This is a genomic window from Companilactobacillus bobalius (assembly GCF_009764355.1).
The window spans coordinates 1-115,343 of sequence record NZ_LNUA01000008.1 but is presented as its reverse complement, the minus strand read 5'-3'; the positions used below and the strand labels follow the sequence as shown (position 1 = coordinate 115,343).

Sequence of the window (115,343 nt, the reverse complement as noted above, 5' to 3'; positions counted from 1 at the left end):
TCCAAGAAGTTTCCATAACCTCTGACCCAAGGAAAAGCTTCCGCTCCGCAATTGGGACAACGAGGTATTAGTTCTGTTGGCACTTTAGTGTCATCCCCCATAGCTTGGACCATTTCCTCAACTGGTTTGACCGCATCCCACACTTCATCACTACATTGTGCAGAACACTGAAAGAAACGATGATCCCCTTGAATCTGAGCAACTTTGTCCTCTGGAAAAGCTTTTATTGCTTGAGTATCTTGATTCGTGGTCAAAATAAAGTAGTCTTTATCTTGCAAAATAGCTTGCAAATCTTTATATGGTTTTCTTATTTCCGCATGTTGCGTCGTATGAAGAAAAGTTGCCAAATAGCCCCAATACTCTTCACGGCTTGGCCAACGATATTGCATTCCAGAGAAGGCCCCTTTTATACCATATTTCTCGGCAAATTTTCCGAAATATTTTCTAAAAGATTCGTTATCTTCATAATAGAAGTCACCACCACCTGCAGCGGATAATCCTGAAGCTCCACCTACCAAAATATGATCCGCTTCATTAATTTTTTCGGCTAAAATATTGATCTGTTCCTCATATGGCAAAGGTGCTCTACTAGTCAATTTAACCGGCGTTTTGCCACTGGCGTATACATTAAAAAATTGTGAATAGTTGGTTTGTGTCTTCATTACTAATTGTTCATAAAAAGATAAGCTCATTTAATTTTCCTCCAATAATTCTTTAAAAGTAGTATCAATATTTCCTGGCAAGGCTACAGATTGATGCTCAATTTTAGGATCAATATAAATTTCTTGCGGCATATTCAAAGTTAGATAATTCCAAGCTGGATGATCTGCCACCATATCCATTAATGGAGCCTTAATCATTTTATTTTTAGAACCTATACCTAACTCCAGTTGTAAAATTTTCTTATTTTTATTCTTTTGAGCAAACTCAACGAACCTATTTCGTTGTTCATTCCAAGCTTCAGAATTCATATTCAATCCATCAAAGTTACCTTCAATTTCCCAAATGTTTTCATCGGAAAAACCGTTTAATTGAAAATGTTTATCGGCGTTTGATGTCAGAATGAAATAATCTTTTGGTTTAAGTATTTTATTGAGACTTTGAAATGTTTCTGTCGGCTTATAATCCTCAATTAAATATTGATGAACTTTTCTCATGAATTCTTGATGATCTGGCGCCGGCAATTGTGCAAAAACACCTTGAATCAAACTGCTAATGCCGTAAACAATCTTGAAATGATTAAAGTAATTTTCAAAATTTTCGTCATCAGCGAATATGTTGTATCCTTCTGAAATAGACAGGCCATTGCTTGCACTAACAAGAATCGCATCACTTTCATCAATCAATTTGCGAGCTTGTTCTATCTGTTTTTCTATTTTATCTCCTTTAACAAATTAATTAACATAATGTATAATTATGTACATACTGTATTGAATATATTTAAAATACATGAAAACAAATTCAAATTTAAGCACACATTTCGAATTTAATTCATGTTGTAAACAGTTTTTAAATTGTGTTAAGGAGTTTATATGCAAAAAAATCGTAAGCCAGACCGTCGAACTATTTATACTATTAATATTATTAAGGATTCTTTTTTAGAATTGATTAAACACGAGCCATACAATCAACTCAATGTGGCCAAATTATGTCGTGAAGCGGAAATCACCCGTTCTACTTTCTACTTACACTTCGATAATCTGACTGACGTTTTAAATTCTGTTTTGGACGACGCCTTATTATTCAAGGATGAAACGAATCCTAGTGATAACATTGACCCTTCTAATCTCAGCATTGACTTATTACGAGAAAATGAATCAATGTTACCGGCTTGTCAAAGAATAGCTGATTCTTCTAAATATCGTAAACTCTTAATGGATTCAAATCTTAGTGACTATATTATTGGTCGTATCGTTGCCCACGAAAAATCACGCATGGTGCCATCTATTCAAAAAAGAACTGGTCTTAGTGAATCAGATGCTGAACTACTATTTATCTATTCAATTCACGGATCATTTGCCATTAATAAACGACACCACTTTGTAAAAAACGATTCTTGGTACCATGAACTCCAACTGTTAAATAAATTTACTGGTGCTGGTTATAATTCTTTAAAAAATTAATAGTACAAAAAAAGCCGAGGATACCCTCGACTTTTTTAATTAAGAATAATTTTCAATTTTAGTTCCAGCGTCAGATCCATAAACAATCTTCTGCACGTTCTTAGTGATTTCCGCAATTCTTGAAAAACCGCTCAATCCACTTTGATTATGTCCATTGGTCATGACGACCAAAATATATCTTTGTCCATTTGGCAACGTCACAATACCAGCATCATTATTCGTATCATTTAGAAAACCAACTTTATCTTGGACAGTTGTTCCGCTATCAGCAGCGGATGCTCCAGCAGGGATTCCCGTTCGGTAAATTTGTTGGTCCATTAAATTCAAAATTTTTGCCTGATCAGATTTATTTTCAAAAGCACCTTTGCCATTGGCCAAATCTTCTAGCAACAGCTGCAAACTGTAACTGGTTGTTTTGGCAGCTTGTCCATCTTGGAAAACTGATGGATACCAACCTTGCTTTTTAATGAAGGCACTGATTGTACTGGCACCATACTTGTTAAGCTGTGCTTCCGCAAAATCATTCTCACTATTAACAATCATCTTGTTAAAATTATCAGTATTCTCAGTCGTCCAACTGAAATTACCATTCGATTTCTGATTCATCAAGTAAGCTGTTAAATACAATTTATACGTACTAGCCGCCGTCTTAACTGCATGAGCATTCGCTTCAGTTTCCAAACTACCGGCTTGATAAAGTTTGGCATACTTACTATTAGCCGCCGCACTGCCACTCTCTGCACCTAAATTGTAAAAACTAACACTAGCAGTACCGTCCTTGGTGACTGTATTCAGATAATTAGTCAGATTCGTCTGAATAATTTTTTGTTTCTTTTTAATTGCCTGTTCAGTTTTAAAGTTGTCGATAATGGTTGATGCATATGAATTATTGAAGAAATAACTCAAACTACCAACGATTATTATTGTTGCAATCAAAAGAACTCTCAAATATTTTTTGAACTTTCTTCTTTTGACTCGTATAAGATTACCTCATCCCATTAATTGTAAAATTTAATAAAGTCAATTATACGAGCTATTTGTGAATTTTCTTTATACATTTTCATTACAACTCTTTTAACAATTTGTAAATTTTGTTACATCGCTGAAATAAAAATCAAAAACCAATTTGCTTAAATTTCCGTCTTCCGCAAGAATTGGGAATGTGTTGGAACGCTATGGGCATGACTTGAAGCTAATAATTTCACCTTCGGCAAAATTATGGATCTCCAAGATCAGCCTTATTGTAAGCGGCAAAGCCGCCAACAATAATTTCATAGCTGAACACATTTCCAATTCTTACTACAGACTAGATAGTATTTTGTTTATTCTTCTGAGATAAGTATATTTAATTCATAATCTTATAAAATAAGTCTAATCTAAAAAAATAAGAACGACCTCTATTAAGAGATTCAAGTAAAGAATATATCTTGAATACTTAATAGAGGTCGTTCTTTTGATTTAAATTTCTTCAAAAATTTCAAATCATCGATAATATTAGAATCAGGGAAACTAGTCGGTAGTATGTCTATCCTCCAAAGATTCCCAGTGAAATTCGAGCATAACGACTCATCCTGGAAATATCCCAAGTTGGATACCAAACTAACTCAACTTCACACTCACTGATTCCCTCAACTGTTTCGGCGGCCTCTACAATCGAATCATGTAACATATCGCTCAAAGGACATCCCATTGTAGTCAAGGTCATCGTCACCACGGCTTTATTCTCATGTTCAATACTTACTCCGTAGATCAAACCCAAGTTCACGATATCGATTCCTAATTCCGGATCGATCACATCCTCTAAGGCCTCCATAACTAGATCCTTTTTTTCTGTCATAATCTTATCCTTTAACCAATTGAACCTTCCATCTCAAAACTGATCAAACGGTTTAATTCGACGGCATATTCCATTGGGAGTTTTTTTGTAAATGGCTCCACGAATCCCATAACAATCATTTCAGTAGCCTTTTCCTCAGAAATTCCACGGCTCATTAAATAATAAAGTTGTTCTTCTGAAATTTTGGAAACTCGAGCCTCATGTTCCATTGAAACGTTAGCATTATCAATTTCATTATAAGGTATTGTATCAGATGAAGACTGATCATCCATAATAATCGTGTCACACTCAACGTGAGCTTTTGATCCATCAGAGTGTTTACCAAATCGTACAGTTCCTCGATAATCAACTGAACCACCAGTTTTGGCAATTGATTTAGAAACAATTGAACTAGAAGTATTCTTGGCGTTATGAATCATTCTGGCACCAGAATCTTGATGAATTCCATTACTTGCCACCGCAATCGAAAGCATTGTGCCGCGGGCATTTTCACCATTTAAGTAAACACTTGGATACTTCATCGTAACTTTAGAGCCTAAGTTGCCATCGACCCATTCCATCGTAGCGTTCTCCTCGGCAGCGGCACGTTTAGTTTCCAAACTATAAACATTGTCTGACCAATTCTGAATCGTAGTATAACGACAATAAGCATCCTTTTGAACGTTAACCTCTACTACTGCCGCATGTAAACTGTCGGATGAATAATTTGGTGCGGTGCAGCCTTCAACGTAATCAACTTTGGCACCTTCATCGACAATGATAAGCGTTCTTTCAAACTGTCCTGAATTTTCAGAATTCAAACGGAAATACGACTGAATTGGAATATCAGTTCTGACACCTTTTGGTACATAGATGAATGATCCACCAGACCAAACGGCTCCATTCAAAGCCGCAAATTTGTTATCAGTCGGTTTTACTAATTTACCAAACCATTTTTTGAATAATTCCGGATATTCCTTTAAAGCTGTATCCGAATCAGTAAAGATGATTCCCAATTTTGCAAACTCTTCACGCATATTGTGGTAAACCACTTCAGATTCATATTGTGCTGACGATCCACCTAAGTATTTTCTTTCGGCTTCTGGAACACCCAAGCGGTCAAAAGTTTCCTTCATTTTATCAGGAACATCTTCCCAATCACGATACTTTTTATCAGTCATTTTTTGATAATAAAGCATATTCTTCAGATCAAGTTTCGATAGATCCGGACCATATGTAGGCATTGGCAATTTTTTGTAAGCCTCATAGGATTTCAGACGATAATCTAACATCCACTGTGGTTCATTTTTTTCAGCCGAAATTTGTCTGACCGTCTCTTCAGTCAAGCCACGACCTGTCGAATATTTGGGTTCAATATTATCATGGAAGCCATATTCGTAATCTGAATCATTTAAATCAATCATCGTCTTCATCTCCTAACGACTTTCTCAATGCCCACCAACACAAGGTAGCGCATTTAATTCTAGCGGGAAACTGCATAATACTAGATAAAATTGCAGCATCGCCTAATTTATCTAAATCAGCTTGAGAGTGTTCTTTACCCATGACCATATCTGAAAAAATATGAGCCATTTCTAAACTCTCAGTTATTGTTTTATTGAGAACTGCATCGGTCATCATACTAGCGGAAGATTGACTGATCGTACAACCTTCGCCTGTAAAACCGATATCGTTTATCTTATCGCCATCCAGTTTAATTTCTAAATTGATCACGTCACCACAAGTTGGATTTTTCAAAGTAATCTTGTTCGTCGCTTCCGACAAGCTTTGCTTATGATGTGGATGTTCAGAATGATCCAAGATAACTTCACGGTACAGACTGTTCAAACCATTTAAACTCATACTTTGAAAAACTCCTTTGTGTCACAGATTGCCTGAATCAATCCATCAGCGTCCTGCTTATTGTTGTAAATGTAAAAACTAGCTCGAGCCGTGGCTACTAAATCCAAATATTTCATCAATGGTTGAGCACAGTGATGTCCAGCTCGAATCGCCACTCCATCCATATCCAAAGCAGTTGCCACATCATGTGGATGTAACCCTTTAAGATTAAATGAGATAACTCCACTGTGATGATCAGCATCCTGTGGCCCGTAAACCGTTAATCCATCGATCTCAAGTAATTTTGGTAAGACATACGATACTAATTCTTTCTCATAATTTTCAACATTTTCCATGCCGATACTACTCAAGTAATCAATCGCTTTACCTAAGCCGACAGCACCAGATACATTTTGTGTTCCGGCTTCAAATTTCCAAGGAATATCGGTCCAGGTACTTTGATATTTCTCAACAAAATCAATCATTTCACCACCGTATTGATAAGGCGGCATGGATTTTAACAAATCGGCTTTACCATATAAAACACCGATTCCCATTGGAGCCAACATTTTGTGTCCGGAAAAGGCATAGAAATCAACATCTAAGTCCTGAACATCAACTGGCATATGAGGAACTGCCTGTGCACCATCGGCTACCATAATAGCGTTATGTGCGTGAGTAATTTTAGCCAACTGTTTAATATCATTAGTGACACCAAGAACGTTGCTAGCATGAGCGATAGAAACAATTCTTGTTTTATCAGTGATTTGCTTTTTAGCATCAATCATATCTAATTGACCATCAGCTGTTAAACCAATATATTTCAAAACAGCTTTTTTACGATTAGCCAATTGTTGCCACGGAATCAAATTACTGTGATGTTCCATAACGGAAATGACGATTTCGTCACCAGCTTCGATATTGTCCTCACCATAAGTACTTGCAACTAAATTCAAACTGTCAGTCGCACCTTTTGTAAAAATAATTTCTCGGCTCTCTTTGGCATTAATAAACTGTTGTACTTTTTGACGAGCAGCTTCAAACTCTTCAGTAGCTCTCTCACCTAAGGTATGTACACCTCGACGAGTATTGGCGTTATCATTTTGATAATAACGAACGATTTCATCAATAACTTGATTAGGTTTCTGACTAGTAGCGGCATTATCCAAATATACTAGTGGTTCATCATTTACTTTTTGATTAAGGATTGGAAAGTCCTTACGAATTTGTTGCAACTGTTTGTCCATCGGCCAATTTCCTCTCAATCGTTTGAACTAATTCCTCACGAATAGGTTTGGAAGGAATCGAAACCAGTACGTCACCCAAGAATCCTCGAATAACCATCCGTTGAGCTGTTTTACGATCAATTCCCCGACTCATCAAATAGTAGAGTTGTCTCTGATCAACTTGACCAACACTAGCTGCATGTCCAGCCAAAACATCATTTTCATCAATCAAAAGAATTGGATTAGCATCACCGTGGGCTTCATTTGACATCATCATAACTCGGTTCTGTTGTTCAGCATTGGCACCTGAAGCGCCTTTGATAATGTGTCCAATACCATTAAAAATCAGACGTGAACGATCCATGATGACCCCACGTTGATTAATATTACCGATTGAATGTTTACCATAATTAGTAACTCGAGTATTAACGCCTTCTTGTTGTTGTCCTGAAGTGATATCGACAACTTTAATTTCTGAATGAGCACCTTCGCCAAACAAATCAGTGTCAAAATCAGCTACCGTATTACCAGAATTCATCAACCCAATTGACCAATCAACATAAGCATTTTGATCAACGTAAGCCCGACGACTTAAATAAGAAGTGACATTCTCTCCCATTTCATCAACGGCTGCATATCTCACTTCACTATTAGGCATTGCCATTACTTCAACTACGCAGTTAGCAACACTTTTGGCATCGCCCTCTGTTCTAGTTCTTTGGATAAAGGAAAACTTCGAGTTCTCACCTGCCACAATTAAGATATGTGAGATAAAAGGTTGCTGGGAATCTTGTTTTAATTCAATTTCAATTGGCTTCTGAACTACTGTATTTTCAGGTACATACAGAAAAATACCTTGATTCAGGAATGCTGTATGGTAAGCTGTCATTTTATTTTCGTCAGATTTTATAACTTTATTCATGAAGTACTTTTGAATCATTTCTGGGTACGCTGTCATAGCATCAAAAATATCCATTAAAACATAATCGTCATACGTTGTTGGCACATCAGTCTTAATAATCGTTTTAGTTGATGGCATCAATTGCCAATTACTGAAGTTAAAACGTTGCATCTTAGGCAAAGGCAACTTATCAATCAACTCAAAAGATGCCTGTCTTTTTTGAGTGAACCAAGTTGGCTCATCTGTTGTCATCGCAAATTTTTCTAGTGTCATAATATCCCCTTAGTCGTCAATCAGATTCACATCAAGTCCTAATTCATCACGCAAGCCAGCATAACCCTCATCTTCAAGTTTTTGAGCCAACTGTGCATCACCAGTTTTCACAATTCTTCCGTCCATCATAATATGAACAACATCCGGTTTGATATAATTCAACAGTCTTTGATAATGAGTGATGATCAAAGCTCCAAAATTATCGCCACGCATTGAGTTGACACCTTTTGAAACAACCTTAAGTGCATCGATATCAAGTCCAGAATCAATTTCGTCTAACAGTGCAAAACTTGGTTTGATCATCAATAGTTGCAAGATCTCATTACGTTTCTTTTCACCACCGGAAAAGCCTTCATTCAAGTAACGCTCTGTCATAGCTTCACTCATATCTAACAATTCCAAATTCTTGTCTAATTCCTTAATAAAGTCCATAACTGAGATTTTGTCATTTTCTGGTCGTCTAGCATTGATCGCAGCACGTAAAAATTCAGCATTCGTAACACCTTGAATTTCAGCTGGATACTGCATTGCCAAGAACAAACCTTTACGAGCACGTTCATCGACTGGCATATCCAAAATACTTTGCCCATTTAACAGAATGTCACCATGAGTTACATGATAATTTTTTTGACCCATAATAGTTTGCGACAAAGTCGATTTACCTGTTCCATTAGGTCCCATGATGGCATGGATCTCACCAGTCTTCATCTCTAAATTAACGCCTTTGAGAATTTCTTTGCTAGTCTTCTTTTCCTCATCTACAACTTCAACATGAAGTTCTTTTATTAACAATTCCGCCATATTTATTCTCCTGTTTCAATAGTAATCAATTCATAGATTTTAAAAACAACTCTTACAATTAAGCACAATTATTATTTTAGAGTCGATAAAGATGGTTTCGTCCTCAATATGTCTGATCATTTCTGATGCAATCCGGCTTTAGTATTTAGAGCCATTATTTAAAAAATCAGAGATCATTTTTTACTTCACATATTTGTTTAAATAGGTTTCATACCATCTCTTATTTAACATTCTACAGCAACGTCAAACAAAGAAGAACAGGCAATATAGACTAATATTATATTTTTTATATGCCAAAAATCATGATTGTTTTTTGGAATAAAATTAGTCAATATTCATCACATATTCAATCTAAATATAAATCGGCTCAAAATATTGTAAGCGTTTACAACTATACTGTTATATAATACACTTATGAACGGTATTTATCATGGAGGTTAATAATGGTTGACTCAAAAAATTTGCATACCATAGGTGAAACAGCCAAAATATGCAAAGTCTCTCGCAAAACTTTAATTTTCTACGAAGAATTAGGTATCCTCAAACCAGACTACATTTGTCCATCCAACGGGTATCGATACTACAGTGACTCCACTATTCAATTAATGCCAATCCTTAAATATTATAAACAGATGGGTTTTAAGTTGCAGGACATGAATGGCGTTGGTGACAATAACAGTTGTTTGTTCCATGAAAGAAATTTTTTAAATCAAATATCATTCTTAGAAGACGAAGAAAAAAGAATTCAAAATTCTCGCCAAGCCTTGATGGATTGGTTGGAACTGATTCATGAAGGTATGAATGTGACCAGTAATAAATTTGAATCTATCAATATCAAATATATTCAGCCAACTCAATATTTCTTTTTAGACCAAGATTTTGATTATGATTATAAAGAATCGGTAATCAATGTTCCTTGGATCAGGTACTTGGAGGAAAATAACGCTGAAATTACTGGTCCAGTGATTCTAGCCTTTGATGATTGTCAAAAGAAATCCTTAGAATTAGCCAACCGTGTTACCATCATGCAAAAGCCAGTTCGAAATAATGACAGTAACTTACCTTTAGAAAATATTGGTGGTAAAACTTTTATTTCCTCTTATTACATCGGTGACCACGCTCAAATGTATAAAAAATACGCTGATATGGAAAATTGGGCTAAAGAAAATGGCTACAATTGCGGTCCCAACGTGTATGAAAGATTCGTCGTCGATTATTGGACTACTACCGATATCAATATGTTTGTCACTGAAATCTTGATACCCATCGTTAAAAACTAATCTACTTCATATTCTAATGCAATACAGGGTGTAAATTTAAATTAAAACAAAAGCCAGTAACTCTGATTTGAAAGAGTTGCCGGCTTTTTATTTAAGAGTTGAATGTGCTAGTTCAGCTCTAATTTTTCGGAGTGTGAATATGGAGTTGTAACTTGAGAAAAAATTGACTACCTATAATATTCTTATTCAGCTGTAGTTGTTGTTGTCTTTGGTAGAATATTTTCAACTTCTGCGTGTGGACGAGGAATTACGTGAACTGATAACAATTCACCAATTCTTTGAGCGGCTGCGGCGCCAGCATCTGTAGCTGCTTTAACAGCCCCAACATCGCCTCTAACCATAACTGTGACAATTCCGCCACCAACGAATTCTTTTCCTACTAAAGTAACATTAGCTGCCTTTACCATAGCATCGGCTGCTTCAATTGAACCTACTAGTCCTTTTGTTTCGATCATTCCTAATGCATCAGATTTCATTATAATTTCCTCCAAATTTTCGTTTATTTAATACGAATCCTAGTTTTAGAATTCATTCCTAAAGCATTTGCTTCTTCAGTATCAATATGACACTCTAACCCAGATTTATCGTTAGCTCTAATGGCTACATTGTTGAGTTCTCCACCACGATCACCTTCGATAACAATCGTAACGATATCGCCATTTTTAACACCAAATCTTTCAGCATCGCTTGGCAACATATGAATATGACGTTGGGCTACGATAACACCTTCATCTAATTCAACTGACCCTTTAGGACCAACAACAGTAACCTGTCCTGAATTAAGTAAGTCACCTGAAATTCTAAGTGGTGCTTTAATACCTAATTTAAAGGTATCGCCTCTTAGAACTTCTACTTGGGTTCTAGCTCTGACTGGTCCAAGGATTCTCACCTTACTGATTGAACCTTTAGGTCCACAGATAATAACTGTTTCTTTACTAGCATATTGTCCAGGTTGTGATAAATCCTTTAAAGGAGTCAATTGATAGCCCTTGCCAAACAACTTATCCAAATCAGTTTGTGATAAATGGATATGACGGTTAGATACTCCAACCGGAATTGTTTTTTCATCTGTTGTAGCTTTTTTAGCAATTTCCGCAATCACGTCTTCGGAAACATTTGGTCCAGATAATTTCTCGACCAATTTACCTAATAATTCTTCATAGTCTTCCATGTCGACACCTACGCATTCATTTCAGATAATGTTTTTCTAACTAATTCAGTTAGTACTTTTAGTTCTTTATCCGACATATCTTTTGTTACATGTTCTAATGAACTGTCACATTGAGTTTTGTTTACACATTTCTTAACAACATCTTTGAGTTCTGGATGATTGAAGCTCTTGTCATCTTCAGCCAAAGTTGTTACATCTTTCAAACCAAAGGCTACTTTCTTGATGTTAAGTAAATGTTTAGGACTTACATTCTCTGAAACTGAACTTCCACCACATGTTCCACAACCTAACGTGAAGGAAATTGGTAAGCCAGTACTGATACCTGTTCCACCTTGGCTACCACCAGTATTTACAAGGATTCTTGAGGCTGGTTTGGCTGCAAATTTTAAGACGATATCTTCGCGATTAGTGTGAAGATTCATTGTATGTCCAATTCCGTTTTGAAGAAGTTCAATACTTAATTGACAAGCTTCTTTCCAATCTTCTACAACGTAGAATGCTAATACTGTAGTTAGTTTTTCGTATGAAAGCGGATTGCCTTCACCAACACCAGATTGTTTACCAATCAAAATCTTTGTATCAGCAGGGACTTCGAAACCAGCTGCTTTAGAAATTACTTGTGGTGATCTACCAACGAATTTAGCGTCCATTGCGTGTCCACCATTCTTGAATAACAAGTTGCAGACAGCTTCTGTTTCAGCATCGTCCATGAAGTATCCACCTTGTTTTTCTAACTCACTGACGACTTCATCTTTATTACATTTTTCGCAAATAATGGATTGTTCTGATGCACAGATTGTTCCGTAATCAAATGATTTACTTGCGATGATTTGTGAAACTGACTCTTTTACATCGGCACTGCGTTCAATATAGGAAGGAGAATTACCAGCTCCAACCCCAATAGCAGGTTTACCTGAACTGTAGGCTGCTTTAACCATTCCTGGGCCACCTGTAGCAATAATCAGCTTAACTTCTTTAGCATGCATCAACTCATTAGTTGATCCCATTGTTGAATTTGAAACACAAGTGATAATGTTATCCGGAGCTCCGGCAGATTTAGCGGCTTCATTCATAATCTCTGCAGCTCTGAATGTACATTTAGCAGCGGCTGGATGTGGAGCAAAAACAATGGCATTTCTTGCTTTCAAAGCAATCATTGATTTGAAAATAACAGTTGATGTTGGATTAGTTGATGGCACGATTCCCATTACCAAACCAACTGGTTCTGCAACATCCATAGTCTTCAATTCAGTATCTTTACTGATAATACCGACTGTTTTTTCATCTTTGATTTGCTCATATAGCAAAGTTGCTGCAGCGTGATTCTTATATGTCTTGTCAGCAACATTTCCGAATCCAGTATCTTCAACTGCCAATTGAGCTAACTCAACAGCATGTTTCTCTCCAGCAATGCTCATTGCTTTTAAAATGGCATCGATTTGTTCTTGACTAAAAGTTGAAATATCAACTGCGGCTTGATGGCCCGCTCTGGCAAGGTCTCTGGCTTCTTGAATTGATCTTAAATCTTTATCAAAATTCTCCATGTTCGCTCTCCTATATAATTACTAACCTTCCTTATCAGAATTCAATATTTCAGTGATAATCTGCTTCTTACTCATCTTTTGTAAATCGGCATCTGATATGTTCAAGTTCGTTTTAGTTTTTACTATTTTTCTTAGTTCGGCAATTCGTTTTGGTTCCAGCTCTTCAGGTTTAAAACCGACTGGTTTTTTCTTCGGTGTTTCTTCGACATTTTCAACTGGATCTGCTTCAACTATCTCTTCGGCAACTTCTTCTGGAACCTTTTTCGTTTTTGGACCATCTAAAAGTGGTTCAATTTCTGAATCAGGTCTGGCAATGACGTGTTTTGAAACTAGGAAACTATCTCCCAATTGTTCGACTGCACTAGCTCCGGCATCAACGGCCGTTTTTACAGCCCCAACATCCCCAACAACTGATACTGTTACTAATCCGCCACCGACGAATTCTTTTGACACTAGGTCAACTTCAGCTGTTTTTAACATGACATCACTGGATTCAATAGCGGCGATTAGTCCATTGGTTTCTATTAACCCTAATGCTTGCATAATTACCTCCATCAATTTATATGAATTATTCAGTTAAAGAATAAACAAGTTCGACATCTTTAAGGGCTTTAACAGTGACATTAGCTCTCTTAGGAATGAAAATGATGTCGCCTTCTTTTGATACACACGAATTCTCATTAATGGAGATATCTAATGCTCCTTTAGATATGTATAGATAAGTGTCATTTCCAATGGTTTTAGTTAGTTCGGTATGATTTAGTCTGACTAAGCCAAACTTTGATTTATTAGAATTTCCGAAAAAAATACTGCAATATTGACCGGACCCACCATTTGTACAGTTAGGAATATCAGTAAATTGTATACTGCTCCCATCGACAACTTTTAATCCATTAGAATCGAGTTTCATTACATATCGATTATTCAAAGAATCTTTCAATATCTTTTTAATTATTGATACGATCAATTCTTCAGAAATATTTTTAGAACTCGCATCTTTCTTCTTTTTTGGTTCAATGATTTTTACATTTAAACCATATTCTTCAATTAAATCTTTGGCCAAAGGTGTGATAATGGTATCTTGATCAACTTCAATATTCGTTTGACCATTTGAGTAAACGCTTTCAACAGTGCTTGCACATAGTGCCTTTTTCATTTACCAACACCCCCTCAGACTGGTTTACAGCTATCATCGATGATTCCAATCACAGCTGAATCTATTGGTATGGTATTGTCCCCTAACGCCTGTCTGGCTGCAGTGCCACTAGCTATGATGACTCTATCGCCAATACCGGCACCAATTACATCACAAACTACGATTTGTTCTCCGTTCTTTCTACCGCCTGTGATCTCTGCCAACATTAATTTCAAGCCGTTCATATTATCAGCTTTTCTGGTTGCCCAGACATTATCTATTAATTTAGCTATTACCATTGTTCCGTTTCCCACGTTTTCTTGATCTCTTCGATTGCTGAAGTGACGGAGGCAGTATCGCCAAAGATGGCGAGCATAATCATGTTCTGAGGACAGCTACCCCTGATATCTTCCGTGGTAACACCGACAGCTTTTTCAGCAATATCCGAGGCTACAACCATTTCGATCAATCTTCCTTGAACTAAACCGACGGCATCTATGTTGTCGATTTTGTCTCTAATTCCAGAACCTTTACGACGATTTAATATCGCCATGGTTCCTTCGCTAGGTGACTTGATAATTCTACAGTCCATATCTACTGCCTCCTAATCTATGACTTCATTTGTACAACTTTTAGCAATCCCTAAAGGAGTAACAAACATGGGATTTACTGGCTTATGTGTTGTTATCCCCGTTTTCTTTTCAATAATCTTCTCAATCCCACCTAAGCAAGCAGTTCCACCAACCAAATACAAATCCTTCACATCATACCCAGCAACTTGTGTTGTTATGATAGTTGAAATTTTTTCAATAACTGGTTTCAAAATTGGTAAGAGTTCTTTGTGATTGTCTGTATTTCTCTTATACAATTCAGCATCTTCAAATGAAGTACTCATTGCTCCAGCTATTGTTAAGGTTAAGTGAGTTCCACCAGTTGCTTCATCGGATACTTTGACTACCTTTCCATTATTTAAAATGGAAATCCCGGTTGTCCCACCACCAATATCCACGATGGCACCATTCTTAATGTTCAAAACATTATTAGCGGCAGTTGGTTCATCTAAGATAGATGTAATTTCAAAGCCTGCACTTTGAATTACGTTTTTAATTGCTCCGCCATCCAGGGACTCAGTGTCCGGTGGAATGGCTGTGGAAGAATAAACAAGTTCTGTATCAAGCAGATCTTCTAATTTCTTTTTCAGTTTTTTTACTAAGGTAATAGCTCCAAAATAATCAACGATCATTCCATCTTTTACCACATCTGAATATTCATATGCACCCGCAACTGGTTCATATTCAGAATTCATAACTACTAGAACCACACAAGCAGTTCCTAGATCAACACCTGTGTAATATATTTTGCTTTTATCAATTACTGGATTGGCAACAACGGCTTCAAATTTTGAAACTAAATCATTACAAGCCTGCATACTTTCACCCATAATTAATCCTCCATTAGTTTACGAATCTGATCGACCAGCTCTATCTTTACTAAATTCAATTGATCTTTTGAATCTAATTGAACTTCACATATTCTTGATAAACACTTTTTAAGTAAAATAATCACTTTATACTTAGGGTTTCTTAACGTTTCTTTTGTTATAGGTTTACTAAGTACTTCATTTGCATCACATGAATATATCTGTAAATTTGGTGGCATTTCTTGATCAAGCAACTCATACACTTCATAAATACTGTTGCCTAATTTGATATCTATTTCATAAGCTTCAACGATGGCGGCCTGTAGATCTAACTTTAAAAGTTCTTTAGTAATATCTTGGCCGTCTGTGATTTCTGTCTTATGGACATCCTTCGAATGATCTTTTTCGATTATTTTTATTCCTTTACCTGTTAAAAAACTTTTGGCTTCAGGTGTTAACCTGTCGTTCTTGGAAATCATATATTCTGAAAATTCTGCTTTATGGTAGAGACCCTGTAATTCTCTTTCCGTAATAAACATATCTTTAGCTTCCTTTAACTAACTTAAGATATATATTTTCTAAATCTTCTTGTGTAGGAACAACAGGATTAGTTACCGTACATCTATCTTTTAATGCTGCTTTAGCCATATCCGGAACTGCTGATTTATACTCATTTTCATCAATTCCTAATTGAGCAATTGTTTTAGGAATTGAAAGCTGATCAGTTAGTCTCTTCAAGTTACCAATCAATAAATTAACAGTCGATCTATCTGTATATGATGAAATATTTAAAACTCGAGCAATTTGTGCATATCGGTGTAATGCTTCAGTTTCTTCAGATCCATCAATTCCAGAATTATATTGAATGACATAAGGTAATAACATTGCGTTCAGTCTTCCGTGTGCTTTATGGAAACGACCACCTAAGGCATGAGCCAGACTGTGACAAATTCCTAATGAAGCTTCACTGAAGGCCATCCCCGCCATACAAGATGCATCGTGCATGACTTTTCGTGCTTCTACATCGTTACCGTTTTTAACAACCTTAGGCAATTCATTCCAAACAATTCGAATGGATTTTTCAGCCAAAGCATCGGTAAAACTACTACTATTCAGTGATACATAGGCCTCCAAGTCATGTGTGATTACATCCATTCCAGTGTCAGCTGTAATTGTTGCTGGAACACTCATGGTTAAACTTGGATCTAATATAGCAATATCTGGAATCATATCTTCATCTACCAAAGCATATTTACCATTGGCGCTTGGATCTGAAATAACTGCAAATGAAGTAACTTCACTACCAGTACCACTAGTACTAGGTATACAAATTAATTTAATCTCGATATTATCCATGAGATGCTTGATTACTTTAGCAGTGTCCATCGCTGAACCACCGCCTAAAGCAATGATCGTATCAGGCTTCAGTGATATTCCTTTGAATAATCCACCTGAAACTACATCTATTGAAGGATCAGGAACTACTTCGGAGAAAATATCATATTTAACGTCTAATTTATCAAGTGCATCTGTGACTGCCGAAACCTTACCTGACTTGACCATGAATGGATCACAGACAACTAAAGCATTTTTGATCGGCATGTTGGAAAGCTCACTTATTGAATTATTTCCACTGATTATTTCTGTTTTCATACTGAATTTATTCATATGATTCCCTCCTTTCATCTAGTATTAATGTCTTATAACCTTTACAGGAAAATCGTATTCTTTAATCCAACCTTCGATACGGTCCAAATCTTCGTCGGATAAACTTGGATCTTCTTTGACTGGATAATCAATTCCTAGTTGTCCGTACTTGTTAACTCCGAGCTTATGATATGGCAATAAATTAATACCTTGGAAGTTAGGGTAATCACGATATGGCATTAGGAAATCAATGATTTGATGAATTTCTTTTTCACTGTCATTAACACCCTTGAGCATTGGCATTCTGATTTTAACTTGGTATCCACGTTCGAAAAGTTCTTTCAAATTAGCTAAGATTCTCTCATTGCTAATTCCTGTTAACTCGTTATGTCTTACTGGGTCCATGTGTTTCATATCATATAGGAACAAATCAATGTAATCGGCCATTTCCATCAATTTATCCATACGACTGTGTCCACATGTTTCAATAGCTGTATTGATTCCATCAGCTTTGCAGGCTTTTAATAAAGCCAATGCGGCATCTGGTTGTGAAGTACATTCTCCACCGCTCAAAGTTACACCGCCGCCTGATTGTTGATAGAAAGCATCATCTTCATGAATAACTTTCATTAATTCAGGTATGGTTTTAATGGCTCCGGTAATGTGGATTGCATTCATTGGACAAACTTCTTCACATTTATGACAACCAATACAAGAAATATCACGTCTAACACGATGTTGACCATTCTCATCTATGTAGTGAATACCGCGAGGACAGGCTTCAACACATGCCATACAATCGCTACATAAACTTTCCTTGAACATAACTTCGTATTTTCGGTTCATACCCTCAGGATTAGCACACCATCTGCATCTTAATGGGCAACCTTTCATGAATACAATGGTTCTTATCCCTGGCCCATCATACAAACTATATTTCTGAACATTGAATATCATGGCCTGACGTTCGATGCCACCATCCACATTTGTATCCATTGTTTTCATCTCCTGATTGTTAATTAAAAGTGAGTAAGCACCGTACGACTAATGATTTCGTCTTGAACGTCTTTACATAATTCAACGAAGAAGGCACTGTATCCAGCAACACGGACAATCAAATCACGATATTGTTCGGGATGTTTTTGAGCATCTAACAAAGTCTTATTATCTAAGTAGTTAAATTGCATTTGTCCATTGCCTAAAGCACAAGCTGTTCTCAACAACATGATCAAACTTTCTTCACCTTCGGAGGTATCTAGTAAGCTAGACATGATCTTGAAGTTATGAACCATTCCGATATTCATTGAATCGTTAGACATCTTAGATACAGACTTAATAATAGCTGTAGGTCCTTTATAATCGGCACCTTGTGTAGGACTAATACCATCTGATAATGGAGTCCAAGCTTTTCTACCGTTGGCTGAAGCACCTGTCATTTGACCAAATGGTGTGTTATTGGAAATTGATAATGTTCCATGACTCAAGTTTGAGAACAATGTCTTGTACTTCTTATGTTCTTCTTCTGTGTAGGCAATGATGTCAGCAGCAATTAAATCAGCGTAGTCATCATCATTTCCATACTTAGGAGCAGCTAAACAATCTTTACGAGCCTGATCGTTGTCTTCAAAGTCGGAAACAAGAACCTTGTTTAATTCTTCAAGTGTGTATTTCTTGTCATCAAAGACTAACTTCTTGATAGCAGCCATTGAATCTGTGTATGTTGCTAATCCTGACCAAACAACACCTGGTCCGTAGTTGTACATTGCTCCACCGGCTGATACGTCTTTACCATGTTCCATACAACCTTCATACATAATTGACATTAATGGTTTAGGTGCTAGGCTTCTGTGAACTCTTTGTGAGATAACAGTTGCAACATCAGTCCATTTAGTAATGTACTTAATTTCTTCCTTAACGGCAGCATCGAATTCTTCGTATGTCTTGAACTTCGATAGATCACCCATATCTGGACAAACCTTCTTGCCGTACCATAGGTCAACACCATGGTTTAGAACAAGTTCGATACAGATAGGCCATTGTGTATAAGCTGTTGATGTCCATTGATATAGTCGACCAGATTTCTGTGGTTCAACACATCCCATCAAACAGTAGTCACGAGCATCTTCAAGTGAGACTCCTTTGGCAAGCATGATCTTAATGTGTGTGTCATCAAAGTGACATGCTGGGAATCCCATTCCAGCTCTAACAACATCAACAATCTTCTTTAGGTATGCACGAGGTGATTTACTGTGAATACGGCAGGCTAGTGAAGGTTGGTAAACCTTAACGTGACGAACGGCATCCATTAATAAGTAAGTCAAATCATTAGTTGCATCTAGACCTTGACGTGTCACACCACCGACACACATGTTAACGAATGGTTGGTAACCAGCGAAGAACTTAGATCCACCTTCACTTGTGATCCACATCATTTCTGACATCTTAATCAACATACATCCAGCAAGTTCAAACGCTTGATAGTTAGTTATGTTACCGCTTTCAATATCGTGCTTAAACATTGGGTACATATATTGATCAACACGACCAATTGACATACCCGTTTGATTCTCTTCAACAACAAGTAGCGATTCAACTGTCCAAACAGCTTGGATAGCCTCCCAGAAAGTATCTGGTTTGTGTGCAGGTACCTTAGCGTTAATTTCAGAAATCTTTAACAATTCGGCTTTTCTCTTAGGGTTAGTTTCCTTATCAGCCATTTGTTTTGCATAATCTGACATTCTCTTGGCATAAGTCATTACACCGTCAGTTGTATCAATAACTGACTTGTAGAAATAAATCTTGTCGATATCATCTGGATTTTCATAATCCAATTCTTCAAGATGAGCCTTGGCTTCATTTTGAATATCGATCATACCTTTTTTCATCAAGATAACGTCGTAACCAGGATTAGAATCTCCACCACCATTTAGTTGGTGGTATGAACAATCAGATACAAATGATTCACCTGATAATTCCCAGACACCGGCTTCACGATATTGATCCTCACAATATTCATCTACTGACTTACCTTTCCAATATGGGAAAAGTTCTTCACGCATGATTTTCTTGTCTTCATCAGAAATGTAGAAAGGATCTTGAGGTCTTGTACCAATCGTGTCAATTTCGTCCTCCATCCATCTCCAAGCAATATCAGGAGAGAAAGCACCAGCTCTAGGAGCACCATTTGGAGCACCAACGATTAATTCGTTATCTTGAATAACTAAGGGTGCTGTTTCACAACAATACTTGAAACATTTAGCACGTAACATGATCTTTGGCATACCAGGATTTTCTTTGGCAATCTTAGTAATGGCACGTGCACGATAAGTTGTGATTGAAGGAACTTGCTTCAAATAGTTGTCTTTTAGAGCCTTCAATCTACTTGTAATTCCGTCTGGAATTTCAGTTTCTTCATCTTCAACAACAACTTTACTAGGCGTTGTTTCAGCATCTTTAGATACTTCGTTTGAAACTGAACTAAACATTTTCACTAATGCTTGGCGTTCTTCATCGCTTAAATCTTTAGTAGCTTCAGATAACTTTTCTGAAAAATCTTTAATATTCATATCATTCCCTCACTTCTCGTGGAATTAATTTTCTAAAATCTTATTAAGGAACTTCTTTAGAACATCTTCTTCAAAATTTTTGTCGTAGGATAAAATAGTTTCATCATCGTTGTAATAAATCATTCTTTGGTAAGTTAAATCTTCAGCTACGATGTTCTTAGCAGTACAACCTCTACCAGTCGTTTGACCACCTAAAAACATTGAAAGTGGAAAATTCGAACCTATTCCTACACCAGCTAGATAAGCTGAATCATTAACGATCATTCGACCAACTGGTTTTTGAATAGCATATTCTTTGATGATTTTGTCATCTTTGGAATGAATAACTAAGGTATGTCCGTTACGTTTTTCTTTCAAAAGATGGATACATTTTTCGCAAGCGTGACGCCAATCTGGTTCTTTATAAAAAGCCATAATTGGACATTTCAACTTCACAGCGAATGGATCATCTTCAAAAATATAAGGTTGTTCGGATACCAGTACCAGAGCATCATCAGGAATGGAAAAGCCCGATCGATTAGCAATCCATTTGGCTGTCTTACCGATACATTCTTCACTGACCCCTACTCCATTACGGAATAATGATTGTCTCAACTTAGCCTCTTCTTCTTTATTCATGAAGTAAGCCCCGTCATTAATCAATTGTGTTCTGACATGTTCAGAAATGGAGCTTTCGGCAACAACGAATTGTTCTGAGGCCGGGGCCAATCCATTATCAAAAGCTCTACTTTTAATAATCTGCGAACTTGCTTTAGCAATGTTGGCTGTCTTTTGAATAAAAACTGGTGTTGAACCTGTCTCTGCATAAAATACCGGTTTGCTTGGAATATTGATTTGATCATAATATTCAGCACAACCAACATTGATTACAGCAGCTATTTCTGAACTGGCGGTTAATTCTTTAACACCATTGAAAGTCACATTGTTCATATATCCGAGGAATCCTTGAGGTAATCCTGCGTTAGTACAGATCAGTTGAATCTGTGGATATATTTTTGAAGAAATTGATGACACCTTTGGATATGGAACTAATACTAAAGTATTCCCTGATTTAATCGCTATTAATAATGCGTAAACACTATATAAAACGGTATTTTCAATTGGTAAGAGCGTAACAATTGGACCTAGGGGCATGCCCATCTTTTCAATCTGATCTTTATCATTGAATAAAAGTGGTCCAATAATTTTTTCATTATCAATATTTTTCTTATATAGTTCAATGAACTGATTATATAGATCCAACTTATCTTCACATGATCCGATGGACTTATTGGCATACTCAAGCTTTAACAAGTCTGGCAAAACTTTGGTCAAATCATCGATTACTTTTTTAAGGGTAAGATTCAGTTCATCTTGACTGTATCCTTTTAACATTCCAAACGAATCCCTAGCTGTCTCCGAGACGATTCTTGCTTCCTGTAATGATTTCAAATCATTGTCTATTAATTGCATAATTATTGCTCCCTTATTATTCAGGCAATAGTTTATTCAATGCATATCGATCAATTATTTTTGTTAGGTCGCGATGAGGACTAGGAATGACTACTGAGCTATATACTTCAGCATTCATATTTTCTACAGCTTTGATTCCTGCGGCTACTGCACTTTCACAGGCTGAAACATCACCTTGAACAATTACAGAAATATATCCTGAAGCAACATTTTCATATCCGACAATATCGACATCTGCTGCTTTACACATAGCATCCGCAGCCTGTAGAACAAACACCAAACCAAATGTTTCAATTGATCCTATTGCTTTATAATTCTCCATATCTGTTTACTCCTAAGTTATTGATCAATATCATGAACTGAAACAATGTCGCCAACACCTGGTATTGGACGTGGCATAACATTGCTAGCCGTAAGTTTACCGATCTCTGATGCTGCTTTGGCACCAGCTTCAACGGCTGACTTAACTGCCGCAACATCGCCTTTTACAATAACCGTAACTAGTGTGGATCCTATGTTTTCATATGAAATCAATTCAACTTCTGCAGCTTTTAACATTTCATCGGCTGCTTTCAATGCAGGGACCAAACCAACTGTCTCTATGAGTCCCAATGCTTCATCACCTTTATATCTCATAAATTCAACCTCTTAGTTTAGTTGCTATACTTTTTATCAACATATTTTGCAACAGCATCACGACCATCAGCGTTGATTCGATAATTCATAATTAGGTTGTCGTCTTTGTCTAGTTCATAACTATCTAATTCGACCAGCCCATTGGCCTCTAAAGCCATAAAATGTTCCATATATAATTCTTCGTTAAACTGTTTTTCATTTCCATAAAGTGGTTTTAAGGCTGCCATAACTGCCTTAACATCAACTGCTTCGTGACTATTCATATAATTCAAAACGGCCATTCTACTTGGTAAACTCATTGTTCAACGCCTCCTTTTTTAAATAGATCTAAAGGATTCATCGTTACGATGATGGCACCTAGAACAATAACGATTGAACCAATGACGATTGTTGGAGTCAAAGTTTGACCTAAGAATAGGACACAGAATAGAACTCCCCAGAAAGCATAAGTAACATTGAGTGACATTCCAATTGCACATCCAACAGTTGCATTAGCTTTATACCAAGTAACGAATGAGATGGCTGCACTTAGTCCAGCTACAGCTAACCAAGCAAGTGGGATTCCGGCTGAAATTGTTCCGCCAAGTAATTTAAGAGCTCCTACAGCTGGAACCATAAGAACTAGAACTACTAGACCTGAAATTAATTCTCTCAAATTAACAGCAACGTCAGTATCGATCATTGCACCACCAAAGCTGGAGAAAACACCTTCAAGTCCCCAACTAACAGCGGCAATCAAAGCACAGATAATTCCAAGAGTGAAGTTAGGTGCTCCTTCAGGTTTTACAAAATTAATAATAATTGCGCCAAATACACAAAGCACCATACCCAAGACAACACGTTTGGTTGGCTTTTGCTTCAAAAACATCCAAGCAAACAAAGCACCGAACAAACTACATGTGGCAGAAATTGGAATTGCATAGGCACCGGCCATTGCTAAACCAACTAAGTAAGCACCATTAGCAATTGGTCCTCCAAGAAGGAATCCAATAACCAACATCTTGCCTGGCTTAGTCTTAAGAGTTCTGCCTAACTCCTTCAAGCGACCTTTTTTAGCGTTGTAGATCAACAACCACAATCCGGCAATAAAATCATTTAGTCCTGAACAGACAAACGGTGCTGCCAAAAATCCAGCGGCACTGACTAATGGATCATACCCACTAGCAACCATTACCAGAGTTGAATAAATACCATACGTTAATCCAGAAATTGCACCATTAATTAATCCTGTAGTGTGGAATTTTTTAGTTAATGCATTTTTCTTACTATCCGCAAGATTAATGCGACCATTGATAGATTCCTTATTAATATCCATTGTCACTTACTCCTTATTTTGTGTTTGGAGTTGGTAAAATATTCTCAACTTCTGCATGTGGACGAGGAATTACGTGAACTGATAATAGTTCGCCAATTCTTTGGGCAGCAGCGGCACCGGCATCAGTAGCGGCCTTAACAGCACCAACATCACCACGAACCATGACAGTAACTAGTCCTCCACCAACTAATTCTTTACCAATAAGAGATACGTTAGCTGCTTTCACCATTGCGTCGGCCGCTTCAATAGAACCTACTAAACCTTTAGTTTCAATCATTCCAAGTGCGTCATATTTCATGATAATCTCTCCTTTGTGAGCGTTTGCATTTTTGTTATGGTGCCATTATATTTATGCCCCCTACGGTTCAAGTCAACACTCCATTTCAAATTGTGTTCTAAAACACAAAATAACTGCCACTAAAGGCCGTAGAATAGGCTTTTTGATTAAAATTTTATTTTTTTAGACATAATCATGACAATCAAGTCTTTTTATTTGACATGTAGAAAATTTCACAATTTTTTAAAAAAGGCATTTTTGAAGAATATTTTTTGAGTTAAATTTTAAAAATACCGATTTAACAACGTTTCAAAATTCAAAATAAGACCCTGACCCTAGGGACAGGTTTACGTGAAGAAAGCCTGTCAGACTACACTTGTCGTTTTCTAAACAAATTTACTTGAAAAAATTTCTTCTACTAAAAAAAGCATTTTTAGAAGATCGTTTAATCTTCCAAAAACACCTTCAATTTAATGTTTATATGTGAAATTATTCGCACATTTTTTTGGTTTTCTACTGAGCATATTACTTGTCTTTTAAAAATTTATCTTTCTTTCTATTCAAAAATATAATATATTTAGTTAAACGTTTGCATTGACATTATAATTTCCGATGATCTAACAGAAGGAGACCAATTATGAGTAATTATTTACTGCATTCAATCGTACCCAGGGAAATTAAAAAACTACGTTTATCCGAAAGATTAAACGTAGTTCGAGCCGGTGTTTTAGGAGCTAACGATGGTATCATTTCCGTAGCTGGAATTGTGACTGGAGTGGCTGGTGCACAACAAAGTCAGATGACATTATTCATTTCTGGATTAGCTGGTATGTTTGCTGGAGCCCTATCAATGGGTGGAGGTGAATATGTCTCCGTTAGTACTCAAAGAGATACTCAAAGAAATATGGTTAAATTGCAAGAGGAAATGATTGCTGCAAATCCTAATCGTGAAGAAAATGCTCTAGCCAGTTATTATGAAAGTAAAGGTTTAGGCTTGGATTTATCAAGACAAGTTTCTTCTAGTTTAATGGAACAAGATCCCCTAGCTGCCACATTAAAATCCAAATTCAATATTGAATTCAAAGATTACTTCAGCCCTTGGCAGGCAGCTTTCTCTTCATTTTTCTCATTTATCATTGGTTCATTATTACCGCTGATGGCAATTACCTTTATTCCTTATCCATATAAAGTTTCAGGAACCATGTTTTCAGTAATCATTGCTTTAACTTTCACAGGATATATCAGTAGTAGACTGGGCAAATCCAATGTCATCAAAGGTATTTTGCGAAATCTACTTGTTGGGTTGGGAACGATGATCGTAACCTACTTCATAGGTACACTTTTAACTTAATTATTCTAAATACTAAAAGAGCATCCCTGACTTCAATCAGAGATGCTCTTATTTTTTACTTAACGTATTCAAGATAGGCAATACCGTTAACTTTTTTAGCTGATACCATTGTTAATTCTTTAAATTTTGTTTTATCTGAAAATAAAGGAATACCCTTTCCCAAAATAATTGGGACGATTCCTATTTGATAAACGTCAATTAAATCACTGTTAACCAATGGAGCAATGATACTACTGCCACCGATGATCCAAATATCTTTATTTGATGACCTATTCTTCAACCCCTTAACCAAATCAACAATATCACCGTCTACAAAATGCAAATTACCGACATCATCAATTGGCTGACGAGTCATTATATAATTATCAAAATCATCATAAGGATAACTATCTGGCGACAATTTATTAGCCACCTGATCATAAGTTTTGCGCCCCATGACTACTGAATCCACATGTTTAACTAATTTCTCATATTCACGATCATTGTCTTCACCAGATGTAAAATCATTATCAATCAAATAGTCAATGTTGCCATTTTCTTCTGCAATATATCCATCTAAAGTTTCCGCGATGAATAGAATAACTTTACGTGTCATATGTCTATCCTCCGGTTCTTCTGGTTAAACATATTGTATATTCTTGCAGTTGAAGTTACTAATAAAAGGCTATTTATTTTAATTCATAATCGTTTTAAACAAATCTTGATAGAATTGCTCAATAAGTGTTTGGCATTGTTCTAACAAAGATTACTGCTGCATAGTCATCTAATGAATTATTAATATATTTCAATTTATCCAATAAGGTATTCCACTTGAACCCAAGACCTATTTTTACAATTCTTACTTAACGGATATATATACTTCAACCGTTCCATCAGGATAATATTTTTCAAAATCATAATCATATTTTCTAATAATTTTTTTATTATCCTCGTCTAACCATACTTGTTTCCACAATTTGGGAACATCATTTGAATCGTCAGTATAAGTAATGTACTTATTAGAATCAGGTATTAAAATCCCAGACATATCATTTTTATCTTCAATTGCTGTAGTTAAGGAATAGTCGCCCCTATAATCAGATTGATAGTTATGATAAATACCATACCTAATTTTATTTTCTGGTATATTAACCACCGACTTAGACCACAGATCTGTAACTTTTGAAAACATTTCTGGATCATTGAAATTATTTGTGCGAATACTCTTAATTTTATGTAAAATCATGTTTTTCTCCTGCACGAACATATGTTCTATTAAAAGAATAACATACTTTATATATTTTTTAACCAAAAAATCCAAATTTACTTCTAATTAAGGAGGATCTAGAACTACAAGTCAGACATTATAGTTATTATTTCTGTTCACTTTATTAAATTATCTTGTTGCTGTTTTTTTAAAAATTCCATTTTTTCATTTAAATATTTGATACTAACCTCAATGTCAGACTGTTTTTCATGTAAGGACTCAACTTTTTCCCTCATCAATCTCAAACGTGTTGGTATGGTTTCTGGCCCTTGACCACGATAGTTGGTATAAGTATGAATTTCATCCAAAGTAAAACCAGCCGCTTTTAGTCTTAGCAACAATGCCACATGATCCACGTGGGCATCAGTATATTGTCGCAACTGTCTGGGACCATGTTCAGGATGGATAAGATCTTTCTTTTCATAAAATCTAATTGTATCTGGGCTCAACCCAGTTATTTTGGAAAACGTTCCAATTGAATATAATTTTTTATTTGACATGGACTTAACTCCATTATGTAAGATAGAATCTGTTGTTTTCAGAAAAACGGAGGCTCTTATATTGAATAATCATGAATCACTCTTTAGCCGTGACTTTTGGCTGCTTGCATTAACCAATCTTTTCGTTATGACTGGATACTATAGTTTAATGGTAACTGTTGGTCTATATTCAGTTAAAAAATTTCAAGCTCCTACTAGTATCTCAGGACTAATTGTCGGTATCACCGTCATAGGAATTCTTATTTCCCGTTTCTCCAGTGGTTACTTGACACATATCTTTAGTAACAAACAATTGATGGTCGCTGGTACCATTCTTCTAATTCCAGCAACTTTATTATATCAAATGGCTAATTCAATTCTCTTTCTAATAGTTGTTCGTTTGATTCAGGGTATAGCCATCGGTTTGGTCAGCACCGTAACTAATACTGCTGTCGTTTTACTATTTCCCAAAGCAAGAACTGGTGAAGGAATCGGTTATTTTAGTCTTAGTACAATTTTAGCAACTGCCGTTGGACCTTTTGCTGGATTATTAGTAGAACAACATTTTAATTTTAACGTAATGTTTATGATGGAAACTATTCTAGCAATTCTCGCTTTGATTTTTTGTCTCTTTGTTAATGGCAGTAAAATTGCTTTTCATTTCACAAATAAGCATCCTAAGATTACTATTCATGATTTTATTGAACCTAAAGCTTTACCAATCGCTAGTACAATTTTTATCGTTGGTTTAGGCTACGCAGCTATTCAAGCTTATTTAAGTTTTTATACAACAGAATTAAACTTAGCTAGTTACTCATCCGTCTTCTTCTTGATTTACGCCGCCGCAATTTTAATTTCTCGTCCATTCACCGGCAGAATTATTGATCATTTCGGTGAAAATGCGGTTATCATTCCTTCAGCAATTATTAATATGTTAGGAATGATGCTTTTAGCCGTAGCCAGTTCTGGTTGGATGATCTTGGTATCTGCCTTTCTAATTGGTTTAGGATTTGGTAATTTTCAATCCACCTGTCAAACCGTCGCTGCAAAAAGTGTTCCTATCGAAAGACTCTCCCAAGCAACAGCCACCTACTTCATTCTCTTTGATTTAAGTCTGGGAGTTGGCCCTTATGCTTTAGGTATAATTGAACCACTGACTGGTTATCGAGGATTATTCTGCCTAATGGGTATTACAATCATTATCGGTTTGATTTGGTACTTATTAGTTCATGCCCGCAAAAATAAAAATTTTGTTAAAGATATTGTTCCTAGTAGTTCTGATAATAAGTTAGATTAAATTGAATTTTTATGTAGTTATAATATTTCAAATCTTTTATTTTAAATTCTTTAGAATAAAAATATGGATATAACTCTCGGTTCTAAATAAAAATACGACCCAGAAATCAAATGATTTTTGGGTCGTATTTTTTCAACTTAGACTTATGTCCTAGTCCCACTTATCCATATTCATGATAAACGATATCAAGTTCAATTCTTTAAATTTTGTTTTATCTGAGAATAAAGAAGACAATTTTTCCTAATATAGATTATTAATTCCACTTAAATATCTTAGGTTCAGTATAATGACTGCGACCAACGTTATCATTATCGCAATGAATAAAAGTAATTATTCCTTTTTTGTATTGATCCATTGTGAACTTTTCAGCTTCTCCTACGAAAAGAACAGCCTTATTCTGTGCCATTAATGCTACTTTTGACTTTTCATTGTCCGTGAAATCCTTGAAACCACTGTTTACATAGACGTCGACATGTTTGTTTTCATTATATTCAATTCTTTTTATAACTACGGACCAAGCGAATGCCAAATTGGGAGTTCCATTTTCTGTTGGCTGACCATTTTCATCTAATTCTCCAAGGGCAAATCCCTTAGATTCATCTAGACTTTTCCTAATTTCATCATTAATTTTCTTTCTCTGATCAGATATACTATTTGTTTTTTTCTTTGAAGTATCCTCTTTCTTCTTTTCAACAAGTTTACTGGCTAATTTCTTTTTAGATACCTTTTCTGCACTTTTCTTATTATCCTTTAACGCTACCTTGTGGGACTTGTCTTTATTATCACTACTATGACCATTTGTGAAACCATTTACTGCCATAAAAAGAGCAATTATTCCAGCACCTATCCAATATCTTTTCCTCTTAGGCTTTTTCCTACTTCTTCTAAAATCACTTCTTTTCATAATCTTTCCCCTTTTAAAATTAATGTCAGTTAATTATATATGGGAAGTTCTGACCGATTCCATCCTACTTTGATATAGTTCCTTATCGATAAAAAGTTATATCTGGCAGCTAAATTTATTAATGCTTTTCAAAATTATTTAATATTAAAATGAATTCTATCTCTAGTGCTTCTAAAACAAAATTCATTTTTGGTAATACTCTTTTAAACAAATCTTGATAGAATTGCTCGATAATCATTACCATCATGATTTGACTTAGATCCAAATATACAAAAAATGCATAGCATAACTAATTGGCACCCTTTTGTATATTTAGATTCTTTTATAAATTATTCGTATATCTATGATTATAAATACATTTCAGACTCATATTCAGAATAACAATCAAACATCGAAGAACATCCACTTAGAAGATTTGATATTGCCCTTACACATGTCAAAATATGTATTGGATCTATTTTTTTTGAAATGTAATGAACTTGATGATTATACTCAGCTGGATATCTAAAAAAGCTACCTTCCTTATCAATCAATTGTAACTGTTCAATAAATGAACCTATATCATCTAGAATAACGGTTGATTCACCCGTTTGATTTGTTTTTTCAATTACGGGACGTAATTTTTTCCAGAAATCAGAATAAATTTTATGACTTCCCATTCGAAAATTTAGTGATTTAATCTCACTATAATCGGAACTTGAAAGTTGCTTTAATTCAAGTTCAATAAGATGTCTAAGTGAAAAAAGAGCGGGATAAACATACTTGTGGTCATTTGTTAAAAGGAATTCACTTACGGCCAGGTACCCATTAACCACTGTATAATACTTACTACTGTCGGAAAAGAAAGAATCAGAATACACCATCCCACCTAAATAACAATTCTCCATACCATCGTTTGCCTCAGTAAAAAACTCTGGGTGTGGCAATTCATTTGGAATGCCACCTTTAAATTGTCCACTTTCTTTAAAAGTACTTCTTATTAGTGAATAAGTTATATCCATTTTTACTGTAGTTCGATAAATATCAACAAATTTAGGTGGATTCTTTTCCATAAATTTAGGAGAAAAAGGATACCTGAATACTGATGAATTCCTATCCCATTGTTCCATATCATTCAAATAATCCTCGATCCATATTAATTCATAATTTGTAAGATTATCATTTTCAAAATTTTTAACTAGCTTAAATAGGCCACTAACATTATGTTTTAAATCATGAAATATTTTTTGAACCTCTTGTTTTTTTGAATAATACATGTATACCTTAGCTTTTAAAATTAATTCAATAGATTGCCTAAACATGAAAATATCTGATAAAAACCACCTATCATTTTTCTCATTGCTATGTTCAGATTGAAGAATTTCATTAGCAATTGAACATGCCGCCTGATAATATTCATCTGCTAATTTTAAATAATTATTAACATAATCCTTATCCCAACTTACTGATATTGGATCATTATTAATTTTCCAGAATTCATGAAATTCATCAGGCCATGCCTCATCATAAAACTTGTTTCTATCCCATCTTCCTATTTTCAATATATAATTTCCTCATTTTTATAATTATGAAAGAATATAAGACTGAAAGAACATCTCTGAATCTTATCAGAGATGCTCTTTATTCTTAACTATACCTCTTTAAAATTAACACAATCTAAGTAATATTTGATATAACGTGAAATCGTCCTAACAAAACATTCTTATTGAATATAAAACTCTTGCCGATGATACAATTGATCTCACTTTAATTACAATTTTAATAATGATACTTAGAATTAAATTAATTTCCTGTGTCTAAAAATTTCCTATTTGCCAAATCTCGAACTGAAAAACTGGAACTCTGCATCAATATTTTTTTAATTATTTCTAAATCTGGATTAGTTTCATTTTTAATTTCAAAGATTTCTTCCACCACCTGTCTTTTTACGGTGTCATTAGTATCCGTTACTAAAAGTTTTAATTGCCCTATGGCAAACTCACCATAACTCTTATCGTCTGATATAGATAAGAAACACTTAGATATATTAATTAATATCTGGTTATCACTATTTCTATTATTGTACGTTATAAGAAATTGTAAAACTTGCGGAATCATTTCTATTTTTGATTCGTCTTTAATCGATAATTTAATAAAATCAACTAAAATATCAGTTAAACACTCCACATATGCTGGAGAATTACTATTTGAAAGAATATATATTAAATCTTTATTTTCCTTTAAAGATAAAGATATTCCCATAATTCCACGAATTAGATCAATTAAATTAGTTGGTACTGCAGATTCAAAGAAACTAGTGCTTTCCGCAACCATCGCATCCAATTTTATGTTTTTCACAAAATATTCTTTCAATTTATATTTAATATCATCATAAGTTAATAACATTAATGCTACTTTGGTCACAGATCTTTTAATTTCAAAGGTTTGAAAAGAATTATTTAATGTATCAACCATTTCTTTAAATAACTTATTCAATATTTCATCATCCATAAATCTATTTTTATCAAACCTTGAATATATATTCATGAAAGGATCAATCCCAAACAGAGAAACTCTTTGTCCATTTTGTTGTTCGTTTTGACGTCTCATTTCCTCAAATTGATTATTTAAAAATAATTGGTAATCGTTTTGATAAGATATGTATAATTTGATATTATTATTAAAATATTTTTCATTATTTTTAACAATATATTTCAATAGTTTCTCAGATTCAGATGGCCACTTTGTAAATACAACTATAAGAGCATTGGTAATCTTAAGAAACATTATTATAGTGAAAATTAATAAATTTAGAACGATATACGGTAACTATTTCTGATAAAAAATCATCCATAATTTCTTCTACAAAATTACTAGAATCTTTTATATTAATATAAGTCTTTTCATTCTGAGATATCAATTTATGCTTAATAGCGGCATTCTTTTGATCATCTTTACTAGGAATAATATAAAATATTCTTGTTTTTTCTGCGACACGGGCTTCAGCAATTTCAATTGAAACTCCTTCTGAAATTGGATAATCCGCATCTATTAAAAATAATATAACATCGCAACTATGCAAATATGTCAAATATTCCTGTTCTAAAGGCAATGACGAAGAGTTATCTTCTTCAAGAAGAAACTTTTTTATAAATTTATACTTGTCTAACTCTTCAGATAAACCTTTTCTAATATCCAAAATTCTTTTTCTCTCTGGATAAACATCATTACGCATGACCGAACTAATAAATACATTTAATGGAAAATCAATTTTATCTGACATTAATACTCCTCAACAATCTATTAAAGTAACTATATCATAATGACATCAATGCATAAGTGTCTATTTGTATAGTTATTTATTCGCCTAATACAAAAGAGCATCACTGACAATAGTCAGAGATGCTCTTTTATTTTCTATGGAATCCTATTCCCACTCTATTGTTGCGGGCGGCTTAGAAGTAATATCATAAACTACACGGTTGACATGATCTACTTCGTTTACGATTCTAACTGAGATCTTTTGAAGTACATCCCAAGGAATCTTAGCAAAGTCAGCTGTCATACCATCGATAGATGTAACGGCACGAATTCCGATTGTGTAATCGTATGTTCTACCATCACCCATGACACCAACACTTCTGATACCTGGCAAGACTGTGAAGTATTGCCAAATTTTTTCATCTAGGCCATTCTTTGCGATTTCGTCACGAAGAACCCAGTCACTATCACGAACAATTTGTAACTTCTCTTCGGTAACTTCACCGATAACACGAATTCCAAGACCTGGGCCTGGGAATGGTTGACGCCATACTAATTCGTGTGGCATACCTAGTTTTTCACCTAATTCACGGGTTTCATCCTTGAACAATGTACGTAGAGGTTCGATCAACTTGAAGTGCATGTCTTCTGGAAGTCCACCAACGTTATGGTGAGATTTGATTGTTTGAGCAGTACTTGTACCACTTTCGATAACATCAGTATAAAGTGTACCTTGTGCTAAGAAGTCAATACCATCAAGCTTTTGAGCTTCATCGTTAAACACTTGGATAAACTCGTTACCAATAATCTTACGTTTCTTTTCTGGATCAGTTACACCAGCTAGTTTGTCTAAGAAGCGCTTTTGAGCATCAACTTTGATGATGTTCAAACTAAACTTGCCTTTCAAACTATCCATAACTTGATCGGCTTCATTCTTACGAAGAAGACCATGATCAACGAAGATACTTGTCAATTGTGTACCGATAGCTTTGTGTAGTAAAACACCAACAACAGAAGAATCAACACCACCGGATAAACCAAGAAGAACTTTCTTGTCACCAACAGTTTCACGAATCTTTTGAATTTGTTGATCAATGAAATCATCCATTGACCAGTTAGCTTTTGCTTCACAAACGTCGAATGCAAAATGCTTCAAGATTTCTGAACCGAATTCAGTATTTCTAACTTCGGTATGGAATTGCACACCGTACATCTTACGTTCATCATCAGCGATTGATGAAATAGGTGCATTCTTACTTGTAGCAACTACTTTGAAGCCTTTTGGAGCTTCTTTAACAAGGTCACCATGACTCATCCAAACGTATTGTTTTTCAGGTAAGTCTTTGAATAATACAGCATCTTTATCAGTAACTGTAATATCAGCGTGACCATATTCACGGTTGCTTGCTGATTCGACTTTACCGCCAAGGTTATAAGACATCAATTGCATACCGTAACAAATACCAAGGATAGGAATACCTAACTTGTAAATGTCTTGGTCGATTGTAAAGGCGCCTTCGTCGTAGACACTATCAGGTCCACCAGAAAGGATAATACCTTTAGGATTGATTTCTTTAACTTCTGCAGCAGTAATAGTATTTGGTAGTAATTCAGAGTATATGCCAATATCTCTGATTCTACGAGTAATCAATTGATTGTATTGACTACCGTAGTCTAGAACAATGATGCTATCAGCATCTGGCCATTGCTTGCTCAAATCAATTTCCCCCACTTTTTTTATTTATTCTATTGTATACGAAAATTAGTTCCATGTCATATATTGTTAACGCTTAATATTTTCTGAGATAAATTTTATCGATTTGATGATCTTCAGACTTATGCAAAATAAGGTCAGCTCGGTTCATAGTTGGCTTGATATAATCACGTAAATTAGGGTAATTAATCGTATTCCACACATTTCTCGCCATTTTCATCGCTTCAGTTTCAGGAATCTGAGTGAATTGATAGTAATAACTGTTAGGATCATTTCTCGCTAAATCTAAAAGCGTCTCAAAACGATTTAAGAACCATTCCTCAATATCATCGACCTCTGCATCAATATAAATTGAAAAATCAAAGAAATCACTGACATAGATCTGTTCGTTCTGAGGCAATTGTAATACATTTATCCCTTCAACGATCAAAATATCTGGATTATCTAACTCTTCGTATTTTCCAGGAATAATATCATAAATGTTATGTGAATATAAAGGATATCGTATTTTGCCACCACGAGTTTTGACTTCACCTAAGAAATCTAACAGTTTGGACATATCATATGTTTCAGGAAATCCTTTTTTATCCATTAAATGGCGTTCTTTTAAAATTTTACTGGGATACAAAAAACCATCCGTTGTCATCTGTGCCACTTTATATTGTGGATAAGAACGCTCTAACATAATTTTCAACAATCGAGCGGTCGTACTCTTACCTACAGCGACTGAACCGGAGACACCGATCACAAATGGGACTTTACGAACTTTATTATTTAAAAACTCATTCTTTAACTTGGTTAATTTGCGATAGTTTTTTAAATAAATATGTAGTAAATGGCGAATCGGAGCATACACTGAACGGACGTCATCAATTGAAATTTCATCATCTAAAGACTTGATCTTCCGCAATTCTCCATCAGTAATGGCTTGTTTCTTGTATTCACCATGAAAGTTTTCCCACTCTTTTCTTGAGAACTCATCATAGTTAGCTAAACTTTGCATATTGTTAAACCTACCTAATATAGTAATTAACTTTTATTTATTTTCTGGTATTCTAGTATAGTATAGAACTTTTTTAAAAAAGGAAATAATATATGAAGAGAATAGTATTATTTGGGGACTCAACCCTGATGGGTCTACGCGATGGCAAGGCTACTGATACGTTAGCTAAACGCATCCGCAAAGACTTTCAAGGTTACGAGGTTATTAATATGTCGATTGCCGACTACAAAACCAATAATGCTATGACACGAGTTGATCGCGTAAAAAAATTAGATCCTAGAATTGTTATTTTGGGATTTGGTATCAACGATATTTCGGTAGATGATGAAATTAAGCCTGGCAAATTTGCTGCCAACTTAATGAGTATGATTGATACATTAGGTAGTCAAAAAGTTATTCTACTTTCTCCACCATTTGCAGATTGGCGTAAGGATCCCAAACGGCCTTGGACTCGCCAGCTTCAATTTGAATTGGTGACGGAACATTTGAGTAAACAACTAGACGTATCGTATATCGATTTGCTTCACGATATGGCAAATAGCGCTAATCTGGACGATTTGCTACAGACTGACGGTTTGCACTTTACCAAACAAGGTTATAATCTTTTAGAAGACGAATTAATACCAGAAATTAAAGCCACACTGGCCAAACAAAATGAGTTAGTGTCGAATTGAAGGAGCACTTTATGGAGTTAAATATTCCTCAAAAATATTTTATTTTATCGTGTAATGAAAAAGGTAGTATCCGAATCTTTAAGAATACCAGACGTCGTGCCTATCTAGCTGAAAGCTCATTTTTTGACTTAGCTTTAAACGATATCATCGATCTAACTGACAACAGTGTCATCATTAACAAAGTTTTGCCTGACGACAAGAAGTACCTCAACGAGTTCTTCCAGATCATCAACAAGAATCAAGGTAAAAGTGTCACTCATGTTTTGAGAGCCATGGCTACAAATGAAAAAATCACACGAATCATTTACAACGAAATTGGTGACTCACTCGTCAACAAAGTCGATGTAACTAAAGCAGTTACTGGATTAGTTTTCAAAACGAATAACTACTTGCCTAACCGTAGCGTGAAACGTGAATTGGTAGCTGATCTTCGAAAGGAAATCCTAACGGCAGATAAAATTTCTCCTGAAGCCTTTGCTTTATTAGCTACCCTCTATGGTAACCACGACTTGAAATTCTACTTCTCACAATTCGAACAGAAACAATTGAAAGATAAGATTGCTCTTTATCAAAAAGATCCAACTTATGACAAATTGTTTGAACTGTCGAAACGTTTGAATCGTGTCACTCTAACCTTATTAAGTTAAACAAAAAGCGAAGTCACATGACTTCGCTTTTTTAGTATTCATTTTTTTCAGTCTCTTTAATACCAGTGATTACAAACCCCTCCGAAAATAATTAATACAAACTTTATTTCTCCTTGTTTTTGTAAGGAAAAGTTAAAAATATTAGTACAAGTACAATTAATTGAATTAATATTTTTACTACAATCGGGAGTGATTGAACAATAATCATGAATTTATACCCAAATAATTCGGGAAGGAATGTATTAATGAAACTGCCAATTAAACTAAAAGATACAGTTAACCAAAATATATATTTTTTCATGGAATTCATATATCGAGTTTTCCCTCTCAACAATTTATCGTCAGAATAACATTGCAGTAAGTTTTGTAGCAACGAATTTTATCAAAAAGATTCAATTTATGATAAATTGTTTGAACTGTCGAAACGTTTGAATCGTGTCACCATAACCTTATTAAGTTAAACAAAACTGCATATTTAATTAAATATGCAGCATAAACGCGGAACATAACATAACTTTTTCCGCTTAAAACAAATAGGACCAGGTAATCAAAATACGATTACCTGGTCCTATTTCCTTTAATGCTCGAAAGCTGAACATGTTATGTCCCGCTCTAGTATCCATTATCCTCAATTTTATCAATAACTTTACGGGCATCATCAGTTGTCTTAGTTTGCATCAAATCATTTCTGATTTCAGCAGCATGTTTCATTCCACGAACATAAATCTTGAAGAAACGTTGTAATGGTGCAAAATGACCTGGAATTCCCTTAGCTACAAATTCATCGTACAAATCGAGTTGGTAACGCAACAAACTCAAAAGTTCAGTACTTGAATGTTGTTGTGGTTCTTTTTCAAAGGCAAATGGATCAGAGAAAATTCCTCGTCCAATCATAATTCCATCCACACCAGGATGTTCTTGCGCTAATTTGATTCCTTCTTGATAATTCATAATGTCACCATTAATTTGCAACAACGTATCTGGTGCAATTTCATCACGCATCTTAACTAAGTCATCGATTAATTCGTAGTGAGCTGGAACTTTACTCATTTCCTCTTTAGTTCTGACATGAACTGTTAAAACGGGAACTTGTTGTTCCAATAAGAAAGGAATCCATTCTTTATATTCAGAAATCTCACTGAAGCCTAAACGAGTTTTGACACTGACTGGTAATCCAGCCTCACGAGCGCCCTCGATAACTTCTTTAGCAGTATCAAAATGACGAATTAAGTCACTTCCACTATGATTTTTGATTACGGCAATATCAGGACAACCAGTATTGATGTCAATTGCCTCATAGCCTTGCTTTTTCACTTCTACAGCTGCTTTGGCAAAGTCTTCACCAGAGTTACCCCATAGCTGAACAATTGGTTTAGGATCCTCTTTAGGGTCAATATACAATCTTCCCTTAGTTGCTTCTTTAGCCAAAGGATGATTAATAGCTAAAGCATTAGTAAATTCAGTATAAAATACATCCGGAGCAGCGGCTTTTTGAACTACTCTTCTAAAGACTGATCCGGTTACAGCCTCCATTGGTGCCAAGCTGAAGAAAGGACGATTTTCCTTCTTAGCTTTTTCGGCAATGCGATTCCAGTAAGTTGACTGGGTCACTCTCTCACTTCCAATCAAAATTTTCAATTACAATACTCTCAACTATACCTATTTCGAAAGGTTGAGTGCAAGTTTTTAATCCTTTAAACATTTTATAAAATATACATAAAAAGCCCTAAAATGTTATAATGTAAGCGTTAACAATTAAACTATTTATTTATATTTGAGGGGGAAAAAGCCATGGAAAATAAAGAAACAAATTCAGAAAGAATCACAAGACTAGCGATTACTTACATTTTTGTTTTCGTGGCAGTATTCCTAGGATTATTTGCACTTTACTTCCACTTCACAACTAACATGTCAGTCACATGGTTAGTTCAGTTATTGTTTGTGGATTTATTGTTATTAATCTTAGCTATTTTAAAGCCATTATTCGATATTACGGTTGATTTCTTTAAGGATATTATTAAGAACAACTAGTGATTTTAGGCGGTGTAGTTACTGTTATTGTTATTAAGTATGCCGCCCTCCGCAACAAGAAAATTTGGCTGGAACGCCATGGGCCGACTGGAAGCTAATGAATTTTCACTTTGTGCAAATTCATGGATCTTCAAGTTCAGCCTTTATCTAAGCAATAAATTGCTAAGATAAACTTCATGGCTGAGCCAATTTTCTTGTTGCTCCGGTCTAAATGTTAGTTCTATTGAAATTTAATATTCTAAATTTTTAATCCAAAATAATAGCATCTATTCCTAATTTCAATTTTTACCAAAGGTAACGATTGATTTTCTAGAATAGATGCTATTTTGATTTCTGAATTAATTGAGATAGAAGATAAAACTCGTTATTCAGTCCGGAGTGGAAATTGGGAATGCGTTCAGCTATGAAATTATTGTTACCGGCTTTGCCGGTTACAATAAGGCCGACTTTGGAAACTAATTATTTTGCACGAAGTGTAAAATAATTAGTTTCAAATCGTGCCCATAGCGTTCCAATGCATTCTCAATTTCCGCGGAGGACGGCACCTTCCACCCCAACAAACTATAGAAAGTTACTTCATCAATTGATAATACTCTTCTGGTACACGTTGAAGTAATTGTGAAAACTCGCCAATTGATGTGATTGTCAACTTGTGCATTGCACGTGAAGCAATTGTGTAAACTAACTGTTGCTCATCTTCAGAGAACTTGTCCTTTGAAGCATCCCACATAATAACCGCATCAAACTCCAAACCTTTAGCCAAGAATGATGGTAAGACAATCGTTCCAGCGGCCAAACGTTGATTTTCCGAACGAATCAAAGTAGATTTAACCCCATTTTCTTTGAGTTGATCGTGCAAATGTTCAGCGTCTTCCAAAGTTTTGGCAATAATAGCTGTTGTAAAATTGTGTTCATCATTTTCAGCCAATTGTGTTTTAACCTGTTGCAACGATTCCTGTTCATCTTTCGCACAATACATGTTAGGCAAGTCCCCATCACGATTGAATGGTTCAATTTTTTGACCATTTGTCAAAATTGCCTTCGTAAAGTCCGTAATTTGTTTTGTCGAACGATATGAGTGAACCAACTGAACAACTCGAGTTTCGTCAGCATCAAATAATTTTTGAGCTTCAGAAAGCAGAGTCTGACTATTCTTCTTAGTAAAGATCGACTGATTCAAATCCCCTAACATGGTATAGCGAGCACGTGGGAATTTGAATTTCATATAAGCCAACTGGAATGGTGTGTAATCTTGAATCTCATCCATAAAGACAAACTTCATTTCCAATTCACCATGACGACCAGTTACCAAATCATACAAGTACAAATATGGACTCAAGTTATTCATTGAAATTTGCTTATCAGTAAATGATTTAACGAAGTTATCAACGTAATTCTTCCATTGTTCTTCGGTAATACCCCACTTACTTAAATCAGTAATTTGTGGAACAGCTTTTAAGAAATTCAAGTAGTTAGCTGCCACATTCAAGAATCTCAAACGTTTGATATTCTTGTAGACACCCTGCAACATAGCTGTGACAATCTTACGAGCCAAGAATCTATTTTCTTCATCACCATTTTTGAACTCTTGATCAGCTGTACTATAAAGTGCTTGTAATTGTTCCTTACTTAAATTTTCAATTCTTTCAGCAACCCACTTAGAGCGCATTTCTGCACCAATCTTACGGTGAAGTAATTTGATCAAACGGTCAACGGTTGCATCTAGTCGATTACCCAAATTATATTGGGGACCGTAACTGTAATAGATTTCTTGAATCTTTTCTTTAGAAATAAAGACTTTTCCTTGGAATTTGATATCCTTGAATGCCATCCCACTTTGGTCCAACAACTTGCTATAGTTCGTCATAATATTGAAGAATTCAACATCTGAAACAAATTTTCCAATATTCTTATTGTCAGCATCAACAACTGTTTCAAATTGTTGAGCCAAACTTTCAACGGTTAAATTAGGCAAACGACGTGCTAAGAATTGTTTGTAAGTCATTTGCACCATGTTTTGTTCACCCATTTCAGGCAAAACATCTTTTATATAGTCATTGAAAAGTGAATTTGGTGAGAACATAACAACCTGACTAGAAGTTAACGTTCCACGATATCTATATAATAGGAACGCGATTCTTTGCAAAATAGCTGAAGTCTTACCAGAGCCGGCGGCACCTTGAACAAACAAGAGTTTCGACTTAGTATCACGAATAATCTTGTTTTGTTCCTTTTGAATAGTTTTAACGATACCCTTCATATGCGTAGAAGATTTACCGTCCAAAACTTCCAACAACATTTGGTCACCGATAGTTTCTTGGGTATCGAAATAAGCTCTGATTTTGCCGTTTTCAACTAAAAATTGACGCTTCAAAAAGAGATCAACTTCTTGTTCTCCATCAGGAGTCATGTAAGTGACCTGACCTAATTTTCCATCGTAATAGATAGAAGAAATCGGAGCACGCCAATCATAAACTAGAAAATGATCATTTTTATCAGTAAAAGAACTTAAGCCGATATAAACAGTTTCCTTCTTAGGTTCTCCCTTTTCCTGAAAGTCTAAGCGGGCGAAGAATGGATTCTTTTCCAACTTCTTCAAAATACCCAAACGTTGTTTAGATTGTTGCCAACTATTGTTTCTTTCGTCCAACATCTGTTGTTGCTGATGAATGGAAAGTGCGGCATCCATAGAGATTGAGTCCCCATCCATGCCTAAGTGAATGTCATCAAAAGCATTATTGATAACTTTTAAATCTTCTTCAGCAACTTCCATGTGTTCACGGAGTTGGCCCTCAGACTTTTTAATCTTTTCAACCACATCTTCTAAATGTGCTTGTTCAAGCTTTTTTTCGTCTAGTTCATTAATCATAGATTTATCTGTCATAATAACCTCTTAAATTAAAGTTATATAATGTTACCACTATTTTTTTGGTAATTCAAAAATATTAAATCATCATATACGGTCCCGCCCAAATTCACATTCTATGGAGCAAATGTTTGTATAAAATGAGTAAATTGATTAACGTAACAGTGTAAATTATTTAGTAATAGGAGGATTTTTAATGGATAAGATTAATGCTACTAACGCAGGTACTTTCAAATTTGATGATGACTTTATCGTCAATCGTTTAGGTTACGGTACCATGCAATTAACTGGTAAAGGCGTTTGGGGACCATACAAAGATCCTGCTCAAGCCGTTGAATTGATCAAAAGTGCCTTTGATTTAGGTGTTAACTTCATAGATACCGCAGATTCTTACGGACCTTGGAATGCCGATTCATATTTGGCAAAAGCACTAAAAGAATATTCTGATTCAGATAAGATTTTTATTTCAGACAAAGTTGGTCAAGTTAGAACTGGTGAAAACGAATGGGTTCCTGTTGGGACTCCAGCCTTCCTTCGCCAAGAAGTAGAACTTTCATTACGTATGTTTAACCGTGATCACGAAGATTTGTTATTCTTGCACAGAATTGACTCACATATCCCAATCGAGGATCAAATTGGTGAATTAAAGAAGATGCAAGATGAGGGTAAAATTAAGCACATCGGTATCAGTCAAGTTTCACTCGATGAATTAAAAGCTGCTCAAAAAATAGCTAAGATTGATGCTGTAGAAAACATGTACAACGTTGGTCATCATAAGGATGACGATGCCATTGTCGATTACGCTGAAAAGAACCATATGGCTTTCCTACCTTGGTTCCCTCTTGATACTGGTAATCTAGTTCAAGCTAATAGTCCATTAAACGATATTGCTAAGAAATATAATGCCAGTCCCGCACAAATTGCTTTAGCTTGGCTATTGAAACGTTCTGACAATATTATTCCTATTCCCGGAACCAGTTCAGTAGACCACTTAAAAGACAATTTAAGTGCTGCTAATGTAAAATTAAGCGATGAAGATTTTGAAAAGTTATCTGACTTGCAAAAATAATAGAAGCAAAAAACCTCGTGCCCTAAAATGGACCGAGGTTTTTTGCTACTCATCTAAAACATTTCTAAAACTAATCTATGAAAAATCTAAAAACATACTCGGAAGCTAATCTGTTCTTATTTAACTTTCTTATAACTGAGGTAGTAGAATCCAGCGACAAAAACTAATCCGCCAATGATATTACCTAAGTAAACTGGAACAAAATTTTGTAAAAATAGTCCCCATGTACTTCCACCTTCAAAAATTGCTGCAGGAATAATGAAACAATTAGCAATACTATGTTGAAAACCAACTGCCACAAAAATCATGATTGGGAACCAGATACCAAGAATCTTACCGGCTCCATCTTTAGCCCCAAACGAGAGCCAAACAGCTAAACCAACTAGCCAGTTACAGCCAATTCCTGAAATGAATGCTGACCAAAATCCGGCACTGGTTTTACTAGCAGCCACAGCAATCACAGCTTGTCTAAATGGTTCAGCATGAGTCAATCCGACAACGTGACCAAAGAAATAGGCGACAAAAATTGCCCCGATAAAATTGAATAACGTAATTATTAGTAGATTTTTTACATAATCTAGTATTGAAGCTTTCTTCGATAAAAACGACGCTCCAACTGCCATCATATTCCCCGTAGCCAATTCTCCACCAGCTAATAAGATAATGATCAAACCGATAGGAAAAACTGTTCCGCCGACTAATGATTTAACACTAGCCAAGTCTTTCGGAATTGAAGCAGTAACTCTAACGTAGGCCAAGAATCCAATGGAGATCATAGCCCCACCGATAAAACCAAGTATCATTTTGGCAATCAGTGCTTTTTTCAACTTTCCGACACCAGCATTAATGCTCTTCTCTAAGATCTCCTCAGGGGTAAACATAGATAAATTTCCTACCTTTTTTAATTTATTGCATTAAAGATAGCATCCATTCACGAACTATGTCAATTGAATTTCCGTTATTGTTCGTGTTATAAAAATGTATAAAAATAACACAGATTTTTTATAACCTGTGTTATTTTTTGTCTTATGTATTTTTACTGTCTATTTGGGATTAACCGTTGTTCTTTGCAATATAGTGGAAACGCGTTTCACAAGGGCAACCTCCTGCGGTTTGCTACAGTACTGGAATTGCACGCATAATTCGCATGCGATTTCAGTACTTAGGCAAATCCTCAGAGGCTGGGCGCCCTTGTTCCACGCTCTAATCGATCATCATTAATCGATCTGCATCTAAAATCTTAAACTTATTATTACTAATCTTTTCAATCATACCTTGTTTAGTCAAAGAACTTAACTTTCGACTAATTGTTTCAGGGGTTGTTCCAAGATAAGTAGCGATATCTTTTTTCTTAAGTGGCAAGGTAAAAACATCTTCATCTAACCCAGCACTGGTTTCTAACAGATAATTAGCCAAGCGACTCTCTACACTAGCTGTAGTAGCTTCAGCAGTCTGTTGTTCCAATTGAACGATTCTACGCCCTAGTGCATTGACCATATTAACAGCCAAAGCAGGAGCTTTTTGCATTAACTTTTGAAAGTCTGGACGAGATATTTGGCACACGTCTGTATCCATCAAGGCTTCAGAAAAGTTATTGTGCTCAGCATCGGAGAAAAGTGTTGCTTCTCCATCAAAATCACCTGTCTGCAAAACTCGTAACATTTGCTCTTTACCACTCGTGGACATTTGAAATACTTTGGCTTGTCCGTGAGCCACAATAATCAATGAATCAGCAACATCCCCAGCAGAAAAGATATATTCCCCACTCTTGTAGTGGTGATGGGTAACTAAAGTAGCCACCGTTTCAATATCTTCTTGTGACAAGGTGTTAAATATTGGAACTAACTGAACACAGTCTTCCGCTGTATGATCATGCGCTAATTTTGCCATTAATTATCTCTCCTTAATCGAAGTCTTCATCGTCTTCTTCTTCAAAGCCTTCTTTAGCTGAATTGCCAAGAAGTGCTTGATAGATTCTGATTTGGTGATTGTTAAAGCCAAGTAATTGAACTAGAACTTGAGCCATGAATGGACGATCTTCATTTTCAGCTAACTTGATTGCACGTGTAACAAACATGTTATCTGTAGCAAAGTCATTAACGACCGTTTGGATCATATCCTCAGCCTTCATGTACTTATTCTTACCGTCTTCTTCAAGCATTGAATATTCAGTATATTCTTTCATTGTTGAGGGTGGTAATTCACCTTCATCAAGCAATTCATCGGCTATCTTATCATACCAAGCATTATTTTCATCAATAGTTTGTTTTAAAACGGCCTTGTAGTTTTCAGCATTGGCACCCTTAATGAACCACTCGATTTGGTGCAACTTGATATTTAGCAAGAAATGATTAGAAACAATATGTCCTGTCATTGCCCCTGCGGTTGGTTTGTGGTGATCTGCATCAGCCTGTTTTTGTTCTGCTGCAAACTTTTCGTCAATTGTTAGTTCTGCCATTATTTGTTCTCCTTAACTTTAACCTTTTTAACTTCATATCCTAAGTCTGTAATTACATTGGAAATTTGGTCTGCGGAAGTCCTATCTTCATCAAAATCTGCCCTAACTTTACCAGCGTTGAAGAGAACCTTGACATTTGAAACGCCATCTTGGTTTTCAACACCCTTTTGAATCTTTGTTAAACATGATGGGCATGTTAATTCACCTAATTGTAAAATTGCTTTTGCCATAATTGATTCCTCCATATTTCTTAAATCTTTCACCAGCATCATCGTTGAGTACTTGCTCAACTAACTTACAAATACTATCTTACTTAGTTTGCTGTTTTGAGAACTTGATTTGAATCAAGTTTCGAAGGTTTATTTTGAATTAATCTCATTGCGTTGAAAATAACTACTAAGATACTTAGTTCGTGGACAAACATTCCGCTACCCATATGAATTACACCGACAACTAAACCGAGCAATAATAAGGCAACTGTTCCAACTGCAATAATGATATTTTCTTTTGTATTAGCGACGGTCTTCTTAGATAACTTGTAAGCATGTGCCAAAGCATCAAAGCTGGACTTAACCAAAATGATATCTGAGGTTTCGATAGCGACATCTGTCCCAGTACCCATACCAATTCCGATATCAGCTGTAGCAAGTGAAGGACTATCGTTAATACCATCACCAACAAAGGCTACGGTATTACCCTGTTCTTTAAACTTCTTAACAAACTCAACTTTGTCCTCAGGTAATAATTCGGCATGTACTTCATCAATTGGCAATCTTTCGGCAACACGTTGAGCAGCGACCTTATTATCACCAGTTAACATTACGATTCGTTTTAAACCAGCATCTTTTAATGCTTGAAGTCCTTCTCTAGCATCTGGTCTCAATTGATCATTCACACCAACGACTAAACGTAATTCTTGATCAAGAGCCATCAATACGACAGAATCTCCATCGTTCATACGAGCATTAATAGCTTTTCTCTGTTCTTTAGTAATTTGAACGTTATTGGCTTTCATCAAACGTTCGTTACCAACTAAAATCTTGAATTCATCACTTTGACTGACTAACCCTTGACCCTTAACGGTATCTAATTCAGGTAGTTTAACATCATCTGTGACACCTAAATCATGAGCGTACTTCACGATAGCTTGACCCAAAGGATGGTCTGAAGTATTTTCAACAGCTGAAAGTAAAGCCATCATTTCATTCTTATCTTTACCAAAATTGACTACATCAGTAACTGACATTTTCCCGGTTGTCAAAGTACCAGTCTTATCGAGTACCAAAGTATCAACGTGTGAGAAGGTATTTACGGCATTGCCACCCTTCATCAAAATACCATTCTTAGCACCATTACCAATTCCGGCAACGTTTGAAACGGGAGCACCGATAACCAAGGCACCAGGGCATCCTAGAACTAGAACGGTAATAGCCAATGGAAAGTTTTGTGTGATTGCCCAAACTAAGATACCGATGATCAATACAGCTGGTGTGTAATAAGTCGCAAATTTATCAATAAAACGAGCGGCAGGTGACTGACTATCTTGTGCTTCCTCAACTAATTCGATGATCTTACCGAAGGTAGTATCTTCACCCACGGATGTCGTCTCGATAGTTATTGTTCCGTTATCAGTGATCGAACCAGCGAAAACATTGTCACCAATACTCTTCTCAACTGGAGTTGATTCACCAGTAATTGAGGCTTCATTCATATAACCTGTACCATCGATAATTTTTCCATCGACAGGAATTTGACCACCAGGCTTAACAACAACGTGATCACCTTCATCCAAATCATCAACATCAACCTCTTCAGTTGTGCCATCTTCGTTGACCAATTCGGCTGTAGTTGGTGCCATCTTCGTTAAACTTTTAACGGAAGAACGAGTCTTCTCCAAAGTCTTTTGTTCCAAGAAATTACCAAAAAGAAATAAGAATGTAACTACAGCTGATTCTTCATATTCTCCAATGATAAAGGCTCCGACAACTGCAATTGTTACTAGTAATTCAATACTGATAACTTTGTTCTGTAATGCGGATATTGCATGTAGAGCCACTGGAATGGCTCCGATAATACTGGCAATAATCATTGCAACTGTACTAAGCGTTGGTAGTTTCAATAAAAACTTAGCAATCAAACTTACTACAATTAAAATGGCGATTGAAGCTGTTAATTTATTTTGATGTTTCTGTATCCATATATTTAGCTTATTCATTTTAATTTTCCCTTCTCGTATTTATCTAATCTTCCTGAACAATTCTCAAGAGCTGGACATCTTTGCTTCGCTCTCTCATTAAACGATCTACGCAAAGATAACTCTCTGCGGTTTACCTAATATTCGGCCTCGCCCACCTTGTGTGCAATTCCAAATATCATGTAAATCCTCAAGAGCTGGACATCTTTGCTTCGCTCTCTCAACTTACAAGACATATTCTACTGAGAATGAACATTAAAAAACTTGATGTCTATCAAGTTTGATCATATTTTTGAATCATTTTTTATTTATAATTTCCATTAGTTATTTGTGGACAAGTTCACAAGTAATTCTTTAAGATGAACTTATAAATAAAAGGAAATAGTAATTTTCTTGAAAGAAAGGGATGGTTAAAATGCTACATACTATATGGGTTATTATAGTTGGCGCCGTTATAGGGGCTATTGCTAGTATGATTATCAATCGCGATATGCCTTGGGGCTGGGTTGGTAATATTATTGGAGGTTTAGTTGGAGCTTGGCTTGGTGAAACACTTCTCGGAGCTTGGGGTCCAAACGTTGCAGGTATGGCAATCGTACCAGCTATTGTTGGAGCTATAGTCGTTGTATTATTAACCACTTGGCTTTTCAGCAGTATGAGAAGAAGTTAGTAAGGGGAAATTTATGAAAAAAATATCGAAAGGTATTCTAATAGTTGCTTCCATACTAGGATTACTACAAGTACTTTGGTTCATTGCCTTAGCTTATCCACTTAAACCAGTAGTAGAAGTAATTAAAGGTTTTCAACTTCCACGAGACTTTCTACTCTACACTTCACTGGTTTTCGCCGGTATCTCCACTCTGATTTTCTTGGTTCTACTGATGTATGGAATTTTCGTACCTGTTAAACACCAAGAAGTTCGTTTCGACTCTGCTAATGGTAAATTACGAATTTCTAAGGCCTCCATTGAAAAAATAATCAAAAATAAAATCAAAGAAATTCCTAACCTTACCGATGTCGATGTTGATCTCAAAATTTTAGGCAAGAATCGCCAAGCTAAAATGTTCATTTCAGCGCTTAGTACTGAAGAACAGAATTTACACCGCCAAGGTGAAAATATTAAACGTATCGCTAATGAACAATTGGCCAAACATTTAAGTATTCCTATTAAGAAAACAACTGTTGATTTAAAACCTAATTTAAATCGTGGCAAAGTAAAAGTTGTGTGAGGATAAGAATATGAAAAGAGGCATAATTGGCTCCATTGTTGGAAGTGTTCTGGTCGCAATCTGGATAGTTCTAGGCTTTGGAAATTTATTATTAATAGTTCTGGCCGGAATGGTTGGCTACTTGATTGCTACCATAACTGGATCTGCCGAAGACAAATCTTCATTAAGATCTAAAATTACCAAAATTTTACAAATAAAGGAGTAATAACATGGCAGTACAACCGCTAAACGCCGATTTAATAAAGAATAGTAAATTGAAATTTAATGAAGACGTAATCGCTAAAATTGCTGGGATGGCAATCCGTGATATCGACGGTATTCTCTCCATGAATGGTAACGTCTTCGACAATATTGCTGACAAAATTCGTAGTAAAGAAGATATCACTAAAGGTATCGATGTTGATGTCGGCGAAAAACAAACTGCTTTAGACTTAGAAATCATCTTGGAATATGGCAAAGACGCACATCAAGTTTTTGAAAATATTCTCCATGAAGTTAGTTCAGCCATCGAAAGTATGACTGGACTTAAAGTAATCGAAACTAACGTTTATATCAGCGATGTCATGACTAAAAAAGAATGGCAACAACAGAATAAAAATAACGACAATAACCGTGTAAATTAGAAAAGAGGAAAAAATATGACTAACACTCAAACAAACAATCATCAGGAAAATTCAATTCAAAAGGAATTAAACTTTTCAGATAAAGTTTTAGAAAAAATTGCTAGCCAAACAGCTCATTCAATTGATGGTGTACTCTCTCTAAATGGCGGTGCCATTAGTAACCTAACTGACCGTTTTATTGATAATCCTACCAAGGGTGTGAACGTTGATAATGATGATGACAAGTTATCGTTCGAACTGAAAGCCATATTGGAATATGGCAAACCAGCACCTCAAATTTTTGATAGAATCGTGAATAGTATTGCTCGTTCAGTCAAAGAAATGACCGGTAAAGAAGTAGATAAAATCACTTTAAACGTTGATGATTTGATGACTAATGCTGAATGGAAGAAACAACAATCTGGCAACAGTAAGAACGAAGAAGCCAAAGAAACTGAATAATAAATTTTCCCCCTTCAGGAAAATAAAAACCGCTGACACAATATCAGCGGTTTTTTTGTTCTAAATGTTTTTTTAAAGGTGGATAGATTTTATTAGAAATGGCTTCGGCAATAATGAATCCAATTGCTAAAGACAATCCAACTGTTAAAGCTTTAATCAATCCGTGTGCAGCTAAATTATCATACCCTAAAGTAAAATTTTTCATACTGTCATAAATAATTGCTCCTGGAACTAGTGAGACTAAACAAGGGACATAAAAAATATTTACTGGTGCTCTAACCAAAATGGCGGCTAAATTACCTAATAGTCCAATAACAACTGCTGACAAAAGGTTCGGCATGATTACTCCATGGTCATACCAACCAGCAACGATATAAATGACCCAAGCAATTGCTCCGATCCAACCTGCCGGCATCAAAGTTCTTCTAGGATTATTGGTCACAATACCAAAACCAACACTAGATAAAAAGCCAAAAATAAATCCTAATAGTATTTGCATTTTTACCCTCCCAAGACAGCCTTAATCAAGATTTGACCAATAACCACACCACTACCAATCGAGATTCCCGCCATAATGGCGTCAGTTGCTCTGACTAAACCGGAAATAGTGTTTTTTTCAATAATCTCTCGTAATGAATTGGTCATTGGAACTCCTGGTACCAAAGGCATTAAGGCACTAATAATAATATTGTTAGCACTTGAAGCAATTCCCACATCTAGCAAAATATGAGCCAAGACACTAATGCTCAAACCACCCATAGCTACAGCAATATAAGGAATTTTAGAATGCTGTCCAACAACTCTTGCCACTAGATATCCCAAGATACCGACAAAAAATGACAGGAACAAATCAAACCAAGTTGCCTTAAACAACAACATCGGTGCGACTGAGACTAAACCTGCCCCCAAACATTTCTCAAATAAATTAAAATCTGATGTGTCGAACTCAACATCAGTCACAGCTTCTTTTAATTCTTTGAAGGTCATTTTATGCTGGGAAAATTCACGTGACAGCGTATTGATTCGATCAACTTTTTGAAGGTTGAAATCACCCACACGAACTTTAAAAATTCTCGTTGTAGCACTTTTTTCCGAGTTCACAAAAACAGCCGTCATCGTTGCATGACAAACTATCGGTAAATTTACTGCCCGACCGATATACTCCACAGTATTTTCTACCCGTGAAGTTTCGGCTCCATTTTCTAGAAGCACTGCTCCCACTTGACCACATAGGGCCACAACATCTTTTTCATCTAAACTATCCATCGCGGTACCCTCAAATTGATTTTTTCTTAATCATACAATGTTATTGGAGCATGACTACTTTATTGACTTAAAAATCTAAAATAGCACCCATTTAGGATAAGTGTGCACAGTACGTCCTAAACAGATGCCGTCATTTTATTTAAAAGATTTGGAAAGAAATCACCCACTAATCTGGAGCAAAAATTTTAACCAAATCCAAGATTATTTCTTCAAATATGTTGTTTTCAACAAAACAATCCAAAGTATCAAAAGCAAACCACCAATAATACCCAAAGCTGCATTCGTTTCCTCACCTGTTTGAGGTAACGTGCCGAGTGCCTTATTGTCATTAGTAGTTTTGTCAGTCTTGATATTCTTAGAATTGCTTAAACTGCTCAAATCTGATAACAATCCGGATACGTCAGAGCTACTTACAATTCCTGAAATATCTGAAGGATTAAAACCATCAAAGTTCAAATCAAAATTCAAATCTTTGTCGAGATTAAAATCAGGCAAATTCAAAGTTGCATTACCAGGAATCACTTTGCCTAAATCACTTAAATTATTAATTGGAAAATCAAATTTGAGATAATTACTGTCCCCTGAACTGGTAAAACTCAAATTAGTTGGTTTTTCATTATTAATATAATTCAATTGAATTGCATTGTTACCAAACTTTTTAGGATACTTGATCGTCATCTCTACATAATAAGTACCGTCAGGATTTTGCATCACCTTAGCTGTATTTGTAAAGTATGGTGAAATCATCGCCCCGTCGCCATCATCTTTAGCAACTTTATAAGTTAATTCTTTAATAACCGTTTTATCATTATCTGTTTGATTATTATTAGTTGTACTTGCTGTTTGTGAATTGGTAGTTTTAGGTGCCGTAATAATGTCGTTATCATTATCAGTACTCAAATCATTTTTAATACTATTAGCGGTATCTTTAGCATCAGCCAAAACTGACTTTGTTTCATCTTCCGCATCAGTGATTGATTTCAGACTATTCAAGAATGTATTAGATTTTTGACCATCTAAACTACTGGAATCAAATTTAAAATTAACTGTCGCCTTATCAACATTAAGATCTAACAATTTCGTCTGTACAGTTCCTGAAATTGGTTTGTCCAACTCACTCAAACTTTTAATATTAAAACTGATATCAAGATACTTTTTAGCATTCTTAGTGTATGTGCTTGAAACACTTGGTTGTTGATTATCAATTGTCGTTACTTTTAGACTAGTTAAATTGGAAACTTCTGCCGTCAATGTAACCTTATAGCTACCATCATCATTGGATGTTATATCTGCACTCTTGGTGAAGAATGCATCCATTGGTGAGAGTAAACTAGAATTTCCCCGATAAACTACATAATTAATTGTTCGTTCATTATTACTACTAGTATCTGCTTGAACTGTTTCTTCAACTGTATTTGGTGAATCTGAATCACTGATTCCTGACATGCCAAATATTCCTAAAAGCATCCCCACAGACAATAGACTAATAACCCACTTTTTCATCATATCGCCCCTTTATAAATGTATACCAATTTTATCATATATGTTATATCCATTTAAAATATTTACATCATAATTTCTCATAATAAAAATAAGATTTTCGTTAGAATTATTAAAATTATATTATAGAATATTTGAAATAACCTTAGATATAGATATATACTTATAACTATCATTTGCAGGAAGGTGACTTATCTTATGAAACAAGGAACAACAATTTTAACATTAGACAATGGCTATCATCTTTGGACTAACACTCAAGGTCATGGTGACATCAAATTGCTATGCCTCCACGGTGGACCCGGTGGAAACCACGAATACTGGGAAAACTTCGGTGAAAAATTAGCCGACTTAGGCGTTCAAGTAACCATGTACGATCAACTAGGATCATGGTATTCAGATCAACCCGACTATAGCGACCCCGAAATCGCTAAAAAATATCTGACATACGATTACTTCCTAGAAGAAGTTGAAGAAGTTAGACAAAAGCTAGGTTTAGATAACTTTTATCTAATCGGACAATCATGGGGTGGCGCATTAGTTCAAATGTACGCTGCTAAATATGGACAACACCTTAAAGGTGCCATCATCTCAAGTATGGTCGACGAAATTGATGAATACGTTAAGAGCGTTAACCAATGCCGTCTAGACACATTGGGACCTGACAAAGTTAAATATATGCAAGATATCGAAGCCAAAAACGACTTATCAGATCCTACATATCAAAGCTATGTTGATATTTTAAATGCTGAATATGTTGATCGTAAACAACCAACAGCCATCAGACATTTAGTCGACACAACAGCCACAGCCGTTTACAACACATTCCAAGGTGACAACGAATTCGTTATCACAGGTAAGTTAAAAGACTGGCACTTCAGAAAACACCTTAAAGAAATTACAGTGCCAACATTGTTGACATTTGGTGAACATGAAACAATGCCAATCGCAACAGCTAAGATCATGCAAAAAGAAATTCCACATGCACGCCTAGTAACAACACCAAATGGAGGACATCATCATATGATCGATAATGCTCCAGTTTACTTCGACCATTTGGAACAATTCATTAAAGACGTCGAAAGCGGCAATTTCAAAGATTAGAGAGCGTAGCAGGGGTGGTCAACCCATGAGGATTTGCCTAAGAATTGGAATTAGCCGCTGAACTTGCGGATGATTTCAGTTCTGTAGCAAACCACAATGGGTTACCCCTGCGCAGCTCGTTTCAAAAGAGCGTGGAACAAGGGCGCTCAGTCTCCGAGGATTTGCCTAGATATCGGAATTACACGCGCACTTGGCGTGTGATTCCGGTATCGTAGCAAACCACAGGAGGTTGCCCTTGTGGAACGCGTTTCCGCTATATTGCATAGAAGTTTGGTTATTATTGTTATCAAACAAAAAAATCCAAACTTAGCAATAACTAAGAAAACATGTTAAACTTAGTCTTTCAAATCTAACAAAAATAGCCACCCAGAAATGGGTGGTTATTTTTATACAATCAATTAAAAAATTTAACTATTTTCTAAATAAATCACTATGTGTACCAATCGCAACTAAATAAACTTCCTCGCCTATTTCGCTATACACTAAAAGATGGTCACCATTATGACCATCAAAATGTAATTCTAAAACCTGAATATTAATACCATGAATCCCAGCTCTATTCTTTAAAGACTGTACTTGAGAATTAGACAGAGTAATCGGGTGTACATAATAATATTTAGGAATTTTAACCGCGTTAATCAAACTATTGAATTTACACCTTATTTAAAAAGGCAAAAAAATAGAATTCACGACGAATTCTATATAAATCCCCAAATTTAATTTGTTTTAATGTACTTTCTCCACTTCAAGCGGCTTAGCCAAGTCTGTTGTGCAGAAATTCCATTGTCTTTCTCTTCTTTGACATAATCGCCATCGGAATCTAACCAATAAGAATTCTCTGTATCCTTCAAGAAGGTATTGATAATCTTATTTAATTTCAATTTTGATTTTTCCTCAACGATTGGAACAGCCAATTCAACACGACGATCAAGATTTCTAGTCATCATATCAGCTGACGAAATCCAAACATCCGTATGGTCACTACCATATTGGAATTTGAAGATTCGACTGTGTTCCAACAACTGCCCCACGATACTCTTTACACGAATATCCTCTTTTGGTCCACAGATACCAATCTTCAATGAACATGGACCTCTAACAATCATTCTAAATGGCAAACCTTGTCGAGCAGCTTTATAAATAGCATTAATAACCTCAACATCAGTTAAACCATTAACTTTCATGAAGACTCCACCTTGACCATCACGCAAATATGCTTCAGTAGCCAAACGGATATTTTCAATTATCATTTTCTTGATGCCATCTGGTGATGTCACTAGTAGATTATATTCAACTTTAGTTTCATTAACTAAGTGGTCAAAGAATCTCACAGCATCATCGATGTACATCTGATTACTTGTAAAATAGCTCAAATCGGAGAAACCATTAGCTGTGATTGCATTGTAGTTTCCAGTACCAATTTGAACATACCCTCTATTGTCGCCATGTAATACCAAACAGATTTTCGAATGGACTTTATTAACTTTGTCACCGAATAAGACTTGAACGCCTGCTTCACGTAGGAATTTCGTTACTTCGATATTATGGACTTCATCAAATCTAGCCTTCAGTTCAACAATAGCGGTAACCTCGATACCTTTTTCCGCAGCTTCTTTCAAAAGCCTCAACAAATCGGAATCTTTTTCAGTACGGTAAATTGTAATGAAAATCTTAGTCGTCTTTGGATCATGAACAGCCGCTTCTAAGTAATTAATGAAAACACTGTAAGAATCATAAGGATACTGAACTAATAATGACGAATGTTTCAAATAATCCAAAATATTCTTGGATGGATTCCACTTCAATGCCTTAAAAGCTGGGAAAATCAATTCCTTATGATCACGATAACGCTTGAAAAGTGTATTCAAAAACTTAATATCAACAGGACCAGGTATTTTGTAAACACTCTTCTTGCTGACATCAAATAGCTTAGCAAAATACTCACGACTATGGCTTTCACCGTTGCAAGCAAATTCCACACGCATAATATTACGCAATTCTCTAGTATCAACGTAATTGATCATCTTATTCAAATATTCATCGTCAGTCATATCTTTACTTAAAAAGTCGTATGGCTTGTTCTGATCATAAGTAACACGGAAAACATAAGTCTTCTTGATCTTATATTTTCTAATTAAATCAGTTGCGACATTACGAATAACATCTTCAATCAAAATATAGTGATTCTCGATACCAGTTTCCACTAGACGATCTAGATCTTCTGGAATTGGACTAGTGTAAATATGATGTGGCGTCTCCATCAACAAATTCAAATTGCGACGATACTTGTAAGTCTTAGAAAATCTCTGCATATCAAGCCGTGGCAAGATTTTTTTATTAAAATACTTTTTGACAGTCTTCTTTTCAGAATCTTTCAATTCATCGTACTTTAATATATAGAATAATTTTCTATCACGTGCGTCTTGCATTGATGCTTCATATTTTTTGTACTGCTTAGCAATATTTCTAGAGTTAAATTCATAAACCAAATTAAGAACTTCGTCACCAGTTAGATCAGTTCTCTTTTCAGTTTTATTATTAATAACCATACTATCAATATTGTGCATTCTTACTCGGAAGAATTCATCTAAGTTATTTGAAGCAATGGACAAAAAACGTAGTCTTTCTAAAAGTGGTACATCACTATCATAGGCTTGATCAATTACTCGGTTATCAAATAGTATCCAGCTTAAATCGCGATTATAAAATTTCCGTTTCATTTAATGACTACCCTTCATCTTTTAAATCCTTCTGAAATGATTCAAAGTCGTACTCCACTTGTTGAGCGTAACTGTTGGTAAAATTCATTAATGAGTTAGCTATGTCAGCATATTCTTCACCAAATCCAATAATTAAAGGATAGTTTGGTGAATGTGAATGCGCTCTGGCAAGGAGAATAACACAAACCTTTGTATAATCCTTGAAAGATTCAAAATCTAGTTTATCTAAATTAATAGATGATTTCATATCCTTAAATTGACGCATATAAAAACTATATTGCTCAGTATCAAAGGCTCCCAAGAATGGATCGGAAGCACTTTGCAGGATCAATTGACTGTTTACAATATTCTGACCCTGACTAACCTTGCTATCAAAATACAACTCGTCATTGTTATAGATAGGTAAAGCTTGCTTAGCTTGTAAAACTAAGTAGTTACTATCCAAATCTCTCAACAAAATTAAATAGCAAAGTGTACCTACACTGCCGACGCCGACACTATGGCGGACAATATCAATAATTTTAAAGTCTTCTAAGAACAGTCTAACATCGCTGCGTTGGTTTTTCTTATACTTTTCGTATCCATGGGCAACACTCTTATAATCTTTTTTGCTTATGTGTTGTGTGACTGGTTTATTCTCAACAAAACGACGTTGACCATCATTTACTTCAGTATATTTTTCAATAACCAATTTGGAGTTACTCTTTTGAGCCTTCTTGATACTTTTAGCAATCATATTGTTAAAAGATTCTTGGAAATACTCTTCATTATCTTTAAGCTTACCGAATATTTCCGTAATATTTTGAAGTGTATTAGGCAAAATAAAACGTTTCATTTCTGAAATTTTTGTCATGTGTTTCAACGTATCAAAATAAGTATCAACGACCGTTAAAAGGTACTCTTGAACGTCATTTTCATCAAAGCCATGTGAACGAGCAACTAAAAGCGCACTTACTAATAGACGTTTTAAGTCGTATTCCCAATGACCTAAATGGGCTTCATCAAAGTCGTTCATATCAAATAACAACTGTCCCTCAGATGAGCCATAGAAACCAAAGTTTCCTAAATGAGCATCCCCTCCGACCAAAACACGAATCCCACTATTCTCATTTCGTGAAAGATCGTAATGCATCACATCAACAGTTCCACGGAAGAATGCGAAGACAGATTTTGACATTCTTTGACGTTTAACTTCCAATAGTTCGGGAACTAACAACTTATTTTTGATATTTAATATTTTATGAATATTTCTTTTTTTAGGTTTAAATGTATTAAACGAATCAGAAACTGCCGTCGCAAAGAAACGACCTTTAATAATTAAGCGTTCGGTACTCTTAAACGCATCAGTATCCTGAAAAGTATATGGTGTATTAATCATGCCTTTATCACCTCAGTTTGTATTATACAATAGCTGACGCTGATAACTATTGTCTTTAAACACTTTTTTCTAAAAATATTATATTAGCCAAATATATTTTTTAAGTATAGTTTAACTTTTGTACAAATTTAATTTCTCCATAACGTACATTATTAAACTTTTAACTCGAAAAGGTGTCATCATAAGGTCGCATCAAGAAAGGTGTGATCATATGTTCAAAATTTCTGAAGCTAGTAAAAAAGTTAACCTACCTGTTGCCACAATTCGTTACTATGCGGAACTGAATATGATTCCCTCTCTAAAGAGAAATATTGAAAATCAACGTGTATTTGATGATGAGTCAATAACTTGGCTTGAAGGCATTAAATTTTTTCGTGAACTAGGCATGCCTATTGCTGAAATTAAAGAATATATCGAACTGAGTCAAAAAAATGGCAAAGGCGCTTTGATTAAGAGACATAAATTACTTATTAAACAGGAACAAAAGGCTCAAGATAACGTCACCCAGGCTCAAAATAACTTAGATGAGTTGAAACGTCGAATTACCTTAGAAGATGAAATCATTAAAGGTCACAAACAAGACAGTTTGAATCCAGCTCGTAGATTCAATCAATAAAAAAATCGGTCTTGATTAGACCGATTTTTTATTTTTAACCAACTTTGCTCGTTCCATCTGCGTAATTTATAGTAACGCCTGATTGAACATTGAATATATAAACGTTGAAATGAACTGCATTGTCACCAATGGATTGAGCTTCCATCTGAACACCACGAGCCAACAATTCATCTCCTCTAAAGATTGGTGTGACACGATATCTAATATAGTGAGAACTACTTTGTTTTAAATAATAAGCAATATCCATTTCATGGGCCAACATCTCTGGACTATTTAATGAACGTGTTCCTGTCATCAGATTCTTAGGATTATTATTCTGACCTGTTAATTGGTAACCAATCAAATGACTACGATTGTACAACCAACCACCGCTAATCCGTTTATTATGCCACCCAGTTGGATTCCAATGTAATGCTTCTCTCTTAGCTGATGGCATTTTTGATACGTTCAACAAAGCATTAGCAGCTGTTACCCGATTCAAATTATCCAAGTCACCATATTGATCCCAAGCACCTTTAGCTGTGCTCAAATCTTCCTGTGAAAAATTGGGCTTATTGTCATTGACGATAATTTCTTGAGTTCCATTATAATCTAGATTAGCTAAATCAGATGTATTAGATGTACTTTGAGTTGTCTTATTGTTATGCTTATCGATAAATTTTTGATCATCTGAAATCTTATCTTGCAACGACTCAATTGACTTCTTAAGCTTCTTATTCTTAGCTACTAATTTCTTAGTTTTCTTTTGATAAGAATAGTTCTTTACTATTTCTACTTTACTATGACTGTTTTCCGCAGCCTGACTTTCATTAGCACAAGCCGTTACAGAAGGAACTAACGCCAACAAAACTAATAATTTAGTAATTTTTTTCATTAGACTTTAGACCTCCTATAACCAGCATTGATAGCATCTTGCTCTGTATTGAAACGGACAGCATTAGACGAATTCATATTGTATCCTCGCTGACCAGGCACGTGATAAATGTGACTTCTTGAATTACCAATAATTGTTCCCGAACTGGCTGTGTTCATATCCCCTTGTTGAGAACTAGATTGTTGCGATTGTTCTTGTTGTGGCTGCTGAGTTTGTTGCTGTTGTTGTGCTTCTTGAGCCTGTTTTTGTTGTTGCTTTTGAGCGGCCTCTTGTTGTTTCTGAGCTTCCTTGGCCTGCTTTTCTTCTTGCTTCTTAGCAGCGGCTTGTTCCTCTTCAGCTTTTTGCTTAGCCTCGGCCTCTTTAGTCTCTATATCATCCCGTTGATTCTGTAGTTTATCTTCTTGCTTAGACAATTTCTTCTCTTTAGCAATCAAAGCCACATTCTCTTTTTTCGCAATATTGTATTTGTCTTTGCCTACATATTCGGTTTTCTTAGACACCTTCTCCGTCTTAGCGGAACTATCGGAACTAGAACTCTTTTCCGTACTCTCTCCTGTAACTCCAACTGCGATAAAAGAAATAACCATAATAGCAACACTAATCAATAATTTCTTTTGATCACGTTGTCTGACTTTAGTATTTTGTCTATGTTTAAACCATTTAAAAGCATAAACAAAAATAGCAACTAAAGATGCCATCAAAATTAATACCATGATGGTTTCCATCCCCTTAACCCCCTTTTTACTTGTATATCTACATGATATAGGAGTAAAAAAGCCTAAACAAGACAAAAAAATAGGGCATTTTGATATGTCCTATTATTAATTATTTTGTATTATCCAAAATACCACCAAATACTATTGATACTTAATTAATTCTTTTAACGAATCATTCATTACATCAAATATATTTCCTAGTTTTGTTGATTCCGGCTCAACTACTAACCAATCAGTACCACTACATTCGGCAGCTTTTTTAATGTCAGACCATTTATTTTCATCCTTAATTGATCCTAAAGGCACATCATATCGTAACAACTTGGAATATGGTTTACAGTGTACAAATTGAACTCGATTTTTTAGTTTATTTATATATACCACAGGTGATTGGCCACCTTCAATACAATTTCCTGTATCAACTTCAATTCCCACACTATCATCTATATACTTTAATAAAATTTCCAAGGATGGAACCGTATTTTCTATTGGTTCACCATAATCGTATGCATGCGTATGATATGTTAGATCCATACCACAATCAATCAGTTCCTTATTGATTTCATTAATTCTTTTAGTATGCTTTTTCCACATTTCAACAGTATTTTCCGTAACTTTGTGACCTGATTCCCATGGACCACCTAAAGCATCAATAATTAAATGTTTATTACCAAGTCTCTGTTGATAATTAATCGTAGAGGTTAAAGTTGACGCCTGCATCTCTCTCCATGGTAATTGATATCCTGTTAATACTAAGCCACTTTGATCGATTATTTGTTTTAATTCATCAGCTGAAAATTTTGACACACCAAACATTTCAATTCCTCTATAACCCATATCCTTTAATTTAGATAATGTACCTAGGGAATCATTATTATATTCAGATAATACTGGAAAAAGTTCAGCTGCATATTCCATTTCAATTAGTCTCTTTTCTTAATTTAATTACTTACTTGCTGCAACAAGTTTTTTAGCAGTTTCCAAGACATTCTCACCATTCATCATTCCGTAATCCATAGTATTGATCATTTCAACGGGTACATCTAATTTTTCTTTCAATTCAGGAACTACATATCTTACTTGAGGTCCAATCAATACTACATCCGGATGTTTCTTATCCATTTCACTAGGAATTGTTTTAACTGCTCCCGCAAATACTACTGCATCTAATCCTTGTTTATCAGCGGCATCTTGCATTCTTTTAGCAAGTAAACTTGTTGACATACCGTTTCCACAAGCTAACATTATTGTTAATTTTTCCATAATTCAACATCTCCATAGATTCTATAATTTATCTTCATTACTCAAATTAAAATTACTCCAAGGTTTTAGATAATCAAGCAAGAATAATTCCTTTTCAGTTATATGCCCCACCACATTTGCACGTCCATCGTTAGGCATCGATTGCAAAGCAATCTCTACTTCCGCTTTATATTGTCCATAATCATTGTTATCAATCAAAATATCTCCGCGCTTGATATCACTAGTATTATGTGCTGGAATATCCTCTTTAGCATATTTCATACGCATTTCAGAACTTCTTATAATGTACTCACTACGATCTCCACGATATGTATGTTGATTATCAAATACTATTGCACGTTCCAACGGAGTTATATCAGAAATGGGAGAAACTTTTATAACTGGATAAAGCGAATTAAAGGCTTCACTCATTTCTTTTAATTCATCTTCACTTGCATAAGCATTTCCAATAATAATGTCATTAATAGAACCCATAAGTACCAAATGTTTAACTTGGGTTGCAATTTCTAATCCACGATGATTTTCTATTGTTGGTAATCCATCTTGTGTTGGCCATGGGCCAAATGTGGCATTTTGAGAATTAACAAAGACTGCCGTGTTAATTCCATACTTGTTAAATGACTCTGTCGTTTGCTTAAAAAAATCTACTCCTAAACCTGAAAAACGATGTGGATAGAAGTTATGGCATCCTAAAAGATTATCTTTATCAGGTGAAAATGACATGATATTATCAATTTGTTTAGTACCTTGAGACATATTAATTTCAATTTTTAGTCCATATGGATTATGCGTCATTTGAGCTTCTGCCAAACCATTGAAACCTACATCCAATCTAATACCCCAGGCTCCCAAATCATGAAAAAAAGATAAATTGTCATAACTGATTCCTAATTGTTTGAAAAGGCCTGGATTTATATCAATAATTACTTGCATACCCAAGGAATTGGCATGATTTACTACCTTCCTGAACTCTGATAGAACTTCATCCTTATTACCTTTTATTTCTAGTAATGAAGTAAAGACCCTTTTAAAGCCATACTTTGCAGCCAAATCTAGATATGCCATATCTTTCTCATAAGTTGATCTTTCAGGATAAACAGATACCCCTAATTTTCCCATTTTTATCTTCCTCTCCATTTACTAGAGCTTAATTTTCTATGCTTCTTTAGATAAATCTATGCCTTCGGCTGCAGCTTCTTGAATCTTTTGTTGCTTATTTTGTGCCATTAAGAATGGTAGATAAATTAGAATATCAATAACAAGATTAAAGGCCTGAAGTGCTGATCCCATAAAACTGTTTGTTGCAAGGAATCCGGAAATAATTGGAGGCATTGTCCAAGGAACAACCGCTCCGATACATAATGGAACTATTCCCATGGCCATTGCAAAATAAGTTGTACATGCATTGAACATTGGTGCAATTAGGAAAGGAATTATCAAACTCGTATTCAAAACAATAGGCATACCAAACATGGTTGGCTCATTAATATTGAAAATACCTGGAGTTACAGTAATTGGTGCTAAAACTTGTAGTTGTTTACTTGCCTTTTTCATACTTACTAAAATTGCAATACCCAATACTAATCCAAGAGTGGCACCACCACCACCCATGTAAACAAAGTTATCAATAAATGGAGCGGCAATAATTTTTCCACCATGAGCTAAAGTTAATTTACCAGCTTTAAAAAGAACACGGTTAGCATCAGTATTCATTAACCAAATTGGTGACATAATACTATTAACAATACTTGAACCATGAATACCGATGAACCAGAAAGCACTGTTTAGGAATACAGCTATCAATGTTCCGCCTAGAGTTCCACCTAAAAATCCTAATGGTTTAGATAATACATGGAGTAATAAATCATGAACGTTTCCTAAACCTAACCATCCAAAGATTGCATAAATTAAACCAAACAATGAAATGATTACAGCTCCGGGAATCAATGCACTAAAACTTTTTGATACAGCTGAAGGCACTGTTTCTGGCATTTTAATTTGAATATCATGATTAATAAACCATTGGAAAATACCACCAGTAATTAAACCAATAATGATGGCAATGAATAATCCCTTCGAACCAAGGTAATCATAAGGCATTCCTTCTGAAATCACTTTACCACTAGTAAAAATACTAGGTGTAATGGCGAAATATGAAGCAATGGCGATAATACCAGCTGATTGACCATCAGTTTCATGATATGCTGCATAGCTAGATGCAATACCATAACAACTGATAACTCCCAATAGGCCAAATGAAGCATTAACAATCTTATTAAATAAATCTGCTATTGCAATACCACGAATCGACGTAGCTGCAATCCATGTAGTCCAAGCATCAATAGGAAAGCTCCCTGCAATTAAGAAGATTGATCCAACAATGATTAATGGCATACTCATAGCAATACCATCACGGATAGCCTTCAAGGGTTTAAACTGACTTAATATTTCAGCAATAGGCAACAAATGTTTTGAAATAAATTCATCAAAACTAGCCCCATTTTTTTACTCATGATAAAACTCCTCTTATTTTTTCCTCATTTAGTTCTGAGAATTATACTTATTTCGAAACTTTAAGGTTTATTCTCAATAACATAATTTGTTATCCTCTTATACAATTTGGAACCTTCACTCCGTATAACCAATTTTTAGATTCAAAATTAAATAATTTCATTATTAATTGGTAACGTTACCAATTAATTTTAAAAAAATATATTCATTACTAAAATAAAATTCTGTCGTAAAAATATAATTTTGTAAATTAACCCTTAGAGCTTGAAACCTTAGTAATATTAAAGTAAAAATTTTTCCTAATGTGCTAATTATTCAATCTCACAATTTATAATATCAATAAGTCTTTTTGAACCTTAAATTTTATATAGTAACGTTTCCAAATTGTTTAATAGTCGAAATAAGCGCTTTCATTCAACAAATTCATTGTATCACCTTACTATTCAGTGTCAATATATATTTGGTAACATTACCAAATAAAATTATTGTCATGATATTATATAAGGTCTAGAATTATTCTTATAGATTGGAGTGACTCACATGGCCCACATAACAATAAAGGAAATCGCCAAACTTTCTGGTACCTCAGTATCTACTGTATCTAGAGTTCTAAATAATAGTCCTTCTGTATCTCCTGCTAAACGTGCAAAAATCAAGAATATCATTGAACAAACACACTTCCAACCAAGTATGCTGGCTCGTGGTATGGTTTCCAGAAAAACAAATACCTTAGCAGTAGTAATTTCAGACATTAACAATCCTTATTTCACTGATTTACTTTCCCAAATCGGTGAGATCGCTCATAGATCTGGATACACACTTCTATTAATTAACACCATGACTGCTGGTAATAATTCCAAAAATAGTGTGCAAATTGAAATTGACGCTTTTCAAAGTATTGAGGAACGTAAGGTTGACGGCGTTCTTATTTTGGGTGGGGAAATTGATAAAGAAGAAATTAATAAAAATTATATCGAAGCCTTAAATATCTTGAACGAACACATTCCTGTCGTTATTATTGGTCAAAAGGTTAACGGTTGTAATGCAACGTTCGTGGAACGAAATCAATCTCAGAGTGTTTCTATTATTACTAGACACTTATTAGCTTTGGGGCATAAAAATTTAGCATTCATCGGAGGCCAGCCCGGCATTAGGGTCACTAGTCAAAGGGTTAACGAGTTTAAAAAAGTTCTAAATATCTATTCTCCATCTAAAAATCAGCAAGTTATCTTAACGGATTTTTATACTCAGTCGGGATATGACGCTATAACTGAGTTGCTTAATTCCAGAAAGCCTCTTCCAGAAGCCATAGTGGCCATTAACGATCAAGTGGCTTTTGGAGCTATCCGTTGCTTACAAGATCATCAAATAGAAGTGCCTACTGATATTGCCCTTGGTAGCTGTGATGAATTTCCAGGTAGTGAGTTTATGATTCCCAGAATTACAACTGTTAATCAGCATAATGAAAAACTTGGAAAAATTGCACTGTTTTACTTGTTTAATTTAATTGAAAACAAGGACTTCGAAACAATTGAAACAAACGATTTGCCTGAACTAATAATACGTGAATCATGTGGAGCTCATTTACTAAATAAATAAAAAATTGGAAATCTATTTAAGATTTCCAATTTTTTACTTTAAAAGTTCCGAAACGGTGGATAGCCATTTCGTAGCCGAAACTATCCAAACTTCTTTATACGTTGCATTATTGAATTGTGGCCAATATGGTACGTCTTTATTACCCTTTGTTTCAATTCCTACAGGTAATTCTCCTATCATATCATCTGATGAAGTGGAGTACTCTTGTTGATAATTATGACCCTCGCCAAACATCAATGACTGATCAAACGGATTATTCCCTATAATCCAGCGTAATTGTCCATTGGCTAAATTTAGCAAGTCATTATTTTTAAGAACTCTTCCCATAATTGCCGCTGAATTCCCCATTGATAAAAGTACAGCATTATTACCCCTAAAAGAGAACCAGACCGGAAATCTTTTAACATAAAGTCCTTTAGAAATTTGTACTCCTTGTTTCAATTGTTCTTTGTAATCTTGATACGCAGTGTTATCAATTAAGAGATGCTGTTTGTTGAAACTTTCTTTATCCAAATTTTCCGTCTCAAAATAAACGCCACTTGCAATCATTGGATAAGGATAAGTGAATTTCTTTAGGAATAATAAATAACTGCCATAATCTCTTGCACGTTCACACCAAATATCATGTAAAACATCCGATACAGGGAGCTTCAAGGATATCTCAAAAGCTTGGACAAACAAGGCCTCACGAGCCTGATGATTAAAATGTTGAAATACTTTATGTTTAGCATCGCGGTAAAACATTCCTTTTAGGATAGTCTTATCAGTTAAAGTAATTCCATCAGATTCCTGACAATTTATCATACGATTCATAAATTCAATCAGTACACTCAAATATCGTCCATCGTTCGTTATTTGATAACAGTGACCTGCCGCAATAACGATAGTTGCATCATAAATTGATTTAGAAGTACTGTAGGTATGTTCCCACATGACCGGTTCTTCTTCATATGGACTTCGTTTAAATTTATTCAACGCCACTTCAAAATATGAAACTGCCAAATCGGCCAAGCGTTTTTGCATCTCAAAATCCAAATTATTCTGTTGAACAATATCAGCTAAAATGCTGCTCAACAGAAAATTTTCATAAGGATTATCATGGACACGTGCAGTAGCATCATCCATCGTTCCAATCTTATTGTCAGTCCACCTAGATACTCCAGCACTAGTAGCATGAAATCCTTTTCCAAAGTCCGTTTTGAGAATAAAATCTATTCCCCAGCATCCCTCTTCAACTAACCTTTTTGATAATTTTGTATTTTTAACATTCTCAGCCATCTTAAATAAGGCTTGAGTTGCTTCTGCTGTATGAATTAGTTGTTGTGATAAATCACCCGCATCATGCCAACCTCCATTATAACTAATAGTTTTATTATCTTTTTGAGCCACTACATCTTCATGACAGGTCCCATGAATTCCCGGTATCGGAAAACCACAACGTTCTCCATATATAAAATTCAAGACCTTAGGAACAGTATTCTCCCAGATATTTCTATATGAACCAATCCTAAATGATCTTGTTGCTAGACTTCCGCATACGATTTGGTAATCTCCAGATTTTTTTACTTCAGAAAAATCCAGCACCTTAAAAATTCCCATATCATTTTGAATTTGTCTTATTTTTCCGTTATAAATATTCTTTTTAGAATTAGCATCAATAATAGAAAATTCATTACTATCATTTCGATCATTTATTACCGCAATCTTGCTTTCACCATTTTCGTAACCATCATGAGAGTAACTAATACCATCTGGTGTCCAGCCTTGCGTAGTTACATAATCATCAATTTTCTGTAACTCAATTTCTTTAATTTTGACATTATATTTACCCGAAATGTTCATATAAGAACCGTTAGCTTCCCAATTAAAATCAATTTCGGTAATCTCATCTCTTGGTAAATCTGATATATTCAAAAAGTACGTCTTTTTTAAATGATTACTCAAGTTGATAACATGATAACCTTCTCGATTGTATTGATCAGGTATTCTTTGTTTACCTTGATTATGAATTTCAAAAATTACATTAGGATTAATGACATTGGTGCATTCAGAATCAATCACAAATGATATGCGATTATAGTTTTCCCAGTTTTCATGGTCGATCATTAACGTTGCTTTAGTATTTCCATAGCCAACATAATCTCCATCAGTAGGATCTCCTGGAGCCCATGTATCAAATCTTGTGGGAGATTCTAAAATAAAACCACCGTCTGATTCTTTCTCCAAACTACCTCTACCCACGTGCTTCCATTCGTTTTCTTTAGATGGACCAATTACTTTTTTTCTAGAAATTTTTTTAACCATTTCTTTTGAATCAATACCTTCAGGAATTTTTATTAATTGGTGAAGCAAGTTAGTTTGTTCTAATAGTTTATCGACTGTTGACATATTCTTTGCTCCTTACTATTTAGCTTTTCGATAGCAAATAATGCGCATCCCTTTAAAGTTATTAAGTTAGGATTTAATTTTGAATTCTTAACACCATATTTAACAAATCGCATTGTTTGTGGTTCCAAGAATTTTTGTAAATGTTCTAAATACCATCCACCAGTAGTTACTCCACCACCAAATCGAATTGCCTGAGGATTCATAATTCTCACAAGATTCATAACCATATTGCTAGTGGCTTGGAGCGATTGATTGACAACTACTAAAGCTAGAGGGTCTTTCAGATCATAAGCATCAAATAAATCTTTAGCCGATACTCGTTCATTTGGTAATACTTTTAGGTTGGTTTTATAATCCTCTAATAATTCATGAGCTCTGTTAGACATGCCCAGACCTGAAGCCAATGGCTCTACACATCCCTTACGACCGCAAATACATTTGACATTGCTTTCCGAATCCACGACCATATGACCAAATTCACCAGCATCATAATCCTTGCCAAAAATAATTTTTCCATCAGTAACAGCTCTACCCGCAATACCAGTTCCGATACTTAAATAGATAAAATTTTTGGTAGCGTTACCAATTCCAAGCAAATTTTCAGCTACTGTCGCTGCCACCAAATCATTTAATACATAACATGGAAGTTGAAATCTACTTTGAATTATTTCAGAAATGTTAATTTTCTCTTTGTTAGTGGGATCTATTTCATACCAAATACCATCATAGCTGTTAACCCGTCCTACTGTATCAATAGATATTGCTTTGATATTACCAACAACATAATTATCCATGTATTCATCAATAATATCAATTAATTGTTCAATGGCAGCTCTTTGAGAAGAAATATTAGATGGCTGTTTAATTCTATTTAAAATTTCACCATTCAAATCAGTTTCACCAATTAGAATTTTGTTTCCTCCTATATCAATGGCCAATATTGTGTCTTTATTCATATGCTTTTCCTTTTTTGGAAACGTTCCTATTTTTGTTTAAGCGCTTTCAAATACAATTAAATCTTAATTCTATGCAATAATTATGTCAACCATGTTTTTGGAAACCTTACCAAATTTATCTTGTCTATTGTTTTCGTTTGTTTTACACTTTATTTAATTCAACGAGGTTATAATTATGAAAAATAATATTACTATTAAAGAAATAGCCAAAATGGCTGATACATCAGTCTCTACGGTCTCCCGTGTATTAAATAACAGTCCTTCCGTCTCCAAAGAAAAACGTGAAAGAATCAAAAAAGTAATAGCCAATAATAATTTCCAGCCTAACATGTTAGCTCGTGGTATGGTTTCCAACAAAACTCAAACTTTGGCCGTGGTAGTATCAGACATCAACAATCCTTACTTCACTGATTTAATATCTCAAATCGAAGTCATCAGTCGTAAAAATAATTATACGCTTCTCTTAATCAACACTATGACCGCCAGTAAAAACGCTCCAGAAGTCAATGTCCAATTGGAGATTGAAGCCTTTAAAAACATTTCTGAACGACATGTTGATGGAGTTTTACTATTAGGTGGTGAAATTGACCGTGATCTTGTCGATAAGACCTACTTAAATTCATTAAATGAATTAAATGAGCAAATACCAATCGTTATTATTGGTCAAAAAGTAAAAGGGTGCAAAGCTCTATTTGTAGAAAGAGATCAATTCCTCAGCGCTGAATTAATCACCCAACACTTATTAGCACTTGGACATAAAAGGATAGCCTTTATTGGCGGTGAGCCTGGAATTAAGGTTACTACCCAGAGATTGACAGCATTTAAAAAAATCATGAATATTTATTCTCAGATTGATGATAAATTGATTATTCTTAATGACTATTATTCACAATCTGGATATGACGGTATGAATCATTTATTCGATTCGATTGAAGTCTTACCTGATGCAGTAGTAGCCATAAACGATCGTGTCGCTTGGGGTATTTTTAGATCTTTACAGGATCATAATTTAAAATCCCCTGATGATATTGCAGTCGGTAGTTGTGATTCTTTTCCTAATGGTGAATTCATGGTACCTAGAATAACAACCGTCAACCAACATAACGAATCTCTGGGAAAAATAGCACTTCATTATTTATTTCAATTAATGAATCATGATGTGCTTGAAAATACAGAAGAAACCCATTTTCCAGAACTAATAATTCGTGAATCGTGTGGCGCCAAAAAAACAGAATAATTTATATATAAGGGAGAAAAAACAATGAATAACCCAACAATGTTAACCTACATAAATCAAGAAGCCTCAGTAATGACTAAAATCTTGGATACCTATCCTCAACAAATTGATGCTGTAATTGACAGCAAATTGTTAACTAGCCAATCTTGGTTGTTATTAGGAATTGGCTCTAGCTATAACGCCGCTTTAAGCGCTAAATATTACATCGAGAAAAAGGCCAATGTGCTTGTTGATTTGCAACAACCCTATAACTACAGCAATTACGACATGGTTGACCCTAATTTAGAGGTTGCTGTTGGTATTTCGCAAAGTGGTCAAAGTACTTCAACCATTGATGCTATCAAGAAATTATCTGAAGAAAACATCTATACTATCGGTGTAACTAGTCAACCAGGAAAAGAGTTATCAGATGCTTGTCAAAGAACACTTGATATACTTACTGGCCGTGAACAAGTTGGTTATGTCTCACTAGGATTTACTGCTACTGTTTTGAGTCTGATGCTTTTGGGATTGAGAGTTGGTGTCAAAAAAGGTCTAATCTCTACAGATCAAGAAAGTACAGAACTAGAGGAATTCAGGAATATCGTCGCTCATTTTGATGAAACAATTACTAAAACAACTGATTTCTTCAAGGAAAATGAATCCGACTTTCAAAACGCTTATCAATTTTCTGGCATCGCCTATGGTCCTAGCGTGGGATCAATTAAAGAATTGGAAACTAAATTCACAGAAACTGTTCGTGTTCCAGCAGATGGCAATGAACTGGAAGCCTTCATGCATGGTCCTTATCTATCAATCAACCCTGAACACCGACTATTCTTCATTACAACTAATGCTAAACCAAACGTTAAAAGTAAAGCTGATTCGTTGATCAGATATGAGAGTCAATATACTAAACACATTTTTGAAATCAATTATACTGACCAACCAAACAATTCAGAAAAAGTTTTGAATCTGATGAACATTGCTGATGAAACCAAAGTTCCATTCTTGGGTGGACTTCCTATTCAAGTCCTATCCTGGTACATCACAAAGAGCCGTGGAATTGATTTATCAAAACAGATCTTTACTGATTTCTCCGAGAAAGTTCACAACAAAACTGAATTTCAAAATTACGTATAAAAAAGAAGGCGAGATAATCAATCCTGATTATCTCGCCTATTATTTCGTTATTTTAAGCTTTTTAAAACATAATCTGCTAATTGATCAACTCGTTTGAAATCATCCTCATCAGGATCTTGATCAATCTTCACGGAATCGGCAACTTGTTCACCATTACTAGAGTTAAGTTGCATAGTGAAATAATCGACTGCACGTCCAAAATGAATGTGCTGTTTTGAACTAGAACCTAAGACAGCAAACTTCGTATGATTCAAATCAACATCCTTTAGATCATCATAGAAATCTTGTGCTTCATCGGGAACTTCTCCATCGTTATAAGTATATGTTTCAACTATAACGGCGTCATAGCTGTCCAAAGCAAAAGCATCGGTCTCAATCATTTGTTCTAAAGTTACATCAGCGTCATGCTTTTCCAAATAATCAACTAAATGTTTTGCAATTTTCTCATTACGTCCTGTCATACTGGTATAAGTTACAAGGATATTCATCTTTTTACCTACCATCTAACGCTAATGCGTTCTTTTTGATGTTTTGCATTAATAATTTCATCAACCATAGCAATTGCAAAATCTGCATAACTAATTTCACATTTACCATCTTTGTCAAAAGTCAATTCTTCACCGGCTAAAACGTACTTACCTGTACGTTCGCCTTTAGCATCAAAAGATGCCGCTGGACTAATGAAAGTCCAATTGATTGAGCTCTGGCGTAGTTCATCTAATGACTTACCCATTTCCTCACTCAAAGGTTTAACAGCTTCAGGAAAATCATCTTGTTGATAAAGTTGTTTGGTATGGTTTGAATCAAGATAGAGCGATCCTGCCCCACCAACGACCAATAATCTTGTTGCACTACCATTCAAAATTTCAATTAAATGCTTTGTGGCTGGTACATATTCTTTAACATTAGGACCAAAGAAACCTAAAGCATCAACTAATACGTCAAAATCTTTAACATCCTCGGCTTGCAAACTATAAACATCCCTAACTAAATACTTATCAGTTGGCGACTTCTTACTATTGCGAACGATAGAAGTAACATCCAATCCTCGTTCCTTTGCCTCTTTAACGATTAAGGAACCTTCCTTACCATTTGCTCCAATTACAGCTATTTTCATATGATTACCTCCAAATCCACTCATAAGTTTACTTTACACAATCACAAGCAAAATTACTAAAGATGAGCTTCGTTTATAGTAGAATTGTTGTGCTAGGAGGCATGTATAATGGCATATCAAATTTATTTAGTTAGACATGGAAGAACTTGGTACAACGAATATCAGAAGATGCAGGGTTGGTCCGATACACCCTTAACTAATGATGGTGTTGAAGTCGCACAAAAAGCAGCTGAATCACTGAAGAATGTTGATTTTGCAGCTGCACTGACTTCGGATATGAAACGAGCCGTTGACACTTGTCGTATTATTACCAGAAGAAACCGAAATAATTTAGTACCTCAGGAACTGTCAGAATTTAGAGAACAATTTTATGGCTTCTATGAAGGTCGTGGAATTGATGAATCATGGTTCGTTATAGGTAAACCACATCATGCCAAAAGCTTTGCTCAAATCGTTCAAAATTATGGCTTTGATGCCACAATGGATTTCGTTAAAGAAGCTGATCCATTACACGATGCTGAAGATGCCACTGAATATTGGAATCGAATCGAACGTGGATTTAAAAAAATTGATCAAATTGCCAAAGATGGTGACAAAATTCTATTAGTGACTCACAGTATTACTATTTTAGGATTAGCATATCGCTACAAAGCCGGTGATTTTGAATTAAATGACGTACCGGCAAATGCCAGTCTAACAATGCTAGAACGTGATAATGGTGTTAACCGAGTTACAAAATACAATCAATCTCTTCTCTAGTGTAGTAAAATTAACTTACAAACTTTGAGGAGGGCACTAATGGCTAAATACCAAATTTACATGATTCGCCATGGTAAAACTTGGTTTAATAAATACAATAAAATGCAAGGTTGGTCTGATACTCCCCTTGCACCTGAGGGTCTAGAAGTTGCTAAGAAAGCTGCTAAAGCTTTAAAAGATGTTGACTTTAATGCTGCTTTTTCATCAGACGCACGTCGAGCAATTGACACTTGCAAGTTGATCGTTGATGACAATAAGAACCGTGAACAACTTAATCCCACTAAATTAATGGAATTCAGAGAACAATTCTACGGCTACTTCGAAGGTATGAATTCTTCTGAAGCTTGGTTCATCGTTGGTCAACCACATGGTGAAAGAACTTTTGGTGATATCCTTTCTAAATATGGACTTGATGCTACAAGAGACTTCATGAAAGACGCTGATCCGTTCCACGATGCTGAAAACGCTGAGGAATACTGGACTAGAGTTGATCGTGGTTTTGAAAAGATTGATCAAGTTGCTAAAGATGGTGACAAGATTCTATTGGTTACACATGGAACAACTATCCGTTCTATTACAGAGCGTTATGGTCATGGTAAATTCGACTTAACACAAAGTCCTAAGAACTCAAGCTTAACAATGCTTGAACGTGATAATGGTGTTAATACCGTTACAAGTTACAGCCAAATCTTAGGTGAATAAACAATTTTAAAATTTAAAGCAGCGTCCTATTGTTTTCTAAATGGATGCTGCTTTTTTTATTATAAAAATAATAAATAGAACCGTTTACTAGTCTGGAACAAAAGTTGAAAATGCGGTCAGCTGTGAGGTCATTGTTAGCGGCTTTGCCGGTTACAATGAGGCTGATCTTGAAGATCCAAAATGCCCACAGCGTTCCACCAGCATTTTCAATTTTTGTGGAAGACGGAATTTTTGATAGCATTACATATCTTCTAATAAAATAACTTTTTTCTTCGAATAAAATATTTTTCTATATATTTTTCCTTATGTATCAGTCACAAGCTACATTTTTTATTAAATTGATTTTAATTTTGTACTACCAGTTTACAGAATATTAATATAAACTGTTACCTAAGTTCACGAATTGAAAGGAGAACCTAGTATGTCAGAATTATCATCCAAGGCCGTTGAATCTAACGCCTTTTACATAAATCCAGACCGTTCAGTCGCTGTGATTAATTACAATGAAGAATACATTCAAGATGTTTTTCAACTAATTAATAGTCAGGGATTTTACAATCTTGTTCATTTATATTTAGACGAAAGCCAATTAGCTGTTACCAATAAGGTCGAAGGTCTAGATGCCAAGACTTATATCAATATTTTGAAAGCCATTTTGATTGACGATAAAGATAACTATGAAAAATATGGTAACGAACAAATTCTGAAAAGTATCGAAGATTTTTATTCATACTACCGTTCCTACTTCAGAGTCTCTTTGATCAATAAACATGATAGCGCCATTGCCAAAAGTGACTTCATGAATATTGATAATCACTTTAACGAAGTCGTTATTCATCTTTACCGTGCAATTGAAGAAAAACTTCAAGGCTTTACCAACCGCACTTATCGTCAAGTAAATGCTGGAACTAACGCTTGTGTCCTTACCCAAACTATTAAATGGAATACCCCTCAAAAATATCAATCACTCGAAAGCATCAGATTCCTAGATACCCTAATGCTTCGTCCGCCAATGATGATGCATACTAAGAGTAATAAACGTGAGGGTACTTTCAGCGAAGTACTCGACAATCCTCTTGAAAAATTCGATGGTACTCAACAAGATTGGTATTGCTTCCCTGCCAAAATTGGTGAGAGTCTAACTTTCATTTACTTCCATCGTGACTATTTCGTCAGTGGCATTGCTTTAGCCAACTTATTCGAAGTCGCTGATAGAGAAAGTATTGCAGGCCAAAAGCCAGACGAAATTTTACTATTTGGTTTAAGTGAAACTGAAGGTGGCGTCAGTCATTATTATCATGATGAAGCTAACGATATCTGGGTCGGCGAAGTTCCTTATAACGATAAAACAACTTATTTCGGTTACATGAAGAAGATGTGTTTAACTCTTCATAATCTCCATATGATTTACGAAGATCGACTACCAATTCACGGTTCAATGGTTAAAATTAGTTTTTCAAATGGTAAAACTAAATCTGTTGTCTTCTTCGGAGATTCTGGTGCCGGCAAGTCTGAATCCATCGAGGCTCTACAAGAAGTTGCTGATGATGAAATCATTAACATCGAGACAATTTTTGACGACATGGGTAGTTTTGCCTTTGATGAAAAAGGTAATGTTTATGCCCAAGGTACTGAAACGGGTGCATTCGTCCGTCTTGATGATCTAAGCAGTTCCGTAGCTTTCAATAATATGGATCGAGGTATCTACTTGAATCCAGAATTGAAAAACGCTCGTGTTATTTTACCTGCTAATACCTACAAACATGTGGTTGAACATCATTCCATCGACATGTGGGTTTACGCTAATAATTACGATGCCGAAATTGGATTGCATCAATTCCCTGATGAAGAAAAAGCTAAAGCTACTTTCATTTCTGGAAAACGTAAGGCTTTGGGAACAACAGATGAAGTTGGAATGAGTACTACTTTCTTCGCCAATCCATTTGGACCAGTACAGGAAGAAGAACGTACACGTCCAATTATCGACAAAGTCTTCAATAAACTCTATCAAGATAAAGTTTACGTTGGAGAAATTTACACTCATCTAGGCTACGACAAATCTAAAGACAGCCTTCACGAATCAGCTAAAGAGTTACTAAATGAATTAATGAATAACTAAACAAAGAGCATCAGTAATCTATGATTACCGGTGCTCTTTTGGTTTCTCGTCATTAAATTTTTTGTTAATTTCTTTGGTCAATTGCTGTAAAGATTCTGCCAAATAATCACCATTAACGGTTTTCTTACGTAATGTCGGATTATTTAAACGATACTCTTTGGCATTAGGTTCTTTTACCCAGAAATTATACTGTGGTGTATTGATAGCAAAGGAATTCTTACTAGTAAAACCACTTCGTTTTAAATCATTGTTCAATTCAATCGGCTCATCCAAGTTGTTTGGAATCAAACCTGTGATAATTTTGGATCCAATTGCAGGCAAAGGAAATTCATCATTCTTAACTAGCATATTGTGACCATACGCTTTATGCTTACTTTCACTATACCAATCGTCAAATGAAACTAAACCACCATCTAAAGCTAAATAGACGATCTTATTTTTCAAAGACTTGTCGCCACTAATAACTTTATCAATATGAACTGAAGCCTTGGTGTAAGCCATACTTTTAGGGCTCCGCATCTTTTCCAAATTATAAATAGTCCCTTTGATAACAGCTTTATTGTAATTTTTTAGATTATCCAAAGAAATTCCAACAGGAACTTTCTCCCTACTATTACCTTCACTGTGAACAATATCAGCTTTAGCAGTTTGCTTTTTCCATTTACGCTGGTTTTCTTTTATTGTAATGTAACTATCTTTAGAATTATGATAGAAAGAATTTTTAATTGTATTAACACTGTATGCGGAAAGCGGTAATACGAATACTAACAAGGTCAAAATCATTAGTGTTTTTCTCATCGCAATTTCTCCTCGCACCAATTATCGCACGGAAGAAAGCGTTATTGTACCGCTTTTTGTTTATATAAAATACAGAATTATTTGTTAGAAATTCATAAGGAAAAAGTTTTATTTATTAAATTTTTCGTTGAGTTGATCGGTCAATTTTTGGAACTGTGCGGCACGATATTCTTCAGAAATTTCTTGTTGATTTTCGTATAAACTATTAGCCAAGACAAACTCTTTAGCACTCGGATTTTTGATCCAATAATTGAACCGTTCCAACATTGGTTGATATGACTTTTGAGTACTAAAATGTGCTTTCTCTAAATAATTGTTAAATGAATTCTTCTCACTAAAATCCACTTTCGTTAATCTAATAATTACTTGCGCACCAATTTTGGGCAATGGTGCTAATTTCTCTTGTACTAGCAAGTTTTGCTTAGTTTTATTAGTAGTGGCATCAAGATAATAATCATCCGTGGAAATTATTCCACCCTTTAATGGAACTTGAATAACTTTTCTATTGAGAGATTTTTTCCCACTGATGACTTTGTCGACATAGATGGTCGTTTTAGTCAGTGACACCCCTTTGGGACCCTTCATCGATTCTAAATTACAAATAGTCCCCTCAACAACAGCATAATTTTTATCATTGGAGGCCTGATTCAGCAATTCTTTCATGTTAAAAGCTACACCAATATAATCTCCCGAATAACCATCTTTATAGACCGACTTGAGTCCTGAAGTTTTCTTCTGCCAAGCAACTCTATTTTGACTAATCGTTTTTTTATTTAAACCAGTCTCTTTTACTGAGGTATCCGCTTTGTCAGCATTAGATGGTTTTGAATTATTACACGCAGACAATGGAAAAATTAGCATTGCTAAAGCTAAAAACAAAAGTACCTTTTTCATCATCTCACCCCTTTACCGGCATTATCGCATGGACTGTAGCAAAAAAGCCAAGACAATCTGCCCTGACTTTTTACAATTCAACTATTTGATAAGAAAATCCAATACTCTTCAAAAATTTAAATAGATCTTCTGGTTTTAACAACATTGTTTTCGTATTGTCATTCGGGTGAAAGGTCAATGGCAATCCACTCACAACTGATTTTTCAAAATAAACTTGTACATCTTTAGTCTCATTATTCAACAAACTAAAAATAGAAACGGAACCTGATTTAATTCTCAATTTTTCTAATAAAGATTGATCCGATGCAAACTTGAGATGCTTTTTGTCTACTATCTGCGCAAATTTTTTCATATCCAATCGTTGATCATCTCTTACAAAAACTAAGTAATAAGATGTCTTTTTCTTATCAGTTAAAAATAATGACTTAGTTCTCATACAAGGAATATTGGCAACATATTTATCAGCTTCTTCAGCCGTAAAAACAGCTGGATGTTCGATTAATTGAAATTGAATATTTAAACGATCTAACTCTGTTTTAATTTGCGAATAATCATTCATTTATCTCACCTTTTAAAATAATGACAGAACAAACACGATTGCTGTTAAAACTGTGATTTTGATTTTATCAGACTGTGGTACTTCTAAAGTCTTCCAGTTAAGAAGTGCTAATCCACCTAAACTAATAAACCCAACAATCCCGTTGACCCAAATATTACTTTTACCAGCAATAAGATAAACTATTGCTGACAACAATCCATCTAGAGCCAAGCATAGCGCCATGTTAACTAATAAAGCTGGTTTGTAATTATTATTATTCTTTAACAATAGGACAAACAAACCATAGATAATTGCAAAAATTATCAATGCTCCTAAAGCAAAGAGAACTAATTTCAAATACTTACCCATTGCTGGCATCTGGCTCAAATTAGAATCAGTCACTAGCATACTAGCAACTGTCATAAAGAAGTATATCAGGAATATCCCGAAGCGTGACACCTTATCTAATTCATATAATCTTTTCATATTTTCCCCTATTCTTCTTTCAAGAGTCCTACTAATTCTGATTTAGCAGCTTTATTTGATGGAATGAATCCGAAGATCAAACCAACTGCAGTCGATACTGATAAGGAGAGAATTAATGCATAGGCCGTTATAACGGCTTTGAATGGTAAGAATGCATTAATTATCGCTACTAATAAGTATCCGAAAATAATTCCGATAACTCCCCCAATTACACATAAAACGACACTCTCAATCAAAAATTGATTTCTAATATCATTCGAAGTAGCACCGAAAGCTCGACGTATTCCAATTTCTTTACGACGTTCTGACACCGTTATATACATCACATTCATAACTCCAATACCAGCAATCAATAATGATATTCCAGCAATGAAGGCAATGAAGTAAGTAATATCATTTAAAATCTTCGTAAATTGCTTACTTACTTGGTCAGGGTTAGAAACTTCATAGGTACCAATATTCTTTTGTTCACCCATCTTTTTCATTTGTTTAACTGCTCTTTTGCCAATCCATTTCTTATTAGCTTTAGGTGCAACTGACAAACGAGCTTCATCTTTGGAAATTTGGTTAGCAAACAGTTGTTTAAAGATTGTCTTAGAAACATAAGCATCTGGACGATAATTCATATCACTGATGTGATAAATTCCTTGAACAACAAAAACTGTGCCATCAATTGAAATCAAACGGTTTAGCACATTCTTTTTGAACAATTTGTGGGCCAAATCTTCTGAAATATAAACTCCGTTTGAAGCTCCACTCATTTGAAAATAATCACCTTTTGCTAATTTCAAATGTTTGGGTTGTTTATTCAAACTCATTGTTACATTCTTAGTCTTATATTGAGCTTTAGCACCCGCTTCAACGACACTACTAGCTAATTTAACCTGTTCAACTCCAGGTATTTTCTCCAAAACGGCTTCATCATTATTAGTGAATCCTCCATCAGTATTATCATCTGTGGTTGGTTGGTACATAATAACGACTTTGTTACGAGTATTGTGATTACCCATACCTTTAGTCACAGTATGTGCAAAGCCATCCCCAATTGCCAAAATACAAATAACGCTGGCAATTCCAATAATGATTCCTAACATGGTTAGAAAATTACGATTCTTATTCTTCCCAATGGATTTAAAAGCGATCAAAATTTTATCTGTCATGATTTTTTCACGCTCTTTTCATCGTTATATAGACGACCATCACGAATATATACAGTTCTCATAGCGTATTCAGCTACTTCACTATCATGAGTTACCATGATAATCGTTGTGCCATCTTGATTAAGTTTAGTAAAAATATCCATGATTTCCTTACTGGTCTTTGAATCTAAGGCACCTGTTGGTTCATCAGCAATTACCAAATTAGGATGATTGACAATAGCCCTGGCAATCGCAACCCTTTGTTGTTGACCACCGGATAATTCAGAAGGAAGATTCTTTTCTTTCCCCTTCAAACCAACTTTTTCTATCACATCTTCAATTAATTCACGCTTATTATTTTGTTCTTTCTTACTATAAATAAGCGGTACTTCAATATTTTCGTAAACATTATAAGTCGTCAACAATTTAAAGTTCTGAAAGACGAATCCTAATTGGTCGCCTCGAATACGTGACAGAAAGTTATCACTGACCGTTTTATAATTTTTATTTTTCAGCAAATATTCACCAGTATAACTTTGATCCAATAATCCTAAGATATTGATCAAAGTTGATTTACCTGATCCAGAAGGACCCATGATAGCTAGAAACTCTCCATCAGCCACTTCCAGATTGATATTCTCCAGAGCGGTGAATTTGCCATAAGTCTTACCTATATTAGTAACTTTTAGCATTACTCCACCGTCCTATTTCAAAACTAATTTGTCGCCAGTTTTAATTCCGTCCATTACATAGTAATAGTGACCCTTTTTCGTCATAGCAAGTGTACGTTTATGTTTTTTATTATTCTTCAAAAGATAAACTGTATCTCCAGACCAAACGGCACTTTCTGGAATTTTGTAACCGTCTGATTCAGTCTTCAATTGAACGTGCATCCCGTATGGCAACTTCTCTTCTGTTGAAACGCGGAAATGATAGTAAGAAACATTATGTGTACTGTAAGGAATACTATCCTTTTGTTCATAATTACCCGAAATCTTAGTTCCGTCGTTCTCAACTACTGTTACGTCATCGCCAACCTTGATCTTATCCAAACTATACTCGTTGACGTTACCTTGAATAACTGGAGCACCATAAATGAATTCACGCCCCGTATCATCCTTATAGTAAGTACCATCGATTGGTGCTGTTACTTGACGGTTCTGTGCTTGATTAAGTTTAGCCAGCTTAGCTTGAGCTTCCGATAACATCTCTTGATTCTTGCTCAATTCAATCTGATCATCTGTCTTTTTATCTGATGAATTGTACTCTTGAATGGCCAATTGTGCCTGATGAATCTCAGCGTTAACACTGTTGATGTCACTACTCATGTCTTTGTAAAAGCTGAATAGTACCTGACCCTTAGTAACGCGTTGACCGTTCGTAACATGTGTTGCGACTAAAGTCTCGTCTTGTGATTTGGGTTCATCGCTAACTACTTTTTTGTCAGTTTCTTGGACAATACCATTGAAATAATTAGTATTATCTCGTTGAACAGTATAAGTGCTGTAATCATTTTTATTGTCATTATTCTTGAAGCCGTTTCCCAAAACTAGAAAAAGAATAACTGCAATTAAAACAACGTTAATTCCCCAAATAGCTATTTTAATTTTCTTCATAATAATCTCCCTAAATTTGCTTGTCTTTCTAAGCTTAACAGTCTTAAGCTTACGATTAATTGGCATTCTGTCAAATCTAAAAACAAAAAAATAGAGCATTTCTGCTCTATTTTTTAGATTAATTAAGCTGTAACTACTTTGTCACTGCTCGCCTTATCAGTTTCAGGAAGCTTTCTTAAACCAATTCCTGTGAATCCACTAATAATAGAAAGAATTGGTGAAAGTAAACTGAAGAAACAGAATGGTAAGAATGATAATGTTGGTACTCCTAAGGTATTGGCCGCAAAGGCTCCGGCAACGCCCCATGGAATTAGGTAGTTGATTACTGTACCACCATCTTCTAGTACACGGCTTAATGCTAAATTATCTAAACCACGTTTATTGAAGGTTGTTTTGAAGGCTTTACCAGGTAAAATAACTGATAAGTATTGTTCACCAACAAAGATGTTAACGCCAATTCCAGAAAGAATTGTCGCCGTTACGACTGATCCCGGTGTCTTAAGACGTTCTGCCAATGGTGCCATGGCTGTTTGGATAACGTCAAACTTCATTAATAGTCCACCTAAAGACAATGTTAGAAAAATCAATGAGACTGTACCCATCATGGAAGTAATTCCTCCACGAGTTAATAAAGCATCAACACTGGCATTTCCTGTTTTAGATACGAATCCATTTTCAATGAAACCGGCAATATCCTTAACTGGTGTATTTGGTTTTTCAATAAAGATCATACCTACAGTTACAGTAACGTTCAAAATCAAAGTTGCAATAGCAGGAATTTTCATAATGGCACAAATGAATAACAATGCGATTGGTAGAATGGCCCACCATGAAATTACGAAATTACTATTTAAAACATTCAATGTTGTATTAATTTTGCCCATACCGGCATTAGTACCACTGTTACCAATTATTGCGTAAAGTACTAAAGAAATGATAAAAGCAGGAATTGTTGTCCACATTAGATTCTTGATGTGAGCAAATAAATCATCTTCCGCAATGGCAGCGGCCAAGTTAGTTGAATCTGAAAGTGGTGAAGTCTTGTCACCAAAGATGGCTCCAGAAATGATGGCTCCAGCTACTAAAGCAGGATTCATGCCTAAAGTTTGTCCCATACCGAAAAGTGCAATCCCGATTGTTGAAATAATTGTAAAGGCACTACCGATTGAAGTTCCAATCAAAGCACAAACTAGAAATACTGATGGAATAAACCAACGAACGGAAATCATATGGAAACCAGCTACCATCATTGATGGAATAATTCCGGCTGCAATCCAAGTTCCAATCAAAGTACCAATCAGAATAAAGATAAAGATTGGAATGATACCATTTTTAACTCCACTGACAATTCCGTCAGAAATATCATCCCAACTGCTGCCGCGAAGCTTAGCCCATAAAACTAATAATCCGATTACTACTAGAACAGGAGTCTGTGGTGAAAGTCCAAATTTGATAACCCCTACTCCCAAAATAACTAACATTACTGCCAACATGATGATGGCTTCTTTAAAATTTATACTCTTCTTATTCATAATTAATTCCTCCAAATTTTGTTTTAATTTTCTTGAAGAATTAATATCGAGGATTGCCCCCGCATGTATTTATCATCATTTTACTTACCCCTTGGTATAAAAAAAGTCCCTGCTGCAACTATGCAACAGGGACGATTTACCGTGGTACCACCCAGCTTGAGAAGTATTCAAAAAACACCTCTCCACTCTTGAGAATAACGGATCTCTTTTTCCGCTTGGAAAACCAAGTCATGCCTGGTATTTCATAAATGCATCCTGACCGGTTCGCATCAACCACCGGCTTTCTTACGCCCAGATACATCACTACTTGATTCAGACACTTATATTTGTTTATTTGATTGACACTCACTATAAACGGCTTTTTTTATTCTGTCAACTAATAATTTAAATTAAGCCATTTTATGATCAATATACTTGGACAATAAAGACAAGGCGTAGCAGACCACGAAGTACATTAGAGCCATCATGACAAAGACAGGAATAATGTAATTTGGATTTTGTCCGTAAACTACTTGTCCATGTTGCATTAATTCTGGTACCACAATGATTGTGGCCAAAGAAGTATCCTTGATCAAAGAAATAAATTGACTAACCATTGCTGGAATCATTTTCTTATAGGCTTGTGGTAAAACAACGTGCCACATTGCTTGAATATAAGTCATTCCCATTGATCGAGAGGCTTCCATTTGACCAATATCAACCGCCATAATTCCTGATCTAATAATTTCAGCAATCATCATTGATTCAAAGACGGTCATCGCTAAAATTGCGGCTGGAATCGTATCTGGCTTAAACCCAAAGGCTGGTAAACCGAAGTAAACAAAGAAGATAATCAGTAGCAATGGTAAATTACGGATTACATCAATGATTACTCCGACAATTTTGGAAACGTAGCGAATTTTCGAATAACGAATGATTCCCAAAACCGAGCCGATAATAAAACTCAGTAACACCGATATAACGGAGATCAAAATCGTGACTTCCAAACCTTGGAGAAGAAATCTGATGTTGACCCATGAATAAGCATTCATCCAATTTTGCATAATGTTCTCCTCCTAAGCTAATTTTCTTTCGAGATATTGCATGTAGTAACTGATTGGTAAAGTTATGATCAAGTAAAACAATCCGACAATCAAATAAGTATTAACTGTGTCGAAAGTTTGCGATGCAATCGCATTTCCTTGATACATCAAATCGAACCCGGCTACGAAGGCTAGAACTGAAGAGTTCTTAACCAAATTAACAAATTGATTACCCAATGGTGGAATTACTAACTTGAAGGCTTGTGGTAAAACGATATAACGCATAGCTTGCCAAAAAGTCATCCCTTGCGAACGAGCAGCTTCCATCTGACCGATATCAACCGAATTGATACCAGCTCTAACTGTTTCAGCGATGAAGGCTGATGTATAAATCGTTAAACCTATTGTTCCCGCTGTGAAGCCGTTAATTTTGACTACGTAAAGCGGAATAACTAGATAGAAAAACATTGTAATAACTAACAGTGGAATATTACGGAAAATCTCCACATAAATTTTTCCAATGATTCTTAAAAACTTATTCGGAAGTACCTCAAGGATGGCTACTAACGAACCAATAATTAAACTGAAGAACAGAGCCAACACACTGGATAAAACAGTCCAACCGAATCCAGTGATAAAGGAGTTCCAATTATGAGTTAAAAGATTAATCATGACGTAGCACCTCCTTGTAATTGAATCCAGGTACATTACCAAACCACTTCATGATTAATTTGTTGTAAGTACCATCTTTTTCTACTTCACTTAAGGCTTTATCGATAGCCTCTCTAAAATCTTTTTGACCTTTATTAATCCCGATACCATATGGTTCTGTAGTAAAGGCCTTACCTCTTAAGACATAACCGGGATTGTTTACGGCCATACCAGCTAAGATAACGTTATCGGTTGTTAAAGCATCGCCTTGACCTGACTTCAAAGCTGTTAGAGCTTGGGCATAATCAGGTAACTGTAATACTCGAGCTTTTGGGGCAAACTTCTTAACATTTTCAACTGAGTTAGAACCAACTACACCGATAATAGTTTTATCATTCAAATCCTCAACTTTTTTAATTGGTGAATTCTCTTTGACTAGGATTGACTGTCCAGCATCAAAATATGAGTTAGAGAAATCAATCGTTTTTTGTCTTTCCGGCGTTATGGTCATTGTAGCGATGATGGCATCGATATTACCATTCTTCAATAGCGGAATTCTGGATTGAGAAGTAACTGTAACAAACTTTGCCTTAGCATCCTTGCCTAACATTTTCTTAGTGATAGCCTTGGCTAAATCAATTTCGAATCCCTTTTCCTTGCCATCTTTTACATCGACCAAACCGATCAATCTTGTATCAGCTTTAACACCCCAAGTAATAGTTTTACTTTCTTTAGCGTTAGTTAGAACATTTTGATCTGACAGTGGTTTTGAACCACAGCCACTTAGAACCAACACTAGGAGCAATGAAGTGATAATTAGAGTTAGATATTTTAGACGTTTCATCATTAATTCCCCCTTAATGTTGGATAATTTTACTTAGGAATTGCTTTGCACGATCATTAGTTGGTTGCTTGAAGAAAACATCTGTTGGATCATCTTCAAGAATCTGGCCGTTGTCCATGAAAATAACACGGTTCGCAACTTCTTGAGCAAAGCCCATTTCATGAGTAACGATCAATGATGTCATATCACTTTGACTAGTAACATATTTGATAACACCTAATACATCGTCAATCATTTCTGGATCTAGGGCACTTGTTGGTTCGTCGAATAGCATGCAACGAGGTTTCATAGCCAGTGATCTAGCAATCGCAACACGTTGTTTTTGACCACCAGAGATTTGTGAAGGCATGTTATGAGCTTTGTCAGCCAAGCCAACTTGGTCTAATAAAGCCATCGCTGTTTTCTTATTCTCTTCTTCGTTAAGCTTTAAAACAGTTCTTGGAGCCAACATCACATTTTCTAGTACATCCTTGTTAGCATAGAGATTGAAATGTTGGAAAACCATCCCTACATCTTTTCTAATTCGGTTAATATCAGTCTTCTTGTCGGAAATATCACGGCCATTGACGATCAATTGTCCTTCTTGAATTGTTTCTAGACCATTGACTGTACGAGCCAGTGTACTTTTACCTGATCCAGAGGGACCAACTAATACAACGGTTTCCCCCTTATCAATTTTTAAATTGATATCTTTCAATGCGTGGAAATTTCCATAATATTTTTGCACGTCGCGGAATTCAATCATTGACATAATTTAGTTCCCCTTTCCTTATTGTTAAATTTTCTTTTTGTTTATTAAGAAAATTTTAATCTGTATTTTCTATTTTGGCAACTAATATTTCTTTTGTGAAATTACTATTGGACATTGTGTTTCTTAAAATATAGTTTCAAAATACCATTAGATTAATGTTATCATATCCATAAATAATATAAAGAGATTAGAATATTTTTTTTTCGAGCAAGACGTTTTTGGACAAAATTCGCAAAAAAATAGCAAAATCACCATCGTGACTTTGCTATTTTTGAATTGTAGATTTGAGGATTTGTTGAGTGATCCCTACTCTACTTTATTAAGGGTGTTAGAAATGTCTAACGATTGAAATTATTTATTGGGGGGAAGTGCTTTCCGTTTCCGGAAAGCTGCGATCGATAGGTGTATACCCGTCGATCGCAGTTCCCCGGAAGGAACTGAAACTGCTATTTAAGAACAATTTTCTTATAAAGATATCTTGTTAGGAAGTAGTAGCCTAAATATAGAACTAAGAAAATTGCGAATGGTATCTCAATATTCGTATAAGGTTTATACAAAAGTTTAACAAATAGCTGTAAACCAATTAATACATGGATAATACCTAAGATGGCTGGAACTGAGAACAACACACCAATTTCTTTATTGATCGTACTACGTAAGACTTTTTGTCTTGTACCAATCTTATAAAGCATGTTGTAACGTTTAACGTCACCATTAGCTCCAGAAAGAATCTTAAACATCAAACAACTAGCTAACATTGCTAAGAAAGCAATTCCTAAGAAGAAGCCCATAAACTCTAGTCCAGAGAAGAAGCCATTAACTAGTGTATAAGCAGAATACTTATCGCCACCAGCATTTTTAAGTTCTGGGAAACGTTTAATTTCGTCTTTTGAAATTTGTTTGATTGTTGGTAAATTATTCTTGAACGAAGTAGTTTTAATCAATACGGTTGTTGATTCTTGGCCTTTGATGGCAGCGTACTGAGCATCACTAACAAACTTAGCTTCCATAGTTCTATATTTTGGAAGACGTGTATTCATTAATTCATATCTAGCATTAGAGTTATTAGCAGGATTAGATGATTTCTTCAATTTGAAAATCATCGTATCAACATTCATGTTGGCATAACCAATTGGTTGACTCTTGAATTGACTGCTACGATAGTAAACATCTTTACCATCAGATTTAAAGTTATAAGTATCCTTCTTTTGAATACTCAATTGCTTAATATTTTTCTCTTGTGTAGCATTAGGATTTGTTACTTGCACATCATAATAATTTTGACCATTTACGACGTTATCAATTTGGTTATTGAAGCCTAAACCAACAGTAATAGCACCTAAAGCTAAAGCAAACATGATTGAAACCATTGAAAGGATCTTAGTGTAATCATTAATACGGAAACTTAATTGTGAAAGAGTAAAATTATTCAAACCTTTTTGTGAGTACTTGATGTTTCTCTTTAGCATCACAATAATAGCTGTTACGAAAGCATTGATTGTAAAGTAAGTACCAGCAACAATTGTTACCAAGGCAATTGGAATACCCAGATAGATAAAGCCAGGATTATGACCAGAAAAGTACATGGTGAAGTAACCAACTGCAAGCAAGATTAAACCAAGTAAAGCTTGGACTGCTTTCATAACGCCGTTACGTTTGATTTTGACAGGTTGGCTGTCACGATTTAATAAAGTTAGAACCTTAGTACGACGTAGAGATACTGAATTTCTAATAGCGGAAAACATAAAGATTATGATAAAGAACAACAAAGTCCAAAGTAAAGCTGGTAAATAAAAACTACTAAAATGCTTAACTTTCATATCTAGTAAATTAATCAACCAACGACCAACAAAGCCTGTAGCTAAAACACCAATAGCTGAACCGATCAAGGTTGAAATGGCACCGATGGCGAATGTTTCAACGAAAATCATACGTGAGATCTTACTACTCTTGGCACCAAGCATCATAAACATCCCGTACTCTTTTTGACGCATACTCAACAAGAAAGTATTAGCGTAATTAACATAAACAATCGTGATAATTGCTAGTAGAACAATTCCGAAACCGAAGATAAAGCTAGTAGCAGCGGCTGGAGAATTAGAACTTAGAAAGGCTTGATTAGTTGCTAGAGACATAAACATATAGAAGATGGCTGATGCAATCATCAAACCTGAAAATAAAACGGTGTAGTCACGGAGACGATGCTTAATTCCGCTCAAAGCTAATTTATTTAACATATTTTCCTCCCCTATTCTGCAAATGTTCCTAGTGAATCTAGGATTTCTTGATAAAATTCAGCACGTGAATTCTCTTCCTTCTTTAGTTCTTGACCAATTTCACCATCTTTGATGAATAAAATACGATCACAGAAACTGGCTGAAAATGGGTCATGTGTTACTAAAAGAATTGAAACGTCATCTTCACGGTTGATCTTAGTTAGAGTATCTAGTAAAGCTCTAGCACTCTTAGAATCCAAAGCACCGGTAGGTTCGTCACCAAAGACGATTGATGGTTCATGAACCAAAGCACGAGCGGCGGCAACTCTTTGTTTTTGACCACCTGATAATTCAGTTGGATAATGATTTAAAATATCAGTTAAACCTAATTTTTCAGCAATACTTTGAACAGCTGGTTTAATTTTTTTAACAGCAGTATTTTGTAAAGCTAATGGTAAGGCAATATTTTCATAGGCTGTTAAATTTTCTAGCAAGTTAAAATCTTGGAAAATGAAACCAATTTTATTGGCACGAAAATCAGCCATTTGATTGTTATTTAATTTAGTAATATCTTCACCAGCAATCTCAACTTGACCACTTGTTGGTGTATCTAATGTAGATAGGATATTTAAAAGAGTTGTTTTACCTGAACCTGAAGCACCCATAATTCCAACGAATTCGCCAGGCTTAACTTCAAAATTAACATCGGACAAAGCTTTGAATTGTTTTTCCCCAGCTTTTCCATAAATCTTTTCAACGTTTTGTACATCGACAATTTTTTGCATTTGTTCTTCCCTCCATTTGATATATCTATCATAACTGCTCGGGTAATTTGGGTCGTGCGATTCTTCTTACATTTCCTTACATTTTTGTAAGTCGTCGTTAGACTAAGTGATATAGTATCCTTTAGGATATTCTTTTATTTAGAGTTTTTTATTGACTTATCTAACGTTCAAAGGTTAATTTTAGGTAAGTTTGATTCATAATTAATTTAATAATCGTTGGGGTGTAGTCTTATGATCAATGACATTTTAAAAAAGGTTGAACAGTATAATACAATTATTATCCTTAGACATCGTAATCCAGATCCAGATGCGATTGGCTCACAAACTGGCTTAGCTGCCATTCTTCAAGAAGTCTTCCCTCAAAAAGATATTTATGTCACTGGAATTGATTTACCAGTTCTAAATTGGATTGGTCAAATGCAGGATATTCCTGACTCTACTTTTAAAGATGCCTTGGTTATCACGGTCGACACTGCCAATGCTCGAAGAATCGACAATGATGGTGCTTATAAACAGGCCGCTGAAATCATTAAAATTGATCATCATCCCAATGTTGATCCCTTCGGTGATATGAATTGGGTCGACGACACTTTCTCTAGTTGTGCTGAAATGATTTTTTCCTTTACTGAAGAGATTGCTGAATTCGATCTCACTAAAGAAATTGCGGCCAAGCTATATTCAGGAATTATCGGTGATACTGTTCGCTTCTTAAATGGTGAGACAAGTTATCGTACATTGATTACTTCTGCTAAATTAGCTAAAACGGGGATCAATATTTCTAAAATCAGTTTGCAAGAAGATCAGATGTCTCTGCAAGTGGCTAGATTGGAAGCCTACATTCTAGACAACTTGCAGATAACCGATTCCGGTTTTGGTTACATTGTGATTCGTAAAGATACTTTGGATCAATTCCATTTAGACGATGGCGAACTTGATCACGCAGTTCCATTAATTGGTCGAATTGATAAAGTTAAAACTTGGATCGTTGTCAGCGAAAAAGATTTGAATCGTTTCCGCGTCAATTTACGTTCTAAGTCAATTTCAATTAACGGCATGGCTGAAAAATACGGCGGTGGCGGACATCCACTAGCTAGTGGCGTTTACGTTGGCAGTATTGAAAAAGTTAATAAGCTGATCAACGATATGGATAATTTCAATAAGAAAGAACTAAAAATATAAATTAAAAGAACGACTTCTATTAGATATGTTTGGAATATCTTAATAGAAGTCGTTCTTATTTTTTTAATTATTTATTTGTCCAAGCGGCTATATTCATAGTAGAAACTCCACTCTTGTACTATCAATATTGCTGTTCCTAAAATGCCAAAGGCATTGATATTAAAGATACTTTCGTCAATCAATTTATAGCTTGTCAGAATCAATGAGATTCCAATTGCTAAAACAATGAAACCAGCCGTAAATCTTTGACTAAAGAAACTAGCTGTTAAAGCATTCTTGGCTTCACGTTCATCATCATGTTTTAACCCTTGAGGAAAACCATCTCGGGCAATTTTAAAGATATTCGTGCTGCCACCTTTATCTAACCGCTTTTGTTGATAAATAAAAAGAACGGTTATCAATATAAAGAAAATTGGTGATAGATCCTGTTTCAAAGTCACTTTGGACAATAACCATAGTAAAAAGAATACTGCTAAAAGAGTTACTAAAATAGCTCTCTTGAAGAAATATTTTTTAGTATTGGTCATCACGCTCATCTCCAAATCTGAATAATTCGTCGACTCGAATATGTAAAATAGCGGCTAACTGAAAAGCTAGGCTTAAAGAAGGATCATACTTATCATTTTCAATGGCATTAACAGTTTGCCTAGTCACACCTGCTAGTTTACTCAACTCATCTTGTGATAGTTTCAATTCTTTTCGCTTTTGTTTAATTATATTTTTCATTGTATTCTCCGTAAAAATGTCAAACTCTTTTTACATTTTTAGTATAACATGTTTTACATTTTAAACAATGTACAAAACGAATTCACTTTTTAAACGATATAGTTTGCTTAAAAAAATTTCTGGATGCTTAATAGCGGTGAAAATGAAGAATTATCTCAAGAGGGCGATCCTCATGCGTAAAATTATCGAAGTTAGTCCAACTTTTATTCTGTTTATCATATTAATCTTTAGCTTTATTCAAAGATCCGATGGAAACTCATGGATTGATCCTTTTGCTTTTAGTTTATTAGGACTATGTATTTATCCAACCGTAGCCTTAATAGTAGAAACTATTCGAGCGAAAAAATATAAATTATTTTCGCGTTCCGAATTACGTCTCATTTGGTATTTAGCCATAATCTCTATCTTATTTCTGTCCTTAACCACCTATTTAATGGTCGTGTGAATCGATGTATAGAACAAATTGATTTTTCGTTCAAAATTGGTTGCTAAAAATATCTATTGAGAGCCTAATAAGGATAAACGATATTATGGGGGAAAACGATTATGCGTAAAACAATTGAAGTAGCTCCAACGATTATTTTAATGGGTACACTTTCACTCAGCCTTGTTCAAAAGAATGCCGGTCACGCTTGGGTCAACATGTTTGCTTTTAGTTTAACTGCCCTTTGTGTCTATTCGCCTGTCGCCTTAATGATTGAGGGAGTTCGTACGGGCATGAGAACTCATCATAAATTCCCTAGATCTGAGGTAATTCTTATCTGGTATTTAGAGATTATCTCTACTTTCTTCGTCGTTTTAGCAATTTATTTGATGGGACATAACTAAATATTATCAAGCTGGGAGACCGAAAATGAATGTTAGAGAAGCAAATATTAATGATGCCAAAGCAATTCACCGTATCAATAGCGATAGTCTAGAATATGATTTTCCATTAGACGAAACTATCAACCAAGTCGCCAAAATTCTATCTTTACCTAATAGCAAATTATTCGTGGCTTGCAAGGATGAACTAGTAGTCGGATATATTCAGATGAGTGATTATGAAAACACCTATCATCAAAGTCTCAAGAACGTTATTACTTTAGCCGTTGATAACCAATATCAACATATCGGAATTGGTTCAGCCTTATTAGAAACCGCTGAAAAATGGGCCAAATCCGAAGGCAGCTTGGGAATCCGTTTAGTCTCCGGTTTTGAAAGAGAATCTGCTCATCAATTTTATGAAAAACATGGCTACCAGATTCGAAAAAAAGAAATTAATTATATCAAATGGTGGTAACCAAAAAGAACGCTAAAATTAGCGTTCTTTTTTAATTTTCATCTCGTTGTTCATAGAGTTCTTGAGTCAAACTGCCATCACCATCTCGTAAAAGATCAGCAATTCCTTGTTTATCAATGAATTCAAAATGCTTTCGCTTGAGAAAAGTAACAATCGTACCCAACATCTTTCGTTCCTTACTGTCTTTCCAATAATACTGATTGAGATTCAAATTAACTTTTTTACCATCCAATAAAGTTATTCTCAACTCGAACTGTTCCACCATGGAACTTGCCGAAATACCAGCACCACCCATTAACGTCAGTTCCTTACTAGGGTTATATCCATACAGTTTTAGGTATATTTCCATACTCTTAATTTGTTTATACGATATGAATTTAGTTGAACGTATATTCAAAAGCCCTATCAATGGCATAAGGAAATCTTTTCCAAAAGAAATATCGTCTTCACTATCTACCGCGTAAGTGATTCCACTTTTTTGTAAAGTCCAATAATTACAATATCTCTTAAAATCATAAAAACTCATTCTTGTCACAAAAGTATACGAAATTAAAATCCCAAAAATAATATCAAATATTTTTATTAAAGGAGTTCTACCAAAAAGTGTAGTTAAACTTGCCGTAAAAATAACCATTACTATCACTAAAATAATCTGTGGCCAATGATTTTTGGGTTTACCATAGTTGAATGGAAAATGGAGATACGGTTCCCCAGTTATCAACTCATCCAAAGAAATATCCAACAATCCACTTAAAGAAATCAGGTTATCAATACTGGGTAAATTTTCACCCGTTTCCCACTTGGAAATCGACTGCCTAGAAATATTTAAAGCTCCAGCCAACTGTTCTTGCGACATTTTATTTCTATTACGATATTTAACGATATTCTTGGCTAAATTCACTTCTCCCACACCCTTTTCATTAATTAAATTATAACCATTAAGGACACGAGAATGATCTTCAATTTATCCTTTAAATCAATTTAACCTTATGATTGGTTTGATCAATAACCTTGATCTTAGCCACTGACATTTGATCAAATGTTTCCTCTAACTTTTCAATAGCTTTATCTTTTCCATAAGCCAAGTCACGTGCAGCACTAACAGTAACTACAGTTCCATCGGTCAATATAAAAGTTATATCGACTGGATTATGGATAATTGAAAGAACTGCCGTAATAACGGCCAGATAGCCACTATATGGAATTGCCATTGGCATTTCTTCTGATTCAGATAAATTGCCTTGAATAGTTACCGACTTAATAGAATTAAAATCAATCGTCTTCGCGTGAATTGAAAATGGTAGTAACAAAGCCTTAAAACGTTCTGAATTACTGTTTAGGTCGATATACTGAACATATCCATTTCCAACTTCCCAATAATTGAAAAGAACCGGCAGAATTCTAAAGTAATAGCCGATAAATGATATAAGGAAGATAGCGACACCCAATATCAAACCACCAACTTTATTTAACGTCATTGAAACTATGAATCCCGGCAACAAGCTTAAAACCAAACTAATCATTAAGGGTCTATAATTTACTCTTTTACCAAATTTGATCATAGAAATTACCTTCTTTCAAAATTTAATTCCAATTCTTTCCTGATCACACCCAGATTATATTGTCGAATCAGGTTTTTTTGCACGCACTTATCGGTTGTCAAAGCATAAAAAAAACGTGACGAATCATTCTAGATTCATCACGCTGATGATTGAAAATCTCTACTTACTTTATCGCAGTAAGGATCCGCCAATCATTAAGAATATAACGCCGATAATTAGACAAACCGTCACTCCAAAAAAGATACTCAGTTTAGGTTGTTTAACTGTTCTTCTGATATCTTGATACATTTTTTGAGCGATGGCTATTTGCCAAATTCCAATTAAAATTGCTAAAATACCAATAATTTTTCCATTCATGGAATCAGCTTCTTTCATTAATTCCATTTTACTGCATTCATCATCGTTATGCAGTCGTTATGAAAAATATCTAGAGAAATTAAAAACTGATCCGATCATTGATGTAGCCCCTATAACAATAATTATTAAGTAAAAGATCCCCTGAACTGAACAGACATTACTCCATGGAAAACCCGCAGTGAAAGAAATTCCAACCAATCCTAGCCAAAAATATTTACTCTTATAAAAATCATTATTGAACTTCACATATATTTCTTCCTTTCTCTTAGATTGATTCCATATTACCTTATTCCCCATCAGAAAATAAAATAATTACCTCAATATAGGGTTTCTTAATCATGAACGAATATTATTTTATAGAACTATACTTTTTCAATATCATTATATTAAGAACAGTAAGGACAACTATTCCAATTAAATCAAAACCCACTGTCCTACCAAAAATATGATTTTTCACTTCAATATACCAATCAACTCGCATGGTATCTAAATTCCATATATTAATGTAACCAATATAAAAGACCATCGCGGCGACCAACAAATAAAAAATGACTGTAGTTAATTTCTGATTTTGTAATGGTAACAATTGTGACACCAAATGAACAAAGGTACTTAAGGTCCAAATTAATATGATTGCTAGTAAGGACATAGTAATAGCTTTAATTATTAAATCAATTTGTCCCATCTTTACAATACTTTGCAAATGAAAAATCAAACTATCATTATCAATAATCCAAAAAGCTGTTAAAAAAATACTCGTTTCTAAAATCCAAAAATATAAATAAGCTAAAAAGGTTGTAATCAAATTGCTAAAATAGATTTTTATCTCTGTGACAGGAATCAAACTGTACTTGCTATTAAGAAAGACCTGTTCATTCTCCCTTATTAGGAATAACGCCCCTAACAAATAAACTATCAGTGAACTAAAAATCACTTTACCTAAGGGATAACTTTGTAAAAACATCGATCCCCAATCCAAGGGCACTAATAGAACCAACTCAATGATATTAACTAACAAAATAAAACTCATTAACTTAAATTTATTCCATATTAAATGTTTGCTTACACCTAAAGCACTATTCATCACTGGCCTCCTAATAATCCGTCTCAATATGTTTCTTTAACAAATAGATATTTATTAAAGTCAAAACTACGATCCAACCGATAAATATAAAGATACTAGTCAGCAACATACTGTTTATTTTTTCTAAAACGTTGAAACCATCACCATACATTAAAACGAAGACACCTGACACTGTGGAATTGAAAATCATAAGACAGATGTAGGTAATCAAAAAATATAAAACATATTTAATAACCCTCTTCTTTTTCAAAGCAAATTTGTCAGAAATTAGACTGATTAAAAAATGTACTAATGTAACAATGCTCCAAACCAAAGTAATCGAAAGAAAACCTATAATAAAGGATCTGACAGTCATATCTACATTAGGTAGCTTATAATATGCTTTCGTGTATAAAATACTAGTTAAAGCATTACCAACTAAAAAATGATTTGCTTGAATGGAACCAAAAATAGTATTAACTATGCCTTCTAAAAACCAGAAGTAAATCAATGCTAAAAGGGAACTTAACATATTACTGAGATATAATTTCCATTCCGTGATTGGAATCATCCGATATTTACTACTAAAAAGTACTTGCTCGTTATCCTTCGCCAATAATACCCAAGTGACAAGGTAAGCAACGAAAGTAAGCAACATATAATACATATACCATTTATCAAACATAACTAATTTGAAAGTCATCTTGTTAGATACCACATCTATTAACATAACGATACCAAAGGCCATCAAATTAATTAGGAACACTAGATTAATCATCTTCCAACGATTGAAGAATAATTGGTTATTCAAGGTTCGCATTCTTGTCATTGTATTTCCCCTAGATAAACTTTTTCATAATATGCTTCAATTCCCAAATGATAGTCAGATTGAATTTGCTCAACCGGAATTAAATCTCTAATTTTTTGATTTTTAATAATTACTACTTCATCTAATAAACTGGCGATAGCTGTAACATAGTGATCACTAATAATAATGGTCGAATCATCGTCTTTCCAGCGAATAATACTGCTAATGATTTTTTTACGTGAAATACTATCAATACCGCTTAGAGGCTCATCCAACAAATACAATTTAGCTGATCTAGCCAATGTCAAAGCAATAACCAGTTTTCCTCTGGTACCTGTAGACAGTGCCGCTAACTTCTTAGTCATGTCTAATCCTAAGAAATTAGCAATATCTTCATACTTTGTAATTGAGAAATCTTGATAAACTGCATTATAAAAATGTACTATTTCACTGATTTTGTTAGTAGCTTTAAACCCATCAAGATGATCACTCAAACTAACATTTTCTTTAATGAGAATTTTTTTAGTATTTCCATTTACCGTTATAACGCCTTCTGAAACAGAATTAACACCGGCAATTATTCGCATCAAAGTAGTTTTACCAGCACCATTCTCACCCAAGAGACCAATAATTTTGCCACTATCTAATTTTAAATTGACATCCTCAAGAATCTTTTTGCCACCTTTTTTATAATTGAGCTCTTCAATTTTCAATACATTACTCAAAATTTTTCTCCTTTTGCTTCACGTAATTTGAAAAACTATTGGTTATTTCCTGATTGTTCATTTTTAATAAATGTAGCTTGTCGTACGTTGAATCGAAGGTCTCACTAACAATTTGATTCTTCAATTCTTCAACTATTGCCGCATTCTCAGTTACAAAATTGCCTTTACCACGTAATGTAATAATGACGCCCTCCTCGATCATTACTTTGAGAGCCTTCTGAACCGTATTAGAATTCACTGCCAATTCCAAGGCCAATTGCCTAACTGAAGGCATTTGTTCCCCCAGTGAATAACTCTCTGTAATAATCTTTTCCTCCAAGTAGTCTTTAATTTGTAAATAGATTGGTATGTTTTCGATATATTCCATCAGATACACGTCCTCACTGTACTAGTACACTAACACAGTATCGAAATATACCCCGCTATGCAACTATTTAAGCAAGATTCTCTAACGAATTTCTTATACAGAATGTCCTTTATATTTATGAAACCTAAACCAAATAATTATGGTAAATTAGGGGCAAATTGGGTATGGATATGGTTTAGAAAGAACTGATCTCTTATGCTGAAATTTGGAAAAAGACTAAATTATCGGCCTTTATTGATGAGTCTATTTTGGGCCTTATTGTGTGGCAGCCTGTTTGGATTTAATATTTCTAAAACTCTAGGTATCAGAATTGCTATTGTCGTTTTTGGAATAGTTTTTATCGGTCACTACCTAATTGTTTTGCCAACTATCTTTAATTACTGGGACTCTAGTGACAGATTTATCCGTTATAACGATAAAAGCAATCCATTCAAACGTCTTCTACTCATGCTGATCCCTAAATTGAACACCTATAAAGTAATTGATAAAAAACTAATTAAATCGATTCAAATCACTGGATTGCCCATGACCAATGATTTACTTTCATCAGCACTATTTGTTGCTACTGAAGGTGGATTTCTATACAACCTCATGGTCATGATGCACTATCCAGTAGAAGTGAAACTACTCCTAAATAATGGTCAAATTATTAATTTGAATCTATCACGCGATTACGTTGATCATCCCGCTGAAACAATTGGTAAATTAAAAATCTTTTTAAATGATTTTCCACCTGAAAAATTAGATCTATCGCCTAAAACAAAACAGCTTATTTACTGATATTGTCTCGATTAAATTCTTTTGTTAGTTGAAAAATAGCTAAATCACGCTTAACTTTTTTAAAAGCCGGGTTATTCAATTCATACTGCCCATTTCTTTTTACCCAAAAAGTATGTTCGACATCTGACAGATAGAGTTGATCCAGCTGCGAATTAGTATGATGTTCATCACTTAATAATCCGCAAATAACCTTGGAACCAATCTCCGGTATCGGTGCATTAGGAATCTGATAAAATATCTCATTATTTGGTTTGGTCGGTTGGGCGTAAATATCACGTTCGCGACCAAAACCACCAGGAAAGTTTAAATAAACTCTCTTCCCTTTCAATCCTTTATTACCACTAATTACCTGATCGATTTTTAAAGTTAATTTAGTTTCCGGCTGTGGTGATAACCATTTGATTTTTTGTAAATTTAAAACTTTTCCTTTAACCACATAACGATTTTGACGTTTGAATTGGTCCAAAGTAATACCTTTATAATTATCGGTAATTTCAGAATATTGCCGTTTAACTGTCCGAACTTGACTAATTTGACGTCGCCAGTCGTATCGTTTTTGCTCGAGACCAGTTTTAAAATTAGTTTCTAAATTGATTTTTTCAGGCAAATCATTACCAGTTACTTGCTCACTACAGCCAGTTATCAAGACTATTAAACTTAACGCCAACAATCGAAAGCCTCTTCGCATGAGATTCATCCTTTTTCTTTTTATGCTATCAAAAGACCATTTTTCGAGATACAAAAATACGCAACAAAACAACTTGAAATTGTTTTGTTGCGTATTACTTTTTAGACGTAACTATCTCATAGATAAAATTGACATCCCCATACCTATAATCAATATTCCAACGACGAAACTAGACCACACCGCATATCCTACAAAATGAGAAGTGGTCTTACTACCGTCTTTTTGAATCTCATGAACATACTTACGTGAATTAAGAAGTTGATAAATACCAAGTAATATTACCACAATACCCACTATATATTTGCCTATCGTAAAGCTCATGATATTACTTCCTCTCATTTAATTGACCAGAATATAGCACTACTTTAAAGATAAGTGTGAACAATATCCTGAATTGGGGAGTTTTGATTCATGAATGAATTTCGTGCGTTTCGCGACAAAAAAATTGTTCCTTTAAATATTATGCAATAATTAATATATCGATATAAAGGGGTGTATTACAGGTGGGGACAATAATCTACACTATAGGAAAATTATTGGCATGGCTTATTTTTTATAGTGTTTTCTATTCACTATTTCATTTTAAAAAATATTATTTACTGGCATTCATTTTAGTGTCATTTTTGTCAGAAATGCTTTTGAAAGATTATTCATATCTAATCACGTTTTTCTTTGTCTATCTAGTTCTCTGGCATCATAAAAAATGGAATTTAACTCTAATAAATCCCCTTCTATTATCATCCCTAATACGTTTAATTTATGAAACCTTAGCCGATACAATAATTGCAGATAAGATCTCCACTCATGCAATTTCAGGCATACTGCTCTTTGTAGTCGCCAGCTTTTCAATCAAATTTATTACCGCAGTAGTATTCATCTTTCTTTATAAACGTTTTGATATTGAAGAAAAATGGCAGATTGATCATTCATCGCTTCTCAGTTTTTTATTAATTTATCTATTTATAGCAATTTACGTATTTATAGCAATTTACGTATTTATGCATTTTATTCAAGAAAATAAGGCCTATTCCGATTTAACTATCGGTGTTTTCGCATTCATTATTATTCAATGTGTTTTTATCGCGCTTCTCTTTGGTAAAGCTAGTCAAACGCAACAACTGGCGTACAAAAGAGAATTAACGAAGGAACAACTAAAAAATTTAAAAATGTATACCGACCAACTTGAAAAAGATCATCTTCATCTTCGTGAATTCGAACACAGTTACAAAGATGGTATCGCAACACTTCGATCTGTTGCCAGTGATGGTGATTATACCGCAATGAAACAAGCTTTAGAAAAACTAGAAGTGTACTCTGACGGTTACTTCGACAATCTTTCAATGCAATTATTCAAGGATCTAAACAACGTGCAAAATCCCTATTTGAAGAGTCTTTTTATCAGTAAATTAACCCTGATTCATCAGGATAATATCAAATGTCACTTTGAATGTCGCAATACCATTGAGGAGGTTGATATTAATATTTTTGACCTCGTTCGACTTTTAGGTATTTCAATCGATAACGCCATCGAGGCTACTAAAGGACAAACCGGTGCTCAGATTCAAATCGCTATCGTTAAAGAAAAACAACAGTTATCCTTCTTAATCAACAACACGATTCACTCCGAAACTAAAATTCAAACTATGATGCAAGAGGGTTTCACCACCAAAAAGAACCACTCCGGTCTAGGAATGGTCAACGTTCAAGATATTAAAAAGAAGTATCCCAATCTGTTCGTTCAATATCGGAAAAATAATGACTGGTTCAATCTCAACATCACACTACTTGATTTAGGAGGTGATGCACATGTCAATTATTAGTCCACGAATTTTCACCATCTTCTCCAACTGGTTTCTTTTCTTCTTTCTTTTCAGTAATCTCTATCAAAATCGCCTTTCTAATAAGAAAAAGTTAATTCTCTATCCTAGTTTCATTATCGGTTTCACAATTATAGAAAGTTTGCTTCCCTTTGCTAAGCCGCCACTGGATATATTCACTTACTTCTACCTTCGCAAATCTAAAGATATTGACTATTACTTGCTCAATGTCTTCATTATCACCGCAGCAGTTAAAGTCATAGCTATTTTTGTAGCTGGGACTATCTTCGCCATTCTGGTTACTGTTGATAATTTAGATGCCAATTCTTTTCCTCAATTAACTATCATTTATCTATCAATCATCGTCATTTCAATTATTTTTATTCTAATTTACAATTTATTCAATATAAATAAGCGTTTAGATAAGAAGACACCACTTACAACCATCATTTTAGGGTACGTTTATCTAATCTTTTTTACTATTTTAATTCTCGTTCAAAGTTTTAAAAACTACCCTTATTTCATTTTAGGAACTCTATTATTCATCATTATCCAATCCATTTTCGTCATCATGATTTTCCTTTATCGAAGACTACGAAATCGCAAGGCCTACCAGGATAAATTTGCTGAAGAACAAGTTAAAAATCTCAAAATTTATACTGACCGACTGGAAAGTGACCAATTAAAATTACGTCATTTTAAACACGATTATAAAAATTTGCTATTCAGCTTAAAAACTGTTGTTGATGAACAAGATAACATAGCGATGAATCAAGCTTTAGACAAATTGGAAAATTACTCTGATGGTTATTTGGATAATCTGTCGATGGATCTATTTCAAGATATTAAAAATGTTCACAATTCCTATTTGAAGAGTCTCTTGATCAGTAAAATCAACACTATCAATCAAAAAAATATTGCCTGCCACTTTACTTGCAATCAAGACCTAGACGACTTACCTATCAACATCTTTGATTTTATCAATCTACTCGACACCGCTATTGATAATGCTATCTACTTCACACAAAAACAAGATAACGGTGAGATCTACCTCAGTATTAACCAAGAAGGCCAACAATTGGCTTTTCTAATTTATAATTCCATTGCCAATCAGCCTAATACAGCAACAGAAGAGAAAAAGCACTTTGATAGATTACACATCAGGACACTTCGAAAAAAATATTCTAATTTATTCATCCAATCTAACCAAAGCCAAAAATGGTTCCGTTTCAATATTATTTTAATCACCAAGGAGGATTAACTTATGTATCCAATAATTGTTTGTGAAGACGATGCTGCTCAACTTGAACAACTTCATACTTTGATTAAAAACTATATCCTTTTTCACAGTGACTTATTCAAAATCGAATTAACCGCCAACAATCCCAACGATGTTCTCACTTATCTTGAGAAAGAAGAACCTCAAAGTGGTATCTATTTCTTAGATATCGACTTACAGAATAAAATTGATGGTATCCAATTGGCTGAAGAGATTCGCAAAGTTGATGTTCAAGCAAAAATTATTTTTGTCACCACCCACGATGAACTGGCACCTTTAACTTTAAAACGAAAAGTTGCCGCAATAGACTTCATCGAAAAGGATCAGCCACTGGAGAATTTTCGTCAGGAAATCTACGACACTTTAACTTATGCCCAACAGTTAATTGATGAAACTAGAACTGTCCAAAAACGAGGTTTCTCTTTTGAAGTCGGCACACAAGTCTACAATTTAGACAAATCCGAAGTTATTTTTGTAGAGGCTTCTGACATTCCTCATCGACTCAATATTTTTTCAACTAATGGTAAATTTGAATTTTATGGAAAATTAGCTGACCTAGAGAACAAGTATGATTTTCTCTTTAAAATCAGTCGTTCTTGTCTCATTAATCCTGAAAACATTCACCACATCAACTTTGCTAATAGAGAAATTGGTTTTTCTAATGGTGAAACCAGAAAATTTTCGATTTGAAAATCTCGCAAACTCAAGAGCCTCATCAAAGAAACCCTTTAAATTTTTAATTTAATATTTTTTATTCAAGAATAAATTAACGGTTGTTCATGATATTTTTTTATTTGTATTATAATAAAGATGTATATTTAAGCTATCAAAAGTACCAAAGTTTTAGTCATATATTCAGGCCATTTAAAGTATTTTGAAGGGAATGTTTATTATGTTGAAATTCGGGAAAAAAGTTAGTTTCAGACCTCTTATTGTAAGTCTTATAATGGGTTTAGTAATAGGATTCATGTTTAGTGATATCTTTTCATCAGGTAGTATCGGTTTTATTTTTGGAACAGCATTCTTTCTATTAGTGTTCTTGGGACACTATTGGAGAGCTTCATCAGTATTATTCAACTATTGGCAAGTTAACGACGGAACCATTAAATACAACGATGTTAATAATCCTGACAATGTTCTCTTAATGATGCTATTGCCTCTATCAAGCCCTTTAAAATCATTTTCCGTTAAGGACATTCAATCAATCACTGTTAATGGCGATTTAAAACAGGCCACTACACCAATGGCAGTTCCTTTTTCTGGAGCTCTAGGACTATTCTCTAGTTCTATCGCCATTGCTAAAAGCCAAAACAGCTTAGATGTAGTTTTGAAAAATGGTCAAAAAATCAACCTCGATTATTCAAGAGACTTTGTCTACAATCCAAAAGAAACCATCGAAAAATTGAATAAATTTCTCGACAGTCTCAATTCAGTAAAAATTGTTAATAAAGCTAATCACAACGTTAGTTTAGGTTATTAGAATTAATCAAAAAAAGATGTCTTCTTTAAATTAAAAGAAGGCATCTTTATTTTTTCCTAGAATATCAATAATTGAATAAGCGTTAGAGAAACTAGTTGTCTTTTGTGACAATTGAGATATCTCCTTCCAAAGTTTTTCAGTATAGTAATTGAATACTAGATGCTCATTATCTCTGGCATCATTAACCTCTTCAATCATTTGTTTGAATTCTTTATCAAAAATAGTCCCACGATATTGTTTTTCAACAAATTCCTGAACGGTATCCTTGATATAATGTTCCATTTTTTGGTTAATCGCTGACTCATTGATCTGTTTAGAAAAAGAATTACTAAATTCAACCAACAATGAAAGCAATAATCTTTGTTTTGAATGATCCATTTATTTACTCACCCACCAATTAATATAACCGATTTTTACTTCAATAGATACCAAAATTTACTATTACCCGATGGTGTATAATTTAAAGTATACCTTAATTACGGTTCAGGAGAATATTTAATGAATAAACAATTTTACAAAACGATGAATTTTTGGTACGGCGTTATCCTATTAGTTGTCGGAATTATTTTTATTGATCACTCCACCAAACAAATCTGGGGCCTCATTGATGCTATTTTTATTATTTCAGCTATTATATGTTTCCTAATGGGATTCTTCCGTAAACCCAAGCCTAAGAAAAAAAACGATTTACGACTATAGAATTTCAGGCTCTTTCTCAATTATAGTTAGTGTAAAATTCCGTCGTCCACTCGGCTTTGTGGATGCTGGAACATGCTGGGCATGGCTTGAAGCCAATTGAAAATCACAATTGTCTCCAAGTCCAGCCTTTTTCTAAACGATAAATCGTTAAGAAAAATCTCAGCATTGAGCATCCACAAAGCTGTCGCTCCCGACTAGATAGTATCTTTTATTACTTATTTCAAATAATTCAGAAATTAAAAACAGTATCCATTTAGAAACGCAAGACATGCGCTTATTCTAAACAGGTACTGTTATTTTTATTTCAAATATTTAGTTAAGAACAAAATAATGAATAGCGCAGTTTACCAGTCTGGAGCAAAAGTTGAAAATGCGGTCAGCTGTGAAATCATTGTTAGTGGCTCTGCCACTTACAATGAGGCCGGACTTGGAGATCCATTATTTTGCACGAAGTGTAAAATAATTAGCTTCAAGCCGAGCCCACAGCGTTCCACCAGCATTTTCAACTTTTGCGGAAGACGGCAATTTTAAGCACATCCCACTTCAAAACCACTAACCCAAATTAGTTGGATTAACATGACCCCAACGATCAGCGATAGGTTTTTGTAACTTTTGTCCCAATTCAACAACTGACTTAGGTGCTTTGTATTGATGTGTTAATAAATAACGATTAACTTGACTACTCAACTTGCCACTGACACTTACAATATTCTTGTCCTCACTCAAATCTTTATAAGCTTTAACCATTGCAGCATAAAGATCTTCGTCCGCCTTAACAACATCTTCCTGAGCAGCTGCATCAACTAACTTCATTAATTCCTCAGTCTTATCGTTCATAATTAATCTCCCCTATACAAATATATTTGTAATTATACTCTAAGTAGTCAATTTCTAATTCATATTTTAATTAAGTAATCGTTTTCTACCTATTATATAGCGTGAAATGGACTTACATGTTATTATTTAGACAGTTTATTGAAAGGATGTATTGAAATCATGCGCTTAAGAACAGATATCATTTCACACAAATAATAAAAAGGCATTATTATCCCTGGGGTAAATAGTGCCACCAGGAGGATTTATGACTGAATCTAAATTAACATACGAAAAAACACGCGTTATTGTGGCGGGAGTTAGTCACCTACAGCCTGACTTCGAGTACACAATGCAAGAACTTGCTTCATTAGTTGAAGCTAACAACATGGAAGTCGCTGATACGATTACTCAAAAATCTGACTCTGTCAGCGGTGCAACTTACTTTGGTTCTGGCAAGGTTACTGAGATCAAAGAAATTGCCAATGCGGATGATGTTCAAATTATCGTTTTAAATGACGAATTAACCCCTTCACAAATCAGAAACTTGGAAAAAGAAACTAAATTGAGTTTCATGGATCGAACTGAATTGATTCTTCAAGTCTTCTCTAATCGTGCTCAAACTAAACAGGCCAAACTTCAAGTTGAGATTGCCAAATTACAATATCAACTCCCTAGAATTCATCCATCAGGTAATCCATTGGATCAACAATCCGCTTCTGGTGGTTTAGCCAACCGTGGTGCTGGTGAATCAAAGCTAGAACTTGATCGTCGAGTTATTCGTAAACGAATCACGGCTTTGCGTAACGAATTGAAGACAGTTGATAAGACTGTTAACGTTCAAAGCAGACGTCGTACTAATACATCCTTACCTTTAGTTTCTCTAGTTGGTTACACCAATGCTGGTAAGTCGACTACTATGAATGGCCTATTGAATTTTAACAAGGAAGATTCTGACGACCGTAAGGTTTTTGAAAAGAATATGCTCTTCGCAACACTTGATACTAGTGTTCGCCGAATCGATTTAGCTGATAACACTAGTTTCTTGTTATCCGACACTGTTGGCTTTGTCAGCAAGTTACCACATAACTTGGTTGAATCATTCAAGACAACCCTAAAAGAAGCTCAGGATGCTGATATCTTGATCCAGGTCATCGATATTAGTGATGCACATTGGAAGAACATGCTTGAGGTTACCGAAAAGACTTTGAAAGAAGTTGGTGTGGTCGATAAACCAATGATTTATGCATTCAACAAAGCTGATCTTAAACCTGACCAACAATTTCCTTCTATTGAGGGCGACAATATTTATTATTCCGCTCTCGATAGCAAGTCAATTGAAACTCTAATTCAATTGATCAAACAAAAGATTTTCGCTAATTACAAAGAAGCAACTCTTCTAATTCCTTATGACAAACAAAAAGTTACTGAAGAAATTTTAAGAAATTCTCAAGTAACTAAAAAAGAGTTTACCAACGCCGGATCTTTAATTACCGCCAATCTAAGCCCTGAAGAATTAGAAAGATTTAATAATTACATCGAAATGGAGTCATCTAACAAATAGATGGCTCTATTTTTTTTTGCATTTTTATACATAATGTATTATTATTTTATAAAACATTAGAATTTTTCTAATTAAGGGCGATTTGTTTTTAATGTTCATTAGTACATTCTAAGAATAATAATTTTGGGGAGGTCAAACAATGAAATCTAAGAAGTATTTACTTGCATTGTTACCGATATTTCTATTCGTATTAGTTCTAAGCGGTTGTGGTTCCGCTACTGAAAAAGACAGTAAAAATACACTTGCAATTAACTCCGGAGATGTTATTGCAACTATGGATTCATCTATGAACACTGATGCTATTGGTGCTCAACACTTAACAAACACAATGGAAGGTCTTTATCGATACGATGGTAAAGATTTGAAACCAGCCATTGCCAAGAAAGTTGTTAAACCAACTAATGGTGGTAAGACTTATACTTTCGATTTAAGACATACACAATGGTCAAACGGCAAACCTGTTACAGCTAATGACTTTGTCTATGCTTGGAGAAGAACCGTTGATCCAAAAACTGCTTCACAATACGCTTATATTTATTCCGGTATCAAAAATGCTGACAAGATCAATGCCGGTAAGAAGCCTGTAAATACTTTAGGTATTAAAGCTTTGGGTAAATATAAACTTGAAGTAACTTTGGAAAATGCTATTCCATACTTTAATACTTTGATGGCTAGTTCAACCTTCTACCCTCAATACAAACCTGCAGTTGAAAAAGCTGGCAAACAATATGGTTTGAGCAGTACTGGAATGGTCTTCAATGGACCTTTCAAATTAGTTAACTGGAATGTTTCTAAAAACAGTTGGACTGAAGTTAAGAACAACAAGTACTGGAACGCTAAGTCTGTTAAATTAAAGACTTTGAAGTATTACGTTGTTAAGGATGCCAATACTGGTTTAAACCTTTACGATGCTAACAGAATCAACCGTTACGAAAAACTTGGTGGAGATACAGCTCGTCAAGTATCCAGTTACAAGACTTTCTCAATGGATAAACAAACAGCTAACTTCTATCTTGAATTGAACCAAAAGAAATACAAATTCTTCAGAAATGCCAAGATCAGACAAGCTATCTCAATGTCAATCAACCGTGAACAATTAACTAACAACGTTCTTGGTAAGACTGGTGGTATCGAACATACTATTGTTCCTGTCGGCATGTCATACAATCCAACAACTAAAGTTGATTTCACTAAAGAAAAAATGCTTCAATCATCAAATCAATACACAGAATACAATCCTAAAGAAGCTACAAAGCTTTGGAAGGAAGGAATCAAAGAAACTGGTCAAAAGAATCTTAGCTTCACTCTCCTAGGTGACGATACAGATAATTCCAAGAAACAAAACGAATACCTTCAAGGAGAAATGGAAAAGAATTTGCCAGGTATCAAGATTACTTTATCAAACGTACCATTTAAGTCTCGTCTAGATAAATCAACATCTGGTAACTTCGATATTGTTGTTACTGGTTGGAACGCCGATTACCCAGATCCTGTTACATTCCTAGATATCTTTACAACTGGTAACGTTCAAAACAACGGTAAGTACTCAAATGCTCAATATGATGCTTTGATTAATAAATCTAAGACTACCGATGCTACAAATGAAGAAGCTAGATGGCAAGATCTCTTACAAGCAACTAAGATCTTAACTGATGAACAAGGCGCTATTCCTTTGTACCAATCATATCAAGCTAACTTAACTAGAAGTAACGTTAAGGGTTACCAAATCACACCAAATGGTAGTTATAATCTAGTTACAGCCTACAAAAAATAATTATGTTGAGGGAGATTAAATAATGGCTAAATATATTCTCAAAAGAATTCTTTATTTATTCTTGACCCTTTTCATTATTGCGACGATAACTTTCTTCATGATGAAGATGCTTCCTGGTACTCCGTTTTCCAACCAAAACCGTATGTCTGCGGAGCAACTGAAGATCGTTAAAGCCCAATATGGATTGGATCAATCAGTATTTGTTCAATATATTCGTTACATTGGGGGATTATTACAAGGTAATCTTGGTACTTCTTTCCAATTCAATAACGAACCTGTTACAGCATTAATCGGCCAAAGACTTGCTCCATCAATGCAAATTGGTGCTCAAGCTATGGTCGTTGGTACTATCGGTGGTATCCTTCTAGGTGCCCTCGCTGCTATTCGTAAAAACACATGGGTTGATACACTTGCAACATTCATTTCAATCCTTGGTCTATCAATTCCATCTTTCGTTTTAGCTGTTTTACTTCAGTTCTACCTAGCCTACAAATGGAAGATCTACCCAGTTGCTCTTTGGGATAACTTCCAATCAAGTATCCTACCAACACTTGCTCTATCGGCCTTACCATTAGGTACTGTTGCTCGATTTATGAGAACCGAAATGGTGGATGTTATGAGTAGTGATTACATTGAATTGGCTAAGTCAAAAGGTAATTCAAGTTGGGGTGTTGTTGCTAAGCATGCGCTTCGTAACTCATTGATCCCAGTTGTTACTATTATTGGACCTATGGCCGTTTCAGTTATGACTGGTTCCATGGTTGTTGAGAATATCTTCTCAATTCCTGGTATCGGTGAACAATTCGTTAAATCAATTACTACAAATGACTACCCTACAATCATGGGGCTTACAATCTTCTATTCATTCTTGTTAATCATAGTTTACTTAATCGTTGATATCCTTTACGGTCTCATCGATCCAAGAATCAGACTAGGAAACGGAGGTAAAGAATAATGGAACAGATTCCTCAAATTCCTAAGGAAAAATTCAGATTAATTCACGACGAAAATAATAAAGACCAAGAAAAAATTGGTACTCCTTCACTTACATACATGCAGGATGTTCGTCGTCGTTTGTTCAAAGATAAAGTAGCCGTTGTTTGTTTAGCGCTGATCTCAATCATCGTCGTTATTTCAATCTTGGCTCCAATCATTGCCCCACATAATCCAAATGCACAACAAGTTACAATGTCTAACTTGCCTCCTAAGTTGGGTAACCTAAATATCCCTGGTATGAATGGTTATCAAAATATGGGTGGACACATGGTTGATGCTTATAAACAAGCTGATGCTCCTAAAGGTACCTTCTACATTCTAGGTACTGATTACCTTGGACGTGACCTTCTATCAAGAATTATCTATGGTACAAGACTTTCATTAGTCGTTGCTGTACTTGCTACTCTAGTTGACCTTCTAATCGGTGTACCTTACGGTATCGTTTCTGGTTGGAAAGGTGGCAAAACTGATACATTCATGCAACGTATCGTTGAAATTGTTTCATCTATTCCTAACTTGATTGTTGTTATCTTAATGATGATCATCCTAAAACCAGGTTTGACATCAATCGTTATTGCGATTGCCATTACTGGATGGGTCACGATGGCTCGTCTGGTCCGGGCGCAAACCTTCCAATTGAAAGAACAAGAATATATTTTAGCTGCTAGAACTTTAGGCGAACCTTCAATGAAGATTGCTACAAAGCATCTAATTCCTAATCTTTCATCAACAATTATTATTCAAACAATGTTCACTATTCCAAATGCCATCTTCTTCGAAGCTTTCCTAAGTTTCATTGGTATTGGTATTCCTGCTCCAAACGCTTCATTAGGTACCCTTCTATCAGATGGTCAAAAAGCCTTTAGATTCTTACCATATCAAATGTGGGCTCCAGCTATTATCTTGAGTGTTATCATGATTGCCACAAACCTTCTAGGTGATGGTCTACGTGATGCCTTTGACCCACAATCATCAGAAAACTAACTAAGGAGAAATCACAATGGATAAAATTTTAGAAGTAAAAGATTTGCATGTTGATTTCGATACCTATAATGGTGTCGTTCATGCTATCCGTGGTGTTAGCTTCCATTTAAACGCCGGTGAAACCTTAGCAATCGTTGGTGAATCTGGTTCTGGTAAGTCCATCACAGTTCGTTCAATTCTACAATTACTAGCTAAGAACGGAACAATCTCAAAGGGAGAAGTGCTCTATCATGGAGACGATCTCTTACAAAAAACTGATAAGGAAATGGATAAACTTCGTGGAAATAAGATTTCCATGATCTTCCAAGACCCTATGACATCGCTTGACCCCACTATGACAATCGGTAAGCAAGTTGCGGAACCATTATTGATTCACAATAACGTTTCTAAGAAAGACGCTCTCAAGCGTGCTGAAGAAGTTCTACGTTTAGTAGGTATTCCTAATCCTAAAGCTAGAATGAATGACTACCCTCACCAATTTTCAGGTGGTCAAAGACAACGTATCGTTATCGCTATTGCCATCGTTGATTACCCAGAAATTCTAATCGCCGATGAACCAACAACAGCCCTTGACGTTACTGTTCAAGCTCAAATCATTGATTTATTAAAAGAATTACAACAAAAGATTGGTACTTCAATCATCTTTATCACCCATGACTTAGGTGTTGTGGCTGGTATCGCTGATCGTGTAGCAGTTATGTATGCCGGACGTTTGGTTGAATTTGGTTCAGTCAACGACATCTTCTACAACCCTCAACATCCTTATACTTGGGGTCTACTAGATTCAATGCCAACACTAGATACCAACGAATCAGATCGTTTGAACTCTATTCCTGGTACACCACCAAACCTTTTGAACCCACCAAAGGGTGACGCCTTTGCACCTCGTAATGCTTACGCTATGGAAATTGATGAAGAGCAACAACCACCATTCTTCAAAGTTTCTAAGCACCATTACGCCGCAACATGGCTACTTCATCCAAATGCTCCAAAGGTAACACCACCAGCAAGTATCCTTAATCGTTTTGAAAAATTTAAGAAGTTAGGAGGCAATGTGAAATAATGGCTGACGAAAGACAAGTAATTGTATCCGTAAAAAATTTAAAACAGTATTTTAACATTGGTAAACCTAACATGGTTAAGGCCGTTGATGATGTTTCCTTTGACATTTATAAAGGTGAAACCTTCGGTTTAGTTGGTGAATCTGGTTCTGGTAAGAGTACTACTGGTCGTAGTATCATCAGACTTTATAATCCAACTGATGGTCATATTTATTTCAATGGCCAAGACATTAGTAAAATTAAGAGTCATGGTTCTAAGATGAAGGAATTCCGTCGTGAAATGCAGATGATTTTCCAAGATCCTTATGCTTCATTGAATCCTAGAATGAAAGTTAAAGATATCATCGCTGAAGGACTTGATGTTCACCACTTAGTTAAAAATGACGACGAACGTGACAAACGTGTCCGTGAATTACTCGACATGGTTAACTTGAACCCTGAACATATGACTCGTTACCCTTACGAATTCTCTGGTGGACAAAGACAACGTATCGGTATTGCTAGAGCCTTAGCTGTTGACCCTCAATTCATCATCGCTGATGAACCCATTTCAGCCCTTGATGTGTCTATCCAAGCTCAAGTTGTTAACTTGATGCAAGATATTCAAAAGAAACAAGGTTTAACTTACCTATTCATCGCCCATGATCTTTCAATGGTTAAATACATTTCCGACCGTATCGCCGTTATGTATCGTGGTAAGATCGTTGAATTAGCTAACTCAGATGAAATTTACAACAATCCACTTCATCCTTATACACAGAGTTTGCTTTCAGCTATCCCCGTTCCTGATCCTGAAATTGAAACTAAGAGAACTAGAATCGATTTCGATCACAAACGTCCATTTGAAGACGATCAAAGACTACAAGAAGTACTTCCCGGACACTTCTTATACTGCAACGATGAAAAAGCTGCTAGTTTCAAAAGTAATAAATAACATCTGACAAATCAGATCCTACAAATCCAATTCATGTTATTTACACAAAGAAAAGAGCTTGCCATAAGGCGAGCTCTTTTTGTATTTGTCTTTTTCATAACAATTTCTTCTTTCTGTTTAAGTTTGTAAAATTCTATATCTTTGGGGAGGAGATATATCTATTTTTAGGGGAGATTAGAGTTTAAAAAGATTATTTATTTTATAGTTTAATTTTTCATTTAAGTAATTTAGTATTTCGTGGAGAAGTTTTTATAATCATCGATCACCTCTTTGCTTTTGACTATGCTTAAATAATAACGGGAATTTATGAATATATGATTAGTAAATTACGAAATAAATGATAAGTAATTGTGAAGAAAATTTGACGAACCGTCTTTTTTAGACAAAAGTGATAGTAAAATATATAATAAGTTCTTTTTGAGAGGAGATTTATCATATGAAACATATCGTAACTGGAATCGTGGCACACGTTGATGCCGGCAAGACTACCCTTTCCGAGGCTTTACTTTATAAGACTGGCCAATTACGTAAATTAGGTCGTGTTGACAACGGCGATGCTTTTTTGGATTCCGACGACTTAGAAAAGAAACGCGGCATCACTATCTTCTCCCATCAAGCCAATTTACAATACGAAAATTTGAAGTTGACCCTCTTGGATACTCCCGGACACGTCGACTTTGCATCCCAAACTGAACAAGTTTTGAGTGTTTTAGATTATGCTATTTTGGTAGTTTCCGCTACAGACGGCGTCCAAGGCTACACCAAAACACTTTGGAACTTGTTGCAAAACTACCATATCCCAACCTTTATTTTTATTAATAAAATTGATGCTGCCGGAGTTGATCAAGCTCAAGTACTTGAAGACTTACAAAACAAGCTTTCTCCCGGTTGCATTGCCTTTTCTAACGAACTATCAGACGATACTATTCGTCAAATGATTCAAAAACGTCAAATTTTTCCTTGTTACTTCGGATCGGCTTTGAAGATTTCCGGAATTGATGAACTTCTTCAAGGCTTTGAAACCTGGACTACTGAGGCTAAATATGATACTGATTTTGGAGCCAAGGTCTTTAAAATCTCACATGATGAAAATGATGAACGTTTAACTTGGATCAAAGTGACCGGCGGAGTTTTACATAACAAAGATATTTTGTTTGAAGATCAAAAATCTAATCAAGTCCGCATCTACAACGGAGCCAAGTTTGAATTACAACAAGAAGTTCCTGCCGGTGAAATTTGTGCAGTGACTGGTTTAACAAATACTTATCCTGGTCAAGGTTTGGACAAAGAAAAAAATGCTAGTGATCCTACAATTCAACCTGTCTTAACCTATACCGTCGATCCTAAAGACAACGATTTACATACTTGTCTAACTGCTTTAAGACAACTAGAAGATGAAGATCCACAATTGCATGTCACTTGGTCTAACCAACTAGAGGAAATCCGTGTACAAATAATGGGTGAAGTCCAATTAGAAGTGCTTCAACAATTACTTTTACAAAGATTTAATTTAAACGTCGCATTTAGTGAAGGCAGTATCCTTTACAGAGAAACCATTACCAAAAAAGTTGAAGGTATCGGCCACTTTGAGCCGCTTCGTCATTATGCCGAAGTCCATCTATTAATGGAGCCAGCTAAACCTGGCAGTGGTTTAACTTTCGATTCACAATGTAACCTCGATACTTTAGGACGTAATTGGCAACATCAAGTTTTATCCAACCTAGGAGCCAAAGAACATCTCGGCGTTTTAATTGGTGCCCCAATTACCGATATGAAAATTACCCTCATCAGTGGCCGTGCTAGCAATGTCCATTCCGTTGGTGGCGATTTCCGTGAAGCAACTTGGAGAGCTGTCCGACAAGGATTGATGATGCTCAAACAGTATGACGGCTGTCAGTTATTAGAACCATGGTATCAATTTCGACTAGAAGTCGAACAAGATCAAGTCGGTCGTGCCATGAATGACATACAAAAAATGAACGGAACCTTTGACACTCCAGAAGTAACCAACAATCAAACCAATGTTTTAACAGGAATTGCTCCAGTATCCCAAATGCAAGGTTATAGCAAACAAGTTCGAGCATACACACATGGTCAGGGACAATTAGAGTGTATCGTACTCGGTTACCGCCCTTGTCACAATGCTGATGAAATTATAAAAGAAGCACAATATCAACCAGTCTCCGATTTGGAAAACACACCCGATTCAGTCTTTTGTGCTCACGGAGCAGGTTATCCAGTCGCTTGGGATCAAGTACCACAAACCGCTCACCTACCCTATACCTATCCTTTAGCAAACTTGGAAAAGGATGAATAAATTATTCTTCACAACCGATCTAATGGTTCTTTTGAAAGTTTGATTAAAAATTCCATCTTCCACAAAAGTTGAAAATACTAGTGGAACGCTGTAGGCATGGCTTGGAGACCGCATTTTCAACTTTTACTCCAGATTAATAAACGGATCTATTGGTTACCTTTTTTCTAAATTTTTAAAATAGTAGTTCTGTCTTATAATTCTTATCTAATTTAGCTGTAATTAAATACTATCAACCACGCTATTTGAGATTTTCTAACTCTACATAATCCAATTAATAACTAATTAACAAAGTAGGATTTAGTCCGGAGCAACAATAAAATTGGCTCAGCCATGAGATTCCCTTAGCAATTTATTGCTTAGGGAAAGGTCGAGCTTGAAGATCCATTATTTTGCACGAAGTGTGAAATAATTAGCTTCAAGTCGACCCATGGCGTTCCAGCCAAATTTTATTGTTGCGGAGGACGGCAATCTAAGCACATCCCCACCTCCAAAAACAAATTTTAAGAACATCAAAAAAGTCTGCCAATATAGCAGACTTTTTATTTACGATATTTATATGTAGGATAAATATCTTATTTTCAACTTTTTATCTTAAGGGGGGAGATAAATAAAGTTTTTCATTTGTGTTTATAAGGGGATTAAACTTTTAAAAAAATAGGGTTTAATTAATATATAAGGGGATTATTCTATTTGTTAAGTGAGTAATCTAAAATTCATCATCTAATTAATACAGCTCTCAGCTTCCAATTTCATCCGGTCACTTCTTTCAAATTTTTATCTTGAGATATATCTTTTAGGGGGGGAAGATATATTACTTGAGTTTATAAGGGTTTTAATTTTGTATATAAGTTTTAAGGGGTTTATTTCTATTCATTTTATGTTTTCAATAAGTATATTTAAAAAAGGATTAATTCTAAAAGGATTGTTTGTTCATCCGGTCACCTCTTTGTTATTTGACTATGCTTAAATAATAACGGG

Annotated in this window: 123 protein-coding genes (1 of these 123 running past the window's edge); 37 read left to right on the top strand and 86 right to left on the bottom strand. The window is 35.0% G+C overall.

Features of this window, described 5'->3' with window-relative positions; genetic code table 11:
- Together ATN92_RS00940 and ATN92_RS00935 are read right to left on the bottom strand one after the other, a co-directional pair.
- Nucleotides 1–692, bottom strand: the 5' portion of a protein-coding gene (locus ATN92_RS00940; protein WP_056951077.1) for an SIR2 family NAD-dependent protein deacylase. The gene continues 283 nt to the left of window position 1, outside the view; only the first 692 of its 975 coding nucleotides appear in the window; the start codon lies at nt 690–692; its stop codon lies off the left edge, out of view.
- Entirely contained in the window at nt 693–1,346 is a 654-nt protein-coding gene (locus ATN92_RS00935) for a hypothetical protein (RefSeq protein WP_234032510.1), read from the bottom strand.
- A 186-nt stretch (nt 1,347–1,532) separates the two neighbouring features.
- Here ATN92_RS00935 and ATN92_RS00930 point away from each other — a divergent pair, with 186 nt between their 5' ends.
- Entirely contained in the window at nt 1,533–2,123 is a 591-nt protein-coding gene (locus ATN92_RS00930; protein ID WP_056951073.1) for a TetR/AcrR family transcriptional regulator, read from the top strand.
- Nucleotides 2,124–2,162: 39 nt separating this feature from the next.
- Here ATN92_RS00930 and ATN92_RS00925 read toward each other — a convergent pair whose 3' ends face one another.
- The 7 genes from ATN92_RS00925 to sufC form a co-directional block, all read right to left on the bottom strand.
- Nucleotides 2,163–3,059 (bottom strand): serine hydrolase, encoded by an 897-nt coding sequence (locus ATN92_RS00925; RefSeq protein WP_234032509.1) that lies wholly within the window; start codon nt 3,057–3,059, stop codon nt 2,163–2,165.
- 589 nt (nt 3,060–3,648) lie between these two features.
- Nucleotides 3,649–3,960, bottom strand: a complete 312-nt coding sequence (locus tag ATN92_RS00920) for a metal-sulfur cluster assembly factor (RefSeq protein ID WP_054643003.1) — start codon at nt 3,958–3,960, stop codon at nt 3,649–3,651.
- A gap of 11 nt (nt 3,961–3,971) precedes the next feature.
- A complete protein-coding gene (gene sufB, locus ATN92_RS00915) occupies nt 3,972–5,363 on the bottom strand; it encodes a Fe-S cluster assembly protein SufB (RefSeq protein WP_411762953.1) in 1,392 nt (463 codons plus the stop codon).
- Nucleotides 5,356–5,802, bottom strand: coding sequence for a Fe-S cluster assembly sulfur transfer protein SufU (gene sufU, locus ATN92_RS00910; RefSeq protein ID WP_056951069.1), 447 nt, complete (start codon nt 5,800–5,802; stop codon nt 5,356–5,358). The genes sufB and sufU overlap by 8 nt, the downstream gene beginning before the upstream one ends.
- The gene (locus ATN92_RS00905) at nt 5,799–7,028 is read right to left on the bottom strand and encodes a cysteine desulfurase (RefSeq protein ID WP_056951067.1); all 1,230 of its coding nucleotides are present in this window, start codon (nt 7,026–7,028) and stop codon (nt 5,799–5,801) included. The genes sufU and ATN92_RS00905 overlap by 4 nt, the downstream gene beginning before the upstream one ends.
- A complete protein-coding gene (gene sufD / locus ATN92_RS00900) occupies nt 7,000–8,181 on the bottom strand; it encodes a Fe-S cluster assembly protein SufD (RefSeq protein WP_056951065.1) in 1,182 nt (393 codons plus the stop codon). The genes ATN92_RS00905 and sufD overlap by 29 nt, the downstream gene beginning before the upstream one ends.
- A gap of 9 nt (nt 8,182–8,190) precedes the next feature.
- Complete coding sequence (gene sufC / locus ATN92_RS00895) at nt 8,191–8,982, bottom strand: Fe-S cluster assembly ATPase SufC (protein ID WP_056951063.1); 792 nt, start codon at nt 8,980–8,982, stop codon at nt 8,191–8,193.
- A 443-nt stretch (nt 8,983–9,425) separates the two neighbouring features.
- Here sufC and ATN92_RS00890 point away from each other — a divergent pair, with 443 nt between their 5' ends.
- On the top strand, nt 9,426–10,262 hold the full coding sequence (locus ATN92_RS00890) for a MerR family transcriptional regulator (protein WP_056951061.1): 837 nt from the start codon (nt 9,426–9,428) through the stop codon (nt 10,260–10,262).
- Nucleotides 10,263–10,444: 182 nt separating this feature from the next.
- Here the strand turns inward: ATN92_RS00890 and eutM (ATN92_RS00885) are convergent, their stop codons facing one another.
- The 18 genes from eutM (ATN92_RS00885) to eutM (ATN92_RS00800) are packed head-to-tail and all read right to left on the bottom strand — an operon-like array spanning nt 10,445 to nt 24,446.
- Nucleotides 10,445–10,738: an ethanolamine utilization microcompartment protein EutM gene (eutM, locus tag ATN92_RS00885; protein ID WP_056951059.1), complete on the bottom strand. Its 294-nt coding sequence runs from the start codon at nt 10,736–10,738 to the stop codon at nt 10,445–10,447.
- Nucleotides 10,739–10,761: 23 nt separating this feature from the next.
- Nucleotides 10,762–11,433: a phosphate propanoyltransferase gene (locus ATN92_RS00880; protein ID WP_025085282.1), complete on the bottom strand. Its 672-nt coding sequence runs from the start codon at nt 11,431–11,433 to the stop codon at nt 10,762–10,764.
- Between the two features lie 8 nt (nt 11,434–11,441).
- Nucleotides 11,442–12,977: an acetaldehyde dehydrogenase (acetylating) gene (locus tag ATN92_RS00875; protein ID WP_056951057.1), complete on the bottom strand. Its 1,536-nt coding sequence runs from the start codon at nt 12,975–12,977 to the stop codon at nt 11,442–11,444.
- A 21-nt stretch (nt 12,978–12,998) separates the two neighbouring features.
- Nucleotides 12,999–13,520 (bottom strand): BMC domain-containing protein, encoded by a 522-nt coding sequence (locus ATN92_RS19265; RefSeq protein ID WP_056951055.1) that lies wholly within the window; start codon nt 13,518–13,520, stop codon nt 12,999–13,001.
- Between the two features lie 25 nt (nt 13,521–13,545).
- A complete protein-coding gene (locus tag ATN92_RS00865) occupies nt 13,546–14,133 on the bottom strand; it encodes a cupin domain-containing protein (protein ID WP_056951053.1) in 588 nt (195 codons plus the stop codon).
- Between the two features lie 14 nt (nt 14,134–14,147).
- Nucleotides 14,148–14,411: a EutN/CcmL family microcompartment protein gene (locus tag ATN92_RS00860; RefSeq protein ID WP_056951051.1), complete on the bottom strand. Its 264-nt coding sequence runs from the start codon at nt 14,409–14,411 to the stop codon at nt 14,148–14,150.
- Nucleotides 14,405–14,704 carry a BMC domain-containing protein gene (locus tag ATN92_RS00855; RefSeq protein ID WP_025085277.1) on the bottom strand — a complete coding sequence of 100 codons (300 nt, stop codon included), beginning with the start codon at nt 14,702–14,704 and terminating at the stop codon, nt 14,405–14,407. The genes ATN92_RS00860 and ATN92_RS00855 overlap by 7 nt, the downstream gene beginning before the upstream one ends.
- Nucleotides 14,705–14,716: 12 nt before the next feature.
- A complete protein-coding gene (eutJ, locus tag ATN92_RS00850; RefSeq protein ID WP_056951049.1) occupies nt 14,717–15,553 on the bottom strand; it encodes an ethanolamine utilization protein EutJ in 837 nt (278 codons plus the stop codon).
- A 2-nt stretch (nt 15,554–15,555) separates the two neighbouring features.
- Nucleotides 15,556–16,071, bottom strand: a complete 516-nt coding sequence (locus ATN92_RS00845) for a hypothetical protein (RefSeq protein ID WP_056951047.1) — start codon at nt 16,069–16,071, stop codon at nt 15,556–15,558.
- A gap of 4 nt (nt 16,072–16,075) precedes the next feature.
- A complete protein-coding gene (locus ATN92_RS00840) occupies nt 16,076–17,200 on the bottom strand; it encodes a 1-propanol dehydrogenase PduQ (RefSeq protein WP_056951045.1) in 1,125 nt (374 codons plus the stop codon).
- A gap of 24 nt (nt 17,201–17,224) precedes the next feature.
- Nucleotides 17,225–18,175 (bottom strand): choline TMA-lyase-activating enzyme, encoded by a 951-nt coding sequence (gene cutD, locus ATN92_RS00835; protein ID WP_087721284.1) that lies wholly within the window; start codon nt 18,173–18,175, stop codon nt 17,225–17,227.
- A gap of 23 nt (nt 18,176–18,198) precedes the next feature.
- On the bottom strand, nt 18,199–20,745 hold the full coding sequence (gene cutC, locus ATN92_RS00830; protein WP_056951041.1) for a choline trimethylamine-lyase: 2,547 nt from the start codon (nt 20,743–20,745) through the stop codon (nt 18,199–18,201).
- A 24-nt stretch (nt 20,746–20,769) separates the two neighbouring features.
- The gene (locus ATN92_RS00825) at nt 20,770–22,197 is read right to left on the bottom strand and encodes an aldehyde dehydrogenase family protein (protein WP_056951038.1); all 1,428 of its coding nucleotides are present in this window, start codon (nt 22,195–22,197) and stop codon (nt 20,770–20,772) included.
- A 16-nt stretch (nt 22,198–22,213) separates the two neighbouring features.
- Nucleotides 22,214–22,519, bottom strand: coding sequence for a BMC domain-containing protein (locus ATN92_RS00820; protein WP_056951036.1), 306 nt, complete (start codon nt 22,517–22,519; stop codon nt 22,214–22,216).
- Between the two features lie 17 nt (nt 22,520–22,536).
- Complete coding sequence (locus ATN92_RS00815) at nt 22,537–22,833, bottom strand: BMC domain-containing protein (RefSeq protein WP_025085270.1); 297 nt, start codon at nt 22,831–22,833, stop codon at nt 22,537–22,539.
- A gap of 17 nt (nt 22,834–22,850) precedes the next feature.
- Complete coding sequence (locus tag ATN92_RS00810) at nt 22,851–23,132, bottom strand: hypothetical protein (protein WP_056951034.1); 282 nt, start codon at nt 23,130–23,132, stop codon at nt 22,851–22,853.
- A complete protein-coding gene (locus tag ATN92_RS00805; protein WP_056951032.1) occupies nt 23,129–24,148 on the bottom strand; it encodes a DMT family transporter in 1,020 nt (339 codons plus the stop codon). Before ATN92_RS00805 ends, ATN92_RS00810 begins: the two co-directional genes overlap by 4 nt.
- A 13-nt stretch (nt 24,149–24,161) precedes the next feature.
- Nucleotides 24,162–24,446, bottom strand: a complete 285-nt coding sequence (gene eutM, locus ATN92_RS00800; RefSeq protein ID WP_025085267.1) for an ethanolamine utilization microcompartment protein EutM — start codon at nt 24,444–24,446, stop codon at nt 24,162–24,164.
- Nucleotides 24,447–25,062: 616 nt separating this feature from the next.
- On the opposite strand from eutM (ATN92_RS00800), the gene ATN92_RS00795 reads away from it, so the two are divergent.
- On the top strand, nt 25,063–25,776 hold the full coding sequence (locus ATN92_RS00795; protein ID WP_056951030.1) for a VIT1/CCC1 transporter family protein: 714 nt from the start codon (nt 25,063–25,065) through the stop codon (nt 25,774–25,776).
- A gap of 55 nt (nt 25,777–25,831) precedes the next feature.
- Here ATN92_RS00795 and ATN92_RS00790 read toward each other — a convergent pair whose 3' ends face one another.
- The 3 genes from ATN92_RS00790 to ATN92_RS00780 all read right to left on the bottom strand — a co-directional run bounded on the left by ATN92_RS00790 (nt 25,832) and on the right by ATN92_RS00780 (nt 27,522).
- Nucleotides 25,832–26,371, bottom strand: a complete 540-nt coding sequence (locus tag ATN92_RS00790; protein ID WP_056951028.1) for a dihydrofolate reductase family protein — start codon at nt 26,369–26,371, stop codon at nt 25,832–25,834.
- A gap of 243 nt (nt 26,372–26,614) precedes the next feature.
- Nucleotides 26,615–27,001 carry an effector binding domain-containing protein gene (locus ATN92_RS00785; RefSeq protein WP_056951026.1) on the bottom strand — a complete coding sequence of 129 codons (387 nt, stop codon included), beginning with the start codon at nt 26,999–27,001 and terminating at the stop codon, nt 26,615–26,617.
- 137 nt (nt 27,002–27,138) lie between these two features.
- A complete protein-coding gene (locus ATN92_RS00780; protein ID WP_056951024.1) occupies nt 27,139–27,522 on the bottom strand; it encodes a MerR family transcriptional regulator in 384 nt (127 codons plus the stop codon).
- A gap of 61 nt (nt 27,523–27,583) precedes the next feature.
- On the opposite strand from ATN92_RS00780, the gene ATN92_RS00775 reads away from it, so the two are divergent.
- Nucleotides 27,584–28,798: an MFS transporter gene (locus ATN92_RS00775; protein ID WP_056951022.1), complete on the top strand. Its 1,215-nt coding sequence runs from the start codon at nt 27,584–27,586 to the stop codon at nt 28,796–28,798.
- A 253-nt stretch (nt 28,799–29,051) separates the two neighbouring features.
- On the opposite strand, the gene ATN92_RS00770 is transcribed toward ATN92_RS00775, so the two are convergent.
- From ATN92_RS00770 to coaA, 6 genes are all read right to left on the bottom strand, one after another.
- The gene (locus ATN92_RS00770) at nt 29,052–29,702 is read right to left on the bottom strand and encodes a hypothetical protein (RefSeq protein WP_056951020.1); all 651 of its coding nucleotides are present in this window, start codon (nt 29,700–29,702) and stop codon (nt 29,052–29,054) included.
- Between the two features lie 347 nt (nt 29,703–30,049).
- Nucleotides 30,050–31,243, bottom strand: coding sequence for a hypothetical protein (locus ATN92_RS00765; RefSeq protein WP_056951018.1), 1,194 nt, complete (start codon nt 31,241–31,243; stop codon nt 30,050–30,052).
- A gap of 241 nt (nt 31,244–31,484) precedes the next feature.
- Entirely contained in the window at nt 31,485–32,399 is a 915-nt protein-coding gene (locus tag ATN92_RS00760) for a hypothetical protein (RefSeq protein ID WP_087721285.1), read from the bottom strand.
- A 58-nt stretch (nt 32,400–32,457) separates the two neighbouring features.
- Nucleotides 32,458–32,964, bottom strand: a complete 507-nt coding sequence (locus tag ATN92_RS00755) for a hypothetical protein (protein ID WP_056951014.1) — start codon at nt 32,962–32,964, stop codon at nt 32,458–32,460.
- 144 nt (nt 32,965–33,108) lie between these two features.
- A complete protein-coding gene (guaA, locus tag ATN92_RS00750) occupies nt 33,109–34,659 on the bottom strand; it encodes a glutamine-hydrolyzing GMP synthase (protein ID WP_056951012.1) in 1,551 nt (516 codons plus the stop codon).
- Nucleotides 34,660–34,732: 73 nt separating this feature from the next.
- Nucleotides 34,733–35,659 carry a type I pantothenate kinase gene (gene coaA, locus ATN92_RS00745; protein WP_056951010.1) on the bottom strand — a complete coding sequence of 309 codons (927 nt, stop codon included), beginning with the start codon at nt 35,657–35,659 and terminating at the stop codon, nt 34,733–34,735.
- A 92-nt stretch (nt 35,660–35,751) separates the two neighbouring features.
- Between coaA and ATN92_RS00740 the strand changes: the two genes are divergently transcribed.
- Nucleotides 35,752–36,333: an SGNH/GDSL hydrolase family protein gene (locus tag ATN92_RS00740; protein ID WP_082604476.1), complete on the top strand. Its 582-nt coding sequence runs from the start codon at nt 35,752–35,754 to the stop codon at nt 36,331–36,333.
- Between the two features lie 11 nt (nt 36,334–36,344).
- On the top strand, nt 36,345–36,980 hold the full coding sequence (locus ATN92_RS00735; protein ID WP_025085550.1) for a GPP34 family phosphoprotein: 636 nt from the start codon (nt 36,345–36,347) through the stop codon (nt 36,978–36,980).
- Between the two features lie 612 nt (nt 36,981–37,592).
- On the opposite strand, the gene ATN92_RS00730 is transcribed toward ATN92_RS00735, so the two are convergent.
- Nucleotides 37,593–38,591 (bottom strand): tRNA dihydrouridine synthase, encoded by a 999-nt coding sequence (locus ATN92_RS00730; RefSeq protein WP_056951274.1) that lies wholly within the window; start codon nt 38,589–38,591, stop codon nt 37,593–37,595.
- Between the two features lie 180 nt (nt 38,592–38,771).
- Here ATN92_RS00730 and ATN92_RS00725 point away from each other — a divergent pair, with 180 nt between their 5' ends.
- Nucleotides 38,772–39,011: a hypothetical protein gene (locus tag ATN92_RS00725; RefSeq protein WP_025085553.1), complete on the top strand. Its 240-nt coding sequence runs from the start codon at nt 38,772–38,774 to the stop codon at nt 39,009–39,011.
- A gap of 571 nt (nt 39,012–39,582) precedes the next feature.
- Here ATN92_RS00725 and helD read toward each other — a convergent pair.
- Nucleotides 39,583–41,895: an RNA polymerase recycling motor HelD gene (helD, locus tag ATN92_RS00720; protein ID WP_082604475.1), complete on the bottom strand. Its 2,313-nt coding sequence runs from the start codon at nt 41,893–41,895 to the stop codon at nt 39,583–39,585.
- A 178-nt stretch (nt 41,896–42,073) separates the two neighbouring features.
- Between helD and ATN92_RS00715 the strand changes: the two genes are divergently transcribed.
- On the top strand, nt 42,074–42,946 hold the full coding sequence (locus ATN92_RS00715) for an aldo/keto reductase (protein ID WP_056951006.1): 873 nt from the start codon (nt 42,074–42,076) through the stop codon (nt 42,944–42,946).
- 116 nt (nt 42,947–43,062) lie between these two features.
- Here the strand turns inward: ATN92_RS00715 and ATN92_RS00710 are convergent, their stop codons facing one another.
- The 5 genes from ATN92_RS00710 to ATN92_RS00690 form a co-directional block, all read right to left on the bottom strand.
- Nucleotides 43,063–43,827 (bottom strand): formate/nitrite transporter family protein, encoded by a 765-nt coding sequence (locus tag ATN92_RS00710; RefSeq protein ID WP_056951004.1) that lies wholly within the window; start codon nt 43,825–43,827, stop codon nt 43,063–43,065.
- A 322-nt stretch (nt 43,828–44,149) separates the two neighbouring features.
- Nucleotides 44,150–44,836: a Crp/Fnr family transcriptional regulator gene (locus tag ATN92_RS00705; protein ID WP_056951002.1), complete on the bottom strand. Its 687-nt coding sequence runs from the start codon at nt 44,834–44,836 to the stop codon at nt 44,150–44,152.
- Between the two features lie 13 nt (nt 44,837–44,849).
- On the bottom strand, nt 44,850–45,404 hold the full coding sequence (locus ATN92_RS00700; protein ID WP_056951000.1) for a ferritin-like domain-containing protein: 555 nt from the start codon (nt 45,402–45,404) through the stop codon (nt 44,850–44,852).
- A complete protein-coding gene (locus ATN92_RS00695; RefSeq protein WP_056950998.1) occupies nt 45,404–45,634 on the bottom strand; it encodes a heavy-metal-associated domain-containing protein in 231 nt (76 codons plus the stop codon). Before ATN92_RS00695 ends, ATN92_RS00700 begins: the two co-directional genes overlap by 1 nt.
- 83 nt (nt 45,635–45,717) lie before the next feature.
- Nucleotides 45,718–47,619: a heavy metal translocating P-type ATPase gene (locus ATN92_RS00690; RefSeq protein ID WP_056950996.1), complete on the bottom strand. Its 1,902-nt coding sequence runs from the start codon at nt 47,617–47,619 to the stop codon at nt 45,718–45,720.
- 394 nt (nt 47,620–48,013) lie between these two features.
- Here ATN92_RS00690 and ATN92_RS00685 point away from each other — a divergent pair, with 394 nt between their 5' ends.
- The 5 genes from ATN92_RS00685 to ATN92_RS00665 are packed head-to-tail and all read left to right on the top strand — an operon-like array spanning nt 48,014 to nt 49,891.
- Nucleotides 48,014–48,268, top strand: coding sequence for a GlsB/YeaQ/YmgE family stress response membrane protein (locus ATN92_RS00685; protein ID WP_056950994.1), 255 nt, complete (start codon nt 48,014–48,016; stop codon nt 48,266–48,268).
- Nucleotides 48,269–48,281: 13 nt separating this feature from the next.
- Nucleotides 48,282–48,827 (top strand): alkaline shock response membrane anchor protein AmaP, encoded by a 546-nt coding sequence (gene amaP / locus ATN92_RS00680; protein ID WP_056950992.1) that lies wholly within the window; start codon nt 48,282–48,284, stop codon nt 48,825–48,827.
- A gap of 10 nt (nt 48,828–48,837) precedes the next feature.
- Nucleotides 48,838–49,032, top strand: coding sequence for a hypothetical protein (locus ATN92_RS00675; RefSeq protein ID WP_056950990.1), 195 nt, complete (start codon nt 48,838–48,840; stop codon nt 49,030–49,032).
- Between the two features lie 4 nt (nt 49,033–49,036).
- Entirely contained in the window at nt 49,037–49,450 is a 414-nt protein-coding gene (locus ATN92_RS00670) for an Asp23/Gls24 family envelope stress response protein (RefSeq protein WP_056950988.1), read from the top strand.
- Between the two features lie 15 nt (nt 49,451–49,465).
- Nucleotides 49,466–49,891 (top strand): Asp23/Gls24 family envelope stress response protein, encoded by a 426-nt coding sequence (locus tag ATN92_RS00665; protein WP_056950986.1) that lies wholly within the window; start codon nt 49,466–49,468, stop codon nt 49,889–49,891.
- A gap of 43 nt (nt 49,892–49,934) precedes the next feature.
- On the opposite strand, the gene ATN92_RS00660 is transcribed toward ATN92_RS00665, so the two are convergent.
- From ATN92_RS00660 to ATN92_RS00650, 3 genes are all read right to left on the bottom strand, one after another.
- On the bottom strand, nt 49,935–50,390 hold the full coding sequence (locus ATN92_RS00660; RefSeq protein ID WP_056950984.1) for a threonine/serine exporter family protein: 456 nt from the start codon (nt 50,388–50,390) through the stop codon (nt 49,935–49,937).
- Nucleotides 50,391–50,392: 2 nt separating this feature from the next.
- Complete coding sequence (locus ATN92_RS00655; protein WP_056950982.1) at nt 50,393–51,157, bottom strand: threonine/serine exporter family protein; 765 nt, start codon at nt 51,155–51,157, stop codon at nt 50,393–50,395.
- 201 nt (nt 51,158–51,358) lie between these two features.
- Complete coding sequence (locus ATN92_RS00650; RefSeq protein ID WP_082604474.1) at nt 51,359–52,663, bottom strand: LPXTG cell wall anchor domain-containing protein; 1,305 nt, start codon at nt 52,661–52,663, stop codon at nt 51,359–51,361.
- Between the two features lie 192 nt (nt 52,664–52,855).
- Between ATN92_RS00650 and ATN92_RS00645 the strand changes: the two genes are divergently transcribed.
- A complete protein-coding gene (locus ATN92_RS00645) occupies nt 52,856–53,761 on the top strand; it encodes a proline-specific peptidase family protein (RefSeq protein ID WP_056950979.1) in 906 nt (301 codons plus the stop codon).
- 716 nt (nt 53,762–54,477) lie between these two features.
- On the opposite strand, the gene ppk1 is transcribed toward ATN92_RS00645, so the two are convergent.
- Together ppk1 and ATN92_RS00635 are read right to left on the bottom strand one after the other, a co-directional pair.
- Nucleotides 54,478–56,481: a polyphosphate kinase 1 gene (gene ppk1, locus ATN92_RS00640; protein WP_056950975.1), complete on the bottom strand. Its 2,004-nt coding sequence runs from the start codon at nt 56,479–56,481 to the stop codon at nt 54,478–54,480.
- A gap of 7 nt (nt 56,482–56,488) precedes the next feature.
- Nucleotides 56,489–57,859 (bottom strand): DUF2252 domain-containing protein, encoded by a 1,371-nt coding sequence (locus tag ATN92_RS00635; RefSeq protein ID WP_056950973.1) that lies wholly within the window; start codon nt 57,857–57,859, stop codon nt 56,489–56,491.
- A gap of 211 nt (nt 57,860–58,070) precedes the next feature.
- Here ATN92_RS00635 and ATN92_RS00630 point away from each other — a divergent pair, with 211 nt between their 5' ends.
- On the top strand, nt 58,071–58,475 hold the full coding sequence (locus ATN92_RS00630; protein ID WP_056950971.1) for a MerR family transcriptional regulator: 405 nt from the start codon (nt 58,071–58,073) through the stop codon (nt 58,473–58,475).
- Between the two features lie 34 nt (nt 58,476–58,509).
- Here ATN92_RS00630 and ATN92_RS00625 read toward each other — a convergent pair whose 3' ends face one another.
- The 6 genes from ATN92_RS00625 to ATN92_RS00600 all read right to left on the bottom strand — a co-directional run bounded on the left by ATN92_RS00625 (nt 58,510) and on the right by ATN92_RS00600 (nt 63,806).
- Nucleotides 58,510–59,349, bottom strand: coding sequence for a DNA/RNA non-specific endonuclease (locus ATN92_RS00625; protein ID WP_056950968.1), 840 nt, complete (start codon nt 59,347–59,349; stop codon nt 58,510–58,512).
- Complete coding sequence (locus tag ATN92_RS00620; protein WP_056950966.1) at nt 59,349–60,074, bottom strand: sunset domain-containing protein; 726 nt, start codon at nt 60,072–60,074, stop codon at nt 59,349–59,351. The genes ATN92_RS00625 and ATN92_RS00620 overlap by 1 nt, the downstream gene beginning before the upstream one ends.
- A gap of 132 nt (nt 60,075–60,206) precedes the next feature.
- Nucleotides 60,207–60,983 carry a sugar phosphate isomerase/epimerase family protein gene (locus ATN92_RS00615; RefSeq protein WP_056950964.1) on the bottom strand — a complete coding sequence of 259 codons (777 nt, stop codon included), beginning with the start codon at nt 60,981–60,983 and terminating at the stop codon, nt 60,207–60,209.
- A gap of 27 nt (nt 60,984–61,010) precedes the next feature.
- The gene (locus ATN92_RS00610) at nt 61,011–61,328 is read right to left on the bottom strand and encodes a PTS sugar transporter subunit IIB (RefSeq protein WP_056950961.1); all 318 of its coding nucleotides are present in this window, start codon (nt 61,326–61,328) and stop codon (nt 61,011–61,013) included.
- 21 nt (nt 61,329–61,349) lie between these two features.
- Nucleotides 61,350–62,447, bottom strand: a complete 1,098-nt coding sequence (locus ATN92_RS00605) for a DUF871 domain-containing protein (protein WP_056950960.1) — start codon at nt 62,445–62,447, stop codon at nt 61,350–61,352.
- Nucleotides 62,448–62,483: 36 nt separating this feature from the next.
- Complete coding sequence (locus ATN92_RS00600) at nt 62,484–63,806, bottom strand: PTS sugar transporter subunit IIC (protein ID WP_056950958.1); 1,323 nt, start codon at nt 63,804–63,806, stop codon at nt 62,484–62,486.
- Nucleotides 63,807–64,379: 573 nt separating this feature from the next.
- Here ATN92_RS00600 and ATN92_RS00595 point away from each other — a divergent pair.
- On the top strand, nt 64,380–65,438 hold the full coding sequence (locus ATN92_RS00595) for a LacI family DNA-binding transcriptional regulator (RefSeq protein ID WP_056950956.1): 1,059 nt from the start codon (nt 64,380–64,382) through the stop codon (nt 65,436–65,438).
- Between the two features lie 33 nt (nt 65,439–65,471).
- On the opposite strand, the gene ATN92_RS00590 is transcribed toward ATN92_RS00595, so the two are convergent.
- The gene (locus ATN92_RS00590; protein WP_056950954.1) at nt 65,472–67,826 is read right to left on the bottom strand and encodes a glycoside hydrolase family 9 protein; all 2,355 of its coding nucleotides are present in this window, start codon (nt 67,824–67,826) and stop codon (nt 65,472–65,474) included.
- Nucleotides 67,802–68,782 (bottom strand): ROK family protein, encoded by a 981-nt coding sequence (locus ATN92_RS00585; RefSeq protein WP_056950952.1) that lies wholly within the window; start codon nt 68,780–68,782, stop codon nt 67,802–67,804. Before ATN92_RS00585 ends, ATN92_RS00590 begins: the two co-directional genes overlap by 25 nt.
- Before the next feature lie 175 nt (nt 68,783–68,957).
- Between ATN92_RS00585 and ATN92_RS00580 the strand changes: the two genes are divergently transcribed.
- Nucleotides 68,958–70,019: a LacI family DNA-binding transcriptional regulator gene (locus ATN92_RS00580; RefSeq protein WP_056950950.1), complete on the top strand. Its 1,062-nt coding sequence runs from the start codon at nt 68,958–68,960 to the stop codon at nt 70,017–70,019.
- A gap of 24 nt (nt 70,020–70,043) precedes the next feature.
- Nucleotides 70,044–71,141 carry an SIS domain-containing protein gene (locus tag ATN92_RS00575; RefSeq protein WP_056950947.1) on the top strand — a complete coding sequence of 366 codons (1,098 nt, stop codon included), beginning with the start codon at nt 70,044–70,046 and terminating at the stop codon, nt 71,139–71,141.
- Nucleotides 71,142–71,188: 47 nt separating this feature from the next.
- Here the strand turns inward: ATN92_RS00575 and ATN92_RS00570 are convergent, their stop codons facing one another.
- Both ATN92_RS00570 and ATN92_RS00565 read right to left on the bottom strand, forming a co-directional pair.
- Nucleotides 71,189–71,629 carry a flavodoxin domain-containing protein gene (locus ATN92_RS00570; protein ID WP_056950945.1) on the bottom strand — a complete coding sequence of 147 codons (441 nt, stop codon included), beginning with the start codon at nt 71,627–71,629 and terminating at the stop codon, nt 71,189–71,191.
- Nucleotides 71,630–71,637: 8 nt separating this feature from the next.
- The gene (locus tag ATN92_RS00565; RefSeq protein ID WP_056950943.1) at nt 71,638–72,258 is read right to left on the bottom strand and encodes an NAD(P)-dependent oxidoreductase; all 621 of its coding nucleotides are present in this window, start codon (nt 72,256–72,258) and stop codon (nt 71,638–71,640) included.
- Between the two features lie 108 nt (nt 72,259–72,366).
- Here ATN92_RS00565 and ATN92_RS00560 point away from each other — a divergent pair, with 108 nt between their 5' ends.
- Entirely contained in the window at nt 72,367–73,017 is a 651-nt protein-coding gene (locus ATN92_RS00560; RefSeq protein WP_056950941.1) for a histidine phosphatase family protein, read from the top strand.
- A gap of 39 nt (nt 73,018–73,056) precedes the next feature.
- A complete protein-coding gene (locus ATN92_RS00555; RefSeq protein WP_056950939.1) occupies nt 73,057–73,719 on the top strand; it encodes a histidine phosphatase family protein in 663 nt (220 codons plus the stop codon).
- Nucleotides 73,720–73,732: 13 nt separating this feature from the next.
- On the opposite strand, the gene ATN92_RS00550 is transcribed toward ATN92_RS00555, so the two are convergent.
- Nucleotides 73,733–73,960: a hypothetical protein gene (locus ATN92_RS00550; protein ID WP_143444215.1), complete on the bottom strand. Its 228-nt coding sequence runs from the start codon at nt 73,958–73,960 to the stop codon at nt 73,733–73,735.
- Between the two features lie 180 nt (nt 73,961–74,140).
- On the opposite strand from ATN92_RS00550, the gene ATN92_RS00545 reads away from it, so the two are divergent.
- Entirely contained in the window at nt 74,141–75,838 is a 1,698-nt protein-coding gene (locus tag ATN92_RS00545; protein ID WP_056950937.1) for a radical SAM protein, read from the top strand.
- 24 nt (nt 75,839–75,862) lie between these two features.
- Here ATN92_RS00545 and ATN92_RS00540 read toward each other — a convergent pair whose 3' ends face one another.
- The 14 genes from ATN92_RS00540 to ATN92_RS00475 form a co-directional block, all read right to left on the bottom strand.
- A complete protein-coding gene (locus ATN92_RS00540) occupies nt 75,863–76,636 on the bottom strand; it encodes a hypothetical protein (RefSeq protein ID WP_056950934.1) in 774 nt (257 codons plus the stop codon).
- Nucleotides 76,637–76,744: 108 nt separating this feature from the next.
- Nucleotides 76,745–77,530, bottom strand: coding sequence for a hypothetical protein (locus tag ATN92_RS00535; protein ID WP_056950933.1), 786 nt, complete (start codon nt 77,528–77,530; stop codon nt 76,745–76,747).
- Between the two features lie 70 nt (nt 77,531–77,600).
- Nucleotides 77,601–78,089: a prolyl-tRNA synthetase associated domain-containing protein gene (locus ATN92_RS00530; RefSeq protein WP_056950931.1), complete on the bottom strand. Its 489-nt coding sequence runs from the start codon at nt 78,087–78,089 to the stop codon at nt 77,601–77,603.
- Between the two features lie 12 nt (nt 78,090–78,101).
- The gene (locus tag ATN92_RS00525) at nt 78,102–78,554 is read right to left on the bottom strand and encodes a hypothetical protein (RefSeq protein ID WP_056950929.1); all 453 of its coding nucleotides are present in this window, start codon (nt 78,552–78,554) and stop codon (nt 78,102–78,104) included.
- 8 nt (nt 78,555–78,562) lie between these two features.
- Nucleotides 78,563–79,714 carry an ABC transporter permease gene (locus tag ATN92_RS00520; protein WP_056950927.1) on the bottom strand — a complete coding sequence of 384 codons (1,152 nt, stop codon included), beginning with the start codon at nt 79,712–79,714 and terminating at the stop codon, nt 78,563–78,565.
- Nucleotides 79,711–80,385 (bottom strand): ABC transporter ATP-binding protein, encoded by a 675-nt coding sequence (locus ATN92_RS00515; protein WP_056950925.1) that lies wholly within the window; start codon nt 80,383–80,385, stop codon nt 79,711–79,713. Before ATN92_RS00515 ends, ATN92_RS00520 begins: the two co-directional genes overlap by 4 nt.
- 12 nt (nt 80,386–80,397) lie before the next feature.
- Nucleotides 80,398–81,309, bottom strand: a complete 912-nt coding sequence (locus ATN92_RS00510) for an efflux RND transporter periplasmic adaptor subunit (protein ID WP_056950923.1) — start codon at nt 81,307–81,309, stop codon at nt 80,398–80,400.
- A gap of 122 nt (nt 81,310–81,431) precedes the next feature.
- A complete protein-coding gene (gene nhaC / locus ATN92_RS00505; protein WP_056950921.1) occupies nt 81,432–82,841 on the bottom strand; it encodes a Na+/H+ antiporter NhaC in 1,410 nt (469 codons plus the stop codon).
- Between the two features lie 389 nt (nt 82,842–83,230).
- On the bottom strand, nt 83,231–83,884 hold the full coding sequence (locus ATN92_RS00500) for an amino acid ABC transporter permease (RefSeq protein ID WP_056950920.1): 654 nt from the start codon (nt 83,882–83,884) through the stop codon (nt 83,231–83,233).
- A gap of 12 nt (nt 83,885–83,896) precedes the next feature.
- On the bottom strand, nt 83,897–84,535 hold the full coding sequence (locus ATN92_RS00495) for an amino acid ABC transporter permease (RefSeq protein WP_056950918.1): 639 nt from the start codon (nt 84,533–84,535) through the stop codon (nt 83,897–83,899).
- Nucleotides 84,528–85,358, bottom strand: a complete 831-nt coding sequence (locus ATN92_RS00490) for a glutamate ABC transporter substrate-binding protein (protein ID WP_087721286.1) — start codon at nt 85,356–85,358, stop codon at nt 84,528–84,530. The genes ATN92_RS00495 and ATN92_RS00490 overlap by 8 nt, the downstream gene beginning before the upstream one ends.
- 13 nt (nt 85,359–85,371) lie before the next feature.
- On the bottom strand, nt 85,372–86,109 hold the full coding sequence (locus ATN92_RS00485) for an amino acid ABC transporter ATP-binding protein (protein WP_056950914.1): 738 nt from the start codon (nt 86,107–86,109) through the stop codon (nt 85,372–85,374).
- Nucleotides 86,110–86,555: 446 nt separating this feature from the next.
- Nucleotides 86,556–88,346 carry an FtsX-like permease family protein gene (locus ATN92_RS00480; protein ID WP_056950912.1) on the bottom strand — a complete coding sequence of 597 codons (1,791 nt, stop codon included), beginning with the start codon at nt 88,344–88,346 and terminating at the stop codon, nt 86,556–86,558.
- 11 nt (nt 88,347–88,357) lie between these two features.
- Nucleotides 88,358–89,110 carry an ABC transporter ATP-binding protein gene (locus tag ATN92_RS00475; protein ID WP_056950910.1) on the bottom strand — a complete coding sequence of 251 codons (753 nt, stop codon included), beginning with the start codon at nt 89,108–89,110 and terminating at the stop codon, nt 88,358–88,360.
- Between the two features lie 231 nt (nt 89,111–89,341).
- On the opposite strand from ATN92_RS00475, the gene ATN92_RS00470 reads away from it, so the two are divergent.
- Nucleotides 89,342–90,289 (top strand): DHH family phosphoesterase, encoded by a 948-nt coding sequence (locus ATN92_RS00470; RefSeq protein ID WP_056950908.1) that lies wholly within the window; start codon nt 89,342–89,344, stop codon nt 90,287–90,289.
- Between the two features lie 71 nt (nt 90,290–90,360).
- On the opposite strand, the gene ATN92_RS00465 is transcribed toward ATN92_RS00470, so the two are convergent.
- Both ATN92_RS00465 and ATN92_RS00460 read right to left on the bottom strand, forming a co-directional pair.
- The gene (locus ATN92_RS00465; RefSeq protein WP_056950906.1) at nt 90,361–90,816 is read right to left on the bottom strand and encodes a hypothetical protein; all 456 of its coding nucleotides are present in this window, start codon (nt 90,814–90,816) and stop codon (nt 90,361–90,363) included.
- The gene (locus ATN92_RS00460; RefSeq protein WP_056950903.1) at nt 90,803–91,015 is read right to left on the bottom strand and encodes a helix-turn-helix transcriptional regulator; all 213 of its coding nucleotides are present in this window, start codon (nt 91,013–91,015) and stop codon (nt 90,803–90,805) included. The genes ATN92_RS00465 and ATN92_RS00460 overlap by 14 nt, the downstream gene beginning before the upstream one ends.
- Before the next feature lie 546 nt (nt 91,016–91,561).
- Here ATN92_RS00460 and ATN92_RS00455 point away from each other — a divergent pair.
- Together ATN92_RS00455 and ATN92_RS00450 are read left to right on the top strand one after the other, a co-directional pair.
- Entirely contained in the window at nt 91,562–91,843 is a 282-nt protein-coding gene (locus tag ATN92_RS00455; RefSeq protein ID WP_056950900.1) for a LasU family protein, read from the top strand.
- Nucleotides 91,844–91,868: 25 nt separating this feature from the next.
- Entirely contained in the window at nt 91,869–92,297 is a 429-nt protein-coding gene (locus ATN92_RS00450) for a GNAT family N-acetyltransferase (protein ID WP_056950897.1), read from the top strand.
- 31 nt (nt 92,298–92,328) lie between these two features.
- On the opposite strand, the gene ATN92_RS00445 is transcribed toward ATN92_RS00450, so the two are convergent.
- The 7 genes from ATN92_RS00445 to ATN92_RS00415 form a co-directional block, all read right to left on the bottom strand.
- Nucleotides 92,329–93,198, bottom strand: a complete 870-nt coding sequence (locus ATN92_RS00445; protein WP_056950896.1) for a helix-turn-helix domain-containing protein — start codon at nt 93,196–93,198, stop codon at nt 92,329–92,331.
- A gap of 70 nt (nt 93,199–93,268) precedes the next feature.
- Nucleotides 93,269–93,859: a hypothetical protein gene (locus ATN92_RS00440; RefSeq protein WP_056950894.1), complete on the bottom strand. Its 591-nt coding sequence runs from the start codon at nt 93,857–93,859 to the stop codon at nt 93,269–93,271.
- Between the two features lie 168 nt (nt 93,860–94,027).
- Nucleotides 94,028–94,243: a hypothetical protein gene (locus ATN92_RS00435; protein WP_056950893.1), complete on the bottom strand. Its 216-nt coding sequence runs from the start codon at nt 94,241–94,243 to the stop codon at nt 94,028–94,030.
- Nucleotides 94,244–94,565: 322 nt separating this feature from the next.
- Nucleotides 94,566–95,300 carry a hypothetical protein gene (locus ATN92_RS00430; RefSeq protein ID WP_056950889.1) on the bottom strand — a complete coding sequence of 245 codons (735 nt, stop codon included), beginning with the start codon at nt 95,298–95,300 and terminating at the stop codon, nt 94,566–94,568.
- Between the two features lie 10 nt (nt 95,301–95,310).
- The gene (locus tag ATN92_RS00425; RefSeq protein ID WP_056950887.1) at nt 95,311–96,108 is read right to left on the bottom strand and encodes a hypothetical protein; all 798 of its coding nucleotides are present in this window, start codon (nt 96,106–96,108) and stop codon (nt 95,311–95,313) included.
- Nucleotides 96,105–96,812 (bottom strand): ATP-binding cassette domain-containing protein, encoded by a 708-nt coding sequence (locus tag ATN92_RS00420; protein ID WP_056950885.1) that lies wholly within the window; start codon nt 96,810–96,812, stop codon nt 96,105–96,107. The genes ATN92_RS00425 and ATN92_RS00420 overlap by 4 nt, the downstream gene beginning before the upstream one ends.
- The gene (locus ATN92_RS00415) at nt 96,805–97,179 is read right to left on the bottom strand and encodes a GntR family transcriptional regulator (protein ID WP_056950883.1); all 375 of its coding nucleotides are present in this window, start codon (nt 97,177–97,179) and stop codon (nt 96,805–96,807) included. Before ATN92_RS00415 ends, ATN92_RS00420 begins: the two co-directional genes overlap by 8 nt.
- A 195-nt stretch (nt 97,180–97,374) precedes the next feature.
- Here ATN92_RS00415 and ATN92_RS00410 point away from each other — a divergent pair, with 195 nt between their 5' ends.
- Nucleotides 97,375–97,959, top strand: a complete 585-nt coding sequence (locus tag ATN92_RS00410; RefSeq protein WP_056950881.1) for a hypothetical protein — start codon at nt 97,375–97,377, stop codon at nt 97,957–97,959.
- Here ATN92_RS00410 and ATN92_RS00405 read toward each other — a convergent pair.
- A complete protein-coding gene (locus ATN92_RS00405) occupies nt 97,949–98,647 on the bottom strand; it encodes a hypothetical protein (protein WP_143444225.1) in 699 nt (232 codons plus the stop codon). The genes ATN92_RS00410 and ATN92_RS00405 overlap by 11 nt on opposite strands.
- A gap of 111 nt (nt 98,648–98,758) precedes the next feature.
- Nucleotides 98,759–98,968, bottom strand: a complete 210-nt coding sequence (locus ATN92_RS00400; RefSeq protein ID WP_025085039.1) for a hypothetical protein — start codon at nt 98,966–98,968, stop codon at nt 98,759–98,761.
- A gap of 311 nt (nt 98,969–99,279) precedes the next feature.
- Here ATN92_RS00400 and ATN92_RS00395 point away from each other — a divergent pair, with 311 nt between their 5' ends.
- The 4 genes from ATN92_RS00395 (at nt 99,280) to ATN92_RS00380 (ending at nt 103,223) form a co-directional block, all read left to right on the top strand.
- Nucleotides 99,280–100,467: a GHKL domain-containing protein gene (locus ATN92_RS00395; RefSeq protein ID WP_234032511.1), complete on the top strand. Its 1,188-nt coding sequence runs from the start codon at nt 99,280–99,282 to the stop codon at nt 100,465–100,467.
- Complete coding sequence (locus ATN92_RS00390) at nt 100,454–101,725, top strand: ATP-binding protein (protein ID WP_056950875.1); 1,272 nt, start codon at nt 100,454–100,456, stop codon at nt 101,723–101,725. Before ATN92_RS00395 ends, ATN92_RS00390 begins: the two co-directional genes overlap by 14 nt.
- A 3-nt stretch (nt 101,726–101,728) precedes the next feature.
- Nucleotides 101,729–102,433 (top strand): response regulator transcription factor, encoded by a 705-nt coding sequence (locus ATN92_RS00385; protein WP_056950873.1) that lies wholly within the window; start codon nt 101,729–101,731, stop codon nt 102,431–102,433.
- A 256-nt stretch (nt 102,434–102,689) separates the two neighbouring features.
- Nucleotides 102,690–103,223 (top strand): hypothetical protein, encoded by a 534-nt coding sequence (locus ATN92_RS00380; protein WP_143444232.1) that lies wholly within the window; start codon nt 102,690–102,692, stop codon nt 103,221–103,223.
- A 30-nt stretch (nt 103,224–103,253) separates the two neighbouring features.
- Here the strand turns inward: ATN92_RS00380 and ATN92_RS00375 are convergent, their stop codons facing one another.
- Nucleotides 103,254–103,601: a hypothetical protein gene (locus ATN92_RS00375; RefSeq protein WP_056950869.1), complete on the bottom strand. Its 348-nt coding sequence runs from the start codon at nt 103,599–103,601 to the stop codon at nt 103,254–103,256.
- A gap of 120 nt (nt 103,602–103,721) precedes the next feature.
- On the opposite strand from ATN92_RS00375, the gene ATN92_RS00370 reads away from it, so the two are divergent.
- Nucleotides 103,722–103,922: a hypothetical protein gene (locus ATN92_RS00370; RefSeq protein WP_056950867.1), complete on the top strand. Its 201-nt coding sequence runs from the start codon at nt 103,722–103,724 to the stop codon at nt 103,920–103,922.
- A gap of 552 nt (nt 103,923–104,474) precedes the next feature.
- Here the strand turns inward: ATN92_RS00370 and ATN92_RS00365 are convergent.
- A complete protein-coding gene (locus ATN92_RS00365) occupies nt 104,475–104,759 on the bottom strand; it encodes a bacteriocin immunity protein (protein ID WP_056950865.1) in 285 nt (94 codons plus the stop codon).
- 244 nt (nt 104,760–105,003) lie between these two features.
- Between ATN92_RS00365 and hflX the strand changes: the two genes are divergently transcribed.
- The 7 genes from hflX to ATN92_RS00330 all read left to right on the top strand — a co-directional run bounded on the left by hflX (nt 105,004) and on the right by ATN92_RS00330 (nt 114,365).
- Entirely contained in the window at nt 105,004–106,299 is a 1,296-nt protein-coding gene (hflX, locus tag ATN92_RS00360) for a GTPase HflX (RefSeq protein ID WP_056950864.1), read from the top strand.
- Between the two features lie 139 nt (nt 106,300–106,438).
- A complete protein-coding gene (locus tag ATN92_RS00355) occupies nt 106,439–108,073 on the top strand; it encodes a peptide ABC transporter substrate-binding protein (RefSeq protein WP_056950862.1) in 1,635 nt (544 codons plus the stop codon).
- Nucleotides 108,074–108,095: 22 nt separating this feature from the next.
- Nucleotides 108,096–109,028, top strand: a complete 933-nt coding sequence (gene opp3b / locus ATN92_RS00350) for an oligopeptide ABC transporter permease (protein ID WP_025085030.1) — start codon at nt 108,096–108,098, stop codon at nt 109,026–109,028.
- Nucleotides 109,028–110,053, top strand: coding sequence for an ABC transporter permease (locus tag ATN92_RS00345; protein WP_025085029.1), 1,026 nt, complete (start codon nt 109,028–109,030; stop codon nt 110,051–110,053). Before opp3b ends, ATN92_RS00345 begins: the two co-directional genes overlap by 1 nt.
- Before the next feature lie 16 nt (nt 110,054–110,069).
- Nucleotides 110,070–111,116 carry an ABC transporter ATP-binding protein gene (locus tag ATN92_RS00340; protein WP_056950860.1) on the top strand — a complete coding sequence of 349 codons (1,047 nt, stop codon included), beginning with the start codon at nt 110,070–110,072 and terminating at the stop codon, nt 111,114–111,116.
- The gene (locus ATN92_RS00335; protein WP_056950858.1) at nt 111,116–112,048 is read left to right on the top strand and encodes an ABC transporter ATP-binding protein; all 933 of its coding nucleotides are present in this window, start codon (nt 111,116–111,118) and stop codon (nt 112,046–112,048) included. Before ATN92_RS00340 ends, ATN92_RS00335 begins: the two co-directional genes overlap by 1 nt.
- A gap of 436 nt (nt 112,049–112,484) precedes the next feature.
- Nucleotides 112,485–114,365, top strand: a complete 1,881-nt coding sequence (locus ATN92_RS00330; protein WP_056950856.1) for an elongation factor G — start codon at nt 112,485–112,487, stop codon at nt 114,363–114,365.
- The last annotated feature ends 978 nt before the right edge of the window (nt 114,366–115,343 follow it).

Excerpts from the sequence above, each read along its gene's own strand:
- ATN92_RS00580 (WP_056950950.1), top strand. The coding sequence starts at position 68,958 with ATGAAAAATAATATTACTATTAAAGAAATAGCCAAAATGGCTGATACA.
- ATN92_RS00550 (WP_143444215.1), bottom strand. The coding sequence starts at position 73,960 with ATGCTATCAAAAATTCCGTCTTCCACAAAAATTGAAAATGCTGGTGGA.
- ATN92_RS00430 (WP_056950889.1), bottom strand. The coding sequence starts at position 95,300 with ATGAATAGTGCTTTAGGTGTAAGCAAACATTTAATATGGAATAAATTT.
- ATN92_RS00490 (WP_087721286.1), bottom strand. The coding sequence starts at position 85,358 with ATGAAACGTCTAAAATATCTAACTCTAATTATCACTTCATTGCTCCTA.
- ATN92_RS00485 (WP_056950914.1), bottom strand. The coding sequence starts at position 86,109 with ATGTCAATGATTGAATTCCGCGACGTGCAAAAATATTATGGAAATTTC.
- ATN92_RS00715 (WP_056951006.1), top strand. The coding sequence starts at position 42,074 with ATGGATAAGATTAATGCTACTAACGCAGGTACTTTCAAATTTGATGAT.
- ATN92_RS00655 (WP_056950982.1), bottom strand. The coding sequence starts at position 51,157 with ATGGATAGTTTAGATGAAAAAGATGTTGTGGCCCTATGTGGTCAAGTG.
- ATN92_RS00815 (WP_025085270.1), bottom strand. The coding sequence starts at position 22,833 with ATGAGATATAAAGGTGATGAAGCATTGGGACTCATAGAGACAGTTGGT.
- ATN92_RS00755 (WP_056951014.1), bottom strand. The coding sequence starts at position 32,964 with ATGTCAGATAAAATTGATTTTCCATTAAATGTATTTATTAGTTCGGTC.
- sufD (WP_056951065.1), bottom strand. The coding sequence starts at position 8,181 with ATGACACTAGAAAAATTTGCGATGACAACAGATGAGCCAACTTGGTTC.
- eutJ (WP_056951049.1), bottom strand. The coding sequence starts at position 15,553 with ATGGGTGAAAGTATGCAGGCTTGTAATGATTTAGTTTCAAAATTTGAA.
- ATN92_RS00450 (WP_056950897.1), top strand. The coding sequence starts at position 91,869 with ATGAATGTTAGAGAAGCAAATATTAATGATGCCAAAGCAATTCACCGT.
- ATN92_RS00525 (WP_056950929.1), bottom strand. The coding sequence starts at position 78,554 with ATGAAAAGATTATATGAATTAGATAAGGTGTCACGCTTCGGGATATTC.
- ATN92_RS00460 (WP_056950903.1), bottom strand. The coding sequence starts at position 91,015 with ATGAAAAATATAATTAAACAAAAGCGAAAAGAATTGAAACTATCACAA.
- opp3b (WP_025085030.1), top strand. The coding sequence starts at position 108,096 with ATGGCTAAATATATTCTCAAAAGAATTCTTTATTTATTCTTGACCCTT.
- ATN92_RS00780 (WP_056951024.1), bottom strand. The coding sequence starts at position 27,522 with ATGTCAAATAAAAAATTATATTCAATTGGAACGTTTTCCAAAATAACT.
- ATN92_RS00415 (WP_056950883.1), bottom strand. The coding sequence starts at position 97,179 with ATGGAATATATCGAAAACATACCAATCTATTTACAAATTAAAGACTAC.
- ATN92_RS00645 (WP_056950979.1), top strand. The coding sequence starts at position 52,856 with ATGAAACAAGGAACAACAATTTTAACATTAGACAATGGCTATCATCTT.
- ATN92_RS00575 (WP_056950947.1), top strand. The coding sequence starts at position 70,044 with ATGAATAACCCAACAATGTTAACCTACATAAATCAAGAAGCCTCAGTA.
- cutC (WP_056951041.1), bottom strand. The coding sequence starts at position 20,745 with ATGAATATTAAAGATTTTTCAGAAAAGTTATCTGAAGCTACTAAAGAT.
- ATN92_RS00710 (WP_056951004.1), bottom strand. The coding sequence starts at position 43,827 with ATGTTTACCCCTGAGGAGATCTTAGAGAAGAGCATTAATGCTGGTGTC.
- ATN92_RS00330 (WP_056950856.1), top strand. The coding sequence starts at position 112,485 with ATGAAACATATCGTAACTGGAATCGTGGCACACGTTGATGCCGGCAAG.
- ATN92_RS00790 (WP_056951028.1), bottom strand. The coding sequence starts at position 26,371 with ATGACACGTAAAGTTATTCTATTCATCGCGGAAACTTTAGATGGATAT.
- ATN92_RS00615 (WP_056950964.1), bottom strand. The coding sequence starts at position 60,983 with ATGGAATATGCAGCTGAACTTTTTCCAGTATTATCTGAATATAATAAT.
- ATN92_RS00535 (WP_056950933.1), bottom strand. The coding sequence starts at position 77,530 with ATGAAAAAGGTACTTTTGTTTTTAGCTTTAGCAATGCTAATTTTTCCA.
- ATN92_RS00685 (WP_056950994.1), top strand. The coding sequence starts at position 48,014 with ATGCTACATACTATATGGGTTATTATAGTTGGCGCCGTTATAGGGGCT.
- ATN92_RS00440 (WP_056950894.1), bottom strand. The coding sequence starts at position 93,859 with ATGATCAAATTTGGTAAAAGAGTAAATTATAGACCCTTAATGATTAGT.
- sufC (WP_056951063.1), bottom strand. The coding sequence starts at position 8,982 with ATGGCGGAATTGTTAATAAAAGAACTTCATGTTGAAGTTGTAGATGAG.
- ATN92_RS00410 (WP_056950881.1), top strand. The coding sequence starts at position 97,375 with ATGCTGAAATTTGGAAAAAGACTAAATTATCGGCCTTTATTGATGAGT.
- ATN92_RS00465 (WP_056950906.1), bottom strand. The coding sequence starts at position 90,816 with ATGACCAATACTAAAAAATATTTCTTCAAGAGAGCTATTTTAGTAACT.
- ATN92_RS00340 (WP_056950860.1), top strand. The coding sequence starts at position 110,070 with ATGGATAAAATTTTAGAAGTAAAAGATTTGCATGTTGATTTCGATACC.
- ATN92_RS00540 (WP_056950934.1), bottom strand. The coding sequence starts at position 76,636 with ATGAGAAAAACACTAATGATTTTGACCTTGTTAGTATTCGTATTACCG.
- ATN92_RS00845 (WP_056951047.1), bottom strand. The coding sequence starts at position 16,071 with ATGTTTATTACGGAAAGAGAATTACAGGGTCTCTACCATAAAGCAGAA.
- ATN92_RS00740 (WP_082604476.1), top strand. The coding sequence starts at position 35,752 with ATGAAGAGAATAGTATTATTTGGGGACTCAACCCTGATGGGTCTACGC.
- ATN92_RS00370 (WP_056950867.1), top strand. The coding sequence starts at position 103,722 with ATGAATAAACAATTTTACAAAACGATGAATTTTTGGTACGGCGTTATC.
- ATN92_RS00335 (WP_056950858.1), top strand. The coding sequence starts at position 111,116 with ATGGCTGACGAAAGACAAGTAATTGTATCCGTAAAAAATTTAAAACAG.
- sufB (WP_411762953.1), bottom strand. The coding sequence starts at position 5,363 with ATGATTGATTTAAATGATTCAGATTACGAATATGGCTTCCATGATAAT.
- ATN92_RS00585 (WP_056950952.1), bottom strand. The coding sequence starts at position 68,782 with ATGAATAAAGACACAATATTGGCCATTGATATAGGAGGAAACAAAATT.
- helD (WP_082604475.1), bottom strand. The coding sequence starts at position 41,895 with ATGACAGATAAATCTATGATTAATGAACTAGACGAAAAAAAGCTTGAA.
- ATN92_RS00595 (WP_056950956.1), top strand. The coding sequence starts at position 64,380 with ATGGCCCACATAACAATAAAGGAAATCGCCAAACTTTCTGGTACCTCA.
- sufU (WP_056951069.1), bottom strand. The coding sequence starts at position 5,802 with ATGAGTTTAAATGGTTTGAACAGTCTGTACCGTGAAGTTATCTTGGAT.
- ATN92_RS00695 (WP_056950998.1), bottom strand. The coding sequence starts at position 45,634 with ATGGCAAAAGCAATTTTACAATTAGGTGAATTAACATGCCCATCATGT.
- ATN92_RS00400 (WP_025085039.1), bottom strand. The coding sequence starts at position 98,968 with ATGAGCTTTACGATAGGCAAATATATAGTGGGTATTGTGGTAATATTA.
- ppk1 (WP_056950975.1), bottom strand. The coding sequence starts at position 56,481 with ATGAAACGGAAATTTTATAATCGCGATTTAAGCTGGATACTATTTGAT.
- ATN92_RS00840 (WP_056951045.1), bottom strand. The coding sequence starts at position 17,200 with ATGAATAAATTCAGTATGAAAACAGAAATAATCAGTGGAAATAATTCA.
- ATN92_RS00520 (WP_056950927.1), bottom strand. The coding sequence starts at position 79,714 with ATGACAGATAAAATTTTGATCGCTTTTAAATCCATTGGGAAGAATAAG.
- ATN92_RS00545 (WP_056950937.1), top strand. The coding sequence starts at position 74,141 with ATGTCAGAATTATCATCCAAGGCCGTTGAATCTAACGCCTTTTACATA.
- amaP (WP_056950992.1), top strand. The coding sequence starts at position 48,282 with ATGAAAAAAATATCGAAAGGTATTCTAATAGTTGCTTCCATACTAGGA.
- ATN92_RS00620 (WP_056950966.1), bottom strand. The coding sequence starts at position 60,074 with ATGGAAACCATCATGGTATTAATTTTGATGGCATCTTTAGTTGCTATT.
- ATN92_RS00920 (WP_054643003.1), bottom strand. The coding sequence starts at position 3,960 with ATGACAGAAAAAAAGGATCTAGTTATGGAGGCCTTAGAGGATGTGATC.
- ATN92_RS00930 (WP_056951073.1), top strand. The coding sequence starts at position 1,533 with ATGCAAAAAAATCGTAAGCCAGACCGTCGAACTATTTATACTATTAAT.
- ATN92_RS00470 (WP_056950908.1), top strand. The coding sequence starts at position 89,342 with ATGATCAATGACATTTTAAAAAAGGTTGAACAGTATAATACAATTATT.
- eutM (WP_025085267.1), bottom strand. The coding sequence starts at position 24,446 with ATGAAATATGACGCACTTGGAATGATTGAAACTAAAGGTTTAGTAGGT.
- ATN92_RS00345 (WP_025085029.1), top strand. The coding sequence starts at position 109,028 with ATGGAACAGATTCCTCAAATTCCTAAGGAAAAATTCAGATTAATTCAC.
- ATN92_RS00475 (WP_056950910.1), bottom strand. The coding sequence starts at position 89,110 with ATGCAAAAAATTGTCGATGTACAAAACGTTGAAAAGATTTATGGAAAA.
- ATN92_RS00875 (WP_056951057.1), bottom strand. The coding sequence starts at position 12,977 with ATGGAGAATTTTGATAAAGATTTAAGATCAATTCAAGAAGCCAGAGAC.
- ATN92_RS00770 (WP_056951020.1), bottom strand. The coding sequence starts at position 29,702 with ATGAAAAGAAGTGATTTTAGAAGAAGTAGGAAAAAGCCTAAGAGGAAA.
- coaA (WP_056951010.1), bottom strand. The coding sequence starts at position 35,659 with ATGCAAAGTTTAGCTAACTATGATGAGTTCTCAAGAAAAGAGTGGGAA.
- ATN92_RS00605 (WP_056950960.1), bottom strand. The coding sequence starts at position 62,447 with ATGGGAAAATTAGGGGTATCTGTTTATCCTGAAAGATCAACTTATGAG.
- ATN92_RS00725 (WP_025085553.1), top strand. The coding sequence starts at position 38,772 with ATGGAAAATAAAGAAACAAATTCAGAAAGAATCACAAGACTAGCGATT.
- ATN92_RS00565 (WP_056950943.1), bottom strand. The coding sequence starts at position 72,258 with ATGAAAATAGCTGTAATTGGAGCAAATGGTAAGGAAGGTTCCTTAATC.
- ATN92_RS00425 (WP_056950887.1), bottom strand. The coding sequence starts at position 96,108 with ATGACAAGAATGCGAACCTTGAATAACCAATTATTCTTCAATCGTTGG.
- ATN92_RS00355 (WP_056950862.1), top strand. The coding sequence starts at position 106,439 with ATGAAATCTAAGAAGTATTTACTTGCATTGTTACCGATATTTCTATTC.
- ATN92_RS00700 (WP_056951000.1), bottom strand. The coding sequence starts at position 45,404 with ATGGCAGAACTAACAATTGACGAAAAGTTTGCAGCAGAACAAAAACAG.
- ATN92_RS00825 (WP_056951038.1), bottom strand. The coding sequence starts at position 22,197 with ATGCAATTAATAGACAATGATTTGAAATCATTACAGGAAGCAAGAATC.
- ATN92_RS00660 (WP_056950984.1), bottom strand. The coding sequence starts at position 50,390 with ATGCAAATACTATTAGGATTTATTTTTGGCTTTTTATCTAGTGTTGGT.
- ATN92_RS00395 (WP_234032511.1), top strand. The coding sequence starts at position 99,280 with ATGCTTTTGAAAGATTATTCATATCTAATCACGTTTTTCTTTGTCTAT.
- ATN92_RS00570 (WP_056950945.1), bottom strand. The coding sequence starts at position 71,629 with ATGAATATCCTTGTAACTTATACCAGTATGACAGGACGTAATGAGAAA.
- ATN92_RS00650 (WP_082604474.1), bottom strand. The coding sequence starts at position 52,663 with ATGATGAAAAAGTGGGTTATTAGTCTATTGTCTGTGGGGATGCTTTTA.
- hflX (WP_056950864.1), top strand. The coding sequence starts at position 105,004 with ATGACTGAATCTAAATTAACATACGAAAAAACACGCGTTATTGTGGCG.
- ATN92_RS00365 (WP_056950865.1), bottom strand. The coding sequence starts at position 104,759 with ATGAACGATAAGACTGAGGAATTAATGAAGTTAGTTGATGCAGCTGCT.
- ATN92_RS00665 (WP_056950986.1), top strand. The coding sequence starts at position 49,466 with ATGACTAACACTCAAACAAACAATCATCAGGAAAATTCAATTCAAAAG.
- ATN92_RS00495 (WP_056950918.1), bottom strand. The coding sequence starts at position 84,535 with ATGATTAATCTTTTAACTCATAATTGGAACTCCTTTATCACTGGATTC.
- ATN92_RS00860 (WP_056951051.1), bottom strand. The coding sequence starts at position 14,411 with ATGGTAATAGCTAAATTAATAGATAATGTCTGGGCAACCAGAAAAGCT.
- ATN92_RS00500 (WP_056950920.1), bottom strand. The coding sequence starts at position 83,884 with ATGCAAAATTGGATGAATGCTTATTCATGGGTCAACATCAGATTTCTT.
- ATN92_RS00390 (WP_056950875.1), top strand. The coding sequence starts at position 100,454 with ATGTCAATTATTAGTCCACGAATTTTCACCATCTTCTCCAACTGGTTT.
- ATN92_RS00510 (WP_056950923.1), bottom strand. The coding sequence starts at position 81,309 with ATGAAGAAAATTAAAATAGCTATTTGGGGAATTAACGTTGTTTTAATT.
- ATN92_RS00455 (WP_056950900.1), top strand. The coding sequence starts at position 91,562 with ATGCGTAAAACAATTGAAGTAGCTCCAACGATTATTTTAATGGGTACA.
- ATN92_RS00590 (WP_056950954.1), bottom strand. The coding sequence starts at position 67,826 with ATGTCAACAGTCGATAAACTATTAGAACAAACTAACTTGCTTCACCAA.
- ATN92_RS00855 (WP_025085277.1), bottom strand. The coding sequence starts at position 14,704 with ATGGACTGTAGAATTATCAAGTCACCTAGCGAAGGAACCATGGCGATA.
- ATN92_RS00735 (WP_025085550.1), top strand. The coding sequence starts at position 36,345 with ATGGAGTTAAATATTCCTCAAAAATATTTTATTTTATCGTGTAATGAA.
- ATN92_RS00625 (WP_056950968.1), bottom strand. The coding sequence starts at position 59,349 with ATGAAAAAAATTACTAAATTATTAGTTTTGTTGGCGTTAGTTCCTTCT.
- ATN92_RS00670 (WP_056950988.1), top strand. The coding sequence starts at position 49,037 with ATGGCAGTACAACCGCTAAACGCCGATTTAATAAAGAATAGTAAATTG.
- ATN92_RS00435 (WP_056950893.1), bottom strand. The coding sequence starts at position 94,243 with ATGGAATTAATGAAAGAAGCTGATTCCATGAATGGAAAAATTATTGGT.
- cutD (WP_087721284.1), bottom strand. The coding sequence starts at position 18,175 with ATGGATACAAATGTGGATGGTGGCATCGAACGTCAGGCCATGATATTC.
- ATN92_RS00610 (WP_056950961.1), bottom strand. The coding sequence starts at position 61,328 with ATGGAAAAATTAACAATAATGTTAGCTTGTGGAAACGGTATGTCAACA.
- ATN92_RS00675 (WP_056950990.1), top strand. The coding sequence starts at position 48,838 with ATGAAAAGAGGCATAATTGGCTCCATTGTTGGAAGTGTTCTGGTCGCA.
- ATN92_RS00785 (WP_056951026.1), bottom strand. The coding sequence starts at position 27,001 with ATGATTTTACATAAAATTAAGAGTATTCGCACAAATAATTTCAATGAT.
- ATN92_RS00795 (WP_056951030.1), top strand. The coding sequence starts at position 25,063 with ATGAGTAATTATTTACTGCATTCAATCGTACCCAGGGAAATTAAAAAA.
- ATN92_RS00820 (WP_056951036.1), bottom strand. The coding sequence starts at position 22,519 with ATGGAGAATTATAAAGCAATAGGATCAATTGAAACATTTGGTTTGGTG.
- nhaC (WP_056950921.1), bottom strand. The coding sequence starts at position 82,841 with ATGAATAAGAAGAGTATAAATTTTAAAGAAGCCATCATCATGTTGGCA.
- ATN92_RS00380 (WP_143444232.1), top strand. The coding sequence starts at position 102,690 with ATGGGTTTAGTAATAGGATTCATGTTTAGTGATATCTTTTCATCAGGT.
- ATN92_RS00880 (WP_025085282.1), bottom strand. The coding sequence starts at position 11,433 with ATGGAAGACTATGAAGAATTATTAGGTAAATTGGTCGAGAAATTATCT.
- ATN92_RS00890 (WP_056951061.1), top strand. The coding sequence starts at position 9,426 with ATGGTTGACTCAAAAAATTTGCATACCATAGGTGAAACAGCCAAAATA.
- eutM (WP_056951059.1), bottom strand. The coding sequence starts at position 10,738 with ATGAAATCTGATGCATTAGGAATGATCGAAACAAAAGGACTAGTAGGT.
- ATN92_RS00805 (WP_056951032.1), bottom strand. The coding sequence starts at position 24,148 with ATGGATATTAATAAGGAATCTATCAATGGTCGCATTAATCTTGCGGAT.
- ATN92_RS00385 (WP_056950873.1), top strand. The coding sequence starts at position 101,729 with ATGTATCCAATAATTGTTTGTGAAGACGATGCTGCTCAACTTGAACAA.
- ATN92_RS00905 (WP_056951067.1), bottom strand. The coding sequence starts at position 7,028 with ATGGACAAACAGTTGCAACAAATTCGTAAGGACTTTCCAATCCTTAAT.
- ATN92_RS00635 (WP_056950973.1), bottom strand. The coding sequence starts at position 57,859 with ATGATTAATACACCATATACTTTTCAGGATACTGATGCGTTTAAGAGT.
- ATN92_RS00810 (WP_056951034.1), bottom strand. The coding sequence starts at position 23,132 with ATGAGTTTACCAAGTAGAATGGCCGTTTTGAATTATATGAATAGTCAC.
- ATN92_RS00690 (WP_056950996.1), bottom strand. The coding sequence starts at position 47,619 with ATGAATAAGCTAAATATATGGATACAGAAACATCAAAATAAATTAACA.
- ATN92_RS00480 (WP_056950912.1), bottom strand. The coding sequence starts at position 88,346 with ATGTTAAATAAATTAGCTTTGAGCGGAATTAAGCATCGTCTCCGTGAC.
- ATN92_RS00515 (WP_056950925.1), bottom strand. The coding sequence starts at position 80,385 with ATGCTAAAAGTTACTAATATAGGTAAGACTTATGGCAAATTCACCGCT.
- ATN92_RS00530 (WP_056950931.1), bottom strand. The coding sequence starts at position 78,089 with ATGAATGATTATTCGCAAATTAAAACAGAGTTAGATCGTTTAAATATT.
- ATN92_RS19265 (WP_056951055.1), bottom strand. The coding sequence starts at position 13,520 with ATGCAAGCATTAGGGTTAATAGAAACCAATGGACTAATCGCCGCTATT.
- ATN92_RS00555 (WP_056950939.1), top strand. The coding sequence starts at position 73,057 with ATGGCTAAATACCAAATTTACATGATTCGCCATGGTAAAACTTGGTTT.
- ATN92_RS00865 (WP_056951053.1), bottom strand. The coding sequence starts at position 14,133 with ATGAAAAAGGCACTATGTGCAAGCACTGTTGAAAGCGTTTACTCAAAT.
- ATN92_RS00375 (WP_056950869.1), bottom strand. The coding sequence starts at position 103,601 with ATGGATCATTCAAAACAAAGATTATTGCTTTCATTGTTGGTTGAATTT.
- ATN92_RS00560 (WP_056950941.1), top strand. The coding sequence starts at position 72,367 with ATGGCATATCAAATTTATTTAGTTAGACATGGAAGAACTTGGTACAAC.
- ATN92_RS00405 (WP_143444225.1), bottom strand. The coding sequence starts at position 98,647 with ATGCGAAGAGGCTTTCGATTGTTGGCGTTAAGTTTAATAGTCTTGATA.
- ATN92_RS00705 (WP_056951002.1), bottom strand. The coding sequence starts at position 44,836 with ATGGCAAAATTAGCGCATGATCATACAGCGGAAGACTGTGTTCAGTTA.
- ATN92_RS00630 (WP_056950971.1), top strand. The coding sequence starts at position 58,071 with ATGTTCAAAATTTCTGAAGCTAGTAAAAAAGTTAACCTACCTGTTGCC.